Raw genomic sequence first — 92,337 nt, 5'->3', positions numbered from 1 at the left:
AAATATTTAAACATGCGTACCGGACTCTCAGCGTTACGCCCGTTGTCCGGACAGTACTTGCCCATTAGCTCATCATAGATAAAGCTAAAATCTATAAGCTCACTAATCTTGCGAAGTAAATTCTCCTTAGGAATAATCAGGTCATAAAGCTTGGAAAACTCACTAAACTGGATTTGTTGTTGTTGAAGAAGCATCTTAAAAGCAGTAATAATATACCTTAAAATACAAAAAAAGGAGTAGAAAAACTAGTTTTCTACTCCTTTTATCCCTTTTCAAAAAGAGACTTTTTCAGTGCCCTCTTTTAAAATCGGGAGGCTTTTCTATTGAAATTATAATTACTTAAAAAGTAAAATCGTCGCTAGCTTTAGTGCTATGTTCTCCATTTTCAGAATATTCATAACGTTTTTCAACCACATCTTGGTGAGTTTTGATGTAATCAACAGTTTCATTTAGTCCTTCTGCAAATTTTTCGAAATCTTCTTTATATAAAAAGATTTTATGTTTTACAAACACACCGTCTTCTAATCTTTTCTTGCTCTCGGTAACTGTTAAATAATAATCACCCGATCTAGTAGCCTTCACGTCGAAGAAATAAGTTCTCTTACCTGCTCTTACTTTCTTTGAAAAAACTTCTTCTCTTTCCTTGTTGTCGAATTCTCCCATGGTTGGTATTGATGTTGGTTTTTGGTTTCGGTAAATATAAAGCAAATATTTAAAGTTCAAAATACAATTTTAATACAATTTAAATAGTTCGGGTTTCCTCCTCCAAAAGTTGGTGGTTATAAAGCTCGGTATAGCTTCCATTTAAACTAAGTAATTCATTGTGTGTGCCTTGTTCAATGATTTTGCCGTTATCCAACACCAAAATCTTATCCGCATTTTTAATGGTCGAAATCCTGTGGGCAATTAAAATACTTGTTTTTCCAGCCATAATTTTACCGAGGTTTTGTAGTATTTCCTCCTCCGTTTTAGTATCAACCGCCGAAAGACAATCATCAAATATTAATATTTTAGGCGATTTAATCAATGCTCTTGCGATAGAAACGCGTTGTTTTTGTCCTCCAGACAGGGTTATTCCACGTTCACCCAGCATGGTTTCGAATTTTTCTTCAAAATCGATAATATTGGTGTAAACAGAGGCGTTTTTTGCTGCCATGTACACTTCTTCATCAGTAACCTTGTCTAAACCAAAGGCAATATTGTTTTTTATAGTATCCGAAAAGAGGAAAACCTCTTGTGGTACAAAACCAACCTGGCTCCGGTAATCTTTAAGATTTAGTGCTTTTATATTCTTCCCGTCAACACCTACAACCCCATTTTCAACATCATACATCCGCATAATCAGATTGGCTAATGTCGATTTTCCTGACCCTGTTTTTCCGATAATGGCTACAAATTCGCCACTATTAATCTCAAAACTAACATCTTTTAGGGCTTCGATGCCTGTATCTGGATAAGTAAAACTCACCTGTTCGAACTTGATTTTGCCGGTTAGCTCAATTTCTGCAGTCTCTTTCGATTGGATGTCGGATGGGATATCTAAAAATTCATTTATTCTTTTTTGCGATGCAGCAGCCCGCTGGATTAAAGAAGTAACCCAGCCCAGCATGGTTACCGGAAAGGTTAACTGGTTAATGTAAATGATGAATTCGGCAATATTCCCTGCAGTGATACTGCCATTCATCACCTGTATACCACCAATATATATCGTTAAAATGGTACTTAAACCAATTAATAAAAGCATGGTAGGATAAAACAAAGCCGATACTTTAACAAGGCTCATCGAATCTTTTTTATAATCGTTGCTCTGGATGGAGAACATGTTTCGCGTATAATCTTCGCGAACATATGATTTAATGATCCTGATCCCCGAGAAACGCTCCTGTACAAAACTCGAAAGGTCCGAAAGCCGCTCCTGTATCTTTCCGCTTTTTTTAAAGATCAGCGTGTTTACATAATAGATAATAATCACCAGGAAGGGTAGAGGCAATAGGCAATAAATGGCCAGTTTAGCATTTACATCAAACATCGACCAGATAATAAGTATCGATAAAACAAAAGTGTTAATTGTGTACATAATCGCCGGACCCACGTACATCCTTACCCTGTTAACATCTTCCGTAGCACGGTTCATTAAGTCGCCAGTGTTATTCCGGCGGTAAAAACCTAAGCTCAGCTCCTGATAATGTTGGTAGATATCGTTCTTCATATCAAACTCTATATGCCGCGACATTAAAATAATGGTTTGGCGCATAAAGAACAAAAACAGCCCCCGCAATAAATAAAGTGCAATAACCAGCAAACCAAAAAATAAAAGATTACTACTAAAGATGTCGTAAATAATAGCCTGCCGATCGAAACCATAAAAGAGATTGAATATCTGGATGTTTTCGGTAATCAAATCAACTGCATAGCCTATCACCTGGGCAGGTACTACCCCAAAAATATTAGAAATTACCACGAAAATACTTCCAGGTATAATCCACCATTTGTATTTAAGAAAGTATTTGTTTAATCGGCTTAAATGTTTCATTCCATACAAACTTAGCTAATTTTGTTATTTCATAATACATATTTATCTATTAGGGCCTAAGCTTTAAAAAATAATGACACTTCTTCTAACCTCGCAGGTTTGAGCGCCTGTGAGGTTGTATGGCTAATTAACAGCTCTACTAATTTGGGCGTTCCCTTAATCCCGATGAATCGGGAAAGGGGCGGGCTTTTCAGGGCTGCGCTGCGCTCCGGTACCGATGAAGGATCGGTACTAAACCGTTACAATCCCTAACGCAGCGTTATCGCGCTACCTCAAACTTCTGATTTTGCCTGCGCTTTGCCACTTGAAAATTCGGAAGTTTTTGCCACCTAAACCCGATAGCAGCGTAAAACCCGCAGGTGAGGCACGAGCCAAGGCTTTGAAGCGCATAGCGGGGCTTTCGTAACCCAAACGTACCTAACCCTGCTTTTCCAAATAATATCGACCGCCTAAACCAACGCCAAACATCTTCATCTTTTTCTTCTTACGCCTTGGTTCGTGTCCCCACGAACCAAACACCGGTGTATTTTTCCCTCAAATCTTCAGGTTTTTAACCGTTCAAAGGTTTATTAATTTAGCCAGAACCGAATTAATTTTTTTATAGTTTCGTTAAATACGTGTAATAATGGTTTTTTATTTTAATTTTGCAGCAGGTTAGCCGAACGTTCAATATGCCAGCAAATTCTTCGTCAGATTTTTCAATTTTAGATCAATTAAGTGCCTATGGCCATAAAAAATTGGTTTTTTGCAACGATCCAGATACAGGTTTAAAAGCAATTATTGCGATACATGATACCACATTAGGCCCTGCTTTAGGCGGAACACGCATGTGGAGTTACAGCACCGAAGCCGAAGCTTTAGAAGATGCGCTGCGTTTATCGAGAGGAATGACTTACAAGGCAGCCATTACCGGCTTAAATCTTGGTGGTGGAAAAGGTGTAATCATCGGCGACTCCAGGAAAGATAAAACAGAAACTTTAATGCGCAGCTACGGTAGGTTTATTAAAAACCTAAATGGCGAATTCATTACGGCAGAAGAAATGGGTACCAATACACGCGATATGGAATATATCCGTATGGAAACCAATTATGTTACCGGTGTTCCAGAGTCAATCGGCGGTGCTGGCAATCCAGCTCCTTTTACTGCACAAGGTGTTTATTTAGGTATAAAAGCCAGTGTTAAAGAAGTTTTTGGTACGGATATGCTAGCTGGAAGAACCATTGTAGTTCAGGGTATCGGAAATGTTGGTGAGCACTTGGTTGCTCTGTTAAGAAAAGAAAACGCCGAAGTTTTGATTAGCGATATTAATCAGGAGCAATTAACTTATGTTGCCCGAAAATATAAAGCAAAACCGATCGATGCCGATAAAATTTTTACAACTGATGCCGATGTGTATGCGCCATGTGCAATGGGCGCTACGGTGAACAACAAAACCATCGAAAAAATGAAGTTTGCAATTATTGCAGGTTCGGCAAACAATCAGTTAAAGGATGAGGTTTTAGATAGCGAATTGCTTTTGAAGAAAGGGATTTTATTTGCACCAGATTATTTAATCAATGCTGGTGGATTGATTTCTTGCTATTCTGAGTTAACAGGTTTTGGTAAAAAACGTACTGTACAGCTAACAGAGAATATTTACGATGCTACACGCAGTGTAATTAAGTTAAGCAAAACCGAAAATATATCAACAAATATTGCTGCAAACCGCATTGCCGAGAAACGGATTGCAGATGTTAAAAAAATTAAATCGTCATATTAAATCATAATTATTAAAACAGGTTTTAAAAAACCACACTCGTTCTTACATTCATGTTAAACAGAAGGCACTTAAGAATCAAAGCTTTGCAAAATATTTTTGCTTGGCACATGGCAGACAAAAAAGACATTAAAGGTGATTTGAAAACTTTAATGCAGAGCATCGATAGCGTGTACGAAATGTACATCTGGATGTTATCTTTAATGGTAGAAGTTACCGAATTTACTGCTAACGACGCCGCAGAGCGCGCAAATAAGTTTATCAAAACAGCAGAGGATATCAATCCTAACATGAAATTGCTACACAATAAGTTTAGCGTTTTAATGCAGCAAAATCCTGATTATGTTTCTGCAGTTAAAAAATATAAAGTAGACTGGGGTTTTGATCCGGAAATCCGTAAAACCGTTTACAATTCGTTAAAAGCATCAAAAGAATATGCTGAGTATCTTGCCGATCCAAACGAAAGTTTAGAATCATCAAAAGATATTATCAAATACATTTTCAGGAAAATCATCTTAAAAAATCAGGCCATTTTGCAGGTTTTCGAAGAGAAATTTATCAACTGGCAGGTAGATCACGAGGTAATGAAAGGCATGGTGGCCAAAACCTTGAAAAACTTTACTTTTGAAGATCCTTTTAAAAACAAACTGACCGAAATCAGTGCCGATTGGGTTGAGGACAGTAAATTTGTTCAGGATTTATTTGTGCATACCTTACAGAACGATGCCAAATATCAGGAAATGATTGCCGATAGAACCAAAAACTGGGAATCGGAACGTATTGCCTTGATGGATACCATTTTAATGAAAATGGCTATTTGCGAACTGTTAAACTTCCCATCTATTCCGGTTAAAGTAACCATTAACGAATATTTGGAGTTATCAAAAGATTACAGTACACCGAAGAGTAATTCATTTATTAACGGTATTTTAGACAAAATTTTAGGCGATCTTAAGAAAAACAACACCATTAAAAAGATTGGCCGCGGATTAATCGAAGATTAAAAATGAAAAGAACATTTATCCTGGCTATTGCTGCACTCTCATTCGCAGCATGTCGTAATGCAAATAATCAAACTACCGAAACTGCTACAGCAGTTTCGGTTGGCAACGATACCTCAAAAACAGCTAAAATTGCTCCAGCAGATGCGCCTGTTATTGTTTTCGAACGCGATATTTTCGATTTCGGTAAAATAACGCAAGGTGAAAAAATTAAGCACGATTTCAAACTTAAAAATACAGGTAAGAGTCCGCTAATTGTTTCAAACGCAACAGCAACATGTGGTTGTACTGTTCCTCAAGTACCTGGCGAGCCAATTTTACCTGGTAAAGAGGGCATTATCAGTGTGGTTTTTAATAGCGAAGGTAAAATGGGGATGCAAGATAAGGTAGTAACCGTAACATCAAATGCAAATCCAACAGTAACCACTGTTCATTTGGTAGGAGAGGTGCTTACTAAAAAATAAATTGGTTACTTGTTTATTGCAATAACGCATATTCATTAACTATTCACAAAAAAAACAAATAAATAAGAAATGACATTAACAGTAATTTTACAGGCAGCAGCAGGTGGTAGTAACATGCTAACTACAATTGTACCAATGGTACTAATCATGGTAGTTTTCTACTTTTTCATGATCCGCCCGCAAGTTAAAAAAGCTAAAGACCATAAGAAGTTAGTAGCAGAATTAGGTAAAGGCGATAAAGTAATTACCACTGCAGGTATCCACGGAAAAATTGTGGATTTAAATGAAACAACTTTCTTGATTGAAGTAGAAAGTGGTGCTAAAATCCGTTTCGATAAATCAGCAGTCTCTTTAGATGCAACCAAAGCAGTTGTAGCAACGAAAGCTTAAGAAGTTAATAAAATATAAGAGCAGTCCCGAAAACTTTCGGGACTGTTTTTGTTTTACTACATTTGGTTAAATGCATTTTGGAATAAAATTTTCCAGTTTGCAGCCAACATTTTAATTTATTATGCCCTTTATTAGATTAACTAAGATTGAAAAAAGACGTGTATTCAGCTTACTGGCCTGCTTGCTGTTGGCCATAGCTGCATGGCTTTTTATGGCATTAAATAACAAATATATTTATACAGCAAAAACGGTATTAGTTTTTAAAAATACACCAACCAAAAGGGCATTTTATCCTTTACAGTCCGATACAATAGATCTGCAGGTAGAAGGCACTGGTTGGCAGTTATTATTTGCCCGTTTACGGATTAGTCCGCCATCAGTTTCTGTTAATCTAAGCCAGCTCAATACCAAAGATTTTATCGTTTTCTCTGATCAGCTTTTCAATATCAACAGGCAATTAGAAAGTATCCAAAAGGTAATTTCCGTTAAACCCGATACCCTGTATTTCGATTTCACTAAACGCGTGGTAAAAAAAGTTCCGGTAAAGCTGATCGATAAACTGAGCTTTGAAAAACAATATGGCATTTCTAGTGAGGTTATGCTCAACCCAAAATTTGTTAAGGTAGCGGGCCCTGTAGAGGAGTTAGCCAAAATAAAGTTCTGGCCTACCGATACCTTAAAAATGGATAAGGTGCAAAATAGCAGTACTACAAGAATAGCCTTACAGCACAGTATTCATAAAAATGTAAGTATCTATCCATCGTCGGTAGAGGTTAAACTACCTGTTGATGAGTTTACCGAAAAAACCATGGAGGTCCCTTTAAAAATTACAAATAACAAAAGTTATAACAGCATTAAACTCTATCCCAAAAAAGTTAAAGTTACCTTTTTAGTTGCTTTAAGTAATTTCGATCAGGTTGACGAAAGTTTTATTACAGCCACTATTGATGTAGACGAATGGCAAAATTTAAGACATAAACAGTTTACAGTGAAGATAACCGAGTTTCCTGATTATTGTAAACTGGTGAGTGTAATGCCGTCTAAAATAGATTTTATAGTAGAAAAATAATGTATAAAGTAGGCATAACAGGGGGTATAGGTAGTGGTAAAACAACCGCTTGCAAGGTTTTTGAAGTATTGGGAATCCCTGTGTTTTATGCCGATACCGTTGCCAAAGAAATCATGTGTAAAGATGCTTTGTTGGTGGAGGGGATAAAATCTGCTTTCGGAAATGAAAGTTATTTTGAAGATGGGAAACTGAACAACAAACATATTGCCGGCATCGTTTTTAATAACGAGGATGCACTTGCCCAACTCAATGCTTTGGTCCATCCAGCAGTTTTCAGGGCATTTGATGCCTGGGAAGAAACCATTCCTGCCAATACACCATATACGCTTAAAGAGGCCGCGCTGTTGTTCGAAAGCAGTTCGTATAAAATGTGTGATACCAATATCCTCGTTACTGCCCCATACGAAATTAAAATGAAGCGGGTAATGCTTCGCGATAACGTTACAGAAAAACAGGTTAAAGCCCGCATGGATAAACAGCTTAGCGATGCAGAAAAATCAAAAATGGCTAATCATTTTATCGTTAACGATGAAGAACAATCTATTATCGAACAGGTTTTAGCGTTACATCAAGAATTTCTTAAGTCGGCTGAAGAACATAAAAGTGCTCGTGTTTAATCTACTTAAATCATATCATCCTTAAATCCTTCCATCCTAATCATGATTTTAGAAGATTTTATCACCATTACCCCAACGGGTTTATACTGTATTTACGGCGATTTTTACCTCGATCCGCAACAGCCAGTTAAAGAAGCAGTGGTTTCACATGCGCATGGCGATCATGCTATTGGAGGCAGTCAGAATGTGTACTGCACTGCTGCTACTGCAACTTTTATGAAACACCGTTACCGCAAATTTGCAGCGGTTGATTTTTACACCAAAAGCTACCATGAATCCTTCAAAATAAAAGAGGTTACCATTACTTTCTATTCTGCCGGACATATTTTGGGCTCTGCACAGGTTTTAATGGAGTATAAGGGGGTAACATACCTCTATACTGGTGATTATAAGATTGAACCAGATAATACCTGTGAGCCTTTTGAATTTCTTGAAGCAGATGTGTTGATTACGGAGAGTACCTTTGCTAATCCAGAAACCAAACATCCTTCACCAATAGACGAAATTAAAAAGCTGAACGAAACCAATGCTAATATTATGCTTGGTTCTTATGCATTGGGTAAAAGCCAGCGGATTATCCAATTGCTCAATGCGCATTGCCCTACGAAGAACATTATGGTTCACCACAGTATTATGCCTTTTGTTAAAATCTATGAAGATTATGGGATGAAAGTAGGGAATTATAAAATGTACGATAGAAAGGCAATGAAAAATAATCAAGAACATCAGGTTTATATTGTGCCACCAATGGTTTTTCACAGTTACCATAAGGCAATTAATGTAGTACGCGCCTTTGCCTCTGGATGGAAGAACCTGCAACAACAAAACGGAATTTCACTTTATATTTCTGATCATGCCGATTGGGATGCAATTTTAGAAACCATAGAAAAAGTTAAACCAAAACAGGTATGGACTTTACATGGTGATGGCAAACAGCTTAAAGATTACTTTAAAGACAAGCTTGAGGTTAAAATACTCAATTAGTAATTATAATTAGAGAGTAGCTTTAAATGTCGGCTGTTCGTCATCCTGAACTTGTTTCAGGATCTTTAATCGGTAATATTATGAAAGAAGGCGAAGATTTTTACTTTAACGAAGATGGCTTAATGGTTTTTACTGAATCTTACCATTTGAAGCGTGGTTATTGCTGCAAAAATAAATGCAGGCACTGCCCATGGGGTTATGGGAAGAAAAAAGAGAAGAAGTAGATCAGTTGGTAGTTAACAGTTTACAGTTAACCAGTTGCGCTAATATTTTAGCTGAGAACCCAAAGAAGTCAAGTTTTGATAGGCAAGCCGCTAAAAAACTTGACTTCTTGCTCAATTAAAGCAGTAATTACTTTGTACTAAAGCGGACATGCTCATAAATATCTGTTAAAGCTAAATCAAACCCCATAGAAACAAAGGTTATTACATCGGTAATTTCTTTATGATCTTTAAACGCCCAGTTTTTATTTTCATTTACATAAAAAGCCTCTACCGACACAGATTCAGAATCGATCATAATGTATTCTTTTAATGATGGAATATCTTTATACAGGTTAAATTTCTTCCCTCTGTCGTAATTTTTGGTTGAAGGAGACAGGATTTCGATGATCACCGTTGGTAAAATTGAGGTATCTTCGTCAATATCGGTATGGGTTAGGCCGTTACAATAGATAGAAATATCAGGATAGGTGAATAACGTATTCTCGGGAATGTTCATTCTTTTATCACTTCCATAAGGCCTGCAGGGCTTGCCCTTAAGTTTGTTCCCAATTTCAATAAAAACGTTGCTGAAAATATTATTATGATTATCACCAGCGCCAGACATTGCAAATACCTCACCCTGAAAATACTCATGCTTCACTGTTGATGCTTTTTCCATCTCCAGGTATTCTTCAATGGTATAACGCCTTTTTTGATAGGCTACGGCAGGTTCATTTACAATCTCATCCATATACGAATTTACAGATGTTTTTTCGTAAAGATTAAATGTATAAACGATTAAACGTTTAAAACGGATATTGGCTGGTTAATTGTCTAAACTGGTTAATCGGTTAATTGTTCAAATTGGTTAACCACAAATTGCCAACAGAAAACTACCAATGGTTAACTGCCAACTGAACTAGTGCCCTGCAAAGAAACCAATCAATGCTACACCAATCCCCAATAAAACGGCAATCATTTTTCGTGTATTGATTTTATGATCGGCACTTGATTCGAATAAGATGGTGGTAGAAATATGTAAGAAAATACCAATTACAATACCCATAATTTTATTGAAATAAGCATCAATGCCTCCAATAGTACCGTTGCTTAAGCCAACACTTACATAAAAGCCCAGAGGCGCCATAATGGCAAACACAATCAGGTAAAATACAATGCTGCTTTTCTTAAAATGGTTTTGCATTAATATACTGGCTAATGCAAAAGCAGCCGGGATGTGGTGTAACGAAATTCCGAAAATCAGTTCATTATGCTGTTCTTTTGCTAATGGCATTCCCTCTAAAAAAGCATGCAAACACAAACTAATCATAATCCCAAAGGGAAAAACATGCCCGTCGTGATGTTTATGAATATGGCCATGTTCTACACCTTCTGAAAACTGTTCCAGGAAAATCTGTAATAAAAAACCAATAAGGATAAAAACGCCAATCTGCCATTTATCAGGTCCACTGTAGGCATCAGGAATTAAATGTAAAACCGTAATAGCAAATAAATAGGCTCCGCTGAAAGATAAAATCAGTTTAAGTAATTTAGATTTATCACTTCTTACTAAAAAGATAGCGGTTCCACCTAAAAAGGCACAGAAAAAGAGTACACAGAGTTTCCAGATTTCCATAAGTTAAAAATCAGGTTGTAATTTTTTAAATATTCTCGAACAAATAATGCCTATTGTTATACCTAGCAAAGCGCCGGTAGTTACATCAACAGGGTAATGGACGCCAACATACACCTGCGCAAAACTGATAATCAACGCCCAGAATATGCCAATAGGTAAAATAGGTTTCCATCTGCTATAAAAAATGCAGATTAAAAAAATAGCTATAGCAAAATGATTGGTAGCGTGCGCAGAGGGAAAACTTAAGCCGCTTCCACAGGGTACGCGGTGGATGATATCATTCGTCAAGCTTAAATCGTTGCAGGGTCTCACTCTGGATACCCATGGTTTTACAACCCTAGAAGCAATCAAATCACCCATCGCAAAAGTGAAAAGAACCATGCCGATAATATAATAACCTTGTTTTTTATACTGTTTGATACAAAAAACTACAATAAAAAGGTAAAGTGGCGACCAAAAGAAACGGTTGCGCATTAATGGCATCAGCCAATCAAAAAAGCCGTTTGAAAGTCCGCGGTGGATTTTCAAAAACAATTCTACATCAAATTGCTGTATGCTTTCTATCATGCTTTTTTACAGATTAAGATTAACCGGTCTGAACTGTTTTCATCAAAATCCGCTAAGCCATAGTTACCAAAGGTTTTTTCGATAACCATCCCAGCCTTGTTCAGCATGCGTTCAAAATCTTCAAAACTAAATGCCTGTACCCGTTCTTCGAAATTATATACTTTTTGTTTGTCTTCGAAATTTATCTTTTTAATAATTTTCCCATCAATAACATTTTTTGTGATATTGAAAGTTATCCCATCAAGCGATTTCGTTTCGCAAGAATTTAAGTTGCGGATAATTTTTTCGGTGTTAAAATAATCAAGAACCAAAATCCCCTCAGCTGTTAAACATTTCCGAAAGGTTTTAAGCGCATTTACATGGTCTTTTTCGGTGTCGAAATAACCAAAACTGGTAAACAGGTTTAAGGCTAGATCAAAGTAATTGATGTAAAATAGCCTACGCATATCGTGTACCAAAAAATGTAATTTATTGTTTTCGAATTGCTTGGCGTATTTTATGCTTTGTTCCGAAAGATCTATTCCGGTAACATCGAAGCCTTTTTTGTTTAGATAGATTGAATGTCTGCCTTTTCCACAGGCAATATCCAGCATTTTAGCATCGGTCTTCGGATGAAGAAAATGCGTAAGTTTATCAATGAAAAACTCGGCTTCAGCATCATTTCGTTGTTGATAAAGAATATGATAATATGGCGAATTGAACCAATATTGAAACCACTTGCGCTGCATATAAAAGCCGTTTGTATCTTAAAAAGATGCAAATATAAGGTTTTACAATCGCTAGTAAAGTTAGAATTTACTTTTATGCAATAAAGTTGCAAGAATATTATGAATACGCCATCCAATTAAACATACGTTTGTTTTTGAGCATACTCTCAATTCTAGAAAATTGATCGTGTAAATAGATATAAAAGCAATGTAAATTAACGTGCACAAACACTTCAAAATAGCAGCTATCTTGTTTTTTTTCTTATTTTTGAGCCTCAATTAAATTATATACAGTGACTTTAATAAAATCGATTTCAGGAATACGAGGAACCATTGGCGGAAGGGCTGGAGACGGCTTAACCCCATTTGATATTGTGAAATTTACAGCTGCGTATGGGAGCTGGGTAGTACAAAAAACAGGCAATAAAAGAATAGTTTTAGGCCGTGATGCCCGTATTTCGGGAGAGATGGTGAATAACTTGGTTATTGGAACTTTACAGGGTTTAGGTATTGAAGTGATCGATTTAGGTCTTTCAACCACGCCAACTGTAGAAGTTGCAGTACCTGATGAAAAAGCAGGTGGTGGAATCATTTTAACCGCGAGCCATAACCCAAAACAATGGAATGCCTTAAAATTGCTGAATGCAAACGGTGAATTTATTAGCGATGCAGAAGGCAAAGAAGTTTTAGATCTGGCTGAAAGCGCTGATTTTGATTTTGCTGATGTAGATAAATTAGGAAAAGTAATTAAAAATGATACTTACCTTCAAAAACATATCGATAAAGTTCTGGCATTACCACTAGTTGATGTTGAGGCCATTAAAAAAGCCGATTTTAAAGTAGTAATCGACTGCGTAAACTCAACAGGTGGTATTTTTATCCCTGCTTTATTAAAAGCTTTAGGCGTGAGCAAGGTAATAGAATTATATTGTACACCAGACGGATATTTTCCGCACAATCCTGAGCCACTTCCTGAAAATTTAACTGAAATATCGAAAGAAGTTCAGAAACAGAATGCTGATTTAGGTATTGTTGTTGATCCAGATGTTGACCGTTTATGCTTTGTAAACGAAGATGGTAGCATGTTCGGTGAAGAGTATACTTTGGTAGCAGTTGCTGATTATGTATTAAAAAATACACCAGGAAACACGGTTTCAAACCTTTCATCAACACGTGCATTACGTGATGTGACCGAAAAAGCAGGATCAGAATACAATGCATCAGCAGTAGGAGAGGTGAATGTAGTGAACAAAATGAAAGCCACAAATGCGATTATTGGTGGCGAAGGAAACGGTGGGATTATATATCCTGAATCACATTATGGAAGAGATGCCTTGGTTGGTATTGCCTTATTCTTAACGCATTTAGCTAAATTTGGCAAATCGATCTCGGTATTGAGAGCCAGTTATCCCCAATACCACATCTCTAAAAACAAGATTACCCTTACACCAGAAATGGATATTGATAATCTGTTGAAACAAGTAGAAGAGAAGTATAAAAATCAGCCATATAGTACAATTGATGGTTTGAAGATAGAATTTGATAAAACTTGGGTACATTTGCGCCGTTCTAACACTGAACCGATCATCAGGATTTACAGTGAGGCAGAAAATGAAACCATTGCCGAGAGTTTGGCTAACAAAATTATTTCTGACATTAAAGAAATTTTACACCTTTAATCCCTAAAGGATTTCTGGATTAAGCATAATCTGTTCGGGGTTTAATAAAACGATTAAACCCTGAACATTTAAACAAAGATTGCCCTTAGCAAGGCATCTTTGCAACACTAACTTTAAAATATTCGTAGAAATGAAAAGGGTCTATTTAGATAATGCGGCCACAACGCCTTTAGATGCAGCAGTAATCGCAGAAATGACGAATGTGATGGAAAACTATTTCGGTAATCCATCTGCCATTCATGCGCTTGGTCGCGAGGTAAGAACGCTTGTAGAAAAAGCCCGTAAAACTGTTTCTGGTTTGTTAAATGCCTCACCATCTGAAGTGTTTTTTACTTCTGGCGGTACCGAGGCTGATAATACAGCTATCCGTTGTGGAATTTCAGCTTATGGAATTAAACACGCCATTACTTCGAAAATAGAGCACCATGCTGTTGAGCATACTTTAAATACGATGCTTAAAAATGGCGAAATCGATAAATTAAGTTTCGTTAATATTGATGAAAAAGGGAATATTGATTACAACCATTTAGAAGAACTGCTTCAAAATAACGAACGTACTTTCGTTTCATTAATGCATGCCAATAACGAGTTGGGTACACTAACCGATATGATTAAAGTTGGCGATATCTGTGAAAAATACAATGCCATTTATCATGCCGATACCGTTCAGACCATGGGCCATTATCCACATAACGTACGCGAGCTTAAAGCACATTTTATTGTATGTGCCGCGCACAAGCTCCACGGACCTAAGGGCGTTGGCTTTTTGTATGTAAACAGCAATATTAAAATCCCACCAATGATTTATGGTGGTGCGCAAGAGCGCAATATGCGCGGTGGTACCGAAAATGTATATGGTATTGTAGGCTTAGCTAAGGCCTTAGAAATTGCTTATGCAGAAATGGATCAGCATCAGGCGTACATTCAGGGCTTAAAAGATTATTTGAAAGCTCAACTGATTGCCGAAATCCCAGGAATTGCTTTTAATGGTGAAACCGATGCCGATAAAAGTTTATACACTGTATTAAACGTGTCTTTCCCTGAAATGGATATGGCCGATATGTTGTTATTTAATTTAGACATCAATGGCATCTGTGCTTCGGGCGGCAGTGCCTGCTCTTCTGGCTCAAATATTGGTTCGCATGTGTTAAATGGTATTAATGCCGATCCAAACCGTCCTTCAGTACGCTTTTCATTTAGCAAATACACTACAAAAGAAGAGTTAGATTATGTAATAGAAAAAGTTAAAATGGTAGTAAAGCAAAATGCTTTAGCTTAAAATATCATTAACCAAATAGGAGAGTCCCGGTGAAAATCGGGACTTTTTTTTGCACAAAAATTTAGCTGATTTTTTTTGGAAAGCAAAGGATGTGTTTTATTTTAAAGTTACTCCTGCTTTTTGCTCATACGCCTGCAGGCCTTAGGCACGTGGCCGGTATCCGCTCTAATCAGGTATAAATGGATAGGATTTTGCTGCTATTGACGGTTTAATCGCATGGTGCCTAATCTGTTCTGCGCCCTGCAGCCCAAAATAGTATTACAGGCTGTGCCACTTAAACCTGATCGGAACGAACACGGAGCGTAGCCGAGTAAAGTAAAGAGCAGGACTACATCTGCCTAAATGCCACTGTGGCTGATTTCCAAAATAAACAATCAATTTTGAAATAATATACGCTTAACTATTTAAGCCAATAAAAATCTCTTGCAAAACTCAAAAATAAAGATTATATTTAATTAAGATAAAGGCATTTCACGCCATTTTAATGTAGTTCCAGAACGAAACCTTATCAAATTCCCCGTGGTATAAGGTTAAGCAAATTTTAAATAGCTTTTTACTAATGCATTATGCACCTTAAAAAGGTATACTGATTAAAATTGTTAACCCTGGAAACTAACCATGTTTTCAATAATCTATATCGTCATGGAAAAGAGTCAAAACAATCAAAATCTAGAGAACGCGAAGCAGGAAGAAAAATTAGATAAAGAGAGGAAACACATTTACAAGTTTATCCTTAATCCATTTTCGTTTGAATCTTCAAATCATTTCAATAAAATCCATAAAAGAAGATTTCATTCTTTCGGCTGCATTCATGAATTAGGAAAACTTCCTGGTTCAATGTTGTAATTACCAAAGGTTAACATGATTATTAATACTAATGGCTTTTCTGAAGAGAGGAAGATACCTCTTTGGGTTATGTTAAGATAAAATGCTTTGGTTGATTACGAAGCAACCATTAAGGTCATGTTATGCCGCATTTTATGAGTTACTAAAGCTGGATTGTCCTGAGCTTCTAAAATGGTAGTCATTCCCATGCAGGTGGGAACCACAAAGTGCTCAGCGAAGCTAATCCTAAAACTTATGTATTAGATTCCCAAGCAACCCGATAGCTATCGGGTTGGGAATGACGCAACAACACAAACTAACTTAATAACGTTGTGTATTACCAAACAATTATATATAAACACATTCCCAAAAAAACTAATAAAAACAATCTTATTTTTAGCTTGTTCCTATAGTACATCAATTTACAATTACTATGGAAACAAATAAAGAAAAAGGTAAAGTTGTTGAGAACGATTTACTGGATAAAACAGCAGAAGATATTAAAGAGGATAGAACACTGGATGAGAACAAATCATCGAAAGTGACTACCAATTTGTTTAATAAAGATAAAGACCGTAAAAACAATTCATTCGGCCCAGGGCATGAGCCAGGCACCACACCGGGTTCGGGAATATAAATTTTGTTAATTTACGATCAAAATCATTAGATTTAAACCACGGCATTTGCTGTGGTTTTTTAGCTTAATCCCAAAATGGAAAGAAGAAATTTTATTAAAAATTCGGCATTGGCTATGGCCTTGCTTTCGATTTATAAAACAGATGTTTTTGCGCAGCAGGAATTGTTCCGTGCCTATAATTTTAAACCGCTTCGTAACGATGTGGGCATATTTACCGAGCAGGGTGGTACAATCGGCTGGTTAAATTCGAGCAATGGTTTTGTGGTGGTAGATGCGCAGTTCCCCACTACGGCACCGCATGTAATCGACGAATTAAAAAAACTTGGCGAAAAACCTTTCAAATACCTGATTAATACCCACCATCATGGCGACCATACCGCAGGGAATATTTCCTTTAAAGGTTTAGCCGAAAAAGTTGTGGCGCATCAAAACTCGTTGGTGAACCAAAAAAGAGGAGCGGAGAAAGCAAATAATTTAGACAAACAGTTATTGCCCGATACTACTTTTGGAACAAAATGGAGTGCAAAAGTAGGAGATGAAAACATAAAAGCTTACTATTATGGCTCTGGTCATACCAATGGCGATGCGGTTTATCATTTTGAGCATGCAAATATTGCACATGTTGGCGATTTGGTGTTCAATCGTAAGTTTCCTTATATAGACAGAGAAAATGGGGCACACATCGGCAATTGGATTACAGCCTTGGATAAAATTTTAGCTCAGTTTGATAACGATACCTTGTTTATCTGGGGACACAGCTTAGATCCCGAAAAAGTAACAGGAAACAAAGCAGATGTTAAGGCTTTTCAAAATTACCTTCAAAATCTTTTAACTTTTGTAAGTGGAGAAATCAAGGCGGGTAAGAGCAAAGAAGACATCTTAAAAGCGACTTCAATTCCAAATGCCTCCGAATGGCAGGGAGATGGCATTCAAAGGAGCTTAACTGCTGCTTATGATGAGTTGAAAGGGGGTTAGAAGATTTTCGTCATCGCTATAAGGCTTTTTTAGCCGACGAAGCAATCTCAAAAGCGGTGATTATAATGTTGTCTTAATTTATTGGGGTAAGAATTTTTTTGCTGATAATTTTTTGAGTGAATTAGTTCACTGTAATCCTTCGACTCCGCTACCATTAACGTATTTGTTTAAATGCCTAAAAATCAATTTTTGTGCAAAAAAAACCTTTATCTTGATTTATAAAACAAATTAACATTATGGATAGCTTGGGAAATATATTACTAGCACAAACCTTTCATTGTAAACCCGATAGTAGTGGATGCCGATTTTTCATCGGCTGGAACGAATAGCGGGATTGTCAAACCCTATGGAATACTGACATTCATTTCCAAAGCCTAAAACGCTACAAAAGTCATTTATATTGATTTTTATACAATAAATTAGCCCTCAGTATGACAACCCACTATTTTGTATTCATGTAGCAACGAACATCCAAATCTTTTTTCAATTTATAAACGTTCTATATTTAAAATAATTCTAAACTGCTTCGGTGAAACCACTATAACTAAACCCTTATCTGTTATATTTGTGTTACACAAAATCCAATATCAGATATGGATGATTTTATCGCAGCCCGTTCCCAGATGGCTTTATCATTAGGCTTCCACATTATTTTTTCTTGTATTGGCATGGTTATGCCTTTCTTTATGGCCGTTTCGCATTATAAATGGCTTAAAACAAATGATGAGGTGTATAAAAACCTCACGAAAGCCTGGAGTAAAGGTGTTGCGATATTCTTCGCTACGGGCGCGGTATCGGGTACCATGTTGTCATTCGAATTGGGACTGCTCTGGCCAAAATTTATGGATCATGCTGGACCAATATTTGGAATGCCTTTTTCTCTTGAAGGAACAGCCTTTTTTATAGAAGCCATTGCCCTTGGTTTTTTCCTTTACGGATGGAATAAGTTAAATAAATGGTTTCATTGGTTTACTGGTATGGTAGTGGGGGTAAGTGGCCTGGCTTCAGGAATTTTGGTGGTTGCCGCAAATGCCTGGATGAACAGTCCGGCGGGTTTTGATTTTGTAAACGGGCAATACCTTAATATCGATCCCATACAGGCCATGTTCAATAAAGCATGGTTTAGTCAGGCTTTACACATGTGTTTAGCCGCATTTACCGCTACAGGCTTTGCTGTGGCAGGTGTACATGCTTTAATGATTCTGAGAGACCGCAATAAAGAATTTCACTTAAAAGCTTTTAAAATTGCGGCAATATTTGCCTGTATAGGTGCATTATTACAGCCTTTAAGTGGCGATATTTCAGCAAAAGATGTAGCCAAAAGGCAACCTGCCAAACTTGCTGCTATGGAAGCTTTGTATAAAACCGAGAAACCTGCTCCACTATTAATTGGAGGCATTGTGAACGAGAAAGACAAAACGGTAAAGGGTGCAATCGAAATCCCTGGTGCTTTAAGTTTTCTGGCGCATGGCGATTTCAAAGCTGAAGTTAAGGGGCTGGATCAGATTCCTGAAAACGAACATCCGCCAGTGGCCATAACCCATTATGCTTTTCAGATTATGGTTGGGATTGGTACACTGCTACTTTTAGTATCTTTAACTTATTTCTTCATTCTATTTAAAAAGAAACCTTTAACTGAGAAGCGCTGGTTGTTGAAATTATTTGTTTTCGCCATTCCGCTTGGTTACATCGCTTTAGAGGCCGGTTGGGTAGTTACGGAGGTTGGTAGGCAGCCATGGATCATTTATGGCATTATGCGTACTAAAGATGCGGTTACGCCAATGCCAGGAATTGCTTACTCCTTTTATATCTTCTCGGCCATTTACGTTTCTTTAAGCATTATTGTAACGTTTTTGCTTTACCGCCAGATCAAAATGGTGCCAGTGCTCTATAACAAACCAGAATCTAAATAATTAATTAACCACAGATGAAAAGGATGAACACGGATAATGTTGCTGATACTTACTCATTAAGCTACTTAAAATCTGTGTTTATCTGTTTGAATCTGTGGTAAAAAAATAAATGATGGAACAAATTGTAATTACATTTTTATGCATGGCCATCCTGCTCTACTTTTTATTGGGAGGTGCCGATTTTGGCGCAGGAATTATTGAGCTTTTTACTTCAACAAAGAACAGAAGTAGAACACGTAAAACCTTGTACCACGCCATTGGTCCGGTTTGGGAAGCCAACCACATGTGGCTGATTATTGCAATTGTGATACTTTTTGTGGGTTTCCCACATATTTATACCACGATGTCGGTTTACCTGCATATTCCTTTGGCGATTATGCTCATCGGGATTATTGCGCGCGGTACCGCATTTGTATTCCGTCATTATGATGCCGTTAAAGATGATATGCATTGGCTGTATAACCGTATATTCAGGTATTCGAGTTTTGTTACGGCACTGTTTCTTGGTATTATTGCCGGAAGCTTAATTTCGGGGCATATAAACACTCAGGCGACCGATTTTTATACTGCCTATATTTCGGGTTGGCTGAACTGGTTTTCTGTTGCTGTGGGCTTGTTTACGGTTGCGCTCTGTGGTTTCCTTGCCGCTATTTACCTTATAGGTGAAACAAAAGAAGCGCATGATAAACGCCGTTTCATTAAAAAAGCTGAATTTATGAATGTAGCCGCTGTAGTTTTTGGTGCGATGGTTTTTATTGCTGCCCAAAGGGATGGAATTCCATTGATTGATTGGGTTTTTAAAAGTAATGTGGGTTTATCTGCCATCATTCTGGCGAGTTTATCTCTGGTTTTGTTGTGGTACTTACTGCTTAGGGGTAAAACAAAGATATTGCGTGTTTTAGCAGGCTTTCAGGTCACCATGATTCTATTGGCAATTAGTTATGCGCATTTTCCAAATTTTATCCGTTTAAAAAACGGAGATGCGATTTCACTACTCGAAACAGTCGGACCAGAAAAAACTATTTACAGTTTAGGTTTAGCACTTTTGCTCGGGAGTGTGTTGATTTTACCTTTTCTGGGATATTTGTTTTATAAGTTTCAGAAGAAAGAGGAATAAATTTCTTGTTAGGCTGAGGCACGAAGCATCTTTTTCATAGTTGCAGATGCTTCGTACCTCAGCATGACAGCGTGTTTAAGATTTCTGCAATAAAACAAAAAAAGAGCACTTGTTTCCAAATGCTCCTTTAAAAACGTATTCAAATCTTATCTACAACCCACCTTTTCTGTTCGATTTTGTTTGTACCGGCCATGTTGCCGGTTTTCCGGTACGTTCGTTTACAGGTAAATCTGTGGCTTTTTCGTTCGAGGTTTTCTCAGGATCCTCGCAAGCCATATAAACCATAATGGCGGCTAAAATCACATTACTTCTAATTTCGTCGAAAACCAATTTATCGTAACTGTCTCGGTTGGTATGCCAGGTATACGTTCCATAATCCCAGCTGGTAGAGCTTAACGAGTAACCCAATGCTCCGGCAGCTACAAATGAAGCAAAGTCTGATCCTCCAGCACCAGGTGATCCCGGGAAACTGGTTTTGATCTGGTTTTTAATGGTGTCTGGTACTGCAGCCAACCAACGGGTAATGTAATCTTTTGATTTAGCGAATCCTTGGCCACCGATATTAACCACACGACCTGTACCGTTATCCTGGTTAAACAAAGCCTGAAGATTGTTTACAATCTCTGGATGATCTTCTACAAAAGCCCTTGATCCATTTAAACCTTGCTCTTCGCTTCCCCAGTGCCCAACCAAGATAGTACGTTTTGGGTTGGGATAGATTTTTTTTAGAATGCGCATGGCTTCCATCATTAAAATGGTTCCTGAGCCGTTATCAGTAGCGCCACTTGCGCCATCCCACGAATCGAAATGTGCCGATAACATTACATACTCATTTGGTTTCTGTGTGCCTTTTATTTCAGCTAGGGTATTAAAGGTTGGCACAGTGCCTAATTTCTTAGAATCTGCTTCGATTCTTAGTTTAGGTTTATCACCATTCAGTACCAAGCGGTAAACTAAACCATAATCTTCAACTGATAAATCTAAAGTTGGGACCTTTTTTGTATTTGCACCAAAAATTTTATCTACACCAAAACCCTGCGACCAGTTATTGATCACTACCGCTACTGCACCTGCATTTTCTATAGCTACAGGAAGCGTTTTTGCTGTTAAACCCGTTTTAGCTAAACTCGCTGTCCATGCTTTAGCGGCATCGGCTTTTTCTTTTTTAAACTTTTCGAACAAATCTTTGGTGGCAAATTCCTCCCAGTTTTTTTCTGGTCGGCCAGAAAGTTGATTCATAGAAATCAAGACGATTTTGCCCTTTACATTGGGTAACCATTTTTGAAAAGATACCGAATCTGTAATTTCTGGGAGAATAATTGCTTCTGCATTAATGGCTTTACCATTGGTAGATGGGCTCCAAGCCAATTGTGTACCTTCTAAGGTTCTAACGCGTGGGCTTACTAAATCGATGTGGGTAATGCCTCTTTCCCAGCCGGCCCATTCGCCCCATTTTTCATTTTTTGCCGAGATACCCCAATCGCTATATTTTTTTACGGCCCAATCATTGGCTTGTTTCATTTGTGGAGAACCGACTAAACGTGGTCCAACAACATCTAAAAGTTCATGTGCAAGTTTCTCCAATTGAGAATTTTCGTTCACTTCTTTAACAATATTGTCGATTACTTTCTTGTCTTGTGCAAAAACGCCGGCCGAAGCGCACAGCAATAGTGCAGAAAATAGTAGTTTTTTATTCATAATTAGTTAGGTTGATTATTTGATATGCTAATTTATGAAATAAGGTGTAGGGTTAGCGGATGTTAATGGAAATGTTGCAGTAAGTAGAGTCGTTGCGAGGTGGTTGGAGGTGGTGTCAGATGTTCCCATCTGACACAAAATTGAGTGCTTTGCAGAAGTTAGATTTGATAAAAGGTCAGATGGTAACATCTGACCTCACTTGGGCCAGGTCTTCCGTGCTAAATAGCTAAAAGCTCTTTTTCTGGATCTTATCATGAAAAGGTAAATACTCAGCAAGTGCTGCCGAACCGTACCAATTGTATAATTCTGGTTCTAGTAATTTTGCTTTTATTGCCGGATCGCTTTCTAATAATTGTTTTGCCTCTTCGATCGATTTTGTGTTTAAAACGAAAATGCCACGGTAATTTTTATCGTTTTTACCCATCGGGCCTGCGACTACGAGTTTTTGCATTTCGACCATTTTGCCCATGTTTGCCATGTGACCTGCAAATAAACTATCGGTTTTGGCTTTCGTTTCGGTTATATTCGAACCTGATTTCAGAATAACCAGAACATACATTTTCATGCCATAACTATCGGCACCGAGTTTTTTGGCCAATGCTTCATCGTAAGGAACTTTGGTTTTTTTATCCTGAGCCTGCGTAGAGAACATAGCGGTGATCAGGGAGATGAATAGGACTAACTTTTTCATTTTAGTTTATGGTTTGGTTAGTTTAAAAATAAGAAAAATTGTGGTTATTTATTCCCTTCCTTTGGAGAGCTTGCTCCGATGCTTTTCGGAGGGTGCCCGCAGGGCAGGGTGGTTGTAGCACTCGCTGGGAAAACCCCATCAAAAGAACCACTGGCCCACGTTAATTAAACCTGATTGAAGTGAAAGCCCGCAGTGTAGCGAGGATTTAATAAGAAAAGCAGGACTGAATTAACCGAAGTTATTCAAGCCCTGCTTTTCTTATTATAGTTTCGTTTCTGTCATTTATTAGTCGATTGCACTAATGAACCAAATTAATTATTCATCATTTTAATAAAAGCGCCCAATTTAGCTTTCATGGCTCTTCTATCCACAATAAAATCGAGGAAACCATGTTCAAGAACGAATTCTGAGGTTTGGAAACCTTTTGGTAAGTCTTTTTTAATGGTTTCTTTAATTACCCGCGGACCAGCAAAACCAATCAGTGCACCAGGTTCTGCAATATTGATATCGCCTAACATCGCGTATGATGCCGTTACACCACCTGTTGTTGGATCGGTTAATAAAGAGATATATGGAACTTTAGCCTGACCCAATAAAGCGAGTTTAGCTGACGTTTTAGCCATTTGCATTAATGAAAATGCGGCTTCCATCATACGCGCACCACCTGATTTAGAAATCATCAGGAACGGAACTTTATGTTTGATACTATAATCGATCGATCTTGCAATCTTTTCTCCTACAACCGAGCCCATTGAACCGCCAATAAAAGCGAAATCCATACAGGCTATAACAAGATCTTGTCCTTCGATTTTACCAACACCTGCACGGATAGCATCTTTTAAGCCTGTTTTAGCCTGACTTTCTTTAATTCTGTCGGTGTAAGGTTTGTTATCGTTAAAATTTAAAGGGTCGCCTGATGTTAGGTTAGGGAACAGCTCTTTAAACTCGTTATTATCAAATAAAACCTCGAAATATTCTTTTGAGCCCACTCTCAGGTGGTAATCGCAGTAATGACAAACGTATTTGTTTTCCTGAAGTTCTGCCTGATGTAGCGGTTTCTTACAATTTGGACACTTATTCCACAATCCATCTGGTGCTTCCTTCTTCTCTTCTGTTGTGGTAATGATACCTTTATTCTCTCTTTTAAACCAAGCCATATAATTTTTTAAAGAATTGGATTGCAAAGAAACGAAAAATATAATAAAGTAGAACCTTATTTAGATGTAAAAATAGTCGATGGTTAGTTGGTTGATAGTTGATTGCCAATTACAGAAGTGCTTAAAAACTTTCCTTTGCTCATTGCCAACTGCAAATTGTTAACTATAGTGTGTGTTTTTTACACTAAGGATAATGTGTTTTTTACACTAAATAGGCCTTATTTTGCTGTTAAGCAAATAATTCTGTTGTTAGAAAAGCTTGGAATGTTATTTTTTTTTATAACTTCGGACTTAATAAAATTAACAAGAAATGAGTTTAAAAGGCTACAAAGGCGTAATTTACGGAGATGCCGTTCAAGAATTGTTTGAGCAGGCTAAAAAACATCAGTTTGCTTTACCAGCAGTAAACGTAACCGGTACAAATACGGTTAACGCGGTATTGGAGACTGCTAAGGCAGTAAATTCGCCTGTTATGATTCAATTATCTAATGGCGGTGCGCAATTTTATGCGGGCAAATCTTTAGATAATGAGAAATTGCAAGCATGTATTTTAGGTGCTGTATCGGCAGCTAAACATGTACATTTATTGGCAGAGCATTATGGTGTTGCCGTGGTTTTACATACCGACCACGCCGCTAAAAAATTATTGCCTTGGATTGATGGACTTTTAGACCACGGTGAAAAATTCTTCGCTGAAACTGGAAAGCCTTTGTTTTCATCACACATGTTGGATTTGTCTGAGGAGTCGATCGAAGAAAACATGGAAATTTCTGCTAAATACTTAGCACGCATGGCTAAAATGAATATGACTATCGAAATCGAACTTGGTGTTACAGGTGGTGAGGAAGATGGTGTTGATAACAGCGATGTAGACAGCTCTAAATTATATACTCAACCTAGCGAAGTGGCTTATGCTTACGAAGAATTAAGCAAAGTTTCTCCTCGTTTTACGGTTGCAGCTGCCTTTGGTAACGTACACGGTGTTTATAAACCAGGTAACGTAAAATTGCAACCGGTAATTTTGAAAAACTCTCAGGATTTTATCAAAGAAAAATTCAGCTTAACTGCAGAGAAACCGATTAATTTCGTATTCCACGGTGGTTCTGGTTCTACTCAGGAAGAAATTAGAGAAGCAATTTCTTACGGTGCAATTAAAATGAATATCGATACCGATATGCAGTGGGCATTTTGGGAAGGTATTTTAGAGTATTATAAAAAGAACGAAGCTTATCTTCAAGGCCAGATTGGTAACCCTGATGGCGATGATAAACCAAATAAAAAATATTACGATCCACGCGTTTGGTTGCGTAAAGGTGAAGAAACTTTTGTTAAGCGTTTAACTACTGCTTTTGAAGATCTGAACTGTATTAACGTAAACGACAAATTATAAGGAGATTGGAATGTTGGAAAGTTGAAAGGTTTTAACGTTACAACATTCCAACCTTTCTAACATTACAACGTAAAGCAAAAGCGCCATGGGTTTAAAAACTTATGGCGCTTTTGTTTGTTTTATGGTTATATTTAAGCAAACAAATTGTAATGGCAAAATCTAAAAACGATACCAAAAAAAATAATTTTTTCGAGAAATTTGCCAATGCGGCAACCAAATTTACTGGCAGCTCTGTTGCATTTATAGCTGCAACGGCGATTGTGGTTCTTTGGGCGGTAACAGGTCCGCTTTTCGATTACTCTGAAACCTGGCAATTGGTGATTAATACGGGTACAACAATTATTACCTTTTTAATGGTTTTTTTAATTCAAAAGGCGCAGAATAAAGACGGTAAAGCCATTCAGTTAAAATTAAACGAATTGATTGCAGCACAGCAAGGTGCAAGCAACCGGATGGTAGATATTGAAGACTTGAGCGAAAAAGAATTGGATCAGTTGCATAAATTTTACGTTACGATTGCTACACTTGCCAAAAAAGAGGCCGATATTCATTGTTCGCATTCAATAGATGTGGCCAAAGAGCTCAATGAATTGAAATTAAAATCGAATAAACACTTTAAACACCACGATAATGAGTCTACAAGTTCAAAAAGTTAACCATCCCGAAGATTTAGATAAAGTATTTGCTATCCGTAAAATTGTATTTGTAGATGAACAGAACTGTCCACCGGAATTAGAGTGGGAACATGAAGATGAATCTATACATTTTCTGGCAACGAACAACGGACAGCCCTGTGGTGCCTGCAGATGGCGTAAAACGGATAATGGTTACAAGTTAGAGCGTTTTGCCGTTTTAAAAGATTTTAGAGGGCAAGGAGTTGGCCGTGCACTGATAGCTGAGGCTTTATCTGATCTGCCGGAGGATGCGCATTATATTTACCTGAACTCGCAATTAGATGCTATGAGTTTGTACGCCAAATTTGGTTTTGTAGCTGAGGGTGAGCAATTTGAAGAGGCTGGTATACAGCACTTTAAAATGGTGAAGAAAGTGTGATATAATTAGCCACGGAGGCATGAATTATTAGTGCCGTCATTTCGACTGAAGCGCAGCGAAATGGAGAAATCTTTTGATATAGATTTCTCGACTGCGTTTCACTCCGCTCGAAATGACGACAGCGCGTTGGATATGGTAAAAAACTACCCAAATATCCTCCCTGACAAAGCCATTGCTTCATTCCACTTATCCATATTCAGATTTAAATTCTCTCCTTTAGTATTCAAATAGCCAATTACATCTTCGGTAGCAATGTTGCCTGTGAGGTCATCTGCAGCCATCGGACAGCCACCAAAGCCTTTTAAAGCGGAATCAATGCGTTTTACGCCCGAACGATAAGCAGCTTCTATCTTCTCTAAGCGCTCGACAGGAGTGGAGTGTAAATGGATGCCAATTTCAGTACTGTTAAACCTTGAAATTAGTTTTGGCAGGATACTTTCGATCTTTTCTGGTGTCGAAACCCCTACTGTATCAGCAAGCGATAAAATCTCCACACCCTTACTCACCAGCACATCAGCCCATTTTTCAACAATTTCATAATTCCATTCGTCACCATAAGGATTTCCAAAACCCATCGACAGATAAACAACCGCTTTCTTGTTGTTTTTAGCGCAAATAGAGAGCATTTCTTCCACCGTACTTAATGATTGTGCGATACTTGAATTGGTGTTACGCTGTTGGAAGGTTTCTGAGATCGAAAATGGGAAACCAAGGTAATTGACTGTCTGATGCTTTATAGCGTTCTCTACGCCCTTTAAATTGGCTACAATGGCCAAAAGCTTTGTAGTGGTATTGCTTAAATCGAGTTGTGCTAAAACTTCGGCAGTATCGGCCATTTGTGGAATGGCTTTAGGTGAAACAAAACTTCCAAAATCGAGTGTGTCAAAACCAACCTGGAGCAAGAGGTTTAGATACTCAGATTTAAGTTCCGTTGGAACAAAATCATATAAGCCCTGCATGGCATCGCGTGGACATTCCACTAATTTGAAGTTGTTTTGGCTCATGTTTTTGGCTAGATGAATTTTTAGCAAAATAAGGAAAGAATTTGATATGAGGTTAATTGTTAATGGTCACGTGGTTGATAGCCATGCTGCTTAATTGATGTGTTGCAAATTAATTGACCAATTAAGTTCTAGGTTATTAATAAATAAACCATCAACGATAATCCAATAGGCTGTAGCTTTGAACAATTAACCAATTATAACAGTTAACCGATTAACCTCTAAGCTATGACCCAACAAACCATCAGCTATGATCTACTAGTCTGTCGCTATAGGCTAGTTGGCCATTAACTAACAACCATCAACTATGAACCAATAGGCCATTGCAATGACTATTGAACTGATGTACCAATGAACTAATGCACCTTCTCTTCAGTTGGTATCTCATCTCTATAATCAACGCTTCGATCTTTTGCAAAGGTTCTGATAATTAAACGGGTTCCTCTATCATAGCTGAAATAACTCCAAACCCAGTTTACGAAAACAATAATTTTGTTTCTGAAGCCTACCAAAGTCATTAAGTGCACAAACATCCAGGTAAACCATGCGAAAACCCCTTGAAAACGGATTTTGCCAATATCTACAACGGCTTTGTTTCTACCTACTGTAGCCATTGAGCCTTTATCGAAGTATTTAAATTTCTCTAAAGGTTTATTTTCTTTAATGTTGATCAGGTTTTTGGCTAAATGATGCCCTTGCTGAATGGCTGCAGGTGCAACTCCAGGATGACCGTTTGGTGTTTCTTCGTCAATAATGGCGGCCACATCGCCAATAGCATATACATTTTGGTAACCTACTACTAAATTTTGTGTATCGGTTTTCAGTCTGCCACCTCTTACCACTTCAGCTTGATCTAAACCACCTAAAACCTGGCCTTTAACGCCGGCACTCCAAATTACGGTAGAACTTAAAATGGGTGCTTTATCTTGTAAGGTAAGGGTGTGGCCATCGTAACCGAGTACCCTGGTTTCGTTCATGATCTGAACGCCCATATCGGTAAGAAAATCTTTAGCCTTTTTCTGTGCCTGTGGCGACATTACGCCTAGTAATTCAGGCGAATTTTCTATAAGGTAAATATTCACCTTGCTAAAATCCATTTCTGGATAATCGTTCGGAATAACGTGTTTTTTAAGCTCCGCAATGGCACCAGAGGTTTCAACTCCGGTTGGGCCACCACCAACCACAACAAAGTTTAATAGGGCGCTTTTTTTATCTAAATCTTTTTCAATAAGCGATTTTTCGAAATTTTGTAAAATCAAACTTCTTAAATCCAATGCTTCCGGAATTGATTTCATCGGCATTGAGTTGGCTTCAATTTCTTTATTGCCAAAGAAGTTACTGGTAGAACCTGTGGCGATAACCAGATAGTCGTAATTGATTCTACCGATATCGGTTTGTAAACAGTTTTCAGCTGCGTTAACTTCGGTAACCTTGGTTACGCGAAAAATCAGGTTCTTTTGACCTTTAAAAATCTTTCTTAGTGGGAAAGCGATCGAATCGGCTTCTAAACCTCCTGTGGCTACCTGATAAAGTAGCGGTTGAAAGGTATGATAGTTATGTTTATCGAGCATAACCACCTGAAAGGGTTTATTTTTTAAACGTTTAGCTAACTCAATTCCACCAAATCCACCGCCAACTATAACTACTCTAGGGTATTCGCTTTTAGGAAGTTGTAAATCCATTTTGTATCGGTTTATCTATTGCTAATGTAACAAAAAGATAGCCAAAAGGTTTAAAAAATGAGGTTTTGGCAGTTATTCTAGTTTAATAACGAAGATATAACGCTGGCATGACGAAGCGGGATTTTGGTAGGTTTTAAGCTGTGCCCCAAGTTAAATAAACCTGATGGAAGTGGGCATCCCGATTCTTCATCGGGATAAAACGAACAGCAGGACTATCGGAACCGAAGGAGCAAGGGTACTGCTTTTCAAAAGCCAAAAAATATAACAAACCATTTTGTGTTCTTTGTGCCTTCGTGGTAAAAAAGCGCATAAAAAAAGCGTCCCGATTGCCCGGAACGCTTATATATTTTAGAAAATTAATCTTTTATTTTTTCTCAGCAGAACTACCCAAATCGATTACGATAGGCGTAGAGATACATAATGATGAATATGTACCGATGATACGGCCGATTAACAATGCGAAGATAAACCCGCGGATGCTATCGCCACCGAAAATAAAGATTACCAATAACACGAAGAATACGGTTAATGAGGTTAAGATGGTACGACTTAATGTACTGTTCAACGCAAAGTTGATTAAGTTGTTACGTGCTTCGCCATGTAAATCTTCTTTACCAGATTCTTTTAATTTCTCACGGATACGGTCGAATACAACAACTGTCTCTGTCATGGTGTAACCCATTACCGTTAAGATTGCCGCAATAAAATCCTGACCAATTTCTAACGAGAATGGCATAATACCATCTAAAATCGTGTAGAAAGATAATACCATTAACACATCATGGAATAATGCAATTACCGCACCTAAACCGTACTGCCATTTTTTAAATCGTACTACGATATAGATAAACATGAATAAACATGAGATCAATACTGCGTAAAAAGCTCCGTTTACGATATCACTTGCAATGATAGGCGTTACTTTTTGCGAACTTACGATTTCATATTTAGAACCCGCCAAACCTTTATTTAAAGCATCTTCTACAACTTTATCAGTTTTAATATTCTGATCTTCGATGTGGAAAGTGGTGGTAATTTTTACCTGGCTATCTTCACCTGCAGTTTTAACCTCTGGAGTTTCGTTACCGAAAACCGGGTTCAACTTAGCTTTTAAATCTTCAGTGTTAACTGCTTTATCGAAGTGAACTAAATAAGTTCTACCACCTTTAAAATCTACACCTAAGTTTAAACCACCATTTTTGAAATACATGCCAATACCAGCAATAATGATGATGGTAGAGATTACGTAGTAAATTTTACGACGGCCAACGAAGTTGAAACTGATATTTTTAAATGCGTTACGGGTAATGCTGTTATCGAAACTTACATCAATTTTGCGGTTTAATAACGATTCGAAAACTACTCTCGAAATGGCTACAGCTGCAAATAATGATGAAAGGATACCGATACATAATGTAGTTGCGAAACCTTGAACCGGTCCGCTACCGAAAACGTAAAGGATAGCACCTAAAATGAATAAGGTAACGTTTGAGTCAATAATTGATGGCATTGCATGTTTAAAACCCTCTTTAATTGCTGTAGCGGTGTTCTTGCCATGTGCAAGCTCTTCACGTACCCGCTCAAAGATAAGGATGTTTGCATCTACCGATAAACCAATGGTTAATACGATACCAGCAATACCAGGTAAGGTTAATACTGCACCAAGTGATACCAAGATACCAATGATGAAGAATAAGTTGATTAACAATGCAAAGTTAGCAACCCAACCCGCACGGTGATAATACAACGCCATGAAGATTAAGATTACGATAAAGGCAATTACGAATGAGATTAAACCATCGTGAATAGCTTGTGCACCTAAAGTTGGACCAACTACGTAGCTACCTGCAATACGAGCAGGAGCAGGTAATTTACCGGCTTTTAAGATGTTCGATAAATCTTTAGTATCAGTTTGGGTAAAGTTACCTGTTATTGAAGAAACACCACCAGCAATTTCGTTCTGTACAGTAGGGGCAGAGTAAACCTGATTATCTAATACAATAGCAATAGATTTTTTGTTGTTTGGATCAGCAGCAGCTTCAGCAGTAATTTTTTTCCATTTAGCAGCACCTTCGCTGGTCATGTACATGGTTACCTCTGGTTTGTTGTGTTGATCGAAATCGTCTTTCGAATCGCTAATTGCATCGCCACCTAAATCTGGCTTGCCATCGGCACTTACCACTTTAATGGCATATAGTTCGAAAATTCTCGAATTTTCTCTTGGTTTAACACTCCACATAAATTTCATCGTAGATGGAATAGATGCAGCAACTTCTGGAAGTTTTAAATAGTTATTAACCTTTGCAGTATCTTTTTGTAACGACATACCAACAACTGCACCTGGCATTAATTGTTGTTGTCCGTTTTCGCCCTGGTAAATTGGCAGATTAAGAACAGCGTATAATGGGTTAGATTTTGCTAATTCAGCTCTAACCGCTGTAGAATCTTTTTTACCTAAGCCAGCAAGTTTACCACCTTTAGCTGTAGTATCTTTAGTAGCCGCTTTTTCTAAACCAGCTAATTTACCGCCAGCAGCAGGAGCAGCTGTTGTATCCTTAGTTGCAGGCGCATCAGCTTTTAATGTTGCAGCTAAAATTTTATTAATGTTTTCTAATAATGGTGCAACTTCTTGTACCTGGTATACCTGCCAGAATTGTAATTCTGCAGAACCCTGTAAAAGTTTAGCCATACGTTCCTGGTCTTGCACACCTGGCATCTCAATTAAGATACGGTTGCTACCCTCTTGTTTTTGCATGTTCGGACTAACAACGCCAGAACCATCAATACGTGAACGTAAAACTGTAAATGAACGATCGATAGCACTAGTTGCTTCTTTTTCTAAGAATGATTCAACCTCTGCATTGCTTGCGCTAGGTTTTAACTGAGATGCGTTATCCTGGTTAGAAAAATAATCTGCAAGTTTAACTCCTGGGCTTAATTTTTCGAATTCATCAACAAAAATTTTGATGTAATCTTTACCACCGGCATTTAATTGGATCTGTGCGTTCTGAACTGCTTTGTTGAAATTGCCATCAGTAGGGTTGCCCGCTAATGATTTAACCAGCTCAGCTAACGATATCTCCATCGTTACGTTCATTCCGCCTTTTAAGTCTAAACCCAAATTAATCTCTTTCGCTTTTACCTCTTGATAGGTAAATCCAACTAAAGGATAAACTTTCACGGTACTCATCGAATCTAAGTAAGCCTTTTCTTTGGCCAAATCACCCTTCGCAGCGTTTTTTGCATCTTTTTCTACCTTGGATGCTACCAAAGTAAAAGAAAGTGCGTACGCACAAACGATAGCCAATACTATCGCTATAAACTTAATAAAACCTTTTCCTTGCATTGTTTGTTTAAAATAATTTGTCTTTCGCTGTTTTTTAACAAGTCGGCAAATCTAATTAAATTTTTAAATTATAGAACCCCTTAATTGATAAATTATTAACATTAATTTTTATCTGGCAATAATCCCTCGAGATTCATCACGCATAATTCATTTCAAAGTGCTAAGTTTAGATTGAAATTGATTTGGAAAGCAATTATAGTAGCTTTTGGGCTTGGTTCAGTCCCGCTAATGTTTTAATCCTTTTTCTTCTGTCATGCTGAGGTACGAAGCATCTTTCCATCTGCGAGTTCTTAGACACGAAGATGCATTATAGATCTTTTAGTGAAAAGCAATACCTGTGTTTCTTCGGCTCCGATAGTCCCGCTGTTCGTTTTATCCCGATGAAAGAATCGGGATGCTCACTGCCATCAGGTTTAGCTTGCAAGGGAAGAAGCGGAATAGCTTATAAAACAAACCCTGCGCCCCTTGCGAAATTCTTCGCGTTCTTTGCAGTTAAATTGAGTTAAATCCTTTCTAAAACCTCAAAAGTATAATCGTACTTGTTTTTTTCGTCGGCTTGATGTGCTTCGCTGCTAATTAATTTCCATTCGTTCCGATCAATTTCAGGGAAAAAAGTATCTGCATCAAAATTGTGATGGATGGTCGTTAAATAAAGGGTATCTGTTTTGGGCAAGGCTTGTCTGTAAATTTCAGCACCGCCAACAATAAATACCTGTTTTTCTTCCATTTTGGTGATTTCTAAAGCTTCATCCAAGCTGTTTACCACTTCAACGCCGTCGATTTTTAATTCGCTATCTCTGGTAATCACAATGTTTCTGCGGTTAGGCAAAGGTCTGCCAACAGAATCAAACGTTTTGCGGCCCATTACAACAGTATGCCCCGAAGTGGTTTGTTTAAAGAACTTTAAATCAGCTGGCATGTGCCATAAAAGCTGGTTGTTTTTGCCTATTGCGAAGTTTTCGCCTACGGCTACGGCTATGGAAAGCGAAGGGCTTTCTGGTTCATTAGTCATTGGTCATTTGTTTATTGGTGTCTGCATGGTGCTTTAGGCACAGTTCAATAAGGATGAATTCTATGCATTGACAACTGAGTTTAAGTTTTATCTAAATTTTTTCCAATATATTTTATGTAAGCATTTAGCTTTAAGTGGATTGTTTGTAATTCAGTATAAAGTTCTGAATAACAGTCTTCAGATATCAAATTTCTGTTTTTTGATTTCCTAAGAAATGATTTTACTTCTAAAATAGAACCTCGGCTATAATAACAAAAGTTTTTGTTTTCTTTAAAATGGTATCGGCCATATCCTTCTGCTATGTTGGCACTGATAGAATCAGCCGCTCTGCATATTTGCTTCCCGATGGTATCTTTCGCAAAATGATCCCATCCCATAACAATTTCCCAGATTTTATCTGAAATTACCTCTGACAAATTATAGACTTCCAAATCCTCTAATTTATAATTCATGATTTCTCTTGATTAAGTAAATTAAAGGGATGATTTTTTTAAAATAGGGCGTTCAATTCTGCGCCCAAACAAATGAACCAATGGCTAATGACCAGTGAACAAATGTTACACCGCTACAATTCCCTTAATATGTGGATGTGCTTCGTAATTTTCCAAAGTAAAATCCTCAAACTTAAAATCAAAAATGCTTTTCACCTCAGGATTGATTTTCATGGTTGGAAGTGGCTTAGGCTCGCGACTTAATTGCAGGTTGGCTTGCTCGATATGGTTGTTGTATAAATGTGCATCGCCTAAGGTGTGGACAAAGTCTCCTGCTTCTAGGCCGCACACCTGTGCCACCATCATGGTTAACAAAGCGTAAGACGCAATGTTAAAAGGTACGCCTAAGAAAATATCGGCACTGCGCTGATATAACTGGCAACTTAATTTTCCATCAGCTACATAAAACTGAAAAAATGCATGACAAGGAGGTAAGGCCATGTTTTCGATTTCGGCAACATTCCATGCAGAAACAATAATCCTACGTGAATCGGGATTGTTTTTGATGGTATTGATGATATTGGTAATCTGATCGATGTGTTGCCCATCAGGCGTTGGCCAGTTTCTCCATTGCGAACCGTAAACCGGGCCAAGGTTGCCATTTTCGTCAGCCCATTCGTCCCAGATACGTACACCGTTATCCTTTAGGTATTTAATATTGGTATCGCCTGTTAAAAACCAGATCAGTTCGTGTATGATAGATTTTAAGTGCAACTTTTTGGTCGTTACCATCGGAAAACCTTCCTTAAGGTTAAAACGCATCTGATAACCAAAAACGCTTATTGTTCCTGTGCCGGTACGATCGTGTTTTTGAGCGCCATGATCCAGCACATGCTGCATTAAATCTAAATATTGTTTCATACTGTTCTGATAATTTACAAATATCTAAAATTTATCAGGTGTTATAAATCATTTTATTGTTTAATTGTTAACATCGGTTGCGTGCAGTCATGGCGTGAAGTCACGACATACGCGTATTTAAAATTGACTACTTGTTTGTATCTTTGCAGTTGGAACTGTATTTGGTTTTGAGGGAAAATCTCAAATCTCAAATCTCAAATCTCAAATCTCAAATCTGAATGCTATCTTTTCCCAACGCAAAAATAAACTTAGGCTTAAATATCACCGAAAAACGTGCTGATGGTTACCATAACCTCGAAACCGTTTTCTATCCAATTAATATTAAGGATTCGGTCGAAATTACCGATGCGGAAGAAACATCGTGCAAAATTCATGGCATTGATATTCCTGGCGATGCAAATGATAACCTGTGTTTTAAGGCCTACCAATTGGTTAAAAAGGATTATGATATTCCGGCTCAGCAGATTAATTTATTGAAAAATATTCCTGTGGGCGCAGGCCTGGGCGGAGGATCAGCAGATTGTGCTTTTATGATCAAATTGTTGAATGAGAAATTCAGTTTGGGAATGTCGGTCGATAAAATGGAAGGTTACGCCCGCCAGTTAGGGGCGGACTGCGCTTTTTTTATCGAGAACAAACCTGTTTACGCATTTAATAAAGGCGACGAATTTGAAAAGTGCAAAATAGATTTGTCAGCTTGGTTTAAAGTTTTGGTAAAACCGCCTGTACATGTGAGTACGGCCGATGCTTATGCACATGTAAAACCGCAGAAACCTTTGCAATCGTTAAAAGAAATCATACATTTGTGCCCAACAACATGGAAAAATAAGGTTATCAACGATTTCGAACTATCGGTATTCGCAAAGTATCCCCAAATTCGTCAAATAAAAACCAGTTTATACGATGCAGGCGCAACATTCGCTTTAATGAGTGGTAGCGGTTCGTCGGTTTTTGCAATTTTCGACCATCCGGTTAAATTGCCTGAACTGGAAGAAAACAATATAGTTTATTATAATATTTAAATAGAGCTTAAAGGTTAAAGCAGAAAGACTAAAGCTAATGCGTCTTGATACTAAATACTCGATACTAACAAAATGAACATAAATCTGATCCGCAAGAGCGGTAAATTTAATTTTGAAGCAGAAAACGAGAGCGGTTTTACTGTAGAGTTGGATGCAAAAGCTGCCATTGGTGGCGAAGGAAAGGGGTTCAGGCCAATGGAGATGTTGCTTATTGGATTAGGCGGCTGCAGCGGGATTGATATGGTAAATGTATTAAGTAAGCAGAAAGAACCGCTTGATGATGTTAAAATTGCAATTACAGCAACCAGAAAAGAGGAAGAAATGCCGCCGATATTTGACGTAATCAATATTCATTTCGATTTATTTGGCGATTTAAGCGTTCAAAAAGTGGAGCGTGCGTTACAAATGACCTTTGATAAATATTGTTCGGTATCGAATATTTTGGGCCGCTCTGCAACAATTAATTTTACTTACAAAATAAATAAGGTGTAGGGTGGAGGTTTAAGGGTGTAGGATTTAAGGTTGAGGGGTGAAATCTCCTATCTCAAATCTTTTGTCTCAAATCTCATATCTAACATCTCAATACTCATATCTAACAATACAATGAAATCCGAAAATTTTGAAACCATAGCTATACGCACTCAAACCGAACGCAGTTTACACAAAGAGCATTCATCTCCTATTTACCTTACTTCGAGTTATAAGTTTGAGGATGCTGAAGAAATGCGTGCTTTGTTTGCCAATGAAAAGGAGGGGAATGTATATAGTCGTTATTCAAATCCAAATACATCAGAGTTTATCGAAAAAATGTGCCTGTTAGAGGGTGCCGAAGATGGTTTCGCCACTGCTACAGGGATGGCTGCTATTTTTACTACATTTGGCGCTTTCTTGAAAAATGGCGACCACTTGGTTTCCAGTAGATCGGTTTTTGGTTCTACCCATCAATTATTAACCAATGTTTTTTCTAACTGGGGGGTAACTTTCGATTATGCCGATTTAGATAAACCACAGGATTGGGAAGCTTTGATTAAACCCAATACCAAAATGATTTTTGTAGAAACCCCATCTAATCCAGGTATCGACATTATCGATCTGGAATTTTTAGGCGATCTGGCTAAAAAACACAACGTATTATTAGTTGTCGACAACTGCTTTGCCACACCATATCTGCAACAACCGATTAAATTTGGTGCACACATTTCTATCCACTCGGCTACTAAATATATTGATGGGCAAGGGCGTGTTTTGGGTGGCGTGATTTTAGGGACCAAAGATTTAATTGCCGATGTGATTGGTTTTGCCCGTCACAGCGGACCAGCGTTATCTCCTTTTAATGCGTGGATTTTATCTAAAAGTTTAGAAACTTTAGCCATCCGTATGGACCGCCATTGCGAAAATGCTTTAAAGGTTGCCGAATATTTAGAAAAACACCCAAAAATTAAACTGGTAAAGTATCCGTTTTTACCATCACATCCTCAGTACAATATTGCCAAAAAGCAAATGAAACAAGGTGGTGGTATTGTAACCATTGTGGTTGAAGGCGGTATTGATGCTGCACGTAAATTTATGGACAGTCTGCAAATGTTCTCTATTTCAGCAAATTTGGCCGATACACGTTCAATTGCAACGCATCCCGCTACGAGTACGCATAGTAAGCTTACAGAAGAGCAACGCAATGAGGTAGGTATTGAGCAGGGTTCTATACGTTTATCAATCGGTTTAGAACACATCAACGATATTTTAGCCGATATTGAACAAGCATTAGCCTAATGCATGCTTAAAAATAGATCAATAAAAAAGGGAGATTTCTTAATAAAAAATCTCCCTTTTTTATTTGATTAAGGTTGCTATTCGTATTTTGAAAAATCTACAGCAAATATACAGCGGTTAACCTGACTGCCATTTTGAGCACCCGCATTGGGTTCAAATTCAGTTAAGCTCCATAAATATCCGTATTGTGCTTCAAGATATAGCGATTCAGCACCGTATGGCCACCTGTATCTAACTGTATTGGTATCGCCATCTGTATATCTTGCTAAGCGGGCGGTTGATCCGTACGATTCGCTCGGCGATCCGGTGCAAGAAAGCCAGGTTCTATTCCCTTTTCTAAAAACGCCCTGTATGCCATGCGCATGATCTGAAGTAAACAGACTGTTTTTGGGAATCACTGTTTGTATCCCTGAATTCTGCAATTCGCCGGCTGTGTTTATAGGAAATCCGAATATTTTAGGCATAATCGATGCATCTGCACTTCCGGCATAATATTGGCCTATCCATAATTGATTGTTTTCGTAATTTACCTGTACTGTTGAAAAAGGATCTGCATCATTAATTTTATAATAACCTATTTGTGGAAGTATGTATCTGTAATTAAAAGCATAAAGATTACCACTAGCGTCTTTGCCACACTTATTATCAGTGCCAGTCCCTGTACTTACCTCAATAATTTTGTCTAGATCGAATACCCTTAATCCTAGACTTGTACTGCTTAAATAAACTTTACCATTAAAATAAGCTACTCCGCCGGCATGTACATTTAAGGGCGCGTAAGCACCATATTGCGTATAATCTAGCGTGCCGGTTGGAAGTGTAGGCTGTACCAGTAAAATGTGCCTATAAGTTAAGTAAGTGCTAGAACTTGGGCTGATATCAATAAGTGTTATTCTCGATCCTTTGCTCTCTGCAGCATCTTTAGCGTACCAGCTTACTAATAAATAACGTACACCGTTCCTTGAGAAACCAGCGATTCCCTGGGGGCGCCATATAGATGTAGTTTCATCATCTTCATTCCACCTTATACCCCTTACCCTGTTTTCTTCAGGAATGTTGAAGCCATATACCTCGGTGTAAGCATTGCCACCAATGGCTTGACGGTTTTTATCTAGCTGTGTTGGGTTTAAAAATGTAAAACCTGTGTTAATGTAAGCCGATGTATTGGTGTAGGCATTTACGCTTGCGGCCGGGCTGGCTGCTGCAGTGTTGGCCATTAGCATATTTTTGTTTTGTACTGTTGTGCTGATCGACTCTTCTGTTAACGTGTTCTTTTGGCAGGAAAGTGTGAATAGGCAGGACGCTAATAGCATCCAGAGGAAGTTTTTTTGCATGGGTTTATGTTATGGTTAAATTGAAACAAGTTTAAAGGGTAGATATAAACTTACAACTGGAACAGTGTTAAGGATTGGTTATGTTTAATGCATTGTAGTCCCAATTATTTTGTCTAAACTTCCAGATTTTTGTCTGGGTACGGGCTTATGAAACTTTGGAAGTCTTTCAAAAAAACTAAATTCGTATATGAATGACATCGACTTTATCCTTACCGAACTTCGATCTATCAGTGAGCCCGAGTATTTAAAAAAAATGGCTCATTTTGGGATTGATATTTCTAAAGCTTTCGGCGTCAGGGTGCCAAATATCAGAAAGCTGGCCAAGCAGATCGGCAAAAATCAGGAACTGTCTTTATTGCTTTGGGAAACCCGATTTCATGAAGCCCGTCTTTTAGCAATCTTTATTGGTGATTATAAAGAAGTCGGAGAAGCGCAAATAAATGCTTGGACGAAAGATTTTAGCTCCTGGGATATATGTGATCAGGCATGTGGAAATCTTTTCGTTAAGACGCCTTATTTTAAGTCGAAAGCTTTTGAGTTTGCCGGGGCTAAAGAAGAATTTGTAAAACGAACCAGTTTTGTATTAATGGCCGAAGCCGCCGTGCATCTCAAAAAAGAACCCAACGAAACTTTTTTAAGTTTTCTTGTAATTATTGAAAGGGAAGCTTACGATAACCGGAACTTTGTTAAAAAAGCAATCAACTGGGCGCTTAGGCAGATCGGCAAACGAAATGCTTTCCTGCATCAACATGCAATCGAAACAGCAAATAATATCCTTGCACAAAACAATAAAAAAGCAAACTGGATAGCTTTAGATGCCTTGCGAGAACTGAACAGCGATGCTGTACTTGCCAGGCATGATCGACTCTAGACTTAGGACTCTGGACTAAAGACTCTCTTTTCTTACCCTACATCAATGCGTGGCAAACATCGCTGCTGTAAATTTGTATCATAAATAAGAAAGGAAATTTATGTCACAGTTTATTTTGCACAAAGAAAACACCCGCGGTCACGCTAATCATGGTTGGTTAGATGCACACCATTCATTCAGTTTTGCTAATTACTACAATCCAGAGCGGATGCACTTCGGAGTTTTAAGGGTTTTAAATGACGACAGTATTGATGGTGGAATGGGTTTTGGCTCTCATCCGCACGATAACATGGAAATTATTACCATTCCATTAGCTGGTGCAATTGCACACAAAGATAGCATGGGCAATTCGGCCGTAATTAAAAATGGAGAAATTCAGGTAATGAGCGCCGGAACAGGTGTTAGCCATAGCGAGTTCAACGCAAATGCAGATGAGCAATTAAATTTATTGCAGATTTGGCTGTTTCCGAACAAAAAGAATGTTACGCCACGTTATGATCAGCAAACTTTAGATGTTGCAGCGAGGCACAATAACTTCCAGCAGATTTTATCACCAAACGCTGATGATGCTGGCGTATGGATCCAACAGGATGCATGGTTCTCATTAGGTAAATTTGACGAGGGTTTTGAAACAGCATACAAAATCAAAAAAGCTGGAAACGGTGTTTATGCTTTCGTAATCAACGGAGAGGTAACCATAAACGGACAAGTGTTGAGCAAAAGAGATGGTTTAGGTGTTTGGGATACAGACAGCATCAGTTTTAAAGCAAATACTGCAGATGCAGAGGTTTTATTGATGGATGTTCCGATGGAATTGAATTAATTTAGAAGAATCGTCATTTCGACCGTAGTGTTCCAAAGGAACTCCTTTGGAGGAGAAATCTTGGAGTAGAGACCAAATATTTCTCCATTTCGCTACTGATGAAAATCGGTGCTTCAGTTGAAATGGCGATTTTCTTTGTTGAGTAATTTGTTAAACAACGATATTTTTAAAACTTAAAATATGCAAACTACTATACTTTATATCGGCCGGGATACAGAAATTACCGCAGTAATGAACCGCTTGTTAAATGCCAGACCAGAATGGAAGGGATTATGTGTTTGTAAAAATGAAGAAGCGATTTTCATTTGTAAAGAACAGCACGTGGATCTGGTTTTACTTGGCAATGGCATTGATCCAGATTCAGAAACCGAATTGAAAAACAAACTACTTGCTTTACAACCAGGCCTGAAAATTATCCAGCATTATGGTGGGGGCAGTGGTTTGTTGTATGGTGAGGTAATGTCGGCACTTTAACCGCGAAAAAAAATACCCGTCATTTAGATAAATAATCTATTGCATAAAAACCAAAGTGATTGACAGAAAGTTTAAGAAGACCACTATCCCAAGTCGCCGTCATCTCGAGCGAAGTCCAACGTAGCCGAGAGATCTATCGAGGCAGATCTCTCCATTTCACTGCGTTCCAGTCGAGATGACGATTTTGCTACTGAGTATCAGATCGTAGAATCCTAAAAAATCCTAGCGCTAACTAATATAATCCCTGTCCTCGTCGCTCAATTCTTTTTTATTCGAAACAGGTTGATTTCTTTCGATCTCATCATCATAGCTACTTAATGTTTTTCTCGGACGGCCCACAACAAAACCGATAATAAAACCGATGATGATACAAATGCCGATAACCAAAAGTTTAGATACCGGAACTGTGGTAACCAGGAAATCAAAATCAACAGGTTCGGTATTCACCATTAAAAATATGGTCAGCAATACGGTCAAAATAATGATGGAAATTGTTTTTGCACTCATGGTTTTAAAAGCTATAATTAAATGAAAACTCTAATATCGGATTTTGATTGTAAATCTGATTAACAAAAACCAACCTCGCTCCTAAATCTACAACAGGTTGATAGCGCAAAAGGTTTACACTTGTGTTCAATTCTATGCCATAAGTTTTCGGATCGTTAAAGGTTGTGCCCTTGCCAATGTTTTCGTAATGGCAAAACAAACCTGCCCTAAAATTTCTGACGTAAGCGAAAGGACCCAACTCCCAATCAGGAAAAGCAAAAGGGAAACGGTAGTTGAAAAGCAGACTGTTTTGTAATGCACTTTTCGCTAAAATATTGTTGTATCCATAAACAGTTGCAATCTCGGTTGCATACTGATTTACCCCACTTGCTTTCTGATAATTAAAGCTCGCTAAAAAGGAATGGTTTTTTGCAAGGCCCGGAAAGTAAAGGAAACTTTCGAGTGCTAAGATTTCTCCTTTTAAGTTTTTGTCAAAGGGTTGGTGATTGTAAGTTGCCCTAAATACTTGCGCCCACTTTGGTGCAATATCTCTTTCGGTAGTGCGCACGCTGTGGTTGAAAGTGAAATTATATTCCATTGGAAATTTAAGCTCGCGGATAAAACCGGTAGGCATATTTTCTGGCATGTAACGCTGCGTAAAACTGGTTGCCGCATTTAGCGTAAAAGCATAGTTCTGATTGCGGGCATTAAACGAAAGCGGAACCGATGCATTGAGCTTGATATAGTTCTCCCGCCAATCGCCTTGCTGTATTGCATTTTTAGCTTTGTAGAACGTTCTTTTCGGACGGTTGCGGTATAGTAAACTAAACACGGGGTAAAGCGCCTTATAGCTGATATCTGCTGTGTACTCAAAACGTTTTAAGTCGCGATGGTATTTTGCACCCGTATAAAAGTCCATGGTGTTAAGCAGGTTGTTTGATTGCAGCTCCAGACCGAAAAGATATTCGTTATCGATAACTGGAATAATGCTGTGGAAACTGAAAAGGTTTAAGGCTTGATGATAGCGTTTAACCTGGTAAGTGCTGTCTGGAATTTTGTCAAAAACATTTCCTACATTTTCCTGCTTCTCTGCAGCAGCCGAAAAATCAACAAAGTTATTTTCACCTACAGATTTTTCGGTTAGTTCTGCCTCTGCAATTTCGTAACCATTGATTTTATAATTGTTAAAAATGATTTTTCCATCAGCGGTTTCGCTGGGGTTAAAGGCTCCGTATTTCGAAACACTAAGTGCATTGATTTTTTTCGAACCAGGGTCTATGCTGTAGATGTTATCAATGCCATTAAAGTGTGCATTGAAAACAATTTTGTCGTTAATGAAAATCGGGCGGCTTAGCTGTTGTCTGCTGTTCGAAATCAGCTGCGATTTTTTTTCTCCATCAATCAGCCACAAACTTTTTCCTTTTTCACTTACGCTGATATAGGCAACCTTATTCCCTGATTGATCAAAGGAAGGTGTCTGTAGGATTTCGTTTTCAAGATTAGAATAGGTCTTTAAAATTTTGCCTGAGCTTGCATCCATTTCTACCAGGTTGAACTGATTGCTCAGCTCCACTTTTGAAGCGATGATTTTCTTCCCATCATTAGAAAGGCTGGGAGAGAAGAGCCTGCTTTTGCTGCTTAATTTTTTGAATTTTTTGGTCTTTAAATTGTACGAACAAATTACGCTATAACTCCGTTGTTTGTAGCGCGGATCGTAGCGTATTTCATCCCAAACTAAATGGTCGTTTTTTAAGCTGAACCAAGGCTGTTCCTGGTAACCAATTCCGAATAATTTTTGTTCTGATTTATCCTCGTTAATAATCACGAAATATCGTGCATCTGTCTTGCTTTCTTTTAGCGCTAAAACCTGGTTTTTATTTAGCCGAACAGGAAGGAAATAATCTGTTGCCAAAGCAGATTTTTTATTTAAGCTTTCATAGCTTTCTGTAACAGATTTTTCTTGCTGCATTTTCCATTTTTCAGCAAGCTTGTTTTGTGTGGAAAGAAAGTAGGTTCTGGAGTTTTGCTTCGTGAATTTTTTTAAGCTCTGCGAAAAGGGGTACAACCTTATCGGTCTTTTTCTAATGTCGCCAAGTAGACTGTCGGAAATGAACTGACCATATTTTTCTTTCATATCCGATACCATCAAATATCCAGTTTGGTAATAGCCAGGCGTAACGTCTTTGTTCGAACCGAAATAGGCTTTGCTATAAGATATTTTTTTGCCTTCTAAAATTGAAGCACGATAAGGCATGATCCAATTGGGCTGCCGACCCCTGCCCGAATTAGTCAAAGCGGTTTCGTTAACCACTGCGTCACCTTCGAAAAACCAGGTGGGTATGCCCGCACCAAAGTAAGCGAAGTAAACTAGATCGGGGAATGGATGTACTTGCGCTCCTGTCAATTTGTCAAACTGGGCAATGTGCCTAAGTTCATGCACCGCTAGGTTGTTTAACCAGTCCTGACTGTCGAAAAACTGAGGTGGGGTTACGTAGAATTCAGACTTCTTAGGTGCCAGCTGAACAAAGCCATTTGCCACAGTTCCACGGTTCTGCAATAGGAGTGGAATAGCGGTTTTTTGCTGCCTTAAACCCAGCCCTATTTTAGGGTAGATATAGGGTAGGGTATTGGCCATTCTTTGGGCTTCTTTCTCCAGTTCTTGCGGATAGATGATTTTGAAGCCCCCTGCAGAAATATAGTTCCATTTTACACTAAGTGGGTTTTGTGCGGTGCTGAAAATCTGCCCAAAAACCGATAGTGATGTTAAGCTTAAGGTTACTATGCTTAAGTGCTTGATAATTAGTTTCTTGATTGATGTGTTTAAATTCATCTAAATTCTTTGCTAAAATATTTAGTTTTTTAAAATTTACAAATGTTGATTATTGTAAAGATTTTATTTATATAAAATTATTTAAGTTATTGATTTTTAAATATTAATGAATTTTATGTAAATCCTGTATTTGTCGATTTTACTTTTACTTTTTATTGAATTTTATAGCTGATTTAAGCTTCATTCAACATTTTTAATCGCATTAACATTATTGATTTAATTTACACTTATTAATCGATTTTCTTCGAAAATTTTATTGCATTTTTAAATTTTTGTATAGTTTTTCAGAATCCGGACAGGCTCCGGTAATGACTTAAAATGCAACTGGATTTTGTAATGCTCACCGATACTTTTTGGCTTTTAATGCTGGAAGAATGATTAACATTTTGGTCAGGATTACCTGCTTTAAAATTGACTTTCAGTATGCGAGAATCTGCTTAAAAAGTTGCGTTCTGTCTGTAATACTTTGAAACGAAATGTATGATGTAAATTGATTATTTAAAATCGCTATTAATATTTGAGATTAGATTGTTGTGACAAAATGTCTTTTTTTTTAGCGATTGCTTGAGGGATATTTTGGAGACGTTTCTTCTTACTCTTATCTTTTGTTAATCAGTTTTTGATGAATATGATGAGTTGAAATGCCAGTAATGTTGCCATAAATTGTGGGTTTAATCTAGCTTCAAGTCTGGTTTTTACCTCGATTTCTTGCTTTAAATTTGATCTCAGCGGTGGAAATTGTATATTTTTTTGTGGTTTTGAACCCTTAATTTTGTAATAATTCGGCCTTATAATGCAATTTCCTGACGATATTCGTGAATAATGGTGTTTTCGGTACACTTTATGGTGATTTTTGTTTTTGCGCTAAAAAGCGTGTCTAATGGCATTTAAATAGGGTTTTTTACGCCTTTAAGCTTTGCCCTCTGAAAATTCGAAATTGATTACTTTTCCTCAGTTGCATGGGGAAAATCACGTTGAAAATTAGGTTTTTGATTGTAATTTTTACCGATATTTTTATGCTGATTAACCATAAAATGCTTTATCTTTTTGTGCTACCTTGCCAGATTTTTATTGTGGTTAAAAACTATCCTGAACTGAATGTTGATAGATTTTAGACAAGCCATCTTGTTTCTATGTGACTTGACAACTCAGAATTGTATAGAATTTATATAGGTAATACCTCATGTTTGGTGCGGATTTAAAACGAAAATTTTGGTCTTTTATTTGTTGTTTTATCCCTGTTTTCCGTTGCTTTAAGTCAGTTTTTTTGGTGAGATTTTTAACCACTTTAGCTGCCTGTTTGTTGTATGGTTTTAATTGTAAATTTTTGCTAATTGGTATCTTCGATTTCAGCACTTTTTATTGACATATTTTTTGCCAAGATAAATTAATAATAAGCCTAGATAATGTTTGCATTTTGGCTGCTATTTCTGATTTAAAATAAAAAATATTTTGATCAATTTTATATTCAGAATCTTTGTTTTGTTAACTCCAAATCTGGTCTTCAATTAAGGGTTTTTAGTTGACGATCGCTTAAACATTTTCTATATGAAATTCTTTGTTTATCAAGTTTAAGGGGTGCGTCTTGAACTTATATTGTAGTATTGAATTTAAAGCTGTTTATTTAGGTTTTGTTCGCCTCTCCATGATCCTATTGCTTGGTTACGTATTTTCTTTATTTGCTGAAATACGCAATGGATGGTAATGGAATTCCACCCTGGTGATTCGTGAATTTTGACCCAAGAATATTAATTCAGCTCAACGATTTTGAACGGCGATTCATCTTGCTTTTGGTATACTTTTGTACATGCACTTTCAACCTTCGGGGGGATTGCATGCTTGTGCTAATGCTTATTTTTGGTCTTTTACTTCCCAATAGATTGCATTTTTTATGCTGTAATTTTCCTCATTTGAAGCTCCCGTTTTTGTTCCGATGGTTTGATTGAACTTGGCTACGTAGCTTGTCTCTGAAGCATTAGATTCCTAATGTTTTTGGATGGTTGTTCGCTGCTTTTAATTATAAGATTTTGAATCTCTATATAAGGCGAGCTGGAGGTTTTTATGATACTATGTAAACGTAGTGTTGACTAGCTTTGATGAGCTTCCTCATTACGCTTTTACCTAATCTTTATCTGGCAATTTAATGGAGAGAATTTTAGGCATTGCACTGTTTAGAAAGGATTAGCCACCAGCAATAGGTACAACTAAAGCCGTTCATTCAGTTGGTGTCATTTTTAAAGAAAATTTAAATTTCTATAGTTTGTCTTTACAGTTGATTCTTCCTCTTTTTATAGATCGGATAGAGAAAAATAGAGGCCAGGATAATGGTTGCACCAATATAAAATCCACCTGTCATTTGCTCTTTGCTTTGAAAGAAAACGAAGGCTAATACTATTCCGTATACAGGTTCCAAATTGGTGATTAATGCAACTCTAAAAGCCGATAAAGTTCTCATTACCGCAACACCAGCTACATAAGCAACGGATGTACAAAGTGTGCCAAGAAGAATAAGAAAGAACCAGTTTTTAGCACTTAAGTTGAATGCTGTGTGCAACAGTGTTCCATCATATAAGCGGTATAAAGTGATCCAGAAAAGTGCACCAACAAGCTCGTAAAAACTGATAATAGAAGGTTCGCTTTTTTGTACCAATGTAGAATTTATAGTTGAAAAAAGACTGGATGCGACTGCTGCCAGTAAACCAAAAATAATTCCTAAAGTATACTGGCCTTCAAATTTAAAGATCATATATATTCCTAGGATAATCAGTAAACCGATCAGAATGTCGCCCATTTGTATCGGCTGTTTTTTAATCAGCGGTTCTAAAATTGCAGTAAATAAAGTAAAGGAAGAGAGGCAAACCAAGGTTACCGAAACCGTAGAAACTTTAATGGCATGAAAGAAAAATATCCAGTGAATGGCTACAATTCCTCCCGTTAAAAAGAATTGGAAAAACTGTTTTTTGGTTATTTTAATATTCTTTTTGGTAATTAAAAACCAAGCGAAAAGTGTAGTGGATGCAATTAAAACCCGGTACCATACCATAGGTACCGCATCGATAGAAATTACTTTACCAAGTACGCCTGTAAAGCCCCAAACCAGCACCGTAAGATGAAGAATGAGTAAATTCTTTTTGGTAGCTTCCATTGCTATTTTGGTGCTTTTCTTAATAGGTAAAAACCTAATAACCCAAAGAATAATGTAGGCATAATAACAGCAGCAAAAGGAGGTAATCCACCTTTAGTAGAAAACATCTGGGTGAACTGATTAAATACGATATAAGCGAAGCTAATGAAGATTCCAATGCCTAATGATACACCGACGCCTCCGCGTACTTTACGCGATGATAGCGCTACGCCTATAAGCGTTAATACGAAAGCAGAAAGCGGGTGGAGGTAACGTTTGTATTTTTCAAACTGAAGATCGTTCATTACGCCTGTTCCTCGTATTTTTTCTTTCCTAATTTTATCAGAGAGTTCCTTTGTGGTTAAATTTTGCACTACGTTATCATATGCCGAAAAATCATCAGGGCGCATATCCAAAATGGTATCCTTTAACTTCCCGTTGCCATAAATCATGGTTTCTTTCAAGCCGTCAATCTTACGGATGGAGTAGTTGGTTAGCTGCCATTTGCGTTTAAGCGAATCCCATTTTATATTTTCTGCAACGATCTTTTTAGTGAGCACATCCCCATTAAAATTATCCAAAGAAAACCGATATCCTGAATTCGTTTTGTTGTCGAAATTATCGATGTAGATATAGGTTTTGTCATCCAGTTTCATATGGATGTTTGATTTGGTAGAAGGATCATTACGCTTTACGTAGGTATTCTCAAAGCTATTTTTAAGGGTGTTGGTATAAGGGAGAATATATAGATTAGAAAGTAGGTTAGCCGAGAAAATAATGGTAGCCGATACCAAATAAGGAAATAAAAAGCGGTTAAAACTTACCCCACCACTTAAAATTGGTACAATTTCAGTCTGATCGGCCATTTTAGCAGTAAAGAAAATCACCGCAATAAAATTGATCAGTGGTGAAAGCATATTCACATAAAAAGGAATTGAACCTGCGTAATATTTAGAGAGGATTCCCCAAAAACTAAGGCCACTTTTCATAAAATCATCCATCTTTTCCGATAAGTCGAACACGACAATAATGATCACAAAAATGGCCAGGGTATAAATAAATGTACCCAGGTATTTCCCGATAATGTATTGATCGATGATTTTTATCTTCCCCTTTAACAGACTCATTTTATAGCTTATTGCCTAATATTTTAACCATTTTGTTTTTCCACTCGTAAAATTCACCAGCAATGATCTTTTCCCTGGCCTGTTTTACCAGCCAAAGATAGAAATGTAGATTATGTAAGGTAGCAATTTGAGCGCCAAGCATCTCCTTGCTATGTACCAAATGTCTTAAATATGCTTTACTGGTTACTAAATCAGCGTGAAGATCGCTCTCCGCATCTAATGGAGAAAAATCGTTCTCCCATTTCTTGTTTCTAATATTTATAATACCATTTCTCGTAAAAAGCATGCCGTTTCTGGCATTTCTGGTTGGCATTACACAATCGAACATGTCGATACCCAGTGCAATATTCTCCAAAATATTGATCGGCGTACCAACGCCCATTAAATAACGTGGTTTTTCTTCTGGTAATATATTGCAGACCACTTCTGTCATGGCGTACATCTCTTCTGCTGGCTCACCAACAGATAAACCACCAATGGCATTGCCCTCACGGTTCATGCTGGCGATAAATTCTGCTGATTTAATACGCAAATCTTTATATACCGAACCCTGAACAATAGGGAAAAGGGTTTGATCGAAGCCGTATTTAGGTTCTGTGCTATCAAAACGGTCACAACAGCGTTTTAACCAACGGTGTGTCATTTTAATGGATTGTGCTGCATAAGTGTAGTCACAAGGGTATGGCGTGCATTCGTCAAAGGCCATGATAATATCAGCACCAATAGTGCGCTGAATATCCATTGCATATTCGGGGGTGAAAAGGTGTTTTGATCCATCAATGTGCGAATGAAAAGTAACACCTTCTTCCTTAATTTTACGAACTTTACTTAAAGAGTACACTTGGTAGCCGCCGCTATCTGTTAAAATTGGACGGTCCCAGCCAATAAATTTATGTAATCCACCAGCTTTTTCAAGGATGTCTAATCCTGGTCTTAAATATAAATGATAAGTATTACCTAGAATGATTTTAGCATCAATATCGTCTTTAAGTTCGCGCTGATGTACAGCTTTTACCGTTCCGGCAGTGCCCACAGGCATAAAAATAGGGGTTTGTATTTCGCCGTGAGCAGTTGTTACTGTTCCAGCCCTGGCTTTAGATAGTGGATCGTTAGCCTGTAAACTAAATTTCATCTGTTTCTATTTATTTTTCTCCAATTATTAGATGGAGCTTACCACCATCAAAATACGTTTTATTAAAACTAATTATTATTTTGATGGTAGACGTTCATATGTGTTTTTTCTCGTCGAAAATCTGCCAAAAATAGCAAAAATTGAGGGCATATTTTTGTTTAATTTTTTATCCACATAAAAGTGATTTACAGATTAAAAATGAGAAATTTGCGCCTATTTATTTTACCATCGTGATATTAACCCTGCTTGAAATTATTCTGCTCTCGATATTGGCTTTTTGCCTTTTGGTTCAGCTTTACTATGTACTTTTTGTTCATTTGAAATTGGCTAAGGTAAATATCGAGGAGATCCCGTTATCAGCGCAAAAACCGCTAAGTGTAATTGTTTGTGCCCGAAATGAAATTGTAAATTTAGAGCAGTATCTGCCTACATTATTAAGCCAGGATTATCCGGAATTCGAAATTGTAGTGGTTAACGATCGCTCTTGGGATGGTACAGAAGAATTTCTAGAACAATTAGAGAAGAAACACCGCAACCTGAGGGTAGTTAAGATTTTAGATAACGATAAATTTATAGCAGGTAAGAAATTTGCTGTAACCATGGGCATAAAGGCTGCCAAGTATGATTGGTTGGTTTTTACTGATGCAGATTGTACACCAGCTTCCGAGCATTGGTTAATGGATATGCAGCAACCTATCGACGATAATACTGAAATCGTTTTGGGTTATTCACCGTATATGAAGAAAAGAAGTCTGTTAAATGCACTCATTCGCTTCGAAACCTTTTTTACAGCCGTAAATTATTTGTCTTTTGCGCTAAAAGGCATGCCCTACATGGGCGTTGGGCGCAATATGGCCTATAAAAAGTCACTTTTTTTCAAAAATAAAGGCTTTGCAGCGCACATGCATATCCCATCTGGAGATGATGATTTATTTGTAAACGCACATGCTAATAAATACAATACCGAAATCCGTTTACATCGCGATAGCCATGTTTGGAGCGAACCTAATAATACCTGGGGAGGTTATCTTAAGCAGAAAAAACGTCATTTTGGGGCCGGAAAGCTCTATAAATCAAAGCATAAATTCATTTTGAGCCTTCAGATTGTGTTTCAGTTTCTGTTTTATGTTTTCTTTGCCGCTTGTATGTTTTTTAGTCGTGAGGCTCAATATATAGCCTTAGGGATTCTTGGGTTAAGCATCATCATCAGATGCTTTATTTATCCAAAATTGCTGAAACGCTTAAACTATAGCGATTTGCGTTGGTGGTTCCCGATTTTAGATATACTTTTGTTTCTGTTTTTAACCCTGAACGGATTTTTAGCCTTATTTGGTAAGAAAAAAGTAAACTGGAAATAATTCAATAATCCTTTAGTAATTACAATATGCTTGATATAAAGCCCGATATCGTTTTTAAATATTTCCCTGACTTAAATGAAAAACAGATTGCTCAATTTTCGCAATTGTTCGATTTATATAGCTTTTGGAATGCACAGATTAATGTAATTTCGAGAAAAGATATTGAAGAATTATACGAACGCCATGTATTACACTCTTTAGGCATAGCTAAAGTATGTAATTTTAAAGCTGGAGAATCTGTTTTAGATGTAGGTACGGGTGGTGGTTTTCCGGGCATTCCTCTGGCCATCTTGTTTCCTGAAACGGAGTTTTATCTTGTTGATTCTATCGGGAAAAAGATTAAAGTGGTGAAAGAAGTGGCTTCGGCGTTGGGTTTGGAAAATTTAAAGGCCGATCATTTAAGGGCAGAACAGATTAAAGAGAAATTTAACTTTGTGGTATCGAGAGCGGTAACCCGTTTAGGAGAATTCTACCCATGGATACAGGGGAAATTTAAAAAGGATTCGTTAAATGCCATTCCCAATGGGATTTTATATCTAAAAGGTGGGGATTTGGCTGAAGAGATCAAAGAATCAAAACTGAAAGCAGAATTATATCCGCTTTCAGCATATTTTGAAGAAGATTTTTTTGAAACGAAATACGTGGTTTACGTGCCACAGTAGTTATTTGATCTGTACGTAGCCAGTTTTTCCACCAATTCGCTTTCCATTTTTAACGAATGCAAAATTATATGGATAATTTCCGTTGGAAAGTTCTTTAGCGTCCCAGTCGTTTTTGTAATTGGTACTTTGATATAGCGCTTTGTCGTATTTTACATTAAAAATGGTAAGTTCTGCTGTAGCGCCTTCAGGTATATCAACAACGAGCTTTTCATTCTTAGCCTTGTCTAAATTATCTTGGTGAACAACAATCGCATATGTGATTGTTCCTTTTTCTTTGGTGGGGCTATTATCCTGTAGTTTAATTTCTTTTATGTCACTATCCGATTTTGCACCCTTTGCTTTCTCGTAAGCTTTAATGGTTACTTCGTTTAAATTTTTATTGGATTGTGGTATAGGCTTTATTTCGATTGTTTTGTTTTTATTCACTGTTGGGTAGCCTTGTACCGTTTTAGTCTTTATTGCAACTTTGTTTATTTTCTTCAGTTTTTTACGTTTGGTTGTATCCTCACCAATTGGAGGTGCGGGTGGTAAAATTACAATTTTTTGTGATGAGCCCAGAGGAAGTTTTACTTCCGGTGGAGTACCTATGATTTCGGGATTTGAACTGAAAATCTCAATAGCGCCGTAACTGCCTTTTTCACCATATTTTGCCTTAGCAGTTGCTGGATTTAGCCTAATCATGTGTTTTATTTTTTTTACGCCTCCACTCGTGCCAGCTTTTATTTCTCTACCATTTAGCAGTATTAACTTTTTTGTATAAGTAGTTAACTTTTTGTTTTTAGGATCCGTACGTAAGGCTAAATATAATTCATTAGGGTTTGGTACATGTATGCCATCATTACTCTCGAATGCTTTCTTAACTGTATCTTGTTTTGTTGCTTGTAATTTCAAGGAAGAGCCAAGCTCCACAAATCCATAATCTTTTGTAAAGGCCATAGTAGAAATACACAATATTCCTATAGTGATGGGCAATACCAATAGCAGTTTGAGCCTCGCCCAACGTGGTGATTTCTTTTGATTTAGCATGTTAATTCGTTTTTTTAATATTGATGAACTGAATATTTGGTTAGTGAGGGTTAGATTTTGGATACCCGTTGAATTTTGGATCAAAAACATCGCATAATGATATTTTTCTACATCGCACTTTGTTGTTTCTTCATCGGCCAGGTACTCGTGAATTAACTTAATGTCTTTTTTAACGAGATAAATGATTGGGTTAAACCAGTTGATGATCTGAATGATTTCGAATAACAGCACATCCAAACTGTGTTTTTGTTTAATGTGCACAAGCTCATGTTTTAGTATGGTGTTTTTTTCTTCCAGCTGTGGATCTAAAAATAGAAGGTGGAAGAATGAAAAAGCTATTTTAGAATCCTTTAAATCAATTAGTTTCACTCCATTATCCAAATTAACAAATGGTAGTTTACGCATGCTGATAATTTTGGATAAGTTAAAGAGCATCTTAAACAGAAATGCAATGGTTACCAGGCTATAAATCGCAATAATCGTATTATCGATAGTGAAGATACTGGGTTGATAACTTTCCAGTGGCAGATTTTCTGTCATCATCACCTGGCTAACAACCGTTTCGGTAGTGGGTGCTATCGTAATCTGTTCGATTACAGGTGCTTTTAAGAAACCCAGCTGAAAAAGAGGAAGTATGAAAGCCAGTATCGAACTGAAAATCAGATAATATCTGTTTAATCTGTAAAAGGTTTCCTTGTAGAGGAATAATCTATAAAACCCATAAAATAAAATCAGGTATAGATTTGCTTCGAGTAGATAATATAGCCAGCTCATCATTTATCTTTTTTAAGTTTCTCTGCCAATTGGATAATTTCATTGAGTTCATCTGTGCTCATGCTTTTTTCTTTCACCAGAAATGAAACTAAACTTTCATAAGAGTTTTCGAAGTAATTGTTCATTACCTTATCAAATGCAAAACGTTTATAATCAGTTTCTTTTATGATGGGGAAGTAGATATGCGTATTGCCTATGGCTTTATGGTCAACAAAGCCTTTGCCCTCTAAAACCCTGATCACGGTCGAAACCGTATTGTAAGCGGGTTTGGGTTCGTTCATCTTCTCGATAACGTCTTTTACCAAGGCTTCGCCCATTTCCCAAAGGATGAGCATAATCTGTTCTTCTGCTTTTGTGAGTTCTTTTATCATAGCAACTATTTTTGTAGTTCGGTTGCATGAAGTTACTACTATAAACATAGTTTGCAAACTATTTTTATAGTAGTATTGTTAATTTATTGATAATCAGATAGATAATTTTATAGTAAAAAAATATAGGTATAAAAAAACCTGCCGAATAGGGCAGGTTAAGATTCTTTTGTATTGTTTGTTAAAACTTTTCCGACTTTCTTGGATTATCCATCATAATCATTTTATCCTTTAACAGCTGTTGTAAGCCAGTTTGTTTGTCGATACTTTTTACAACATCTAATACAGCGCTTGCTGCATTGCTGAAAAATTGCTTGGTGATGGTAGAATATTCATCCGTAGGTTTATGATAATCTTTATGGTCTTCTACACCGAAATATAAGAATGGAATATTTTTAGCATTAAAAGCCCCTTGATCGCTCTGGTTGGTCCAATCATCATGACCTTGTTTTGGATCATCATGGCCGAAGAGTAATTTAATATTTGTTTTCCTAGTATCTACATGTTTCTTTAAATCAGGGTATTTAAAAGTTCCGCACACATATAATTCGCCTTTATCACTGTGGCTGATCATATCCATGTTTAGGTCAATGGCAATGGTGTTAATTGGTACAGGTGGATTACCCACAAATGCTTTTGCACCTTGTAAACCCAATTCTTCAGCATCGAAAGAAGCGAAAATGATGGTGTTGTTTGGTTTGTTTTTTGCAAAATAGGCTGCAATTTTTAATAATCCTGCAGTTCCTGATGCATTATCGTCGGCGCCGTTGTAAACTTCGTCTTTTATTATACCTAAATGATCGTAATGTGCAGATACTACAATAACATTGGTTCCCTTACCAGGAATATAGCCAATTATATTGGTCCCGTTTACTTTTGCACCGCCTCTTCCATTAAAAGTGAATTCCTGGGCATAGTTTACATGTTGAGGGTATGATTTTAGACCTAACTTCTGAAATCTTTCTATTATGTAAGCTCTGGCCATTTCCGCGCCTTTTGTTCCGGTTTTTCTGCCTTGGTAAGCATCTGATGATAATACTTCAACGTCTTTTAATAATTGGGTATCCAACTTGCCAGAAGTTGGATTGTTTTGGTTTTTTACTGATGAACAGCAGCTTAGCATCATGGCTAAGGGAAGGATATATAGGATTTTCATGTTTCTTGATTGTAAATTGTAATAAGTAGGATCGTCATCTCGACTGGAGCATAGTGGAATGGAGAGATCTATTGATGTAGATTTCTCGACTACGTTGCACTCCGTTCGAAAGGACGACCATTCGCAGTAAATTTTCTTAAAGATATTAATTCTTGGCGTATTGCAGGAAAACGCTGTTTTTAGTACTGTATTGCGTTTCTAAACCTGATGGGAACGGAATACTTTTTATTTGCAGTAACCTTAAATGTGCTGTCATGCTGAGGTACGAAGCATCTCGAACCTATGAAACAGATGCTTCGTGCCTCAGCATGACAGATGTTATAAAAAGATTTTAGTGTACAGCAGGAATGAAGACTACCAAAGGCTGTTGCTTTCATTTTCGAATTGAAAAAATGTAAATAAAAGATTGCTTCCCCGAAAATTCGGGGCAGGCTGTCGGCTGAAAGAGCTTTCTCACAATGACGGAAACGGTAGGTTTTGCTTTGGTCTTTCTGCTTTTATCTTTAAGCTTTTAAGCTGCCACTTCTCTTAAATCTACCGCTACAACCCTCGAAACACCCTGCTCTACCATGGTTACGCCATAAATAATATCGGTGCTGGCAATGGTACGTTTGTTATGCGATACGATAATAAACTGCGATTGATCAGAGAATTTACGGATAATATTATTGAATTTATCGATATTGGAATCATCCAATGGGGCATCAACCTCATCGAAAATACAGAATGGAGCAGGCTTTAACAGATACAATGAAAACAGTAGCGCGGTGGCTGTTAAAGTTTTTTCACCACCGGATAACTGGTTGATAGATAAAGGTCTTTTGCCTTTCGGACGGGCTATAATATCAATATCAGCCTCTAAAGGATTATTGATATCTGATAAAATCAGGTCGCAACTATCTTCTTCGTTAAATAAAGAGCGGAAAACCACAATAAAATGCTCGCGGGCCTGGGTAAAAGCCTGCATAAATTTATCTTTAGCGGTGTCGTCTATCTCTTTAATGGTTTGTAAAAGATCAGTTTTGGCTGCATTAAGGTCCTTTTTCTGATTCTGGATAAAGGTATAACGCTCTTCCATTTCTTTAAAGGCCTCCATTGCCATAGAGTTGATGGCCCCAAATTCGTCTAATTGACGTTTCATTCGCTCTACCTTTTGGCGGAGATCAAATTCACTTTCTAAAGCTTCAATTTCGGTATCTGTTTCTAAAAGATCGTTGATGTCGATGTTGAATTCGACAGCTAAACGTTCTTTTAAGGCATTAAGGTCTATTTTTAGCGCATTCTTTTTATCCTTAATCTCAGTTAACAGAAAATCTGTTTCTTCGCGGTTTTTACGGATATTGGTCAGATCGTTTTCAACCTCGTTAATGCTTCCCTTACTCGTAAAATATGCCTGCTCTGCTTCAGCAAGTCCTTTTTCCATCTCTTCACGTTGTTGATACATTTCTAAAAGGGTATCATCGTTCAGGTCAGTGTGCTGCAACGTTGCCGTAATTTGTGTCAGTGCTTCCTGTAATTCTTTATCGTTTTGGGCAATACGTTTATTTAAAGCCTCTTCCTGTACGAAACGGTAATCCAGATCTTTTTCTAAACCTGATAATTTATTTTGTTGCTGGTGAAAGCGGATGTTATCCTGATTGTATTTACCTGCACTTTCGTTTACCTGATCAGCAATTTCCTGATAATTAAGTTGTTGTTCTTGTAAATTAACGTGTGCTTCTTGCTGATCTTTTTGCAATTGAACCAATGCTGGTAACTTTTCCGATAAGGCTTTTTCTATCGATACTATCTTTTGAGCGATATCAGTTTTACGGTTTTCGCTGGTGGTGATAAACTCCTGATATTGATCTCGGCGGGTCTGCACAGAAATGTGTTCGTTATTTAAACGGTTCATTTCTTGTTGCAAGGAATTGATCTGATTGATTTTTGAAGCCTCTTTCAGGTTAAATATATTATCTGTTTCCGCTTTAATCGCAGCATCATACTGATTAATCAACGAGTCTGAGGCCTTGATTTCTTTAGCCAGATTTTCTAAATTCTTGGCACGACCAATCCTTTTACCTTCAAACAAACCTACTGAACCACCTGCCAAAGTAAATTTGGTTTGGGCATATTTCCCGTTTTTGGCCAAAATGGTTAAACTTTCGGTTGGCGTGGCTTTAAACAGGTTTTCCTGTTCTGCTATTGCGATATATACATTTTGCAATAGCAGGTTGCAAAGATGCTGGTATTTTTTGTCAACTTCTATTACCGATAAGGCTGAAACAAGTCCTTCATGAGTGCCAATAACCGGATTTTTATCAGGAACATTTTCTAAAATAAAAAAGTTTGCCCTTCCACGGCTGGCATCAGTTAAAAGGTTAATGGCCTGAACTGCATCAGCATACCGGTCAACAACATAGTGGTTCATTACCGGTTCGAGGTAATTTTCTATCGCAATACGGTAATCTTCATTACAGAATAAAATATCAGAAAGGAGCAGGGCGCTTTTGGCAAAAGCGTTGTTTTTCTTTAAAAAACGGATCGATTCAGGGAAACCTTCCAAACTATCAACCAGCGATTTGGTCAGGTTATATTCGTTCTGTTTGGCATCTTTTTTACGGTTTTCGGCCGTCAATTTTTCCTTGTTCGAATTCAGGTTGATTTCGGAAGTAGCCAGTTTTTCTTTTAAAAGCGATTCGGCCTCCGTTAGGTTTTTAATATTGGCTTGCTTTTCCCTTACCTGAATATCCAATTCGGCCAAAGCATGATCGAAAGCCTTTAACTCTAAGGTTTTGGTTTCGGTATCATCTACATTTCGGTTGGTTTCCTGTACCAAAGCATCTTTTTGGATGTTCAGGATATCAATTTCCTTTTGCGACTGGTATACTTGGTTTTGTAGGTCGTTAACAGATCTAACCAGGTTGTCAATCCTGTTTTTCTCGGTCTGTTGTTGCTCGCGTAAAGTATCAAGCGTAGATTTCAATTGCTTTAAATCAGATTCCAAGCGGTTAAAAACCTCGGTTTCAGTTACCACTTCTTCATTTAAACGTTTAATGTTGTATTTAATGTGGTTAACCTGATTTTTATCTTTTTCGAGCTCGCCAGATAAACGTGTTTCTTTTTCCTGTAAAAAACGCATTTGCTCATTTTTTACTTTTTTCTCACTTTCGTAAGCACGGATTTTGGAAACAAACTCGTTTGTAGCCTTTTGTTGTACAGAAAGGTTCTTTTCCTGATTGATACTACCTAGTTTAAGCTTTTGCAATTCGGCTTCACCAGTATCTATTTTGGTACTGAGTTCTGTCCGGTTTACCTGCTGATTTTGTTCTTGTGTTTCTAAAGCATTTAAATCAGTGCGAAAAAATGCAATACGATGTGTAGCCAACTGAACACTCAGTTCGCGGTATTGCTCTTTTAACTTATAATAACGTTCAGCTTTACGCGCCTGATTTTCTAAGGTTTTAAGGTTTTTTTCGATCTCGAAAAGTAAATCCTCAACCCGTTCTAAATCGGCTTCGGTGTCTTTTAACTTGCTGAAAGTCTGTTTTTTGCGTAATTTGTACTTCGAAATACCCGATGCTTCCTCAAATAAAGAACGTCGGCTATGCTCCTTGTTGGTAATAATTTCATCAACCATTTTAAGCTCGATAATTGAATAACTATCAGAGCCGATTCCGGTATCCAGAAAAAGGTCAGTAATATCCTTTAACCTACACTGAACATCGTTTAAACGGTACTCACTATCACCATTTCTATAGAGTTTACGGGTTACGGTAACCTGCGAATATGCGGTAGGCAGGATATTCTTGGTATTATCAAAGCTTAATGAAACCTCGGCGAGCTGTGCCTGCTTACGGTTTTTTGTTCCGTTGAAAATGATGTTCTCCATCTTTTCCGATCGCAAAGCTTTGGTACTCTGTTCGCCCAAAACCCAGCGCATGGCATCGATTACGTTCGATTTTCCGCACCCATTAGGACCAACAATAGCGGTAACACCCTCATTAAAATTGATGGTCACTTTATCGCCAAAGCTCTTAAAACCTTTAATGTCTAACCTAGTAAGTTGCATGGTTTGTAATCGGGAGAACCGACTTCAATAATAAGGATAATTTTGTGGTTTTTCAAGATAACAATATTAAATGTTTAAGCCATATTTGGGGTTTACGATGAAAAATCAGATCTTATCAGTTAATTTATGAATATAGAATCTTTTTATACAGGCTGCCTAACAGCACAAGGCGAGAAAATTTATCTAGGAGACAAAATCCGGGGTAAATTTTTCTATAAAATGCAGGTTCAATATGAAATGGAGACTAAGTCTTTTGTACTGGTTTCACAAAATCCGCAATCGCCTTATCGAAAATATCTTTTATCAGATTTAGAAAAAATTGAAGGGCTCAACATAGTTGGAAACCAATTATTCTTTAAAGAGCCAAAAGTAGGTGAAAAGGTGAAAATTACTGTTGACAATAAAAGCGAATTTTTTCCTTTTGGTAGTATGGTAGAAATTATGGAGGTTACAGATGAATGGAATGTACTGGTTAAATCTTCAAGTAATGGGCAATTAATTATGCTCAAGGTTGGAGAATTTCTCGAAGATCGATCTACTTATTAAAATGTACTTTCTTTGCTGTCTCGATAGAATTTATAAATGGTACTGGGAGCCGTTTAAATTTTTATGAAACGCTGTTTTTAGAACAAAGCGCACGAAGAGCAAAGCGCTGAGAACACAACGTTAGGCATAATTTCAATAGCACTCATCGTGCTGAACAAGTTCAGCAGCTATTATGTTTATCTATTAAAGATCCTGATCCCGATGTAAAATCGGGACAGGATGATGAATCTCTGTTATTTTCCGTGTCTCTGAGTTTCCGTGGCTAAATGGAAATCTGTTTTTATTTCACAATCATCAGCTTCGCAAACTTAAGCAGTAGCTGTTTATTACCTAAGCCCTGGAAGAATACAGTAGCTTTAACATCAGGCAAGGTTCCCTCTAAGCTGATAATTTTTCCGAAACCGAATTTTTCGTGCTCCACTTCCATACCACCCTGAAATTCGTGTGGTTGTGAAGGGGTGAAGCCAGGTGTTGGAACGTGTGCTTTTGCTAATAGCGATGTTGTTTTCGGACGGACTGGCGGGGCAGATGTAGTTGCGCCTGCTGCTGGTTTCGGTTTGCTAATGAAATCGCGCGGCTGAGAGGTCCACGATTTGCGGTCATCATCAAAATTGCCATCAAAACTAGTTGATTTGGCTGGTTTAACATCCAACTCTAAAAACTTCGGACTGATTTCGTTTATGAAACGGCTTGGTTCGCAGTTGGTTAAAGTTCCCCAACGGTAACGCGAAGTAGCATAGGTAATTGTCAGTTTTATTTCAGCCCGGGTTATTGCAACGTAGAATAAACGGCGCTCTTCTTCTAAATCAGTCCGGTTGGTTAACGACATTTGCGAAGGAAATAGGTTTTCTTCCAGCCCTACTATAAATACGTTCTTAAACTCCAAACCTTTGGCTGAGTGGATCGTCATTAAAGAAACAGTATCCTTATTCTTATCACCGTCTTTATCATCATTGGTTAAAAGAGCAACATCCTGCATAAAGATATCCAGACCTTTTTCTTCAATATCTTCACGCTCGGCAAATTCCTTAATACCGTTCAATAATTCTTGAATATTTTCGTATCTGGAACGCCCTTCAACGCTATCATCGGTATATAATTCTTTTAAAATACCAGCGTGTTGGGCAATAAACAAGGCAGTATCATAAGCATCGAGCTTTTTAGCTTCTGCCTGAAAGCTTTGCACCATCATGGCGAAATCGTTCAATTGATTGGCTAAACGACCATCAACATACTGGTGTGCATTCGAAATTACATCCCACATGGTTTTATCGTTCTGGTCTGCAGCAACAATGATTTTATCGATAGAAGTATCTCCAATACCACGCTTGGGGTAATTAATTACACGCTTTATAGCTTCTTCATCCTTCGGATTAAAAGTTAAGCGGAAATACGCAATTAAATCTTTAATCTCTTTACGTTGGTAGAAAGATTGACCGCCATATATCCGGTAAGGAATATTCAGCTTGCGTAAGCCTTCCTCCATAGCCCTGCTTTGGGCGTTGGTACGATATAATATGGCGAAATCGCTGTGCTGGTACCCTTTAGTGCTACGCTCTTGAATAATGGCTTCGGCAACCAATTTACCTTCTTCGTTATCAGTAAAAGCCCGCGAAACCTTAATCCTATCACCTTCTGCATTTTCCGAGAAAACATTCTTTTCGAGCTGATTTTTGTTGTTGGCGATGATACTACTTGCCGCATCAACAATATTTTGGGTAGAGCGGTAATTCTGCTCCAATTTATAAACCTTTAAATCAGGATAATCGCGTTCGAAGTTTAAAATGTTCTGGATGTTTGCGCCACGGAAAGCGTAAATACTTTGTGCATCATCACCCACCACGCAGATATTTTGGTATGCAGCGGCTAGTTTTTTCACAATGGTATACTGCGAAAAGTTGGTATCCTGATACTCATCTACCATCAGGTACCTGAACTTCTGCTGGTACTTGTTTAAAACATCTGGATGTTCTTTTAATAAAATGTTGGTTTTGAATAACAAATCATCAAAATCCATTGCGCCCGCCCTAAAGCAGCGTTTGGCATAAGTTTCGTAAATCTGGCCAATAAGCGGTCGTTTATTCTGTAAATCTTCAGCTTGGATCTGATCATTAACCTGGTATTCGCCCCAAGAGATCAGGTTATTCTTTGCGGAAGAAATCCTGTTGAAAACAAAATTGGCCGCATATAATTTATCATCCAGCTGCATTTCTTTCAAAATAGCACGGATTACACTTTTACTATCATCGGTATCGTAAATGGTAAAATTGCTCGGATAACCTATTTTCTCAGCCTCAACCCGCAAAATTTTTGCAAAAACAGAGTGAAAAGTACCCATCCAAATGTTTTTTGCCTCTGCGCCAACCACTTTACCGATACGCTCGCGCATATCCTTACTTGCTTTGTTGGTAAAGGTTAAAACCAGAATGTTAAATGGATCGGTTCCGGTTTGAATAAGATGGGCAACACGGTAGGTAATTACCCGGGTTTTGCCCGAACCTGCACCTGCAACAATCATTACCGGTCCTTTTGTGTTCTCTACTGCTGCTCTTTGTTGTGGGTTTAATCCTGCTAAATAATCCAAATCGGCTCCTGTTTTTTTGAGGCTCAAAAATAACAATTCCTATCGCTTTTTGCCAAAGTTGTTAGTAATTAGTTAAAAACCTAACCAGTCGCCCTAACCGTTCGTCATTCTGAACTTGTTTCAGAATCTTTCCTGCAATTAAGCATGGATAAATAAATGCAAAGACCATAAGATTAGATTTGGGTATGAAGTCCCCTTTAAGGGATTTAGGTGTAAAGCCACACCTGCATTCATTGGGTTCTGTAGCCCTTTGCTTTGCTCATACTGCTGCAGGCATTGCCCACAAGGCCGGTATCCGCTTCGCCAAGGTTTATATAATTTAGTTTGTACTACTATTTAAACCCAAAGCCTTATTTATGTGCTGTTAGCAAGGTTTACACAGAGCCATTTTTAACCGCCCAATCTACCATTGAATTTAGCACATGAAAAAGATCCTGCCCTGATTTTGTGAGGCTATAGGTAACTACAGGAGGAACAACGGCTTGAGCATCTCTACGAACAAGGTCATCATTTTGCATTTGCTTTAAGTGTTGTATAAGCATTTTCTCCGTAATCTGTGGTATTGCACGTTTTAACTCGCTGTAGCGTTTTGGCCCACTCATTAAATGAAAAATAATGATCGGTTTCCAATAACCACCAATTTTTTCCATTACAAAAGTAACAGGGCAGCTGGTTAGCGCTATTCCTTTATTAAAATTACGGGTCGAACTTTCTTTAACAGCTGTCATGGTTACATACTTTGGGGTAAGTACTTGTATAAAAGTAAGTACAAATATAGCTTTGTATTCAATATTTAAAAACAAAAAATCATGAAAATAACATTAACAGGATCAATAGGTAATATTACAAAGCCGCTTGCCGAAATATTGGTAGCTAAAGGTCACGAAGTAAAAATTATTAGCAGCAACGCCGATAGAGCTGAAGAAATTAAATCACTTGGTGCAATACCATTAATTGGTAGTGTAAGCGATACCGAATTTTTAAAAGAGGTCTTTTCTGGAGCTGATGCTATTTACACCATGGTGCCGCCGAATTTTGCAGCACCAAAATTTAGGGCATATATTAAAAGTATTGGCGAAAATTATGCTGTTGCCATTAAAGCGTCCGGGGTTAAAAAAGTAGTGAATTTAAGTAGCGTAGGTGCAGATCTGCCAGATGGAACGGGGCCAATTGCAGGATTATATGATGTAGAAAATATTTTTGCTTCATTAGATGGGGTAGATGTAAAACATTTACGTGCTGGTTATTTTTACATTAACTTTTTAGCCAACGTTGACATGGTTAAACATGCAAACATATTAGGATCTAATTTTGGCGCCGATTCAAAACTTGTTTTGGTGCACCCACGTAACATTGCTGAAGTAGCTGCTGAAGTATTGGAAAGTGATTTTACAGGCAAAACCATACAATACGTAGCCAGTGATGATGAGAGTACGCCGGCTGATGTTGCAAAAGTATTAGGTACTGCAGTCGGTAAACCAGCATTACCATGGATAGAATTTAGCGATGAAGATGCATTTAACGGAATGGTAGGAGCGGGTTTACCTGAAGAAATAGCCAAAAGCTATGTAGAAATGGGCGATGCGATAAGAAGCAATAAACTTTTTGTAGATTATAACAAAAACAGGCCTGCTTTAGGTAACATTAAGCTTAAAGATTTTGCTGCTGAGTTTGCTGCGGCATACCAGAATTAATTGAATTATAGCAGCTGCTTGGATTTAAACCTGGCAGCTGTTATTTTTTATATGGCCACACAACTTCCGGCAATTACTTTCCATTTCTGATCAAACAACTTCCAAACTCTCAAATATCTGAAAATACCTTCGATGGATTGTGAAGTATATACTGCCTTTAGCTCAATTTTCACACTAACAACTGCGGTATCGTTAATTAGGTTAATTTGCTGTTCAGCCGGTAGAATAGAATTTACAACCAAATTTCCGGATGTATAAGTTTCCATATCCATCGCCTTTGTTATGGTTATTCCATTGGGCAGGTTAAAAAGTAGATCTTCATGCAAAAGCAGATCTAGATCCTCAATATCACCATTCTGTATGGCCGTTAATAATCTATCTTCATTTAAAATGATCTGTTCCCTGGTATTCATATTAATTGTTTTAGTTCTTTAAAAATTACATCCAATTATCATTTTTACGCTCTACCTGGTACAGCCAGTAATTTACCAGCTGTTTAATTTCAGTATAATTACCATACTTAAAATGAATCTGACCTGCAGCCGTATGTAAAGTGAGGTGGCCAACATCGACCCCTTTGTGCCATTGGTATTGAAAAGTGGTAATGGCCTGAATCTTATTTGGCATTACAATTTCATTTGAAATATCCCAAATCCCGCTGGTTTTGATGATGAAATCTTGACTTACTGAAATCCGATGCCGGCGGTAACTGATGTAAATCATCAAAGTGCCAATTATAAAGTAAGCAATTGATACACCGATATAAGGTTTAACCTCAGGGACGTTAAACGCAATGATTAAAAATGCCACAACTGGTAAAATCAGTTTAAAGAAGATTGGTAAATTCAAAAACCGCCAGTCAGGGATAAATATTTTTGCTTTTAAAAGTTTTTGGCCCAATATCATTTTTAACAATTCATCCCGTTCGATAGGGTTACATCCCGGAATTTCCAAAGTATTTCCCTGCATTTCATGCCCTTTTTTACTTTGTCCAAATTGAGCCTGCTTTAAACTCATATTCAGCATGTTCATCTTTTTCTGAAAGTAATTCTGACTGTATTTGGTAATCTGGACTTTGTTTGGGCTAATCAGCGTATTTTTCTTCGCAATCAGCCCTGAGGAGAGTAAGAGTGTATTTTTATGCTCGCTAATTTCGAGTTCGAAATACTTGTAAAAGGTTCTAACCAGGTTAATAATCAACAGTACCATTAAAAGGCATGCAATTAAGATAAAAACCGTTACAATGGTCAACATACCTGTTACCGTGCTCTGAATTTCATCTTTATTAATTTTAAAAGCATCGAGCAACTGCCTGCCCTCATAAATAACGGTGTAAAAAAAAGCAGCAAGTAAAGCTAAACTTTGTCCATAATTAGAGGTTAGCCCAACTTTAAACAAAGTCCAGGCGCTTATTCTTAAAAATGGTGTTTCTTCTGTCTTATTGTTTTCATGTTCAATTTCCGATTGGACTTCGGTTGCTGCTCTTCTATTTAATAAATGTTCTCGAAGGTTATAGGCCGAAGTTTCGTCAATTGCTTTTATGCTCACTTCTTCGCCATGAGCGCCAGCAGTATCGATTTTTAAACCATAAACACCGATAATTTTCTGCAGAATATTCTGGTTAATGTTAACTTGCTGTATTTTATCGAGCTGAATAATTACCTGATCGCGATTGAATATCCCTTTATTCACCACAAATTCCTGCTTTTCTTTATCTAAGAAGAAGGTAAATTTTAAATACCATAAATAAGCAAATATGAAACTGAAAACAATTATAGCAGAAATGCCTAATATCAGATAGGTAAAAGAAGTGCTCGACATTTTTACAAACGCGATAATGAATAAGAAGAAACTCGCCTTGCCAATTTTTAACATGGTATGAGCACCCATTATAATAATACCAAAGGCCGATTCCCGCTGTGGTTTACTAAAATCGTTATTCATTAGGATTTAATTCGGTTATTGGATTTTCAAGCAAGTCTATTTTTTTCAAAAGCAGGTCTCTAATACGCTTTGCCTCATCAATTGCAATACCCGAAATATGGATATGCCCTGTTTGGCCACCTGCGGTAAATAGCTGTAATGATCCCAATTTGTACATCCTGGAAAAAATCCCTTCATTTAATTCGATATGCTGAATCCTGTTTAAAGGGACAATTATTGTCGATTCGGCGATAACTCCACTCTTGTATATTACGTCATGTGCGCGGATAGCATAACCTCGTTTCTTAAAACTAGCGCGAAAGAGTAGTAAGAAAATGGCTAATAATGCAAAATAAAGAGGGATAATCCATTTTGCATTTGGTTTTACTTCATCAACAAAGAATAGGAGTATACCAATAGTTATTCCGAGTAGGCCAAAAAAGATAAACAGATTAATGCAGATGATTTTCCAATAATCGGGATGTGGTCGGCTTAACTGAATGTCTTCGTATTTTGGAAGAAGATCGAGATCAATAACTTCATTGGTGAAAAATGTCTCTGTGGTCATGGTTAAAGGTATAAAACATATTAATCTATAAATAGACTAATGTTTAAATCTTTTGTTACCTCGCTACGATAAACTTTTTTGCAGTATTATACTGGCCAGAATCGGAAGAGATTTTAAAGAAATAAATGCCGGGAACAAACGTAGAGGTATTGATTTCTAAAGTGTGTTTTCCCGTATTAAGGTATTCGTTTACTACTGTTTTAACCAATCGGCCCATTAAATCGTAAATCTGGATATTAATTTTATCCGCTTCTGGTAAAACTACATCAATAAATGTTTGCATGGCTGCAGGATTTGGGTAATTCTGAGTAACGGTAAACTTTAAGAATTTATCAAAAATTGCTTTATTAATAGCGTCGAAAATAACATAGCTCACCAATCTGTAACCGCGTGCATTTGGATGAAATGCATCCTGATAAAGTGAGAAATCGCGCCTCATAGCAGCATTTACATCTGCTAAATATATTTTATACTCCGTTACCAGTTTTCGGTATGCAGTATTCAGGTTTCTGATATTAGTATTTACAGCAACATAACTCTTATTGGTCCTATCATCAACAAACTGAAGTGTACACAAAATTGGAACTAACCTCTGTTTAAGGCTTGCTGTAATCAAAACCCTCATATTAGCAACACTTTCGGCTATACTTCCTTTGCCGGCAGCTATAGCTATAGCATCATTAATACCCATATCAATAACTATAAAGCCTGTTCTATTGGCTATTGCATTATCAATTCTGAGCAATCCCTGGAAAGTAGTTTGGCCACCAATACCATGATTGGTAATATCGACTATCTTATTAGTATAACAATTTATAAAATTGTTCTGTAGCATGGTTTGGAAACCCAATCCTTTTACGCCCTCAACAGTACTGGCTCCAAAGGTTACGATATTTATACTGTCTTTTGAATAGTATTGTGCGGCTTCCGGACAACTTACACGAGTAGGATTCTGAGCTTGTGCGAAAGAAGAAATTCGGATACAAAGAAGTAGCAGCAGTGATAAAAATACTTTTGCGCTAAATTTCATTGTTAAAATTCTTTCGTACAGGATTAAGGATATCTGTTATTTGCGCAATTTACAAAAAAGTAAATATAAATAATGCTGTGCTATTCTTTTTTACAAACATTAAATCATTTTTTTGTATCTATTAAAAGACGGGTTTTAAGTTTGAAAGGTAACACAGTGATTTTGAGCACTAAAAAAAATAATTAAAGCCATTAACCATCTGGTTATAAGCAAATTTTTAGGCCTATATGAGGATAATTTATTAGCCGCTTACTGTGCCATTTATTTGGTAAAGCCTATATTTGTCCAAATTCATTTTGTTATGCAAGAGATTAAAAATTATGTAGAAACGCACAAACAACGTTTTTTAGATGAGTTGTTTGAGTTATTGCGTTTTCCATCGGTTAGTGCTGATCCGAAATACAAAGGCGATGTTTTAAAAACAGCTGATTATGTTGCGCAGAAATTAAAAGATGCAGGTGCTGATCAGGTAGAAATTTGCCCAACTGCAGGATATCCTATTGTTTATGGCGAAAAAATTATAGATGCTTCTTTACCAACAGTTTTAATATACGGTCACTACGATGTTCAACCGGCAGATCCATTAGAACTTTGGCATACACCACCTTTTGAGCCAACAGTACGCGATGGTAAAATTTATGCCCGCGGTGCTTGCGATGATAAAGGACAGTTTTACATGCATGTAAAAGCATTCGAACTGATGATGCAAACCAATACTTTAGCTTGTAACGTTAAATTCATGATTGAAGGTGAAGAGGAGGTAGGTTCTGCAAATCTGGGTATTTTTGTAAAAGCGAATGCAGATCGTTTAAAAGCCGATGTAGTTTTAATTTCTGATACTTCAATGATCAGCATGGAACACCCATCAATCGAAACTGGTTTACGTGGTTTAGCTTACATGGAAGTTGAAGTAGTTGGTCCGAACCGCGATTTACACTCTGGAGTTTACGGTGGGGCAGTGGCTAATCCAGCTACTATTCTTTGTAAAATGATCGCTTCATTACACGATGAAAATAACCACATCACTATCCCTGCCTTTTATGATAAAGTGCTTGAGTTAACAGATGAGGAGAAAAAAGCATTAAATTCTGCACCTTACGACGAAGCAGAATACAAAAAGGATTTAGATATCGAAGAAGTTTGGGGCGAGAAAGGTTATTCAACCTTAGAGCGTACAGGTACCCGTCCAACTTTAGAAGTAAACGGAATTTGGAGCGGTTATATAGGCGAAGGCGCAAAAACCGTATTGCCTAGTAAAGCCAATGCAAAAATTTCTATGCGTTTGGTTCCACACCAAAGTTCTAAAGAAATTGCTGAGATTTTTACTAAACATTTCGAAAGCATTGCACCTAAAAATGTTAAGGTTAAAGTTACCCCTCACCATGGTGGCGAACCGGTAGTAACCCCAACGGATAGTATTGCCTATCAAGCAGCCGAAAAAGCAATTGAAGATAGTTTTGGTAAAAAGGCTATTCCAACACGTGGTGGAGGCAGTATTCCTATTGTGGCTTTGTTTGAAGATGCACTGGGTATTAAATCGGTGCTTTTTGGCTTCGGTTTAGATAGTGATGCACTACACTCTCCGAATGAAAAATATGATATTTACAATTATTATAAAGGAATAGAGACTCTACCGTTATTTCATAAATATTTCGCAGAGCTGAGCAAATAAGCTTAACCACGCATTCAGGCTGAACAAAATTATATTTGTCAGTCTGAGCGGAGTCGAATACCATCCCTGCCTATTTAATATAAGCAGGGATTTTTTTTGAAAGCGAATCTTGATTTTTTGTAAATGAACGTTTAGTGTTTCATAGGTGTTATAGTCCCGCCATTCGCTTTATCCCGATGAAAAAAACGGGATGCCGCTGCTGTCGGGTTTATTTAACAGGTGGCGGTTCTTCGAAGCAAAACCTATTCATGCAATGGCGCTAATAATGCAGTTTGAAGCTTTAAATAGTATTACGGGTCTTGCCACTTAAACCCGACTGCAGTGTAAAACCCGCAGACCGAAGCATGAGGGCGAGGATTTGTAACGAAGGGCGGGGCTGCTTTAACCTATTTGCTGTAAGTTTTGCTTTCCAAAAAAGTGAATAAGTATTTTAAATAATTGGTTTTTGGAAATGATTGACCTATTTTTCATAGGTACTGCAGTCCCGACAAAGCTAAATAGTCCTCGCTTCGCTGCGGGCTATTTAGCTTTGTCGGGTTTATTAGAGGGCAGTTCATCATTTGAAAGGCCTGCTCCTGCAAGGGCACTGGTTATTTGTTCTGCAAGCCTAAATAGTAGTAATATCCGTGCCACCTAAACCCGACCGGAGTGAGATGCCAATTTAAGCACTTATTTTTGTTATTTTTTGGTGTGTTTGCTTGTTTCACAGGTTTCATTGGCAGAAACGGGGGCGGGGCTGCCACATCCTAAAAGCACTGTCACTGCTTTCCAAAGAAAAGGAAATATAATCTTAACTTTTTATATGCTTTTTAAACGGGGGCGGTTGTCCGTCTGAGCAGACTCGAAGAGCATCTTCATCTTTAAACATCTTTGCGCTTTTACTTTCTGCACTTTTCGGTTAAACTAAGACAGTATTTTTTTAACACAGATTTTTTTCTAAATTGCTGCCATGAAATACCTATTCTCATCTCTTTTACTTTTATCCGGATTTGCTTCTTTAGCTCAAGATACTAAAACGATTAAGCAATCTGGAAATCCAATATTTCAAGGTTGGTATGCAGACCCTGATGCTGCTATTTTTAATAATAAGTATTGGGTTTATCCCACTTATTCTGCGAGATACAAAGAGCAGGTTTTTTTAGATGCCTTTTCATCAGATGATTTGGTAAAATGGAAAAAACATCCACACATTTTAGATACTGCTGCTGTAAAATGGGCCAACAAAGCGATGTGGGCTCCTGCAATTGTTCAAAAAGACAAAAAGTATTACCTGTTTTTTGGCGCCAACGATATCCAAAGCGACAAAGAAATAGGCGGAATTGGGGTTGCCGTTGCCGATAAACCAGAAGGACCATATAAAGACCACTTAGGCAAACCTTTGGTCGATAAATTTCATAATGGCGCCCAACCTATTGATCAGTTTGTGTTTAAAGATAAAGATGGCCAGTATTACTTAATTTACGGTGGCTGGAAACATTGTAATATTGCCAAGTTAAATAAAGATTTTACAGGCTTTTTGCCTTTTGAAGATGGCACAACCTTTAAAGAAATTACACCTGATAATTATGTAGAAGGCCCATATATGTTCATTAGAAATGGTAAATATTATTTCATGTGGAGCGAAGGCGGCTGGACTGGTCCCGACTACTCAGTAGCTTATGCCGTTGGCGATTCGCCATTCGGTCCGTTTAAAAGGATTGGTAAAATATTAAAACAAGATGCCTCAATTGCTACTGGTGCAGGCCATCACTCTGTAATTATTAACGAGAAAAAAGGACAATACTACATTGTTTACCACCGTCGCCCCTTAACCGAAACTGATGGTAACCATCGCGTTACTTGTATCGATGAAATGAAGTTTGATGCGGATGGTAATATTCTTCCCGTAAAAATTACGAATGAAGGTGTAAAAGCCCAGAAAGTAAAATAATTGCTGTTCGGCTGGAGATTTTATTCAATTTCCAGCTGACCTTCACTTTTTTCTAAAACAGTTTTTGTCTGCTTTTTATTAAGTGTATTAAAACCCCAGGTGCATAATAAAAGCATTCCGGCAAGGCCTAGCCAAAGCCAGTTGTAACCTAAGTTTTTGGCAATAAAGAATCCAAACAATGGGCCAATAACCTGCGCGCACGACCAGCTCAAAGTATAGCCTGCTGCATATAAGCCCCTGTTGTGCTCGTTACTTCTACTAATAACGATGGTGTTTATAAAAGGTAAAGTGAGCATCTCTCCGCAGGTAAAAACTACAATAGTAAGTACTGCTGCAACAATATGGAAACTAACCGGGGCACTTAATATAATATACGAAATTGCAAAAAGAACTGCACCAACAATGATAAAAAACATTGGTGATCTTTTTGCTTCAATCTTATTAATCATGATCATTTCAAACAAAGCGATTAGGGCTCCATTAAGGCCTATAATAATTCCGATTTGAAACTCATCAATATGCCATTGTTCTTTAAAAAATACCGGAACAACCCTAAACATTAAAAAGGCGCAGGTAATAAAAGCAGTAGTGAGTAGAATGAATTTTACATAGAAGATATCTTCCCACGGTTTCATAATGATCATGTTACTGGCATTTTCTTTGGCCTTTTTAATAAAATCTTTCACTTGCGGTAAAAACGACAGGATTAATAAACCAACAATAATGCTTACCCCACCTTCAACAATAAACAAAAGCTTATAATTAATTGAAGCGATTATTCCTGCCAAGCTAATGCCTACTGACCAACCGATGTTTACTGCCAATCTATTTAAAGAATATGATCTTGTTATAGTGCCTTCTGCAGCGTAGTGAGCAACAGCTGTAAAATTTGCTGGGCGGAATGCCTCAGAAAAAAAGCTGATGACAACAGTTAAAATGCATAAGCTATAAAAATGGGTAATGGTAGAAAAGAGGATGAAAAGTAAACCACCTACTATCGAAGAAAGGATTTGTACAGGACGGAAACCAATCATATCGGTTAATTTTCCTCCTGTTGCTGAGCCCAGAATTGAACCTGCACCAAATAAGGTGATAATTAAACCCGCGTCCATTTCCGAGCGATGTAAACTTTGGGTAACGTATAAGCCCATAAACGGAACAGCCATGCTCCCACATCTGTTAAACATCATTACAATGCTTAAAAGCCAGGTTTCTCTGCTTAATCCGCTGAAAGATGTTTTATAGGTATTGAAAATAAGTTTGAACATGGTGTATTTAGATGTCGTAAAAATACCAAAAGCCAGATATTATTTAATCATCTGAATTCAATATCCGCTTATTAAGCTAAAAAAGATGAACAAAAAATATCCCATAATTTTTCACAAATTTGCATCCGGAAACCGATCAAATGCCGCCAGAGAAAAGAACCCCAATAAACAAAAGCCCAGTTGCCAGAAAACCTGCTGCTAAGAAACCTGTAACCAGAAAACCTACAACAGGCAGAGAAAAGAAAGCTGTGCTTTCCGTTCAGCTTAAATTGGCTATTGCAGGTTTGTTGTTGATTTTACTCTCTCCATTTTATTACGGCTATGTATTAAAGGGCTTTGTAGCTACCTGGCGGTGGGTTAAAGACTGGGGGCAAGACCCTAATTACAGAACTTACGAGAGTTTTAATATCAAAATTCCTAAAAAATATACCATTCATGGTATCGATGTTTCTTATTACCAAGGCAAAATAAACTGGCAAAAAGTAAAGGAAATGAAAGAGGATGAGGTCAGTATCCGTTTTGCTTTTATCAAAGCTACCGAAGGACTGATGCTCGTTGATCCATATTTTCAACGCAACTGGCGAGAGGCACCAAAAGCAGGGATTATTTGCGGTGCTTATCACTTCTTCAGGCCTAAAAAGGATGGTAAAACGCAGGCTAAATTTTTCTTACAAGTGGTACATATTGAGAAAGGTGATTTGCCACCCGTTGTAGATATTGAATCTTTAGATGGCGTTTCACCGCTAAAAATGAGGGCAGAACTTTCTGATTTTCTAAATTATGTAGAAATGAAAACCAAAGTAAGACCAATTGTTTATACGGGGCTTAAATTTTACGAAGATTATTTAGCCGATCATTTTGATGATTATCCCCTGTGGATTGCCCATTATTATCAGCCAAAGTTAAGGATAGATAAAAGCCGCTGGAAATTTTGGCAACATTCTGACAAGGCCAAAATTAATGGCATTGGCCATGTAGTTGATTTTAATGCTTTTAATGGTGATAGTTTGGCTTTAGATCAAATGTTGGTTCGTTAGTTAAGGTTAATTGTTTAAATCGGATAATCGACTCCAAACGCCAAACGCTCAACTCCAAACTATTACAGCTACACCGTCCAGCTTTCACATTTCTCCAGGAAAAATTCATCAGCTTCTGCACCGATACCGATTTCTTCGGGAACATCAAGAAAATAGCCGTTATATGTTAAGCCACCAACCACAGGGTCAACCAAGTGTCCCAATAGCGCTGTATCTAAGTCGAAAAACTCAACATTAGGGCTGGCCAAGGCAAAATGTAGGTTGGCACTTAAAGCAATCCGAGTTTCGAGCATGCTCCCAATCATGCATTTTAAACCTCGCTGTAAGGCTTCTTCATGGATTTTTTGTGCTTCTAAAATTCCTCCTGATTTCGAAAATTTAATGTTTAAATAGGTTGTAGACTGGCTATTAATCAATTTACGGGCATCATGATGGTTGTAGCAGCTTTCATCAGCCATTAATTTAATCGGTGAATTTACATTCAGTTCTGGTAATTTATCATCGTACCAGGTTCGCATGGGTTGTTCACAAAACTCAATATTGTATTTTTCTAACTCGCCTAAAGCAAATAAAGCATCATCAAAACTCCAACCCTGATTGGCATCCAGGCGTAAAATCAAATCTTCGCCTACTGCTTCGCGGATGTGTTTAACCCTTTCTATATCATCATGCACTTTTTTGCCCAGCTTAATTTTTAGGATGCGACAACCCTGGTTTTTATACTTCAACGCTGTAGTGGCCATTCCCCCTGGTGTATCGATGCCAATGGTCATATCGGTTTCTATGGTGCGTTTGGTTCCACCCAGAAATTTATACAGTGGTAATTTGGCGTTTTTGGCGGCAATATCAAATAATGCCATATCAAAAGCACTTTTAATGGTATTGTTATGATCTGCATAACCTAATAAATCGTTCATCCGCTCGGGAATCTCTAAAGGATCTTTACCCTTTAAAATCGCGGCGAAATCTTTAGCCATCGCAATACATGTTTCCTGAGTTTCACCTACAATCATCGGGAAAGCGGAGCACTCGCCAATTCCGTGAATGCCAGTGTCTGTATAAATCCTAACTAGTACATTCTGGGCAAAATGCATGGTTCCTGTTGCAATAACAAAGGGCTCCATTGGTATGCTAAAGCGGTATATTTCGGTATGGGTGATTTTCATTTTTTTAAGGTTGAGGGTAGAAGGTAAAAGGTATAAGGTTTGTTAATCGAGGGGAGTAAAGTTTGTACAACTCAATTCTTGACGCACTGCGTCACATTTCGATTAAATAACTCATTGGTGTTTAATTTCATTCATCAGATAGATTTCCAACTAAAGTATAAAAACAAAAACTAAATAGAAACAGGTTTGTAGATTATTAATAGATTTACGCCTCAAATTAAATTCCATCTTCCCTCTAACATTTTACATCATATACCATGTCAGAAACCAATAACTTAATCCACGCTTCATCGCCATATTTATTGCAACATGCCCATAATCCTGTTAATTGGTACGAATGGGGCATAGAGGCATTAGAAAAAGCCAAAGTGGAGCATAAACTGATATTGGTCAGCATTGGTTATTCGGCCTGCCATTGGTGCCATGTAATGGAGCGCGAAAGTTTCGAGAATTATGAAGTAGCTGAGGTGATGAACCGTCATTTTATCTGTATCAAGGTAGACCGTGAGGAGCGTCCGGATATTGATCAGATTTATATGTATGCCATCCAACTCATGACAGGTAGCGGAGGCTGGCCCTTAAATTGTATTTGTTTGCCAGATCAACGTCCAATCTATGGTGGAACCTATTTCCGGAAAAATGATTGGATCAATATTCTGGAAAATGTTGCTGCACTTTGGGCAAATGAACCCGATAAGGCCATTCAATACGCAGAGCGGTTAACTTCGGGCATTAAAGACAGCGAAAAAATAATCCCTGCGGTTACAGCAGCAGAATATACCCATGAACATTTAACTGAAATTATCGATCCCTGGAAACGTCATTTCGATATTGGTTACGGCGGTTATAACCGTGCACCAAAATTCCCATTGCCCAATAATTGGGTTTTTTTATTGCGCTATGGCTTTTTAAAAGATGATGAATCAGTTTTTACTGCTGTTTGCCATACCCTCGAAGAAATGAGCCGTGGCGGGATTTATGATCAGATTGGCGGCGGCTTTGCCCGTTATTCGGTTGATGATAAATGGCATGTGCCACATTTTGAGAAGATGCTGTATGATAATGCACAATTGATTAGTTTGTATGCAGAAGCGTACCAGTGTACCGGGTTCGATTCGTTTAAGCAAACTGTAATTGAAACCATTAATTGGGTTTTTGATGAGATGACTTCGGCAGATGGATTGTTTTATTCGGCACTGGATGCAGATAGCGAAGGGGTGGAAGGCAAGTTTTACATCTGGGACAAAGCAGAGTTTGATCAGGTTTTAGGAGAAGATGCCCAATTAATCGGCGCTTATTACAACATTACCGAAGAAGGTAACTGGGAAGAAGAACAAACCAATATTTTGCGTAAAACCATCAGTGATGATGATCTGCTTGCAGAATTTGATATGGAAGCAGAAGTACTCTCCGATAAAGTAAAGTTGGCTAAAGCAAAATTACTAGCGGTTCGGAGCAAAAGGATCCGTCCGGGTTTGGATGATAAATGTTTAACTGCCTGGAATGGTATGATGATTAAAGCTTTGGCTGATGCTGCAGAGGTGTTAAATCATAAACCATATTATGAAAAAGCTTCAACTGCGGCCAATTTTATTTTAAATCACTTAAAATCAGAAAATGGTGGCTTATACCGCAATTATAAAAACGGAAAGGCCTCTATTACAGGCTTTTTAGACGATTATGCTTTTTTTATTGAAGCACTAATAGCCCTGTATGAAGCTGATTTTGATGAAAAATGGTTAGAAGAGGCCAAATCATTGACCGATTATGTGATCACTAATTTTACGGATGCAGATTCCCCAATGTTTTTCTACACCTCTGCAGAGGGTGAAGAATTAATTGCCCGTAAACATGAAGTAATGGATAATGTAATTCCGGCTTCAAACTCTACCATGGCACAAAATTTAAAGAAACTGGGATTACTTTTTGATGTAGAACAATATGCCGACAAAGCCGCAGAAATGCTTGCTGCAGTTCATCCTAAGATAAAAAGTTATGGTTCTGCTTATTCGAACTGGGCCATTCAGCTACTGAACGAAATTTATGGAATAAACGAAATTGCCATTACCGGTTTGGAAAGCGATGTTGTTAAATTAGCATTAAGTGGACATTATATTCCGAACAAAATTACATTGGGCGGAACAAAAAGTAACCTACCGCTGTTAAAAGGTAAGCAAAGCAATGAAACAAAAGTTTATATTTGCCGAAATAAAGTATGCCAGTTGCCGGTTAACACTGTTGAGGACGCATTAGAGTATTTACAATAAATTAATTTAAATGAATATTTCACCAAACTCTGTAGTAGCGTTAACTTACGAATTGCATACTACTAACGAAGAAGGACAACAAGTTTTTGTCGAAAAAGCTGACGAAGAAAATCCTTTAGTATTTTTATATGGCGTTGGCATGATGTTGCCTAAATTTGAAGAGCATTTAACCGGTTTGAAAACTGGTGATGAATATGGCTTCGAGCTATCTGCTGCAGATGGTTATGGCGATATCGATCCAGGTGCTTTTGCCGATTTACCAAAAACAATGTTTACTGAAGCTGGTGGCGAATTACCAAATGTTGGTGATGTTATTCCATTGCAAGATAACAATGGTAACCAGTTTAGAGCAGGTGTTACGGCTGTTCACGACGAAACCATCTCAGTAGATTTAAACCACCCAATGGCTGGTAAAAATTTAGTATTTAACGGTGTGATTTTAAATGTACGTGAAGCCACTCAAGATGAACTGGCTCATGGTCATGCGCACGGAGCTGACGGTCATTCAGGTCACTAATTAATAGATATAGACGATTTTTAAAGAAGTCAAGTTTTAAATAGCAAATTGCTATTTAAACTTGACTTCTTTCATTAATATATCTATGATTTAATCTTGAAAAACCTCTTCCAGAATAAGTAAAAATCCTGGCATAATCGAAGTACTTACTACTTCGCCAAGGGTTAGCAGTTTTGTTGGTTGAAACTTGCCCTTATCATCAAGGATATATCTGAAAAATGTTTTTTCCGAAGGACTTACAATCCAGTATTCTTTAACACCTGCTTCTTCATAAACCTCATATTTATTGATCAATTCCTTTTTATTATTCCCTGGCGATAAAATTTCAACCACAATATCTGGTGCACCAATACATCCACGTTTATCCAATTTTGTTTGATCGCAAACCACCACAATATCAGGTTGTACTACAGTAAAAACTTCTTTGTCATCCTGAGTTTTCTTTGCTAATCTAACATCAAATGGTGCAGTGTAAACATGACATTGTTTTCCTTTCAGAATATTATATATCGGTCCGAAAATATTGGTTAAAACTCCTTGATGAATCCTAGAAGGCGCGGGACTCATTTTAAATAAGTGCCCTTTAATGATTTCTAAACGTTCATCAAAGGCGAAACGCAAATAATCTGCATAACTGTGAGTTGCAGAAAAATCGACCTCATTAAGTGTCTTAATTTCAGGTAGTTCATCTTCATTTGGATATGGTTTGATATTCTTCATATTGGGTATTTAACCAAATATACTAAATATCTTAGTGTTTTTTTCTTAAAAATCAATCTTCAAACGCAGTCCACCGTTGGTGAGATTGAGGTTTTCTTTAGAGAAAGTTTTCATGGGCAACCTTAAAAAAGGTTCGATGGCAATATTGTTCTTTTTGGATATTTTTTGTTTATAACCGAGCGAGAAATTATAAAATCCGATGTATTTATCAGGATCTATATTGGCTTCGGGCTGTGGTTCAGTAGTTTTTTCTTTCACAATCATCGTCTTCGAATCGGCATAGCCATTTGCTGTTGTGGAAGAAAAATTCTGCACCTGGTTTACAATGTAGTTGTTCTGCTGCGAGTTGTTTAAAACAGCTAGTGCAGAAACCCCTATATTGGTGTAGAGTTTATCACTTATGTTGTATTTTAATTCTAAAGGAACGTTAATTCCGCGCACTTTAGCATCAACCGACTCGAGGTTTTTGCCTGATAAAGTTTGTGGCGCAGCAGCATTTAACGATTCGGTGGTGCTAATAGAAGCATAAGAAACCCCCGAGCTTATCGATAATTTATTGGCTATAGCATACGATAAAGAAAAGCCATAGTTCATGGTTACTTTATTGTCATTACCCATCGCTGGGGCAACGTACACATCAGGCTGCCATTTAGAATTTTCGTTTGTTTTGGATGGCGATTTTTGCTGATTTGCATAACTATCGTGGGCAAGCAGTCTTTCAAAACTTGTTTGCGTAATTGGTTGAGGTTTCTTCTTTTCCGTTAAAATATCAACCTGTTTTGATTTCAGGTTTGAAAGGTTAAAACCGGCAAGCTTGTTATCCAAAAGATTATTGTTTACAGGAGCTAATTCTTCTGTTGGATTGATAAACGTATGATTGGTCTGTTGTGTTAATAATGGTTTTATGCTTTCAGTAGTTTTGGATGAGCGATTGGCAGCGAAATTATTTGCAGCAGTTGCATTGCTATTTAATGAAGTAGGATTGGTTTGAGTTTCAGTAATCGCATTTGTATTCCCATCGGCCGCAGGATTTTGCTGGGCTTTAGGTTTAGTTATCGCAATCTCTTTTTTCTGATCTATGGTGTTTTGCATAAAAAATACACCTCCGAAGATAAAAATTAAGGCAGCAGCAGCCCACAAAGGCCAAAAAGCAATGCCTCGTTTCTTATTTTTTTTCTCCGAAAAGCGCTCCCAGGCACCATTAGGGTATGTTTCCTCATGGTTTTGGAGTTGTGCGGTAATATGCTCAATTAATTCCTTATCCATTTTTTTCGTATGAATTAACCATGGTATTTAGGTAAAGGGTACGTAACTTATTTTTAGAACGTGTAAGGTAAACACGACTGGAACTTTCGGGAATGTTTAACATCTTCGAAATTTCATCGTGGGCAAAACCCTCAATTTCATATAAGTTAAATACCAGTCTCTGCGTATCTGGTAAGTGATTTAGTAAATTCAAAATATCATTAACATGTAACTCCGAAGCAATCGAAACCTGAGTAACCGGATGTTCACTTTCTGCTAAATCATCAACATAAAATTGAACTTTCGTACTTCGTATTTTATCTATCGCTGTCCGCGAAGCAATCTGGGCAATCCAACCTTTAAACGATCGCTGTAATTCTTCTGGATTCTTTGGTGCTTTGAAGCCACCAACATGTTTGAAAATCTTGATAAAGCTGTCATTTACAAGCTCTTCACTGTCCGAAGGGTTCTTTGTATACCTTAAAATTATGCCCATTAAATAGCCATAAAATGATTTATACATCATTTCTTTACAGCCATTGTCGTTTTTTACACAGCCTTTTAAAATTTCCTCAAAACTGAGTATTTTTTTTATCACCCCTGTAAAGGACTATTTATTAAAGGTTTATCATGATTAATTATTGCAAATTTAAGAAAATAACACCACCCAATTTTTTGAGTGGTGTCAATTTTCGTTTCCACAGGTAGTGTGAAATATTTTTATTTGTTTGTCATCACTGATAACCCAACTCCCGTACTATCGGTTTTGCTCGATAAGCCTTTAGCCCAGATGGTATAAATCTTGCCTTTTTCGATTTTAACAGCTGGTAAGCTAACTTTAACTGTTCCGCCTTGTTTTAATTGGAAAGTATAGCTGTCATTCGGCGCAATATTGCTAAAAGTGGTAAACTCTTTAAATGCTTTTGCTGTAAATAAAGGTGCTTCTGTACCTGCAATAGCTAAATCAAATGGAGCAGAACCTGGACTTAAGTTTACAAAGCGAACTTTTGCCTTATCGGTTTCGGGTGCTTTTAAATCATCTTCCAGGACTAAAAGTTTTGTGGATTTTAAAGTATCTACTACGAAAACCGAGTAAAATGATCCTTCTTTTAATGTAGCTGTAGCTGTGGTTAAATATTTTAAAGAGTCTTTTTTAGCAACACCAACCAATCTTGTTCCCGGGTAAGCAGCATAATATCCTAAGTCCTTAGTGTAGGTAAAGCTATTTATTTTTTGGTTATCCAATATAAAATCCAGAGCAGCAGTTCCAGGTGATGCATGAACAAAGCCAATGCCAGCAGCTTCTATCGGATCGTTGTTAAAATCCTTTTTACAGGCAGTTATGGTTAAAGCTATCGCTAAGAGAGAGAGAATAATTTTTGTAGTGCTAAAATTTTTCAAATTCGTTTTCATTTTAATGTTTTAAATCAATTTTTTGAACAAAATTGGTTAATGGCCATTAACGCTTTTTCTTGTAAAACGATTAATGGACTGAAAACGCTACAGCTGATTTGATTTTTATAAAGAAAAAGCCACATGGAGTGCATGTGGCTTTTAAATCGATATTTTAATTGAAGAACTAAGCGTACATTTCTTCTCTTAGTTTCGCAACATCACTACTGTTAATGTATTCATCATAAGTCATCAACTTATCAATAGTACCTTTTGGTGTAATTTCGATAATGCGGTTGGCAACGGTTTCTGTTAACTGGTGATCTCGTGAGGTAAACAATATCGCACCTTTAAAATCTTTCATGCCATTGTTCAGTGCCTCGATAGATTCAAGATCCAGGTGATTGGTTGGCTCATCAAACATTAACAAGTTGGCCTGTTGTAACATCATTCTAGAGAACATACAACGCATTTTCTCGCCGCCTGAAAGTACTTTTACGTTTTTAAGTACTTCTTCGCCCGAGAATAACATACGACCTAAGAAACTACGCACAAATTGTTCATCGGCATCAGTACCAGAATACTCGCGTAACCAATCAACCAGGTTTTCATCTTTACCTGCAAAATATTCTGAGTTATCATTCGGAATATCAGCGGTGCTGATGGTAACGCCCCATTTAAATTCACCTCTATGGTCTGCATCCCTGCCCGTTAAAACATCATAAAAAGCTGCGGTAGCCAAGCTATTCTGAGATAATACGGCTATTTTATCACCTTTGTTCACCATGAAGGTAATTTTATCGAACAACACACCATCATTTCCATTTATACCCAGGTTTTCTACCTGTAAAATCTGGTCACCAGCCTCACGGCCAGTGTTGTTGAATATAATGGCTGGGTATTTTCTGCTCGATGCTTTAATTTCAGAGATATCAATTTTATCCAAAGCTTTTTTACGAGAAGTAGCCTGCTTTGATTTAGATGCATTTGCACTGAACCTACGGATAAATTCCTGTAGCTCCTTCACCTTATCTTCCATTTTTTTGTTCTGGTCGCTGCGTTGTTTTAATGCCAGCTGACTAGATTCGTACCAGAAAGTATAATTACCAGTGTAAATGCTCATTTTAGCGAAATCGATATCCACAATATGCGTACAAACTGCATCTAAAAAATGCCTATCATGCGATACAACCAATACAATGCTTTGGTAATCGGCTAAGAAGTTCTCTAACCACGCAATGGTTTCGATATCCAAATCGTTGGTTGGCTCATCCAATAATAGAATATCCGGATTACCAAATAATGCCTGCGCCAATAACACACGTACTTTTTGCGTGTTATCTAACTCTTTTAATAATTTATAGTGGTTATCTTCGGTTATACCCAAATTGCTCAACATGGTTGCTGCATTGCTTTCCATGTTCCAACCATCCATTTCAGCAAAAAGATTTTCAAGTTCTCCGGCACGCTCGCCATCTTTCTCTGAGAAATCTTCTTTCATATATATGGCATCTTTCTCTTTCATGATAGCATAAAGTTCTTTATGGCCAATCATTACGGTTTCTAATACCGAAAACTCATCAAATTCGTAGTGGTTTTGTTTTAAAACCGCCATTCTTTCGCCTGGAGTAAAAGCCACGCTACCAGAGGTTTGGTTAACTTCTCCTGATAAAATTTTTAGAAAAGTAGATTTACCTGCGCCGTTAGCCCCAATTACGCCATAGCAGTTGCCATGGGTAAATTTTAGGTTAACATCTTCAAATAATGTGCGTTTGCCGTATCGTAACGATAAATTAGAAACTGAAATCATGCTATAATTGAAATAAGCCGCAAAGATAGGGAAAAAGGTTGAGGGTAGAAAGGCAGAAGAAGGAAAGCTTTGGGATTAATAATTTGAAATAAAGGTTGAGGGAGGAAGGTGTTAGATTGCTGGAAAGTTGAAAGGTTAAAGGTTGGGAAATGGAGGGTTCTGTTCTTCGTGGCTTAAGCAGCCCCGCTTTCCCTTCAATCTTTTAAAAACAACTTCTGTCATGCTGAGGCACGAAGCATCTGTTTCATAGGTTGCAGATGCTTCGTACCTCAGCATGACATTATATTCAGGGTTAATGCTATTTTAAAAGTATTTCCGTTCAATCTGGTTTATTGATGAATGGACTGTGCTTTTGGCCAATGACTTAAAACCCAAAGCCTAAAAATAATAAGATTAATATACGGCCTGCCAAGTCTTTTTATCAGCGTAATTTTTGTATTTTAGTGTTACACACAAAATGAAATCAAAATGAAAAAATTAACACTAGGCATTATTATGTCTACTATTTCCGTCGTGGCTTATGGCCAAGAAACCCAGTATAAGTATAAAGTAGATTTTTTTGGCGATACCATTCTGGTCGATTCAAAAGATAACACCATCGGTAAACAGAAGAAAGACTTTTTTGGCAATACCATCGTAGTTGATAAAGATGGTAAAACCATAGCTAAGCAAAAGCAGGATTTTTTTGGCAACACCATATTGGAGAATGAAGCCGGAAAAATTTTAGGTACACAAAAGAAAGATTTTTTTGGCAATACGGTGTTAGAAAGTGAACGTGAACAAAACCTGGTGCCAAAGCCATTAGGAGGTTTGGTTCCCGGTGATGGGAAAACAGAAGTGGTTATCAAACAAAAAACTGATATTTTTGGTAATATCATCATTGAAAACGATCGTGGCCAGACCTTAAATATTTATAAAACCGATATTTCGGGCAACATCATCATAGAAGATGGTAATGTCAAGGTAATAGGCAAACAGAAAAATGATGTTTTTGGCGATACCATTGTTGAAGATGAACATGGAAATGTATTAGCTAAGTATAAAAAAGATGTATTTGGTGATACAGTTATACAGGATGTTAACGGTAAGAAGGTCGGCGTTTTCAAAACCGATATTTTTGGGAATAAATCTTTTGTTCCGGAACGTTAAATCCCATCAATAAATAAATCTCGTAGGTTTAATTCGTATTTAAATTGGTTTTAATGGTCTCATTGAGGGCTGCGCCGTTTAAAAACCTACGAGGTTTATTAACTCGATTTAATTTTAAGCAGTGGGTTTTGCGTTAGGGATTGTAAGGGTTTAGTGCCGATTTTTTTATCGGCACCGGAGCGTAGCGCAGCCCTGGAAAGCCCGACCCTTGCGCAGCTTGGGTAACGCCCAAATTAGTTTGCAGTTTTCAATTAATAGTTTTTAAAGCGACTCAGGTTCCAAAAAAAAAGAAGTTTTATCTGCTAAAATATTTATTTTAGTCTCATGCAAAACCACTCCTTGCTCAATACCATAAAAACCACACTTCAAAAAAGCAAAGTAGAAAAACTGGCTGCCATAGCTTCAGAAGAAACCTTTTCGGTAAAAGATCTGATCGATTTAAGCTTCTATCATGACGAACAAATCGGTTTCAGGGCTGCATGGATTTTAGAAAATGTATTTGCTAACCATCAGCCGAGATTTATGCCATATATAAATTATTTTTTGGAGAAATTTCCACAACAAAGTAATTTATCTGCATTGAGGCATTATGTTAAAATCCTGGCTTTTATGACCAAGAAAAATGCGTCAATAGAAATCAAGAAAATTCTAGCCGATTATGATACCGATCATTTGGTTGAGGTTGTTTTTGCCTGGCTCATTGATGATCTAGTTCCTGTGGCTGTAAAATCACATTGTCTGAATATTTTGGCCAATTTAAACACCAAACACAATTGGATAAGAGAAGAACTTTTACAAACCATGGACTTCCTGGTGGATAAAGAAAGCATAGGCTTTTTTGCAAAAGTTAAACAGATTAGGAAACAGTTGGCTGTTCGCAGTTAACTGTTTCTAACTTGCAGTTAGTTGTTCAAGGTTTTCAGTTAGTGCAGTGTCAAATCTTTTGAGCGAAACCGAATTTGTCTTTCTCTTTCAGCTTTAGTCTTTCAGCTTTTAGCTATTTTTACCAGATGAGTGCAACATACGATATCATTTCAAAAGTTATAAAAGAACGGCGCAGTATTTTCCCTGCAAGCTATATCAAAAAAGAAATTCCGGTTGAGGTGATCAACCAGATTTTAGAAACCGCTAATTATGCACCAACACATAAATTAACCCAACCCTGGCGCTTTGTAGTGATCAGAAAGGATGGATTAACAAAACTTGGTCAAGAACTTGGTAAATTGTATAAGGAATTGGTTAGCCCGGAACAGTTTTTACAGAAAAAGTACGATAGCTTTGCCGAAAAAACGAGTCAGGCCGATTGCATTATTGCCATCAATATGCAGGTGAGTGGTAAAATACCGGAGTGGGAAGAATTAGCAGCCGTTTCCTGCGCTGTTCAAAATATGGCTTTAACCGCCGAAAGTTTAAAGGTTGGTGCTTATTGGAGCTCCCCACCTTTAATTGACGATTTAGGCGATTTCTTAAGTCTTGCTGAAAACGAAAAATGCATCGGCTTATTTTACATGGGTTATCATAACGAAAAACCCTGGGAGCCAAACCGAACTTCGATGGAAGAAAAAGTGAGGTGGATAGAGGGGTAGTTTTGAGTCCATAGTCTTCAGTCCTTAGTCTAATTAATTGGCTTCGGACTCCGGACTTCCGACTTAGTACTAAGTCTGATCCATCATCCATCTAATATCATTCATTATGCTAAGTCCTCTAGACAACTATTTCGAGCAAAAAGATGAGCCGATTAAAAGTTGCCTTCAATATTTAAGGTCGCTTTTAATGGGTTATGCTGATATTACAGAGCATTGGAAATACGGAATGCCTTTTTATTACCATAAAGGAAAAATGTTCTGTTATCTTTGGATACACAAAAAACTCCATCAGCCTTATATTGGTTTAGTTGATGGAAATAAAATTGAACACGAAGATCTGTTGCAAGAGAAAAGAGCCCGAATGAAAATTTTATTGATCAACCACTTAGAAGATATTCCTAAAAAGAAAATCGAATCTATTTTAAAACAGGCCTTTGCCCTTCGTAAATAAGTCCATTATCCATCACCCATCTTCCATTATCCATAATCATATATGTCTGCATTAAAATCAAAACTTTATCAGCTTTGCTTAACTTTTATTCAAAACAGGATAGAAAACATCGAGTATTCTTTACAACAAGCCAGGCAGGCCTCAAACGATGATACGAAAAGCAGCGCGGGCGATAAATACGAAACTACACGCGAAATGATGCAGCAGGAGATGGACCGTAACAGTAAATTGTTATACGAAGCCGGGCAGCAGAAAATTGCATTACAGCAGATCGAAAATGTAGAATCAGATCGCCTGGTTAAGAACGGAAGTTTGGTTTTAACCTCTGAAGGTAATTTTTATATCAGCATCAGTGCAGGAGAGCTTAATACCGATGGGCAAAAATTCTTCGCCGTATCGCAGGCTTCACCAATCGGGCGGTTTTTGATCGGAAAAGCAATAAATGAAAGCTTTAAGTTTAATGGTAAAGATTATAATATTAAGGAGATTTTGTAGAGCGAAATGTAGTGTTTGAGCTAATTGTTTTTTGGAAAGCAGGAACAATAGCACATAGGTTATAGCAGACCCGCTCTCCGTTCTTTCCGATGAAACCTGTGAAACAAGCAAGTACACAATAAAAAACAAAAGAATAGTGCTTAAATCGGAACCACTTCGATCGGGTTTATATGGCAAAACTTGTTGTACTATTTGGGGTTGCAGAGTGTAGAAAATAAACTTTTTAGCACTAATGCTATTTAATCCTTTAATAGCAGCAAAGCCCCTTCAAACCTAGACCTGATTGACGGGGAAAGCTCCTGGTTTTTCACCAGGACTTGTACCAAAAGCAGGACTGCAGAAAACGAAGGATAACTATAATTGCTCTCCAAATAATTAAAATTAGACCTTATGTAGCTTATTATTAGGTGTTTTGATAATTACTTAATACTCATCCGCTGTGCAAAGGCTGGCACCAAATAAGTCTTTAAATCCGAATAAGGAATAAATACTACAATCTGCCCCTGGGCATAACTGGCTACCTCGTAAGGGTTGTACATAAAAGCAATCCCATTGGTATTGAAATAAAAATTCTTATTCGGTTTTAAAAAGTTATCAAATAATACTGTGCTTATCGCGTCTTTAGCTTTAATGTTATATGCTTTACGAAGATTGCGTTCTAAAATGCTTTGTAAGGTATTCGAATCTATTTTGATGACATCACTAAGAACCATTTGCTTTTTGTTCTTCACATCTAAACAAAACATTGTGCTGCTGTAATTGCCATGTGCGCCACCAGTATAGGCATCAGCCAGGAAATCGATTACGACATAACCATTATCATTATAGCTCACTGATTGCTGACTGTTGTTGGTGTAGTTCATCCATGCCTGGAAATCATCTCCCCGGCTATTTTTTGATTGCTCGGCAATCTGTGTTTTATAGTCTTTAAAATAGGCTGTAGCAATATTCTTAAAACCGATTGAACGATCGACCTGTGATTTTACACCTGAAATTTTTTTGAGTTCCGAATTTAGCCAGATGCCATATTCATCATTGTTTTTACTTTCCAGGTATTCAAAGTTAATTTCTGCTGCGGGCGATTTTGGTTGATTGGCAAATGCCTTGACCGAATCTTTATAGATGCCTGCGTTGAACTGATAACTTCCGTCGGGATATTTTTCTGCTAGCGTAACAGAATATTTTTTGGTTTTATCACCACTTTCCCAATTGCCATCAAAGCCATTTCCATTCCATTTTAAAGCTAAATGTGGCGATTTAAAATCCTGAGTAAAATAGGATTCATAAAAACTATATTCAGTAAGTACAATGCTATCTTTCCCAATTAAAGTATCAGTTGATAGATTAAGCCACGAGCCGTCATAATAATAAGTGCCACTTACATCATCATCAACCTTTTGCAAATGCATCACTACTTTTTTGCCCGCAATGGTACCTTCCAATCTCTTGTAAAAACTTTCGGTAAGTTCGGCCTTTACATTCGCTGTACTATCTTCTGTAATTTCAGTGCTATTGGCTCCATTTTTTTTGGAGTTGTTACAGGCCGATATGATTAATAATCCGAAAAGGATGCAAAACAAAGAATATTTCATTGGGTTGGAATTAATGTAGTAAAGTTGAATGTTGTAGGTAATCTTCAAGTTCAAACCAATCTTAGTATTGTAAAGTTGTATCCGATAACCTTAACCTTCCAACATTCAAACCTTCTAACTTTTAAACTTGCCTCCGAACCTTCCAGCTTTTAAACCTCTTTACTAAGATTTTGTTTTATTAAAGCTCTTGTTTATGCTGTAATATAAGTTTTTTGCTGTGTATCTTCCCGGATCAATTATTCTTCTAATGGTGTAAAGCGGATAATTTTCATCCCGTGCTGTAGATAAAATAAAAGCGGCCTTAAATCCATGCTCTTTTAATTTATGTAAGGTTGATGATTTAAAAACGCCATAGGGATAGGCGAAATACTCCACTTTTTTTCCTGTAATTTCTTCCAGTTTTTTAGTTGGCGCATCAATTTGGGTAGTCCAGTCCTCATCGGTAAACTGGGCAAAGTTTTTGTGATCGTAGGTATGGCTGGCAATCGTATTTCCTTCGTCAGATAATTGTTTAATCTGTTCTTTGGTCATGTAATTGATTCGCCCTTTTCTGCCGATTGATACCGTCATGATAAAATAAACGCCTTTAAAGCCATGTTTCTTCAACGTTGTGTTCCCAATGGTAAATTGATCTTCATCCGTATCATCAAAAGTGATCATAATTGGCTTCTCAGGTAATTTAGCACCGTAAACCAGATAGTTGTACAACTGATCTGGTAAAATGGAATGGTAACCGCTATCGGCCAGCATTTTCATGTGGTCTTTAAATTTATCAGGGGCAATAATGTCGTCATGCGCTCTTTTGCTGTCACTGGCAATATTGTTTCTGATCTGATGGTAACACAAAACAGGTACCTCTCTGCGGACCAAAATGGTTTTGTTATCGGCAGGTTTCGTATTTGCTGAATTTATTTTAACTTCTTCAGTAGCAGCTTTTGCAGCAGTTTTTCCTTTTGAAGCATCAGATGATTGGCACGAAGCTAAAAATAATGTAGAAGCAGCACCTAAGAGCAGAAAATTCTTCATATTCATTTAATAACGTGTACGTCTAATTAAAAGCTGTTTTTAATGCTGTTACTTAAAGTTTTAGGCGACCAATAACCACTGGCGATAATCCTACGGATGGTAAACAATGGATCCTTTTCATCGCGTTTGGTTGATAATTGATAAGCCATTCTAAAACCACGTTTTTTAAGCTCCGGAATACCTTCTGCATTCCATAAACCAAAGGGATAGGCAAATTCCGTCATTTTTTTACCCGTAATTTCTTCCAGTTTTTTAGTTGGTTTGTCTAATTGCTCTTCCCAATCTTTACCTGCATATTTCTTGAAATTCTTATGGTCGTAAGTGTGGCTGCCGATAACATTTCCTTCATCAGAAAGTTGTTTAATCTGCTCTTTGCTCATGTAATCTACAAATTTGCCTTTTTTGCCGATCGAAACGGTCATGATGAAATAAACTGCTTTATAACCCAATTTATCTAAAGTAGGGCGTACAATGGTAAACTGATCCAGGTCAGTATCGTCAAAGGTTAGCATAATGGGTTTGCTTGGTAGGGCTGCACCAGTGTTCAGGTAAGCGTAAAGCTGATCTGGTAAAATGGTATGGTAACCGCTATCGGCCAACATTTTCATCTGATCTTTAAAGTTCTGGATTTCTACAATATAATCTTTACCTACTTTACCATCAGTTGGTTTCCAGTTTCTTACCTGGTGGTAGCATAAAATTGGAACCTGTTTTCTGGCTAAAATGGTTTTAGCATCAGCAACTTTAATCTTCGAAACGTCAACTGGTGTTCCGGTACTCGCTGCAGTATTGCTGGTTTGTGCAGTAGAATCTTTAGTGGCAGAATTTTCTGTTTGAGATTTTGATTGGCAGCTGGCAAATAAGATTACTCCGGCTGTTATTAGTGTTAAAAAGCTGTATTTCATTATTAGGATATATAGCTACAAAACTATAAAATCCATTAATTATTTATCCATCAAAATAAATTGTGTTAATAATTAATTTCAGTTGCATGAAATTACGCTAACTATCGCATTTATTACATATCAAAACCTGCTTAATATCCTTTAATTAAATAATTTAGCGGCTCAAACAAATTTTGATGAATAAACTTTATAAACTCCTGCTGTGTGCGCAGTTTTTATCCTTAACTGTAGCCGCACAAAACAAAACATTTACCCTAACCGAAAATATTCAGCCCCAGCCTAAGGCAAATTATCAGCTTGCATCGCGTTTTTCGCCAAATAAGTTGAAGAAAATGGTTTATTCTACTGCAGTAGATCCACATTGGCTAAAATTGAGTAATCGTTTCTGGTATACCTTCGAAAGTCCAAAAGGAAAATTTTGGTATCTGGTAGATCCTGCATCAAAAAGTAAAAAACTCATGTTTGATAATGCTAAACTGGCAGCTGATATTACCCTGATTGTTCGCGATCCTTTCGATGCCGAACATTTACCACTCGAAAACCTAAAATTTGCCGCAGATGAAAAAAGTCTTTCTTTTGAAATCAAAAGCAGTGTAGATGAGCTTAAAAAGGATAGAAAAGATAAAAAAGCTGCAGATTCTATGCAGAAGAAAATATTTTCTTTCAAATACGAACTGGCCAGTGCAAAATTAACTGAGGTGCCAAACTTCAGTAAGCCAAAACCAAAACCATCATGGGGATCAGTAGCACCCGATTCGTCGGCTATTATCTTCTCCCGCAATTACAACCTGTATTGGATGGATAAAGACAACTACAAAAAAGCGGTCAAAAATGAAGATGATAGCACCATTGTTGAGCATCAGCTCACTAAAGATGGTGTTAAATTCTATTCCTACGGAAGTGATGGCGATGGCGAGAACAACGTAGAGAACGAAAAAAACAATAAAAAACGCCGTGGCGCTTATGTACTCTGGTCGCCGAATTCGAAATATTTTGTATTGGATAGAACCGATTCACGTAAGGTTAAAGATCTTTGGGTAATTAATAGTGTTACACCTGGTCGCCCAACTTTAGAAACCTATAAATATCAAATGCCTGGAGAGGCTGAAGCCCCGCAAGATGAAGTGCTGTTATTTGATTTCGCTGCAAAATCTTATAAAAAATTAAGTGTTGCCGCATTTAAAGATCAAAGTGTTTCTGTTTGGAGCAAACCATCCCTTAATAAAGATCGTGATAATGAATTCCGCCCATCTATTTGGTTGGGTAACGATAGCAAGTTCTATTTTTCTCGCACCAGTCGGGATTTAAAACGTATTGACATTGGTACTGTTGAAATTGCCAGTGGAAAAGTTACGCCTTTAATCGACGAGCGTTTTAATACTTATGTTGAGGTTAACCGTCCGGGTTTGGTAAACGATGGTAAAGAACTGATCCATTGGAGTGAACGCGATGGTTGGGCACATTTTTATCTTTTTGATGGAAATGGGAAGCTGAAAAACCAGATTACCAAAGGTGCTTTTCACTGTGAGAGTATCGTGAATATCGATGAGAAAAAACGTATCCTTTATTTTACGGCAAATGGCAGGGAAGGTAAAGAAGATCCTTACTACTTACATTTATACAGCATCAATTTTGATGGCTCGAATCTAAAATTGTTAAATGCAGGTGATTTTGACCATGCGGCAAATATGAATGATAACAATACTTTCTTTGTTGATAATTATTCGAGGGTAAACACTGCGCCAAAAGCGACGCTTTATGACGGAACTGGAAAAAAAGTGATGGATCTTGAAACTGCAGATCTTTCATTGCTGATGACAGCGGGTTACAAATTTCCTGAACCTTTCAAAGTAAAAGCAGATGATGGAATAACTGATCTGTATGGTGTAATGTACAAACCTTTCAATTTCGATCCGAATAAAAAATATCCGATTATCGAATATGTTTACCCGGGCCCACAAACGGAAGCTGTAAACAAAGCTTTCAGTAAAAGTATGGATCGTACCGAGCGTTTAGCTCAATTTGGTTACATCGTAATTACCGTAGGTAACCGTGGCGGAAATCCTTCACGATCAAAATGGTACCATACTTATGGTTATGGCAATTTGCGCGATTACGGTTTGGCGGATAAAAAAACGGCTATTGAGCAGTTGGCAGCGAAATATTCGTACATCGACGAATCTAAGGTGGGTATTACTGGTCATTCTGGTGGTGGCTTTATGTCTACAGCAGCCATGTTGGTTTATCCTGATTTCTTTAAAGCTGCGGTTTCGAATGCAGGAAACCACGATAACAGCATTTACAACCGCTGGTGGAGCGAAAAACACCATGGTGTAAAAGAAACCATTTCATTAAAAGGCGATACCTCATTTAAATATAGCATTGATAAAAATCCTGATTTAGCGAAAAACCTGAAAGGGCATTTGTTATTGATGCACGGTGATGTAGATAACAATGTGCATCCGGCAAACTCAATCCGTGTGGCCAATGCATTAATGAAAGCTGGTAAACGTTTCGATTTCTTAATTATTCCAGGTCAGCGCCATGGTTTTGGCGATATGACAGAGTATGCTTTCTGGAAACTGGCGGATCATTTTAATAAATACTTAATTGGCGATTTTTCTGAACCAAGTGATGTTGA

General features: G+C 37.5%; 79 protein-coding genes and 1 pseudogene (1 of these 80 cut by a window edge). 38 read left to right on the top strand and 42 right to left on the bottom strand.

The annotated features are described in order from the left end of the window. From EZ456_RS16655 to EZ456_RS16645, 3 genes and pseudogenes are all read right to left on the bottom strand, one after another. Positions 1 to 194: pseudogene (locus EZ456_RS16655) on the bottom strand (IS5/IS1182 family transposase); the annotation flags it as partial. A 145-nt stretch (positions 195 to 339) separates the two neighbouring features. After that, a complete protein-coding gene (locus EZ456_RS16650) occupies positions 340 to 663 on the bottom strand; it encodes a DUF3276 family protein (RefSeq protein WP_029275977.1) in 324 nt (107 codons plus the stop codon). Positions 664 to 742: 79 nt separating this feature from the next. Then, positions 743 to 2,533, bottom strand: coding sequence for an ABC transporter ATP-binding protein (locus EZ456_RS16645; RefSeq protein ID WP_131532044.1), 1,791 nt, complete (start codon positions 2,531 to 2,533; stop codon positions 743 to 745). Between the two features lie 671 nt (positions 2,534 to 3,204). On the opposite strand from EZ456_RS16645, the gene EZ456_RS16640 reads away from it, so the two are divergent. From EZ456_RS16640 to EZ456_RS16605, 8 genes are all read left to right on the top strand, one after another. After that, complete coding sequence (locus EZ456_RS16640) at positions 3,205 to 4,293, top strand: Glu/Leu/Phe/Val family dehydrogenase (protein ID WP_131532042.1); 1,089 nt, start codon at positions 3,205 to 3,207, stop codon at positions 4,291 to 4,293. A gap of 50 nt (positions 4,294 to 4,343) precedes the next feature. Continuing rightward, the gene (gene nusB, locus EZ456_RS16635) at positions 4,344 to 5,294 is read left to right on the top strand and encodes a transcription antitermination factor NusB (RefSeq protein ID WP_131532040.1); all 951 of its coding nucleotides are present in this window, start codon (positions 4,344 to 4,346) and stop codon (positions 5,292 to 5,294) included. A gap of 2 nt (positions 5,295 to 5,296) precedes the next feature. Further along, on the top strand, positions 5,297 to 5,755 hold the full coding sequence (locus EZ456_RS16630; protein ID WP_131532038.1) for a DUF1573 domain-containing protein: 459 nt from the start codon (positions 5,297 to 5,299) through the stop codon (positions 5,753 to 5,755). Between the two features lie 69 nt (positions 5,756 to 5,824). Continuing rightward, on the top strand, positions 5,825 to 6,145 hold the full coding sequence (gene yajC / locus EZ456_RS16625) for a preprotein translocase subunit YajC (protein ID WP_131532036.1): 321 nt from the start codon (positions 5,825 to 5,827) through the stop codon (positions 6,143 to 6,145). A 121-nt stretch (positions 6,146 to 6,266) separates the two neighbouring features. Next, complete coding sequence (locus tag EZ456_RS16620; RefSeq protein WP_225876558.1) at positions 6,267 to 7,214, top strand: YbbR-like domain-containing protein; 948 nt, start codon at positions 6,267 to 6,269, stop codon at positions 7,212 to 7,214. After that, the gene (coaE, locus tag EZ456_RS16615; RefSeq protein WP_131532034.1) at positions 7,214 to 7,831 is read left to right on the top strand and encodes a dephospho-CoA kinase; all 618 of its coding nucleotides are present in this window, start codon (positions 7,214 to 7,216) and stop codon (positions 7,829 to 7,831) included. The genes EZ456_RS16620 and coaE overlap by 1 nt, the downstream gene beginning before the upstream one ends. Positions 7,832 to 7,873: 42 nt before the next feature. After that, positions 7,874 to 8,815: an exonuclease gene (locus tag EZ456_RS16610; protein WP_131532032.1), complete on the top strand. Its 942-nt coding sequence runs from the start codon at positions 7,874 to 7,876 to the stop codon at positions 8,813 to 8,815. Between the two features lie 26 nt (positions 8,816 to 8,841). Then, positions 8,842 to 9,039: a DUF5522 domain-containing protein gene (locus EZ456_RS16605; RefSeq protein ID WP_131532030.1), complete on the top strand. Its 198-nt coding sequence runs from the start codon at positions 8,842 to 8,844 to the stop codon at positions 9,037 to 9,039. A 127-nt stretch (positions 9,040 to 9,166) separates the two neighbouring features. Here EZ456_RS16605 and EZ456_RS16600 read toward each other — a convergent pair whose 3' ends face one another. From EZ456_RS16600 to EZ456_RS16585, 4 genes are all read right to left on the bottom strand, one after another. Next, positions 9,167 to 9,769: a Uma2 family endonuclease gene (locus EZ456_RS16600; protein WP_131532029.1), complete on the bottom strand. Its 603-nt coding sequence runs from the start codon at positions 9,767 to 9,769 to the stop codon at positions 9,167 to 9,169. A 168-nt stretch (positions 9,770 to 9,937) separates the two neighbouring features. Beyond that, a complete protein-coding gene (locus tag EZ456_RS16595; RefSeq protein WP_131532027.1) occupies positions 9,938 to 10,654 on the bottom strand; it encodes a ZIP family metal transporter in 717 nt (238 codons plus the stop codon). Positions 10,655 to 10,657: 3 nt separating this feature from the next. After that, a complete protein-coding gene (locus EZ456_RS16590) occupies positions 10,658 to 11,221 on the bottom strand; it encodes a phosphatase PAP2 family protein (RefSeq protein ID WP_131532025.1) in 564 nt (187 codons plus the stop codon). Then, positions 11,218 to 11,949 carry a class I SAM-dependent methyltransferase gene (locus EZ456_RS16585; protein ID WP_131532023.1) on the bottom strand — a complete coding sequence of 244 codons (732 nt, stop codon included), beginning with the start codon at positions 11,947 to 11,949 and terminating at the stop codon, positions 11,218 to 11,220. Before EZ456_RS16585 ends, EZ456_RS16590 begins: the two co-directional genes overlap by 4 nt. Positions 11,950 to 12,221: 272 nt before the next feature. On the opposite strand from EZ456_RS16585, the gene glmM reads away from it, so the two are divergent. From glmM to EZ456_RS16555, 6 genes are all read left to right on the top strand, one after another. Continuing rightward, positions 12,222 to 13,607, top strand: a complete 1,386-nt coding sequence (glmM, locus tag EZ456_RS16580) for a phosphoglucosamine mutase (protein WP_131532021.1) — start codon at positions 12,222 to 12,224, stop codon at positions 13,605 to 13,607. A gap of 130 nt (positions 13,608 to 13,737) precedes the next feature. Further along, entirely contained in the window at positions 13,738 to 14,886 is a 1,149-nt protein-coding gene (locus EZ456_RS16575) for a cysteine desulfurase family protein (RefSeq protein ID WP_131532019.1), read from the top strand. 1,258 nt (positions 14,887 to 16,144) lie between these two features. Next, entirely contained in the window at positions 16,145 to 16,348 is a 204-nt protein-coding gene (locus EZ456_RS16570) for a hypothetical protein (protein ID WP_025143865.1), read from the top strand. 75 nt (positions 16,349 to 16,423) lie between these two features. Next, positions 16,424 to 17,323, top strand: coding sequence for an MBL fold metallo-hydrolase (locus EZ456_RS16565; RefSeq protein ID WP_131532017.1), 900 nt, complete (start codon positions 16,424 to 16,426; stop codon positions 17,321 to 17,323). A gap of 593 nt (positions 17,324 to 17,916) precedes the next feature. Next, entirely contained in the window at positions 17,917 to 19,236 is a 1,320-nt protein-coding gene (locus tag EZ456_RS16560; RefSeq protein ID WP_131532015.1) for a cytochrome ubiquinol oxidase subunit I, read from the top strand. Positions 19,237 to 19,348: 112 nt separating this feature from the next. Beyond that, the gene (locus EZ456_RS16555) at positions 19,349 to 20,353 is read left to right on the top strand and encodes a cytochrome d ubiquinol oxidase subunit II (RefSeq protein WP_131532013.1); all 1,005 of its coding nucleotides are present in this window, start codon (positions 19,349 to 19,351) and stop codon (positions 20,351 to 20,353) included. 150 nt (positions 20,354 to 20,503) lie between these two features. Here EZ456_RS16555 and EZ456_RS16550 read toward each other — a convergent pair whose 3' ends face one another. The 3 genes from EZ456_RS16550 to accD form a co-directional block, all read right to left on the bottom strand. After that, positions 20,504 to 22,051 carry a M20/M25/M40 family metallo-hydrolase gene (locus EZ456_RS16550; protein ID WP_131532011.1) on the bottom strand — a complete coding sequence of 516 codons (1,548 nt, stop codon included), beginning with the start codon at positions 22,049 to 22,051 and terminating at the stop codon, positions 20,504 to 20,506. 226 nt (positions 22,052 to 22,277) lie between these two features. After that, complete coding sequence (locus tag EZ456_RS16545) at positions 22,278 to 22,742, bottom strand: YciI family protein (protein WP_131532009.1); 465 nt, start codon at positions 22,740 to 22,742, stop codon at positions 22,278 to 22,280. A gap of 311 nt (positions 22,743 to 23,053) precedes the next feature. After that, the gene (gene accD, locus EZ456_RS16540) at positions 23,054 to 23,899 is read right to left on the bottom strand and encodes an acetyl-CoA carboxylase, carboxyltransferase subunit beta (protein WP_131532007.1); all 846 of its coding nucleotides are present in this window, start codon (positions 23,897 to 23,899) and stop codon (positions 23,054 to 23,056) included. Between the two features lie 310 nt (positions 23,900 to 24,209). Here accD and fbaA point away from each other — a divergent pair, with 310 nt between their 5' ends. The 3 genes from fbaA to EZ456_RS16525 all read left to right on the top strand — a co-directional run bounded on the left by fbaA (position 24,210) and on the right by EZ456_RS16525 (position 26,342). After that, positions 24,210 to 25,289 carry a class II fructose-bisphosphate aldolase gene (gene fbaA / locus EZ456_RS16535; protein ID WP_029276269.1) on the top strand — a complete coding sequence of 360 codons (1,080 nt, stop codon included), beginning with the start codon at positions 24,210 to 24,212 and terminating at the stop codon, positions 25,287 to 25,289. Positions 25,290 to 25,438: 149 nt separating this feature from the next. Continuing rightward, on the top strand, positions 25,439 to 25,945 hold the full coding sequence (locus EZ456_RS16530; protein WP_131532005.1) for a low affinity iron permease family protein: 507 nt from the start codon (positions 25,439 to 25,441) through the stop codon (positions 25,943 to 25,945). Beyond that, complete coding sequence (locus tag EZ456_RS16525) at positions 25,920 to 26,342, top strand: GNAT family N-acetyltransferase (protein WP_131532003.1); 423 nt, start codon at positions 25,920 to 25,922, stop codon at positions 26,340 to 26,342. The genes EZ456_RS16530 and EZ456_RS16525 overlap by 26 nt, the downstream gene beginning before the upstream one ends. 143 nt (positions 26,343 to 26,485) lie before the next feature. Here the strand turns inward: EZ456_RS16525 and EZ456_RS16520 are convergent, their stop codons facing one another. The 6 genes from EZ456_RS16520 to EZ456_RS16495 all read right to left on the bottom strand — a co-directional run bounded on the left by EZ456_RS16520 (position 26,486) and on the right by EZ456_RS16495 (position 34,735). Beyond that, complete coding sequence (locus tag EZ456_RS16520; RefSeq protein WP_131532001.1) at positions 26,486 to 27,346, bottom strand: hydroxymethylglutaryl-CoA lyase; 861 nt, start codon at positions 27,344 to 27,346, stop codon at positions 26,486 to 26,488. Between the two features lie 353 nt (positions 27,347 to 27,699). Further along, positions 27,700 to 29,025: an NAD(P)/FAD-dependent oxidoreductase gene (locus EZ456_RS16515; protein ID WP_131532000.1), complete on the bottom strand. Its 1,326-nt coding sequence runs from the start codon at positions 29,023 to 29,025 to the stop codon at positions 27,700 to 27,702. A 364-nt stretch (positions 29,026 to 29,389) separates the two neighbouring features. Next, entirely contained in the window at positions 29,390 to 32,371 is a 2,982-nt protein-coding gene (gene secDF, locus EZ456_RS16510; RefSeq protein ID WP_131531998.1) for a protein translocase subunit SecDF, read from the bottom strand. Between the two features lie 502 nt (positions 32,372 to 32,873). After that, the gene (locus EZ456_RS16505) at positions 32,874 to 33,383 is read right to left on the bottom strand and encodes a dihydrofolate reductase (RefSeq protein WP_131531996.1); all 510 of its coding nucleotides are present in this window, start codon (positions 33,381 to 33,383) and stop codon (positions 32,874 to 32,876) included. Between the two features lie 80 nt (positions 33,384 to 33,463). Beyond that, complete coding sequence (locus EZ456_RS16500) at positions 33,464 to 33,835, bottom strand: four helix bundle protein (protein WP_131531994.1); 372 nt, start codon at positions 33,833 to 33,835, stop codon at positions 33,464 to 33,466. Positions 33,836 to 33,940: 105 nt separating this feature from the next. After that, positions 33,941 to 34,735, bottom strand: a complete 795-nt coding sequence (locus EZ456_RS16495; RefSeq protein ID WP_131531993.1) for a thymidylate synthase — start codon at positions 34,733 to 34,735, stop codon at positions 33,941 to 33,943. A gap of 218 nt (positions 34,736 to 34,953) precedes the next feature. Between EZ456_RS16495 and ispE the strand changes: the two genes are divergently transcribed. The 3 genes from ispE (at position 34,954) to EZ456_RS16480 (ending at position 37,527) form a co-directional block, all read left to right on the top strand. After that, complete coding sequence (gene ispE / locus EZ456_RS16490; RefSeq protein ID WP_131531991.1) at positions 34,954 to 35,757, top strand: 4-(cytidine 5'-diphospho)-2-C-methyl-D-erythritol kinase; 804 nt, start codon at positions 34,954 to 34,956, stop codon at positions 35,755 to 35,757. Positions 35,758 to 35,829: 72 nt separating this feature from the next. Continuing rightward, a complete protein-coding gene (locus EZ456_RS16485) occupies positions 35,830 to 36,249 on the top strand; it encodes an OsmC family protein (protein ID WP_131531989.1) in 420 nt (139 codons plus the stop codon). A gap of 111 nt (positions 36,250 to 36,360) precedes the next feature. Next, complete coding sequence (locus EZ456_RS16480; RefSeq protein WP_131531987.1) at positions 36,361 to 37,527, top strand: trans-sulfuration enzyme family protein; 1,167 nt, start codon at positions 36,361 to 36,363, stop codon at positions 37,525 to 37,527. A gap of 77 nt (positions 37,528 to 37,604) precedes the next feature. On the opposite strand, the gene EZ456_RS16475 is transcribed toward EZ456_RS16480, so the two are convergent. Then, positions 37,605 to 38,861 carry a hypothetical protein gene (locus EZ456_RS16475; RefSeq protein ID WP_131531985.1) on the bottom strand — a complete coding sequence of 419 codons (1,257 nt, stop codon included), beginning with the start codon at positions 38,859 to 38,861 and terminating at the stop codon, positions 37,605 to 37,607. 187 nt (positions 38,862 to 39,048) lie between these two features. Between EZ456_RS16475 and EZ456_RS16470 the strand changes: the two genes are divergently transcribed. The 3 genes from EZ456_RS16470 (at position 39,049) to EZ456_RS16460 (ending at position 41,029) form a co-directional block, all read left to right on the top strand. Continuing rightward, a complete protein-coding gene (locus tag EZ456_RS16470) occupies positions 39,049 to 39,732 on the top strand; it encodes a DNA alkylation repair protein (RefSeq protein WP_131531983.1) in 684 nt (227 codons plus the stop codon). Between the two features lie 100 nt (positions 39,733 to 39,832). Continuing rightward, complete coding sequence (locus EZ456_RS16465) at positions 39,833 to 40,555, top strand: pirin family protein (protein WP_131531981.1); 723 nt, start codon at positions 39,833 to 39,835, stop codon at positions 40,553 to 40,555. Between the two features lie 180 nt (positions 40,556 to 40,735). Beyond that, the gene (locus EZ456_RS16460; protein ID WP_131531979.1) at positions 40,736 to 41,029 is read left to right on the top strand and encodes a hypothetical protein; all 294 of its coding nucleotides are present in this window, start codon (positions 40,736 to 40,738) and stop codon (positions 41,027 to 41,029) included. Positions 41,030 to 41,257: 228 nt separating this feature from the next. On the opposite strand, the gene EZ456_RS16455 is transcribed toward EZ456_RS16460, so the two are convergent. The 5 genes from EZ456_RS16455 to tgt all read right to left on the bottom strand — a co-directional run bounded on the left by EZ456_RS16455 (position 41,258) and on the right by tgt (position 49,728). Continuing rightward, entirely contained in the window at positions 41,258 to 41,536 is a 279-nt protein-coding gene (locus tag EZ456_RS16455; protein WP_131531977.1) for a lipopolysaccharide assembly protein LapA domain-containing protein, read from the bottom strand. A 4-nt stretch (positions 41,537 to 41,540) separates the two neighbouring features. Beyond that, on the bottom strand, positions 41,541 to 44,345 hold the full coding sequence (locus EZ456_RS16450; protein WP_131531975.1) for a TolB family protein: 2,805 nt from the start codon (positions 44,343 to 44,345) through the stop codon (positions 41,541 to 41,543). 2,266 nt (positions 44,346 to 46,611) lie between these two features. Continuing rightward, positions 46,612 to 47,490: a DMT family transporter gene (locus EZ456_RS16445; RefSeq protein WP_131531973.1), complete on the bottom strand. Its 879-nt coding sequence runs from the start codon at positions 47,488 to 47,490 to the stop codon at positions 46,612 to 46,614. Between the two features lie 2 nt (positions 47,491 to 47,492). Continuing rightward, on the bottom strand, positions 47,493 to 48,596 hold the full coding sequence (locus EZ456_RS16440; RefSeq protein ID WP_131531971.1) for an LptF/LptG family permease: 1,104 nt from the start codon (positions 48,594 to 48,596) through the stop codon (positions 47,493 to 47,495). Between the two features lies 1 nt (position 48,597). Next, complete coding sequence (gene tgt / locus EZ456_RS16435) at positions 48,598 to 49,728, bottom strand: tRNA guanosine(34) transglycosylase Tgt (RefSeq protein ID WP_131531969.1); 1,131 nt, start codon at positions 49,726 to 49,728, stop codon at positions 48,598 to 48,600. Positions 49,729 to 49,868: 140 nt separating this feature from the next. Here tgt and EZ456_RS16430 point away from each other — a divergent pair, with 140 nt between their 5' ends. Then, complete coding sequence (locus EZ456_RS16430) at positions 49,869 to 51,086, top strand: glycosyltransferase (protein ID WP_317130008.1); 1,218 nt, start codon at positions 49,869 to 49,871, stop codon at positions 51,084 to 51,086. A 26-nt stretch (positions 51,087 to 51,112) separates the two neighbouring features. Then, the gene (gene rsmG / locus EZ456_RS16425; protein WP_131531967.1) at positions 51,113 to 51,748 is read left to right on the top strand and encodes a 16S rRNA (guanine(527)-N(7))-methyltransferase RsmG; all 636 of its coding nucleotides are present in this window, start codon (positions 51,113 to 51,115) and stop codon (positions 51,746 to 51,748) included. Here the strand turns inward: rsmG and EZ456_RS16420 are convergent, their stop codons facing one another. The 4 genes from EZ456_RS16420 to smc all read right to left on the bottom strand — a co-directional run bounded on the left by EZ456_RS16420 (position 51,749) and on the right by smc (position 59,123). Then, positions 51,749 to 53,548 (bottom strand): M56 family metallopeptidase, encoded by a 1,800-nt coding sequence (locus EZ456_RS16420; RefSeq protein ID WP_205945119.1) that lies wholly within the window; start codon positions 53,546 to 53,548, stop codon positions 51,749 to 51,751. Next, positions 53,548 to 53,919 (bottom strand): BlaI/MecI/CopY family transcriptional regulator, encoded by a 372-nt coding sequence (locus EZ456_RS16415; RefSeq protein WP_131531963.1) that lies wholly within the window; start codon positions 53,917 to 53,919, stop codon positions 53,548 to 53,550. Before EZ456_RS16415 ends, EZ456_RS16420 begins: the two co-directional genes overlap by 1 nt. A gap of 178 nt (positions 53,920 to 54,097) precedes the next feature. Further along, the gene (locus EZ456_RS16410; protein WP_131531961.1) at positions 54,098 to 55,072 is read right to left on the bottom strand and encodes a M28 family peptidase; all 975 of its coding nucleotides are present in this window, start codon (positions 55,070 to 55,072) and stop codon (positions 54,098 to 54,100) included. 511 nt (positions 55,073 to 55,583) lie between these two features. Further along, positions 55,584 to 59,123, bottom strand: coding sequence for a chromosome segregation protein SMC (gene smc, locus EZ456_RS16405; protein WP_131531959.1), 3,540 nt, complete (start codon positions 59,121 to 59,123; stop codon positions 55,584 to 55,586). A gap of 126 nt (positions 59,124 to 59,249) precedes the next feature. On the opposite strand from smc, the gene EZ456_RS16400 reads away from it, so the two are divergent. Next, on the top strand, positions 59,250 to 59,669 hold the full coding sequence (locus tag EZ456_RS16400) for a hypothetical protein (protein WP_131531957.1): 420 nt from the start codon (positions 59,250 to 59,252) through the stop codon (positions 59,667 to 59,669). A 280-nt stretch (positions 59,670 to 59,949) separates the two neighbouring features. On the opposite strand, the gene EZ456_RS16395 is transcribed toward EZ456_RS16400, so the two are convergent. Then, positions 59,950 to 62,253: an ATP-dependent helicase gene (locus tag EZ456_RS16395; RefSeq protein ID WP_131532046.1), complete on the bottom strand. Its 2,304-nt coding sequence runs from the start codon at positions 62,251 to 62,253 to the stop codon at positions 59,950 to 59,952. Positions 62,254 to 62,627: 374 nt separating this feature from the next. Next, a complete protein-coding gene (locus tag EZ456_RS16390; RefSeq protein WP_131531955.1) occupies positions 62,628 to 62,981 on the bottom strand; it encodes a winged helix-turn-helix transcriptional regulator in 354 nt (117 codons plus the stop codon). A gap of 81 nt (positions 62,982 to 63,062) precedes the next feature. Between EZ456_RS16390 and EZ456_RS16385 the strand changes: the two genes are divergently transcribed. Further along, positions 63,063 to 63,947 (top strand): NmrA family NAD(P)-binding protein, encoded by an 885-nt coding sequence (locus EZ456_RS16385; RefSeq protein WP_131531953.1) that lies wholly within the window; start codon positions 63,063 to 63,065, stop codon positions 63,945 to 63,947. A gap of 47 nt (positions 63,948 to 63,994) precedes the next feature. Here EZ456_RS16385 and EZ456_RS16380 read toward each other — a convergent pair whose 3' ends face one another. Genes EZ456_RS16380 through EZ456_RS16365 form a run of 4 tightly spaced genes read right to left on the bottom strand, consistent with a single transcriptional unit; the run spans position 63,995 to position 67,468 of the window. Beyond that, complete coding sequence (locus EZ456_RS16380; RefSeq protein ID WP_131531951.1) at positions 63,995 to 64,360, bottom strand: nuclear transport factor 2 family protein; 366 nt, start codon at positions 64,358 to 64,360, stop codon at positions 63,995 to 63,997. A 25-nt stretch (positions 64,361 to 64,385) separates the two neighbouring features. Further along, the gene (locus EZ456_RS16375) at positions 64,386 to 65,891 is read right to left on the bottom strand and encodes a PH domain-containing protein (protein WP_131531949.1); all 1,506 of its coding nucleotides are present in this window, start codon (positions 65,889 to 65,891) and stop codon (positions 64,386 to 64,388) included. Further along, a complete protein-coding gene (locus EZ456_RS16370) occupies positions 65,884 to 66,438 on the bottom strand; it encodes a PH domain-containing protein (protein ID WP_131531947.1) in 555 nt (184 codons plus the stop codon). Before EZ456_RS16370 ends, EZ456_RS16375 begins: the two co-directional genes overlap by 8 nt. A 55-nt stretch (positions 66,439 to 66,493) precedes the next feature. Further along, positions 66,494 to 67,468: an SGNH/GDSL hydrolase family protein gene (locus EZ456_RS16365; RefSeq protein ID WP_131531944.1), complete on the bottom strand. Its 975-nt coding sequence runs from the start codon at positions 67,466 to 67,468 to the stop codon at positions 66,494 to 66,496. 301 nt (positions 67,469 to 67,769) lie between these two features. On the opposite strand from EZ456_RS16365, the gene EZ456_RS16360 reads away from it, so the two are divergent. Continuing rightward, the gene (locus tag EZ456_RS16360; RefSeq protein ID WP_131531943.1) at positions 67,770 to 69,140 is read left to right on the top strand and encodes a dipeptidase; all 1,371 of its coding nucleotides are present in this window, start codon (positions 67,770 to 67,772) and stop codon (positions 69,138 to 69,140) included. 949 nt (positions 69,141 to 70,089) lie between these two features. After that, on the top strand, positions 70,090 to 71,070 hold the full coding sequence (locus tag EZ456_RS16355; RefSeq protein WP_131531941.1) for a glycoside hydrolase family 43 protein: 981 nt from the start codon (positions 70,090 to 70,092) through the stop codon (positions 71,068 to 71,070). 20 nt (positions 71,071 to 71,090) lie between these two features. On the opposite strand, the gene EZ456_RS16350 is transcribed toward EZ456_RS16355, so the two are convergent. After that, positions 71,091 to 72,338, bottom strand: coding sequence for an MFS transporter (locus EZ456_RS16350; RefSeq protein ID WP_131531939.1), 1,248 nt, complete (start codon positions 72,336 to 72,338; stop codon positions 71,091 to 71,093). A 140-nt stretch (positions 72,339 to 72,478) separates the two neighbouring features. On the opposite strand from EZ456_RS16350, the gene EZ456_RS16345 reads away from it, so the two are divergent. Continuing rightward, positions 72,479 to 73,375 (top strand): glycoside hydrolase family 25 protein, encoded by an 897-nt coding sequence (locus tag EZ456_RS16345; protein WP_131531937.1) that lies wholly within the window; start codon positions 72,479 to 72,481, stop codon positions 73,373 to 73,375. Between the two features lie 68 nt (positions 73,376 to 73,443). On the opposite strand, the gene EZ456_RS16340 is transcribed toward EZ456_RS16345, so the two are convergent. Continuing rightward, positions 73,444 to 74,541: a mandelate racemase/muconate lactonizing enzyme family protein gene (locus EZ456_RS16340; protein ID WP_131531935.1), complete on the bottom strand. Its 1,098-nt coding sequence runs from the start codon at positions 74,539 to 74,541 to the stop codon at positions 73,444 to 73,446. Between the two features lie 257 nt (positions 74,542 to 74,798). Between EZ456_RS16340 and EZ456_RS16335 the strand changes: the two genes are divergently transcribed. After that, a complete protein-coding gene (locus EZ456_RS16335) occupies positions 74,799 to 76,808 on the top strand; it encodes a thioredoxin domain-containing protein (RefSeq protein ID WP_131531933.1) in 2,010 nt (669 codons plus the stop codon). 10 nt (positions 76,809 to 76,818) lie between these two features. Continuing rightward, positions 76,819 to 77,325: an FKBP-type peptidyl-prolyl cis-trans isomerase gene (locus tag EZ456_RS16330; RefSeq protein WP_131531931.1), complete on the top strand. Its 507-nt coding sequence runs from the start codon at positions 76,819 to 76,821 to the stop codon at positions 77,323 to 77,325. 90 nt (positions 77,326 to 77,415) lie between these two features. On the opposite strand, the gene EZ456_RS16325 is transcribed toward EZ456_RS16330, so the two are convergent. The 5 genes from EZ456_RS16325 to EZ456_RS16305 form a co-directional block, all read right to left on the bottom strand. After that, entirely contained in the window at positions 77,416 to 78,045 is a 630-nt protein-coding gene (locus EZ456_RS16325; protein ID WP_131531929.1) for a Uma2 family endonuclease, read from the bottom strand. Positions 78,046 to 78,090: 45 nt separating this feature from the next. Further along, positions 78,091 to 79,311 carry a hypothetical protein gene (locus tag EZ456_RS16320; protein WP_131531927.1) on the bottom strand — a complete coding sequence of 407 codons (1,221 nt, stop codon included), beginning with the start codon at positions 79,309 to 79,311 and terminating at the stop codon, positions 78,091 to 78,093. After that, a complete protein-coding gene (locus tag EZ456_RS16315) occupies positions 79,304 to 79,888 on the bottom strand; it encodes an RNA polymerase sigma factor (RefSeq protein WP_131531925.1) in 585 nt (194 codons plus the stop codon). Before EZ456_RS16315 ends, EZ456_RS16320 begins: the two co-directional genes overlap by 8 nt. Before the next feature lie 122 nt (positions 79,889 to 80,010). After that, entirely contained in the window at positions 80,011 to 80,703 is a 693-nt protein-coding gene (locus EZ456_RS16310) for a DUF4397 domain-containing protein (protein ID WP_131531923.1), read from the bottom strand. 166 nt (positions 80,704 to 80,869) lie between these two features. Beyond that, positions 80,870 to 82,492, bottom strand: coding sequence for an ABC-F family ATP-binding cassette domain-containing protein (locus EZ456_RS16305; RefSeq protein WP_131531921.1), 1,623 nt, complete (start codon positions 82,490 to 82,492; stop codon positions 80,870 to 80,872). A 468-nt stretch (positions 82,493 to 82,960) separates the two neighbouring features. Here EZ456_RS16305 and EZ456_RS16300 point away from each other — a divergent pair, with 468 nt between their 5' ends. From EZ456_RS16300 to EZ456_RS16280, 5 genes are all read left to right on the top strand, one after another. Next, positions 82,961 to 83,641, top strand: coding sequence for a hypothetical protein (locus EZ456_RS16300; protein ID WP_131531919.1), 681 nt, complete (start codon positions 82,961 to 82,963; stop codon positions 83,639 to 83,641). Positions 83,642 to 83,965: 324 nt separating this feature from the next. Next, a complete protein-coding gene (locus tag EZ456_RS16295) occupies positions 83,966 to 84,526 on the top strand; it encodes a hypothetical protein (protein ID WP_131531917.1) in 561 nt (186 codons plus the stop codon). A 125-nt stretch (positions 84,527 to 84,651) separates the two neighbouring features. Beyond that, the gene (locus EZ456_RS16290; protein ID WP_131531915.1) at positions 84,652 to 85,227 is read left to right on the top strand and encodes a nitroreductase family protein; all 576 of its coding nucleotides are present in this window, start codon (positions 84,652 to 84,654) and stop codon (positions 85,225 to 85,227) included. A gap of 106 nt (positions 85,228 to 85,333) precedes the next feature. Further along, a complete protein-coding gene (locus EZ456_RS16285) occupies positions 85,334 to 85,678 on the top strand; it encodes a DUF1801 domain-containing protein (RefSeq protein WP_131531913.1) in 345 nt (114 codons plus the stop codon). Positions 85,679 to 85,720: 42 nt separating this feature from the next. Beyond that, positions 85,721 to 86,173, top strand: a complete 453-nt coding sequence (locus EZ456_RS16280) for a 3-oxoacyl-ACP synthase (RefSeq protein WP_131531911.1) — start codon at positions 85,721 to 85,723, stop codon at positions 86,171 to 86,173. A gap of 419 nt (positions 86,174 to 86,592) precedes the next feature. On the opposite strand, the gene EZ456_RS16275 is transcribed toward EZ456_RS16280, so the two are convergent. The 3 genes from EZ456_RS16275 to EZ456_RS16265 form a co-directional block, all read right to left on the bottom strand. Beyond that, complete coding sequence (locus EZ456_RS16275) at positions 86,593 to 87,765, bottom strand: DUF3298 and DUF4163 domain-containing protein (RefSeq protein ID WP_131531909.1); 1,173 nt, start codon at positions 87,763 to 87,765, stop codon at positions 86,593 to 86,595. 162 nt (positions 87,766 to 87,927) lie between these two features. After that, positions 87,928 to 88,791: a polysaccharide deacetylase family protein gene (locus EZ456_RS16270; RefSeq protein WP_131531907.1), complete on the bottom strand. Its 864-nt coding sequence runs from the start codon at positions 88,789 to 88,791 to the stop codon at positions 87,928 to 87,930. 26 nt (positions 88,792 to 88,817) lie between these two features. Continuing rightward, positions 88,818 to 89,696 (bottom strand): polysaccharide deacetylase family protein, encoded by an 879-nt coding sequence (locus tag EZ456_RS16265; RefSeq protein WP_131531905.1) that lies wholly within the window; start codon positions 89,694 to 89,696, stop codon positions 88,818 to 88,820. A 176-nt stretch (positions 89,697 to 89,872) separates the two neighbouring features. Here EZ456_RS16265 and EZ456_RS16260 point away from each other — a divergent pair, with 176 nt between their 5' ends. Beyond that, positions 89,873 to 92,337 carry the 5' portion of a S9 family peptidase gene (locus tag EZ456_RS16260; protein WP_131531903.1) on the top strand. 43 nt of this gene lie beyond the right edge of the window, so the window shows 2,465 of its 2,508 coding nt (coding positions 1–2,465); it begins with the start codon at positions 89,873 to 89,875; the stop codon falls past the right edge of the window.

This window comes from Pedobacter psychrodurus, from assembly GCF_004331735.1.
Lineage (GTDB): Bacteria > Bacteroidota > Bacteroidia > Sphingobacteriales > Sphingobacteriaceae > Pedobacter > Pedobacter psychrodurus.
Note: the sequence above shows the minus strand (reverse complement) of the source record. Positions and strands in the feature narration are given on the sequence as shown.

Bases quoted from the DNA above. Each gene is read 5' to 3' on its own strand.
- EZ456_RS16650 (WP_029275977.1), bottom strand. From the start codon at position 663: ATGGGAGAATTCGACAACAAGGAAAGAGAAGAAGTTTTTTCAAAGAAA.
- EZ456_RS16645 (WP_131532044.1), bottom strand. From the start codon at position 2,533: ATGAAACATTTAAGCCGATTAAACAAATACTTTCTTAAATACAAATGG.
- EZ456_RS16640 (WP_131532042.1), top strand. From the start codon at position 3,205: ATGCCAGCAAATTCTTCGTCAGATTTTTCAATTTTAGATCAATTAAGT.
- nusB (WP_131532040.1), top strand. From the start codon at position 4,344: ATGTTAAACAGAAGGCACTTAAGAATCAAAGCTTTGCAAAATATTTTT.
- EZ456_RS16630 (WP_131532038.1), top strand. From the start codon at position 5,297: ATGAAAAGAACATTTATCCTGGCTATTGCTGCACTCTCATTCGCAGCA.
- yajC (WP_131532036.1), top strand. From the start codon at position 5,825: ATGACATTAACAGTAATTTTACAGGCAGCAGCAGGTGGTAGTAACATG.
- EZ456_RS16620 (WP_225876558.1), top strand. From the start codon at position 6,267: ATGCCCTTTATTAGATTAACTAAGATTGAAAAAAGACGTGTATTCAGC.
- coaE (WP_131532034.1), top strand. From the start codon at position 7,214: ATGTATAAAGTAGGCATAACAGGGGGTATAGGTAGTGGTAAAACAACC.
- EZ456_RS16610 (WP_131532032.1), top strand. From the start codon at position 7,874: ATGATTTTAGAAGATTTTATCACCATTACCCCAACGGGTTTATACTGT.
- EZ456_RS16605 (WP_131532030.1), top strand. From the start codon at position 8,842: ATGTCGGCTGTTCGTCATCCTGAACTTGTTTCAGGATCTTTAATCGGT.
- EZ456_RS16600 (WP_131532029.1), bottom strand. From the start codon at position 9,769: ATGGATGAGATTGTAAATGAACCTGCCGTAGCCTATCAAAAAAGGCGT.
- EZ456_RS16595 (WP_131532027.1), bottom strand. From the start codon at position 10,654: ATGGAAATCTGGAAACTCTGTGTACTCTTTTTCTGTGCCTTTTTAGGT.
- EZ456_RS16590 (WP_131532025.1), bottom strand. From the start codon at position 11,221: ATGATAGAAAGCATACAGCAATTTGATGTAGAATTGTTTTTGAAAATC.
- EZ456_RS16585 (WP_131532023.1), bottom strand. From the start codon at position 11,949: ATGCAGCGCAAGTGGTTTCAATATTGGTTCAATTCGCCATATTATCAT.
- EZ456_RS16575 (WP_131532019.1), top strand. From the start codon at position 13,738: ATGAAAAGGGTCTATTTAGATAATGCGGCCACAACGCCTTTAGATGCA.
- EZ456_RS16570 (WP_025143865.1), top strand. From the start codon at position 16,145: ATGGAAACAAATAAAGAAAAAGGTAAAGTTGTTGAGAACGATTTACTG.
- EZ456_RS16565 (WP_131532017.1), top strand. From the start codon at position 16,424: ATGGAAAGAAGAAATTTTATTAAAAATTCGGCATTGGCTATGGCCTTG.
- EZ456_RS16560 (WP_131532015.1), top strand. From the start codon at position 17,917: ATGGATGATTTTATCGCAGCCCGTTCCCAGATGGCTTTATCATTAGGC.
- EZ456_RS16555 (WP_131532013.1), top strand. From the start codon at position 19,349: ATGGAACAAATTGTAATTACATTTTTATGCATGGCCATCCTGCTCTAC.
- EZ456_RS16550 (WP_131532011.1), bottom strand. From the start codon at position 22,051: ATGAATAAAAAACTACTATTTTCTGCACTATTGCTGTGCGCTTCGGCC.
- EZ456_RS16545 (WP_131532009.1), bottom strand. From the start codon at position 22,742: ATGAAAAAGTTAGTCCTATTCATCTCCCTGATCACCGCTATGTTCTCT.
- accD (WP_131532007.1), bottom strand. From the start codon at position 23,899: ATGGCTTGGTTTAAAAGAGAGAATAAAGGTATCATTACCACAACAGAA.
- fbaA (WP_029276269.1), top strand. From the start codon at position 24,210: ATGAGTTTAAAAGGCTACAAAGGCGTAATTTACGGAGATGCCGTTCAA.
- EZ456_RS16530 (WP_131532005.1), top strand. From the start codon at position 25,439: ATGGCAAAATCTAAAAACGATACCAAAAAAAATAATTTTTTCGAGAAA.
- EZ456_RS16525 (WP_131532003.1), top strand. From the start codon at position 25,920: ATGAGTCTACAAGTTCAAAAAGTTAACCATCCCGAAGATTTAGATAAA.
- EZ456_RS16520 (WP_131532001.1), bottom strand. From the start codon at position 27,346: ATGAGCCAAAACAACTTCAAATTAGTGGAATGTCCACGCGATGCCATG.
- EZ456_RS16515 (WP_131532000.1), bottom strand. From the start codon at position 29,025: ATGGATTTACAACTTCCTAAAAGCGAATACCCTAGAGTAGTTATAGTT.
- secDF (WP_131531998.1), bottom strand. From the start codon at position 32,371: ATGCAAGGAAAAGGTTTTATTAAGTTTATAGCGATAGTATTGGCTATC.
- EZ456_RS16505 (WP_131531996.1), bottom strand. From the start codon at position 33,383: ATGACTAATGAACCAGAAAGCCCTTCGCTTTCCATAGCCGTAGCCGTA.
- EZ456_RS16500 (WP_131531994.1), bottom strand. From the start codon at position 33,835: ATGAATTATAAATTAGAGGATTTGGAAGTCTATAATTTGTCAGAGGTA.
- EZ456_RS16495 (WP_131531993.1), bottom strand. From the start codon at position 34,735: ATGAAACAATATTTAGATTTAATGCAGCATGTGCTGGATCATGGCGCT.
- ispE (WP_131531991.1), top strand. From the start codon at position 34,954: ATGCTATCTTTTCCCAACGCAAAAATAAACTTAGGCTTAAATATCACC.
- EZ456_RS16485 (WP_131531989.1), top strand. From the start codon at position 35,830: ATGAACATAAATCTGATCCGCAAGAGCGGTAAATTTAATTTTGAAGCA.
- EZ456_RS16480 (WP_131531987.1), top strand. From the start codon at position 36,361: ATGAAATCCGAAAATTTTGAAACCATAGCTATACGCACTCAAACCGAA.
- EZ456_RS16475 (WP_131531985.1), bottom strand. From the start codon at position 38,861: ATGCAAAAAAACTTCCTCTGGATGCTATTAGCGTCCTGCCTATTCACA.
- EZ456_RS16470 (WP_131531983.1), top strand. From the start codon at position 39,049: ATGAATGACATCGACTTTATCCTTACCGAACTTCGATCTATCAGTGAG.
- EZ456_RS16465 (WP_131531981.1), top strand. From the start codon at position 39,833: ATGTCACAGTTTATTTTGCACAAAGAAAACACCCGCGGTCACGCTAAT.
- EZ456_RS16460 (WP_131531979.1), top strand. From the start codon at position 40,736: ATGCAAACTACTATACTTTATATCGGCCGGGATACAGAAATTACCGCA.
- EZ456_RS16455 (WP_131531977.1), bottom strand. From the start codon at position 41,536: ATGAGTGCAAAAACAATTTCCATCATTATTTTGACCGTATTGCTGACC.
- EZ456_RS16450 (WP_131531975.1), bottom strand. From the start codon at position 44,345: ATGAATTTAAACACATCAATCAAGAAACTAATTATCAAGCACTTAAGC.
- EZ456_RS16445 (WP_131531973.1), bottom strand. From the start codon at position 47,490: ATGGAAGCTACCAAAAAGAATTTACTCATTCTTCATCTTACGGTGCTG.
- EZ456_RS16440 (WP_131531971.1), bottom strand. From the start codon at position 48,596: ATGAGTCTGTTAAAGGGGAAGATAAAAATCATCGATCAATACATTATC.
- tgt (WP_131531969.1), bottom strand. From the start codon at position 49,728: ATGAAATTTAGTTTACAGGCTAACGATCCACTATCTAAAGCCAGGGCT.
- rsmG (WP_131531967.1), top strand. From the start codon at position 51,113: ATGCTTGATATAAAGCCCGATATCGTTTTTAAATATTTCCCTGACTTA.
- EZ456_RS16420 (WP_205945119.1), bottom strand. From the start codon at position 53,548: ATGAGCTGGCTATATTATCTACTCGAAGCAAATCTATACCTGATTTTA.
- EZ456_RS16415 (WP_131531963.1), bottom strand. From the start codon at position 53,919: ATGATAAAAGAACTCACAAAAGCAGAAGAACAGATTATGCTCATCCTT.
- EZ456_RS16410 (WP_131531961.1), bottom strand. From the start codon at position 55,072: ATGAAAATCCTATATATCCTTCCCTTAGCCATGATGCTAAGCTGCTGT.
- smc (WP_131531959.1), bottom strand. From the start codon at position 59,123: ATGCAACTTACTAGGTTAGACATTAAAGGTTTTAAGAGCTTTGGCGAT.
- EZ456_RS16400 (WP_131531957.1), top strand. From the start codon at position 59,250: ATGAATATAGAATCTTTTTATACAGGCTGCCTAACAGCACAAGGCGAG.
- EZ456_RS16390 (WP_131531955.1), bottom strand. From the start codon at position 62,981: ATGACAGCTGTTAAAGAAAGTTCGACCCGTAATTTTAATAAAGGAATA.
- EZ456_RS16385 (WP_131531953.1), top strand. From the start codon at position 63,063: ATGAAAATAACATTAACAGGATCAATAGGTAATATTACAAAGCCGCTT.
- EZ456_RS16380 (WP_131531951.1), bottom strand. From the start codon at position 64,360: ATGAATACCAGGGAACAGATCATTTTAAATGAAGATAGATTATTAACG.
- EZ456_RS16375 (WP_131531949.1), bottom strand. From the start codon at position 65,891: ATGAATAACGATTTTAGTAAACCACAGCGGGAATCGGCCTTTGGTATT.
- EZ456_RS16370 (WP_131531947.1), bottom strand. From the start codon at position 66,438: ATGACCACAGAGACATTTTTCACCAATGAAGTTATTGATCTCGATCTT.
- EZ456_RS16365 (WP_131531944.1), bottom strand. From the start codon at position 67,468: ATGAAATTTAGCGCAAAAGTATTTTTATCACTGCTGCTACTTCTTTGT.
- EZ456_RS16360 (WP_131531943.1), top strand. From the start codon at position 67,770: ATGCAAGAGATTAAAAATTATGTAGAAACGCACAAACAACGTTTTTTA.
- EZ456_RS16355 (WP_131531941.1), top strand. From the start codon at position 70,090: ATGAAATACCTATTCTCATCTCTTTTACTTTTATCCGGATTTGCTTCT.
- EZ456_RS16350 (WP_131531939.1), bottom strand. From the start codon at position 72,338: ATGTTCAAACTTATTTTCAATACCTATAAAACATCTTTCAGCGGATTA.
- EZ456_RS16345 (WP_131531937.1), top strand. From the start codon at position 72,479: ATGCCGCCAGAGAAAAGAACCCCAATAAACAAAAGCCCAGTTGCCAGA.
- EZ456_RS16340 (WP_131531935.1), bottom strand. From the start codon at position 74,541: ATGAAAATCACCCATACCGAAATATACCGCTTTAGCATACCAATGGAG.
- EZ456_RS16335 (WP_131531933.1), top strand. From the start codon at position 74,799: ATGTCAGAAACCAATAACTTAATCCACGCTTCATCGCCATATTTATTG.
- EZ456_RS16330 (WP_131531931.1), top strand. From the start codon at position 76,819: ATGAATATTTCACCAAACTCTGTAGTAGCGTTAACTTACGAATTGCAT.
- EZ456_RS16325 (WP_131531929.1), bottom strand. From the start codon at position 78,045: ATGAAGAATATCAAACCATATCCAAATGAAGATGAACTACCTGAAATT.
- EZ456_RS16320 (WP_131531927.1), bottom strand. From the start codon at position 79,311: ATGGATAAGGAATTAATTGAGCATATTACCGCACAACTCCAAAACCAT.
- EZ456_RS16310 (WP_131531923.1), bottom strand. From the start codon at position 80,703: ATGAAAACGAATTTGAAAAATTTTAGCACTACAAAAATTATTCTCTCT.
- EZ456_RS16305 (WP_131531921.1), bottom strand. From the start codon at position 82,492: ATGATTTCAGTTTCTAATTTATCGTTACGATACGGCAAACGCACATTA.
- EZ456_RS16300 (WP_131531919.1), top strand. From the start codon at position 82,961: ATGAAAAAATTAACACTAGGCATTATTATGTCTACTATTTCCGTCGTG.
- EZ456_RS16295 (WP_131531917.1), top strand. From the start codon at position 83,966: ATGCAAAACCACTCCTTGCTCAATACCATAAAAACCACACTTCAAAAA.
- EZ456_RS16290 (WP_131531915.1), top strand. From the start codon at position 84,652: ATGAGTGCAACATACGATATCATTTCAAAAGTTATAAAAGAACGGCGC.
- EZ456_RS16285 (WP_131531913.1), top strand. From the start codon at position 85,334: ATGCTAAGTCCTCTAGACAACTATTTCGAGCAAAAAGATGAGCCGATT.
- EZ456_RS16280 (WP_131531911.1), top strand. From the start codon at position 85,721: ATGTCTGCATTAAAATCAAAACTTTATCAGCTTTGCTTAACTTTTATT.
- EZ456_RS16275 (WP_131531909.1), bottom strand. From the start codon at position 87,765: ATGAAATATTCTTTGTTTTGCATCCTTTTCGGATTATTAATCATATCG.
- EZ456_RS16270 (WP_131531907.1), bottom strand. From the start codon at position 88,791: ATGAAGAATTTTCTGCTCTTAGGTGCTGCTTCTACATTATTTTTAGCT.
- EZ456_RS16265 (WP_131531905.1), bottom strand. From the start codon at position 89,696: ATGAAATACAGCTTTTTAACACTAATAACAGCCGGAGTAATCTTATTT.